The organism is Trinickia dinghuensis, from assembly GCF_003367175.1.
Classification (GTDB): Bacteria; Pseudomonadota; Gammaproteobacteria; order Burkholderiales; family Burkholderiaceae; genus Trinickia; species Trinickia dinghuensis.
On sequence record NZ_QRGA01000007.1, the window covers coordinates 285021 to 400363 of the forward strand.

At 63.5% G+C, this 115343-nt stretch carries 99 protein-coding genes, 1 tRNA gene, 1 pseudogene and 3 riboswitches (1 of these 104 only partly in view); of the genes and pseudogenes, 37 read left to right on the forward strand and 64 right to left on the reverse strand.

Annotated elements, in window-relative coordinates; translation table 11 throughout:
- Nucleotides 1-172: 172 nt before the first annotated feature.
- On the forward strand, nucleotides 173-1240 hold the full coding sequence (locus tag DWV00_RS13770; protein WP_115534133.1) for a glycosyltransferase family 4 protein: 1068 nt from the start codon (nucleotides 173-175) through the stop codon (nucleotides 1238-1240).
- Nucleotides 1241-1411: 171 nt separating this feature from the next.
- Here DWV00_RS13770 and DWV00_RS13775 read toward each other — a convergent pair whose 3' ends face one another.
- Nucleotides 1412-1714, reverse strand: a complete 303-nt coding sequence (locus DWV00_RS13775) for an H-NS histone family protein (RefSeq protein WP_115534134.1) — start codon at nucleotides 1712-1714, stop codon at nucleotides 1412-1414.
- Between the two features lie 572 nt (nucleotides 1715-2286).
- Between DWV00_RS13775 and DWV00_RS13780 the strand changes: the two genes are divergently transcribed.
- Nucleotides 2287-2931 (forward strand): histidine phosphatase family protein, encoded by a 645-nt coding sequence (locus DWV00_RS13780; RefSeq protein ID WP_115534324.1) that lies wholly within the window; start codon nucleotides 2287-2289, stop codon nucleotides 2929-2931.
- A 45-nt stretch (nucleotides 2932-2976) separates the two neighbouring features.
- Here the strand turns inward: DWV00_RS13780 and DWV00_RS13785 are convergent, their stop codons facing one another.
- Nucleotides 2977-3801, reverse strand: a complete 825-nt coding sequence (locus DWV00_RS13785) for a Cof-type HAD-IIB family hydrolase (protein ID WP_115534135.1) — start codon at nucleotides 3799-3801, stop codon at nucleotides 2977-2979.
- 60 nt (nucleotides 3802-3861) lie between these two features.
- Entirely contained in the window at nucleotides 3862-4761 is a 900-nt protein-coding gene (locus tag DWV00_RS13790) for a glucosamine kinase nucleotide-binding domain-containing protein (RefSeq protein WP_115534325.1), read from the reverse strand.
- Nucleotides 4762-4954: 193 nt separating this feature from the next.
- Here DWV00_RS13790 and DWV00_RS13795 point away from each other — a divergent pair, with 193 nt between their 5' ends.
- A complete protein-coding gene (locus DWV00_RS13795; protein WP_115534136.1) occupies nucleotides 4955-5593 on the forward strand; it encodes a DNA-3-methyladenine glycosylase I in 639 nt (212 codons plus the stop codon).
- Between the two features lie 149 nt (nucleotides 5594-5742).
- Nucleotides 5743-6171 carry a hypothetical protein gene (locus tag DWV00_RS13800; protein WP_115534137.1) on the forward strand — a complete coding sequence of 143 codons (429 nt, stop codon included), beginning with the start codon at nucleotides 5743-5745 and terminating at the stop codon, nucleotides 6169-6171.
- 262 nt (nucleotides 6172-6433) lie between these two features.
- On the opposite strand, the gene rpsU is transcribed toward DWV00_RS13800, so the two are convergent.
- Nucleotides 6434-6646, reverse strand: a complete 213-nt coding sequence (rpsU, locus tag DWV00_RS13805; RefSeq protein ID WP_006401410.1) for a 30S ribosomal protein S21 — start codon at nucleotides 6644-6646, stop codon at nucleotides 6434-6436.
- A 649-nt stretch (nucleotides 6647-7295) separates the two neighbouring features.
- Between rpsU and DWV00_RS13810 the strand changes: the two genes are divergently transcribed.
- The 4 genes from DWV00_RS13810 (at nucleotide 7296) to DWV00_RS13825 (ending at nucleotide 11233) form a co-directional block, all read left to right on the forward strand.
- Nucleotides 7296-8114, forward strand: coding sequence for a flagellin domain-containing protein (locus DWV00_RS13810; RefSeq protein WP_115534138.1), 819 nt, complete (start codon nucleotides 7296-7298; stop codon nucleotides 8112-8114).
- Nucleotides 8115-8320: 206 nt separating this feature from the next.
- A complete protein-coding gene (gene fliD / locus DWV00_RS13815; RefSeq protein WP_115534139.1) occupies nucleotides 8321-9736 on the forward strand; it encodes a flagellar filament capping protein FliD in 1416 nt (471 codons plus the stop codon).
- Nucleotides 9737-9767: 31 nt separating this feature from the next.
- Nucleotides 9768-10067 carry a flagellar protein FliT gene (gene fliT, locus DWV00_RS13820; protein ID WP_115534140.1) on the forward strand — a complete coding sequence of 100 codons (300 nt, stop codon included), beginning with the start codon at nucleotides 9768-9770 and terminating at the stop codon, nucleotides 10065-10067.
- Between the two features lie 308 nt (nucleotides 10068-10375).
- Nucleotides 10376-11233, forward strand: a complete 858-nt coding sequence (locus DWV00_RS13825) for a hypothetical protein (protein WP_115534141.1) — start codon at nucleotides 10376-10378, stop codon at nucleotides 11231-11233.
- 21 nt (nucleotides 11234-11254) lie between these two features.
- Here DWV00_RS13825 and DWV00_RS13830 read toward each other — a convergent pair whose 3' ends face one another.
- The 11 genes and pseudogenes from DWV00_RS13830 to DWV00_RS13875 form a co-directional block, all read right to left on the reverse strand.
- Nucleotides 11255-13261 (reverse strand): O-linked N-acetylglucosamine transferase, SPINDLY family protein, encoded by a 2007-nt coding sequence (locus DWV00_RS13830; protein WP_115534142.1) that lies wholly within the window; start codon nucleotides 13259-13261, stop codon nucleotides 11255-11257.
- Nucleotides 13258-15543: a tetratricopeptide repeat protein gene (locus DWV00_RS13835; RefSeq protein WP_115534143.1), complete on the reverse strand. Its 2286-nt coding sequence runs from the start codon at nucleotides 15541-15543 to the stop codon at nucleotides 13258-13260. The genes DWV00_RS13830 and DWV00_RS13835 overlap by 4 nt, the downstream gene beginning before the upstream one ends.
- 46 nt (nucleotides 15544-15589) lie before the next feature.
- Nucleotides 15590-18082, reverse strand: a complete 2493-nt coding sequence (locus DWV00_RS13840) for an O-linked N-acetylglucosamine transferase family protein (protein WP_115534144.1) — start codon at nucleotides 18080-18082, stop codon at nucleotides 15590-15592.
- A 32-nt stretch (nucleotides 18083-18114) separates the two neighbouring features.
- On the reverse strand, nucleotides 18115-18834 hold the full coding sequence (locus DWV00_RS13845) for a WbqC family protein (RefSeq protein WP_220274693.1): 720 nt from the start codon (nucleotides 18832-18834) through the stop codon (nucleotides 18115-18117).
- A complete protein-coding gene (locus tag DWV00_RS13850; RefSeq protein WP_115534146.1) occupies nucleotides 18831-19928 on the reverse strand; it encodes a DegT/DnrJ/EryC1/StrS family aminotransferase in 1098 nt (365 codons plus the stop codon). The genes DWV00_RS13845 and DWV00_RS13850 overlap by 4 nt, the downstream gene beginning before the upstream one ends.
- Nucleotides 19925-21142, reverse strand: a complete 1218-nt coding sequence (locus DWV00_RS13855; protein WP_115534147.1) for a DegT/DnrJ/EryC1/StrS family aminotransferase — start codon at nucleotides 21140-21142, stop codon at nucleotides 19925-19927. Before DWV00_RS13855 ends, DWV00_RS13850 begins: the two co-directional genes overlap by 4 nt.
- A gap of 2 nt (nucleotides 21143-21144) precedes the next feature.
- Entirely contained in the window at nucleotides 21145-21876 is a 732-nt protein-coding gene (locus DWV00_RS13860; RefSeq protein ID WP_115534148.1) for a class I SAM-dependent methyltransferase, read from the reverse strand.
- A gap of 37 nt (nucleotides 21877-21913) precedes the next feature.
- Nucleotides 21914-23074, reverse strand: coding sequence for a DegT/DnrJ/EryC1/StrS family aminotransferase (locus DWV00_RS13865; protein ID WP_115534326.1), 1161 nt, complete (start codon nucleotides 23072-23074; stop codon nucleotides 21914-21916).
- Nucleotides 23075-23252: 178 nt separating this feature from the next.
- Nucleotides 23253-24971, reverse strand: coding sequence for a glycosyltransferase (locus DWV00_RS13870; protein WP_115534149.1), 1719 nt, complete (start codon nucleotides 24969-24971; stop codon nucleotides 23253-23255).
- Nucleotides 24972-25222: 251 nt separating this feature from the next.
- A pseudogene (locus DWV00_RS34970) lies at nucleotides 25223-25440 on the reverse strand (DegT/DnrJ/EryC1/StrS family aminotransferase); the annotation flags it as partial.
- A gap of 119 nt (nucleotides 25441-25559) precedes the next feature.
- Entirely contained in the window at nucleotides 25560-26771 is a 1212-nt protein-coding gene (locus DWV00_RS13875) for a class I SAM-dependent methyltransferase (protein ID WP_115534150.1), read from the reverse strand.
- A 481-nt stretch (nucleotides 26772-27252) separates the two neighbouring features.
- On the opposite strand from DWV00_RS13875, the gene DWV00_RS13880 reads away from it, so the two are divergent.
- Entirely contained in the window at nucleotides 27253-27681 is a 429-nt protein-coding gene (locus DWV00_RS13880; protein ID WP_147297895.1) for a hypothetical protein, read from the forward strand.
- Between the two features lie 142 nt (nucleotides 27682-27823).
- Here DWV00_RS13880 and DWV00_RS33675 read toward each other — a convergent pair whose 3' ends face one another.
- The 12 genes from DWV00_RS33675 to gspG form a co-directional block, all read right to left on the reverse strand.
- Nucleotides 27824-28246 carry a hypothetical protein gene (locus tag DWV00_RS33675; protein WP_147297896.1) on the reverse strand — a complete coding sequence of 141 codons (423 nt, stop codon included), beginning with the start codon at nucleotides 28244-28246 and terminating at the stop codon, nucleotides 27824-27826.
- A gap of 119 nt (nucleotides 28247-28365) precedes the next feature.
- The gene (locus tag DWV00_RS13885) at nucleotides 28366-28902 is read right to left on the reverse strand and encodes a type II secretion system protein (RefSeq protein ID WP_115534152.1); all 537 of its coding nucleotides are present in this window, start codon (nucleotides 28900-28902) and stop codon (nucleotides 28366-28368) included.
- A gap of 2 nt (nucleotides 28903-28904) precedes the next feature.
- Nucleotides 28905-29303, reverse strand: coding sequence for a type II secretion system protein (locus DWV00_RS13890; RefSeq protein WP_115534153.1), 399 nt, complete (start codon nucleotides 29301-29303; stop codon nucleotides 28905-28907).
- On the reverse strand, nucleotides 29297-29806 hold the full coding sequence (locus DWV00_RS13895; protein ID WP_115534154.1) for a type II secretion system protein: 510 nt from the start codon (nucleotides 29804-29806) through the stop codon (nucleotides 29297-29299). The genes DWV00_RS13890 and DWV00_RS13895 overlap by 7 nt, the downstream gene beginning before the upstream one ends.
- Nucleotides 29807-29808: 2 nt before the next feature.
- Complete coding sequence (locus DWV00_RS13900) at nucleotides 29809-32307, reverse strand: secretin N-terminal domain-containing protein (protein ID WP_245964872.1); 2499 nt, start codon at nucleotides 32305-32307, stop codon at nucleotides 29809-29811.
- Between the two features lie 26 nt (nucleotides 32308-32333).
- Nucleotides 32334-32825 carry a hypothetical protein gene (locus tag DWV00_RS13905; RefSeq protein WP_245964873.1) on the reverse strand — a complete coding sequence of 164 codons (492 nt, stop codon included), beginning with the start codon at nucleotides 32823-32825 and terminating at the stop codon, nucleotides 32334-32336.
- A 23-nt stretch (nucleotides 32826-32848) separates the two neighbouring features.
- The gene (locus DWV00_RS13910) at nucleotides 32849-33448 is read right to left on the reverse strand and encodes a hypothetical protein (RefSeq protein WP_115534157.1); all 600 of its coding nucleotides are present in this window, start codon (nucleotides 33446-33448) and stop codon (nucleotides 32849-32851) included.
- Nucleotides 33445-33996 (reverse strand): PilN domain-containing protein, encoded by a 552-nt coding sequence (locus DWV00_RS13915; protein WP_115534158.1) that lies wholly within the window; start codon nucleotides 33994-33996, stop codon nucleotides 33445-33447. Before DWV00_RS13915 ends, DWV00_RS13910 begins: the two co-directional genes overlap by 4 nt.
- Nucleotides 33993-34718, reverse strand: a complete 726-nt coding sequence (locus DWV00_RS13920; protein ID WP_181885448.1) for a hypothetical protein — start codon at nucleotides 34716-34718, stop codon at nucleotides 33993-33995. The genes DWV00_RS13915 and DWV00_RS13920 overlap by 4 nt, the downstream gene beginning before the upstream one ends.
- Before the next feature lie 130 nt (nucleotides 34719-34848).
- Nucleotides 34849-36537: a GspE/PulE family protein gene (locus tag DWV00_RS13925; protein ID WP_115534159.1), complete on the reverse strand. Its 1689-nt coding sequence runs from the start codon at nucleotides 36535-36537 to the stop codon at nucleotides 34849-34851.
- Nucleotides 36534-37721, reverse strand: coding sequence for a type II secretion system F family protein (locus tag DWV00_RS13930; RefSeq protein ID WP_115534160.1), 1188 nt, complete (start codon nucleotides 37719-37721; stop codon nucleotides 36534-36536). Before DWV00_RS13930 ends, DWV00_RS13925 begins: the two co-directional genes overlap by 4 nt.
- A gap of 66 nt (nucleotides 37722-37787) precedes the next feature.
- Nucleotides 37788-38252 (reverse strand): type II secretion system major pseudopilin GspG, encoded by a 465-nt coding sequence (gene gspG, locus DWV00_RS13935; RefSeq protein WP_115534161.1) that lies wholly within the window; start codon nucleotides 38250-38252, stop codon nucleotides 37788-37790.
- Nucleotides 38253-38576: 324 nt separating this feature from the next.
- Between gspG and DWV00_RS13940 the strand changes: the two genes are divergently transcribed.
- A complete protein-coding gene (locus DWV00_RS13940) occupies nucleotides 38577-40421 on the forward strand; it encodes a tetratricopeptide repeat protein (RefSeq protein ID WP_115534162.1) in 1845 nt (614 codons plus the stop codon).
- An 8-nt stretch (nucleotides 40422-40429) separates the two neighbouring features.
- On the opposite strand, the gene motB is transcribed toward DWV00_RS13940, so the two are convergent.
- The 3 genes from motB to DWV00_RS13955 form a co-directional block, all read right to left on the reverse strand.
- Nucleotides 40430-41419 carry a flagellar motor protein MotB gene (motB, locus tag DWV00_RS13945; protein WP_115534163.1) on the reverse strand — a complete coding sequence of 330 codons (990 nt, stop codon included), beginning with the start codon at nucleotides 41417-41419 and terminating at the stop codon, nucleotides 40430-40432.
- A gap of 15 nt (nucleotides 41420-41434) precedes the next feature.
- Nucleotides 41435-42313 (reverse strand): flagellar motor stator protein MotA, encoded by an 879-nt coding sequence (motA, locus tag DWV00_RS13950; protein ID WP_115534164.1) that lies wholly within the window; start codon nucleotides 42311-42313, stop codon nucleotides 41435-41437.
- Between the two features lie 454 nt (nucleotides 42314-42767).
- Entirely contained in the window at nucleotides 42768-43343 is a 576-nt protein-coding gene (locus DWV00_RS13955; protein ID WP_115534165.1) for a hydrolase, read from the reverse strand.
- A 198-nt stretch (nucleotides 43344-43541) separates the two neighbouring features.
- Between DWV00_RS13955 and DWV00_RS13965 the strand changes: the two genes are divergently transcribed.
- Nucleotides 43542-44237: a TetR/AcrR family transcriptional regulator gene (locus tag DWV00_RS13965; RefSeq protein ID WP_115534167.1), complete on the forward strand. Its 696-nt coding sequence runs from the start codon at nucleotides 43542-43544 to the stop codon at nucleotides 44235-44237.
- Nucleotides 44238-44332: 95 nt separating this feature from the next.
- Here the strand turns inward: DWV00_RS13965 and DWV00_RS13970 are convergent, their stop codons facing one another.
- The 11 genes from DWV00_RS13970 to wecB form a co-directional block, all read right to left on the reverse strand.
- Nucleotides 44333-45262, reverse strand: a complete 930-nt coding sequence (locus DWV00_RS13970) for an alpha-amylase family protein (RefSeq protein ID WP_425452773.1) — start codon at nucleotides 45260-45262, stop codon at nucleotides 44333-44335.
- Nucleotides 45252-46751 (reverse strand): AMP-binding protein, encoded by a 1500-nt coding sequence (locus DWV00_RS13975; protein WP_115534168.1) that lies wholly within the window; start codon nucleotides 46749-46751, stop codon nucleotides 45252-45254. Before DWV00_RS13975 ends, DWV00_RS13970 begins: the two co-directional genes overlap by 11 nt.
- A gap of 9 nt (nucleotides 46752-46760) precedes the next feature.
- A complete protein-coding gene (locus DWV00_RS13980; protein ID WP_115534169.1) occupies nucleotides 46761-47030 on the reverse strand; it encodes an acyl carrier protein in 270 nt (89 codons plus the stop codon).
- A gap of 25 nt (nucleotides 47031-47055) precedes the next feature.
- Nucleotides 47056-48663: an MBOAT family O-acyltransferase gene (locus DWV00_RS13985; RefSeq protein WP_115534170.1), complete on the reverse strand. Its 1608-nt coding sequence runs from the start codon at nucleotides 48661-48663 to the stop codon at nucleotides 47056-47058.
- Nucleotides 48664-48676: 13 nt separating this feature from the next.
- Nucleotides 48677-49870 carry an alginate O-acetyltransferase AlgX-related protein gene (locus DWV00_RS13990; RefSeq protein WP_115534171.1) on the reverse strand — a complete coding sequence of 398 codons (1194 nt, stop codon included), beginning with the start codon at nucleotides 49868-49870 and terminating at the stop codon, nucleotides 48677-48679.
- On the reverse strand, nucleotides 49867-50883 hold the full coding sequence (locus tag DWV00_RS13995) for an alginate O-acetyltransferase AlgX-related protein (RefSeq protein WP_115534172.1): 1017 nt from the start codon (nucleotides 50881-50883) through the stop codon (nucleotides 49867-49869). Before DWV00_RS13995 ends, DWV00_RS13990 begins: the two co-directional genes overlap by 4 nt.
- A 109-nt stretch (nucleotides 50884-50992) precedes the next feature.
- A complete protein-coding gene (locus DWV00_RS14000) occupies nucleotides 50993-51685 on the reverse strand; it encodes an alginate O-acetyltransferase AlgF (RefSeq protein WP_181885449.1) in 693 nt (230 codons plus the stop codon).
- Between the two features lie 130 nt (nucleotides 51686-51815).
- On the reverse strand, nucleotides 51816-54413 hold the full coding sequence (locus DWV00_RS14005; protein WP_115534174.1) for an NfrA family protein: 2598 nt from the start codon (nucleotides 54411-54413) through the stop codon (nucleotides 51816-51818).
- Nucleotides 54410-56584: a glycosyl transferase family protein gene (locus tag DWV00_RS14010; RefSeq protein ID WP_115534175.1), complete on the reverse strand. Its 2175-nt coding sequence runs from the start codon at nucleotides 56582-56584 to the stop codon at nucleotides 54410-54412. Before DWV00_RS14010 ends, DWV00_RS14005 begins: the two co-directional genes overlap by 4 nt.
- On the reverse strand, nucleotides 56581-58812 hold the full coding sequence (locus DWV00_RS14015; protein WP_115534176.1) for a cellulose biosynthesis cyclic di-GMP-binding regulatory protein BcsB: 2232 nt from the start codon (nucleotides 58810-58812) through the stop codon (nucleotides 56581-56583). Before DWV00_RS14015 ends, DWV00_RS14010 begins: the two co-directional genes overlap by 4 nt.
- 78 nt (nucleotides 58813-58890) lie before the next feature.
- Complete coding sequence (gene wecB, locus DWV00_RS14020) at nucleotides 58891-60120, reverse strand: non-hydrolyzing UDP-N-acetylglucosamine 2-epimerase (protein ID WP_115534177.1); 1230 nt, start codon at nucleotides 60118-60120, stop codon at nucleotides 58891-58893.
- Between the two features lie 733 nt (nucleotides 60121-60853).
- Between wecB and DWV00_RS14025 the strand changes: the two genes are divergently transcribed.
- Nucleotides 60854-62116: a multidrug effflux MFS transporter gene (locus DWV00_RS14025; RefSeq protein ID WP_115534328.1), complete on the forward strand. Its 1263-nt coding sequence runs from the start codon at nucleotides 60854-60856 to the stop codon at nucleotides 62114-62116.
- Nucleotides 62117-62220: 104 nt separating this feature from the next.
- Here the strand turns inward: DWV00_RS14025 and DWV00_RS14030 are convergent, their stop codons facing one another.
- Nucleotides 62221-63114: a LysR substrate-binding domain-containing protein gene (locus DWV00_RS14030; RefSeq protein ID WP_147297897.1), complete on the reverse strand. Its 894-nt coding sequence runs from the start codon at nucleotides 63112-63114 to the stop codon at nucleotides 62221-62223.
- 114 nt (nucleotides 63115-63228) lie between these two features.
- On the opposite strand from DWV00_RS14030, the gene DWV00_RS14035 reads away from it, so the two are divergent.
- The 5 genes from DWV00_RS14035 (at nucleotide 63229) to DWV00_RS14055 (ending at nucleotide 66835) form a co-directional block, all read left to right on the forward strand.
- The gene (locus DWV00_RS14035) at nucleotides 63229-63831 is read left to right on the forward strand and encodes an LOG family protein (RefSeq protein ID WP_115534179.1); all 603 of its coding nucleotides are present in this window, start codon (nucleotides 63229-63231) and stop codon (nucleotides 63829-63831) included.
- Nucleotides 63832-63914: 83 nt separating this feature from the next.
- On the forward strand, nucleotides 63915-64664 hold the full coding sequence (locus tag DWV00_RS14040) for a hypothetical protein (RefSeq protein ID WP_220274695.1): 750 nt from the start codon (nucleotides 63915-63917) through the stop codon (nucleotides 64662-64664).
- A complete protein-coding gene (locus DWV00_RS14045) occupies nucleotides 64661-65047 on the forward strand; it encodes an NUDIX hydrolase (RefSeq protein ID WP_115534180.1) in 387 nt (128 codons plus the stop codon). The genes DWV00_RS14040 and DWV00_RS14045 overlap by 4 nt, the downstream gene beginning before the upstream one ends.
- Nucleotides 65040-65966 (forward strand): DUF6024 family protein, encoded by a 927-nt coding sequence (locus DWV00_RS14050; protein WP_147297898.1) that lies wholly within the window; start codon nucleotides 65040-65042, stop codon nucleotides 65964-65966. Before DWV00_RS14045 ends, DWV00_RS14050 begins: the two co-directional genes overlap by 8 nt.
- A complete protein-coding gene (locus DWV00_RS14055) occupies nucleotides 65963-66835 on the forward strand; it encodes a DMT family transporter (RefSeq protein WP_115534182.1) in 873 nt (290 codons plus the stop codon). Before DWV00_RS14050 ends, DWV00_RS14055 begins: the two co-directional genes overlap by 4 nt.
- 295 nt (nucleotides 66836-67130) lie before the next feature.
- Here DWV00_RS14055 and DWV00_RS14060 read toward each other — a convergent pair.
- Nucleotides 67131-67206: transfer RNA gene (locus DWV00_RS14060), tRNA-Arg, on the reverse strand.
- A gap of 410 nt (nucleotides 67207-67616) precedes the next feature.
- Between DWV00_RS14060 and DWV00_RS14065 the strand changes: the two genes are divergently transcribed.
- Nucleotides 67617-68519, forward strand: coding sequence for a c-type cytochrome (locus DWV00_RS14065; RefSeq protein ID WP_115534183.1), 903 nt, complete (start codon nucleotides 67617-67619; stop codon nucleotides 68517-68519).
- Between the two features lie 114 nt (nucleotides 68520-68633).
- Here DWV00_RS14065 and DWV00_RS14070 read toward each other — a convergent pair whose 3' ends face one another.
- Nucleotides 68634-70724 carry a UvrD-helicase domain-containing protein gene (locus DWV00_RS14070; RefSeq protein ID WP_115534184.1) on the reverse strand — a complete coding sequence of 697 codons (2091 nt, stop codon included), beginning with the start codon at nucleotides 70722-70724 and terminating at the stop codon, nucleotides 68634-68636.
- Nucleotides 70725-70996: 272 nt separating this feature from the next.
- Between DWV00_RS14070 and DWV00_RS14075 the strand changes: the two genes are divergently transcribed.
- Together DWV00_RS14075 and DWV00_RS14080 are read left to right on the forward strand one after the other, a co-directional pair.
- On the forward strand, nucleotides 70997-72076 hold the full coding sequence (locus tag DWV00_RS14075) for an oxidoreductase (RefSeq protein ID WP_115534185.1): 1080 nt from the start codon (nucleotides 70997-70999) through the stop codon (nucleotides 72074-72076).
- A 140-nt stretch (nucleotides 72077-72216) separates the two neighbouring features.
- The gene (locus DWV00_RS14080; RefSeq protein WP_115534186.1) at nucleotides 72217-72600 is read left to right on the forward strand and encodes a hypothetical protein; all 384 of its coding nucleotides are present in this window, start codon (nucleotides 72217-72219) and stop codon (nucleotides 72598-72600) included.
- 82 nt (nucleotides 72601-72682) lie between these two features.
- Here DWV00_RS14080 and DWV00_RS14085 read toward each other — a convergent pair whose 3' ends face one another.
- The 4 genes from DWV00_RS14085 to DWV00_RS34030 form a co-directional block, all read right to left on the reverse strand.
- Nucleotides 72683-73315 carry a LysE family translocator gene (locus DWV00_RS14085; protein WP_115534187.1) on the reverse strand — a complete coding sequence of 211 codons (633 nt, stop codon included), beginning with the start codon at nucleotides 73313-73315 and terminating at the stop codon, nucleotides 72683-72685.
- Nucleotides 73316-73355: 40 nt separating this feature from the next.
- Nucleotides 73356-73495, reverse strand: a riboswitch (ZMP/ZTP riboswitch).
- 54 nt (nucleotides 73496-73549) lie between these two features.
- The gene (locus DWV00_RS34020) at nucleotides 73550-74632 is read right to left on the reverse strand and encodes a phytoene/squalene synthase family protein (protein WP_181885450.1); all 1083 of its coding nucleotides are present in this window, start codon (nucleotides 74630-74632) and stop codon (nucleotides 73550-73552) included.
- Nucleotides 74633-74719: 87 nt separating this feature from the next.
- Entirely contained in the window at nucleotides 74720-75601 is an 882-nt protein-coding gene (locus tag DWV00_RS34025) for a DMT family transporter (protein WP_181885451.1), read from the reverse strand.
- Nucleotides 75602-75722: 121 nt separating this feature from the next.
- Complete coding sequence (locus tag DWV00_RS34030) at nucleotides 75723-75893, reverse strand: hypothetical protein (protein WP_181885452.1); 171 nt, start codon at nucleotides 75891-75893, stop codon at nucleotides 75723-75725.
- Here DWV00_RS34030 and DWV00_RS33680 point away from each other — a divergent pair.
- Together DWV00_RS33680 and DWV00_RS14095 are read left to right on the forward strand one after the other, a co-directional pair.
- Nucleotides 75880-76146, forward strand: coding sequence for a hypothetical protein (locus DWV00_RS33680; protein ID WP_147297899.1), 267 nt, complete (start codon nucleotides 75880-75882; stop codon nucleotides 76144-76146). The genes DWV00_RS34030 and DWV00_RS33680 overlap by 14 nt on opposite strands.
- Entirely contained in the window at nucleotides 76143-76523 is a 381-nt protein-coding gene (locus DWV00_RS14095; RefSeq protein WP_115534329.1) for a DUF2784 domain-containing protein, read from the forward strand. The genes DWV00_RS33680 and DWV00_RS14095 overlap by 4 nt, the downstream gene beginning before the upstream one ends.
- Nucleotides 76524-76592: 69 nt before the next feature.
- On the opposite strand, the gene DWV00_RS14100 is transcribed toward DWV00_RS14095, so the two are convergent.
- On the reverse strand, nucleotides 76593-78320 hold the full coding sequence (locus DWV00_RS14100) for a tetratricopeptide repeat protein (RefSeq protein ID WP_115534188.1): 1728 nt from the start codon (nucleotides 78318-78320) through the stop codon (nucleotides 76593-76595).
- Between the two features lie 188 nt (nucleotides 78321-78508).
- Here DWV00_RS14100 and DWV00_RS34035 point away from each other — a divergent pair, with 188 nt between their 5' ends.
- Nucleotides 78509-79561 (forward strand): hypothetical protein, encoded by a 1053-nt coding sequence (locus DWV00_RS34035; protein ID WP_181885453.1) that lies wholly within the window; start codon nucleotides 78509-78511, stop codon nucleotides 79559-79561.
- Nucleotides 79562-79599: 38 nt separating this feature from the next.
- On the opposite strand, the gene DWV00_RS14120 is transcribed toward DWV00_RS34035, so the two are convergent.
- From DWV00_RS14120 to gcvT, 6 genes are all read right to left on the reverse strand, one after another.
- The gene (locus tag DWV00_RS14120) at nucleotides 79600-81309 is read right to left on the reverse strand and encodes a thiamine pyrophosphate-binding protein (RefSeq protein WP_115534192.1); all 1710 of its coding nucleotides are present in this window, start codon (nucleotides 81307-81309) and stop codon (nucleotides 79600-79602) included.
- 185 nt (nucleotides 81310-81494) lie between these two features.
- Nucleotides 81495-82883, reverse strand: a complete 1389-nt coding sequence (locus DWV00_RS14125) for an L-serine ammonia-lyase (RefSeq protein ID WP_115534193.1) — start codon at nucleotides 82881-82883, stop codon at nucleotides 81495-81497.
- Between the two features lie 76 nt (nucleotides 82884-82959).
- A complete protein-coding gene (locus DWV00_RS14130) occupies nucleotides 82960-84054 on the reverse strand; it encodes an alginate lyase family protein (RefSeq protein WP_425452768.1) in 1095 nt (364 codons plus the stop codon).
- A gap of 157 nt (nucleotides 84055-84211) precedes the next feature.
- Nucleotides 84212-87169: an aminomethyl-transferring glycine dehydrogenase gene (gene gcvP, locus DWV00_RS14135; protein WP_115534195.1), complete on the reverse strand. Its 2958-nt coding sequence runs from the start codon at nucleotides 87167-87169 to the stop codon at nucleotides 84212-84214.
- A gap of 88 nt (nucleotides 87170-87257) precedes the next feature.
- On the reverse strand, nucleotides 87258-87638 hold the full coding sequence (gene gcvH / locus DWV00_RS14140) for a glycine cleavage system protein GcvH (protein ID WP_115534196.1): 381 nt from the start codon (nucleotides 87636-87638) through the stop codon (nucleotides 87258-87260).
- An 88-nt stretch (nucleotides 87639-87726) separates the two neighbouring features.
- Nucleotides 87727-88845 carry a glycine cleavage system aminomethyltransferase GcvT gene (gcvT, locus tag DWV00_RS14145; RefSeq protein WP_115534197.1) on the reverse strand — a complete coding sequence of 373 codons (1119 nt, stop codon included), beginning with the start codon at nucleotides 88843-88845 and terminating at the stop codon, nucleotides 87727-87729.
- 99 nt (nucleotides 88846-88944) lie between these two features.
- Nucleotides 88945-89110, reverse strand: a riboswitch (glycine riboswitch).
- Between the two features lie 16 nt (nucleotides 89111-89126).
- Nucleotides 89127-89234: riboswitch (glycine riboswitch) on the reverse strand.
- 117 nt (nucleotides 89235-89351) lie between these two features.
- Between gcvT and DWV00_RS14150 the strand changes: the two genes are divergently transcribed.
- Nucleotides 89352-90029, forward strand: a complete 678-nt coding sequence (locus tag DWV00_RS14150; RefSeq protein ID WP_115534198.1) for a hypothetical protein — start codon at nucleotides 89352-89354, stop codon at nucleotides 90027-90029.
- A gap of 10 nt (nucleotides 90030-90039) precedes the next feature.
- Here the strand turns inward: DWV00_RS14150 and DWV00_RS14155 are convergent, their stop codons facing one another.
- Both DWV00_RS14155 and DWV00_RS14160 read right to left on the reverse strand, forming a co-directional pair.
- A complete protein-coding gene (locus DWV00_RS14155) occupies nucleotides 90040-91119 on the reverse strand; it encodes an aldose epimerase family protein (RefSeq protein WP_115534199.1) in 1080 nt (359 codons plus the stop codon).
- 68 nt (nucleotides 91120-91187) lie between these two features.
- Nucleotides 91188-92411 carry a XylR family transcriptional regulator gene (locus tag DWV00_RS14160; protein ID WP_115534200.1) on the reverse strand — a complete coding sequence of 408 codons (1224 nt, stop codon included), beginning with the start codon at nucleotides 92409-92411 and terminating at the stop codon, nucleotides 91188-91190.
- A 449-nt stretch (nucleotides 92412-92860) separates the two neighbouring features.
- Between DWV00_RS14160 and xylF the strand changes: the two genes are divergently transcribed.
- The 8 genes from xylF to DWV00_RS14205 all read left to right on the forward strand — a co-directional run bounded on the left by xylF (nucleotide 92861) and on the right by DWV00_RS14205 (nucleotide 102051).
- Entirely contained in the window at nucleotides 92861-93889 is a 1029-nt protein-coding gene (gene xylF / locus DWV00_RS14170) for a D-xylose ABC transporter substrate-binding protein (RefSeq protein ID WP_115534202.1), read from the forward strand.
- Between the two features lie 98 nt (nucleotides 93890-93987).
- Nucleotides 93988-95562 (forward strand): D-xylose ABC transporter ATP-binding protein, encoded by a 1575-nt coding sequence (gene xylG / locus DWV00_RS14175; RefSeq protein ID WP_115534203.1) that lies wholly within the window; start codon nucleotides 93988-93990, stop codon nucleotides 95560-95562.
- A complete protein-coding gene (locus DWV00_RS14180) occupies nucleotides 95559-96749 on the forward strand; it encodes a sugar ABC transporter permease (RefSeq protein ID WP_115534204.1) in 1191 nt (396 codons plus the stop codon). Before xylG ends, DWV00_RS14180 begins: the two co-directional genes overlap by 4 nt.
- 167 nt (nucleotides 96750-96916) lie before the next feature.
- Nucleotides 96917-97690, forward strand: coding sequence for a D-xylose 1-dehydrogenase (xylB, locus tag DWV00_RS14185; RefSeq protein ID WP_115534205.1), 774 nt, complete (start codon nucleotides 96917-96919; stop codon nucleotides 97688-97690).
- The gene (locus tag DWV00_RS14190) at nucleotides 97687-98571 is read left to right on the forward strand and encodes an SMP-30/gluconolactonase/LRE family protein (RefSeq protein WP_115534206.1); all 885 of its coding nucleotides are present in this window, start codon (nucleotides 97687-97689) and stop codon (nucleotides 98569-98571) included. Before xylB ends, DWV00_RS14190 begins: the two co-directional genes overlap by 4 nt.
- Before the next feature lie 81 nt (nucleotides 98572-98652).
- Nucleotides 98653-100440, forward strand: coding sequence for an IlvD/Edd family dehydratase (locus DWV00_RS14195; protein WP_115534207.1), 1788 nt, complete (start codon nucleotides 98653-98655; stop codon nucleotides 100438-100440).
- A gap of 52 nt (nucleotides 100441-100492) precedes the next feature.
- Nucleotides 100493-101686, forward strand: coding sequence for a fumarylacetoacetate hydrolase family protein (locus DWV00_RS14200; RefSeq protein ID WP_115534208.1), 1194 nt, complete (start codon nucleotides 100493-100495; stop codon nucleotides 101684-101686).
- Nucleotides 101687-101844: 158 nt separating this feature from the next.
- Complete coding sequence (locus DWV00_RS14205) at nucleotides 101845-102051, forward strand: SDR family oxidoreductase (RefSeq protein ID WP_425452774.1); 207 nt, start codon at nucleotides 101845-101847, stop codon at nucleotides 102049-102051.
- Nucleotides 102052-102097: 46 nt separating this feature from the next.
- Here DWV00_RS14205 and DWV00_RS14210 read toward each other — a convergent pair whose 3' ends face one another.
- Both DWV00_RS14210 and DWV00_RS14215 read right to left on the reverse strand, forming a co-directional pair.
- Entirely contained in the window at nucleotides 102098-102502 is a 405-nt protein-coding gene (locus DWV00_RS14210; RefSeq protein WP_115534330.1) for a VOC family protein, read from the reverse strand.
- A 79-nt stretch (nucleotides 102503-102581) separates the two neighbouring features.
- Nucleotides 102582-103394: an AraC family transcriptional regulator gene (locus DWV00_RS14215; RefSeq protein WP_245964875.1), complete on the reverse strand. Its 813-nt coding sequence runs from the start codon at nucleotides 103392-103394 to the stop codon at nucleotides 102582-102584.
- Between the two features lie 103 nt (nucleotides 103395-103497).
- On the opposite strand from DWV00_RS14215, the gene DWV00_RS14220 reads away from it, so the two are divergent.
- The gene (locus tag DWV00_RS14220) at nucleotides 103498-104115 is read left to right on the forward strand and encodes an MSMEG_1061 family FMN-dependent PPOX-type flavoprotein (RefSeq protein WP_115534210.1); all 618 of its coding nucleotides are present in this window, start codon (nucleotides 103498-103500) and stop codon (nucleotides 104113-104115) included.
- Nucleotides 104116-104168: 53 nt separating this feature from the next.
- Here the strand turns inward: DWV00_RS14220 and DWV00_RS14225 are convergent, their stop codons facing one another.
- Nucleotides 104169-105065: a LysR family transcriptional regulator gene (locus tag DWV00_RS14225; RefSeq protein ID WP_115534211.1), complete on the reverse strand. Its 897-nt coding sequence runs from the start codon at nucleotides 105063-105065 to the stop codon at nucleotides 104169-104171.
- Nucleotides 105066-105186: 121 nt separating this feature from the next.
- Between DWV00_RS14225 and DWV00_RS14230 the strand changes: the two genes are divergently transcribed.
- Both DWV00_RS14230 and DWV00_RS14235 read left to right on the forward strand, forming a co-directional pair.
- A complete protein-coding gene (locus DWV00_RS14230; protein ID WP_115534212.1) occupies nucleotides 105187-106680 on the forward strand; it encodes a M20 family metallopeptidase in 1494 nt (497 codons plus the stop codon).
- A gap of 66 nt (nucleotides 106681-106746) precedes the next feature.
- The gene (locus DWV00_RS14235) at nucleotides 106747-108048 is read left to right on the forward strand and encodes an MFS transporter (RefSeq protein ID WP_115534213.1); all 1302 of its coding nucleotides are present in this window, start codon (nucleotides 106747-106749) and stop codon (nucleotides 108046-108048) included.
- A gap of 72 nt (nucleotides 108049-108120) precedes the next feature.
- Here the strand turns inward: DWV00_RS14235 and DWV00_RS33685 are convergent, their stop codons facing one another.
- The 4 genes from DWV00_RS33685 to dnaA form a co-directional block, all read right to left on the reverse strand.
- The gene (locus tag DWV00_RS33685) at nucleotides 108121-108399 is read right to left on the reverse strand and encodes a hypothetical protein (protein WP_147297901.1); all 279 of its coding nucleotides are present in this window, start codon (nucleotides 108397-108399) and stop codon (nucleotides 108121-108123) included.
- A 245-nt stretch (nucleotides 108400-108644) separates the two neighbouring features.
- Nucleotides 108645-111137 (reverse strand): DNA topoisomerase (ATP-hydrolyzing) subunit B, encoded by a 2493-nt coding sequence (gyrB, locus tag DWV00_RS14240; protein WP_425452769.1) that lies wholly within the window; start codon nucleotides 111135-111137, stop codon nucleotides 108645-108647.
- Nucleotides 111138-111317: 180 nt separating this feature from the next.
- Nucleotides 111318-112421, reverse strand: coding sequence for a DNA polymerase III subunit beta (dnaN, locus tag DWV00_RS14245; RefSeq protein ID WP_115534214.1), 1104 nt, complete (start codon nucleotides 112419-112421; stop codon nucleotides 111318-111320).
- A 253-nt stretch (nucleotides 112422-112674) separates the two neighbouring features.
- Complete coding sequence (dnaA, locus tag DWV00_RS14250; RefSeq protein WP_115534215.1) at nucleotides 112675-114264, reverse strand: chromosomal replication initiator protein DnaA; 1590 nt, start codon at nucleotides 114262-114264, stop codon at nucleotides 112675-112677.
- A 445-nt stretch (nucleotides 114265-114709) separates the two neighbouring features.
- Here dnaA and rpmH point away from each other — a divergent pair, with 445 nt between their 5' ends.
- Nucleotides 114710-114844, forward strand: a complete 135-nt coding sequence (gene rpmH, locus DWV00_RS14255) for a 50S ribosomal protein L34 (RefSeq protein ID WP_004198824.1) — start codon at nucleotides 114710-114712, stop codon at nucleotides 114842-114844.
- A gap of 60 nt (nucleotides 114845-114904) precedes the next feature.
- A protein-coding gene (gene rnpA / locus DWV00_RS14260; protein WP_115534216.1) for a ribonuclease P protein component crosses the window boundary here: on the forward strand, nucleotides 114905-115343 show its 5' portion. It continues 8 nt past the right edge of the window; 439 of the gene's 447 nt are visible here — the first part of the coding sequence; it begins with the start codon at nucleotides 114905-114907; the stop codon falls past the right edge of the window.

Sequence of the window (115343 nt, forward strand, 5' to 3'; positions counted from 1 at the left end):
ACCGCAATGCGGAAAACCGGCGAGCGCCTGCTGTTTCGGGCTGTAACAAGGATTAAGGGTTTGAAAACCCGCTCATCTCGACGAGGCCCGCTCCTGATAATGGCAGGGCATTAACGAAAGTGATCGGCGGCGAAGCCACGTGCGAGCCGCCTCTAGGAAAGGAGATTGACGCATGCGAATCGCTCAAATCGCGCCGCTTTACGAAGCCGTACCCCCGAAGTTCTACGGAGGCACCGAACGCGTCGTGTCGTATTTGACCGAGGCGCTCGTTGAGCTCGGACACGATGTCACGCTGTTCGCCAGCGGCGATTCGATGACGTCCGCCACGCTCGATGCCGCATGGCCGCGCGCGCTGCGGCTCGATCCGACGATCCGCGACGCCCTCGCGCCGCATATGCTGCTGCTCGAGAAGGTGCGCCGGGTCGCGTCCGAATTCGACGTGCTCCACTTCCACCTCGATTATTTGCCGTTCTCGCTGTTCTCGGACGTGAGCACGCCGTCGGTGACGACGCTGCATGGCCGGCTCGATCTGCCTGAGCTGCAGCCCGTATTCGATACGTTCTCGAAATCCAATGTCGTTTCGATTTCGCAATCGCAGCGCGTGCCGCTGCCGCAGGCGCGGTGGAACGAGACGGTCTATCACGGCTTGCCCGAGCGGCTGCTCACGCCCCAGCCGCACTGCGAGCCGGAATATTTGGCATTCCTTGGGCGAATCTGCCCGGAAAAGCGTGTCGACACGGCAATCAAGATCGCGGCGATGAGCGGCCTGCCGCTGAAGATCGCCGCCAAGGTCGACAAAGTCGACCGCGACTATTTCAAGCAGGAGATCGAGCCGCTGCTGTCGCAGGCGCATGTCGAATTCGTCGGCGAGATCGACGAGACGCAAAAGCCCGAATTCCTCTCGCGCGCCAAGGCACTGCTGTTCCCGATCGACTGGAGCGAGCCGTTCGGTCTCGTCATGATCGAAGCGATGGCCTGCGGCACGCCGGTGATCGCCTTCAACCGGGGTTCGGTACCCGAGGTGATCGACCATGCGGTGACCGGATATATCGTGGAAGACATACAAGGCGCGGTGGCGGCGCTACAGCATCTCGACGAACTCTCGCGCGACGAAATTCGCGCGCAGTTCGAACGCCGCTTTACCTCTCGAACCATGGCGAGCAACTACGTGAAATGCTACGAAGCGCTGCTCGAACAACGTGCGGGCCGGCCGATACTGCGCAGCGTCGCCGCGGGGTAACCCGGATAGGGAAAAAATGAAGCCGCCATGCTATCTAGATAAAGGCGGGAATGAAACGGTGGCGTCGCCGATGAAATAATTCGTAAAAAAGCTGCCTCTCGCATTGCTCGGGCTGGCCTTCGAATGAAGACCGGCCCGAGCCGTTTAAGGACGCTCGGTACTCGCTCGGTACTATTGCGCGATCAGATAACGATCGCGATTCTTGACGCCCGCGATCCAGTTCGGCGGTTTGCCGCGGCCGCTCCACGTGGCGCCCGACTTCGGATCCTGGTACTTCGGCGGCAGCGGCGCTTTCTTCGGCGGACGGCCGCGCCGCGCGCCTTCGGCATAGCCGAGGTCATGCGCGCTGAGCCCGAACTCCACGATCTTCTGTTTGATCTCTGCGATTACGTTCTCGACTTCGGCACGACGCGCATCGTCCGCCTGAGCCTGCAATTTCGCGATCTGCGCCTTCAGTTCCGCGTATTGGGACATCGTGGTCTCCCTTGATTGAAAAACTGGTTGTTCCGAGATTAGTCGGAACGAACGCCACTGGCAATGCCGAATTTACCCGATATGCCATGAAATCGTATGATAATTCTTAAAAAGCCTCCCACCGTGCGTAATACCTCATTACTGGCCCAATTGCGGGTCGTCCAACGCGAGGCAATCGAGCGAATCCGAACCAATGCCCGCTCGTTCCGAACGCGTGCGAATGAACCGTATGCGATCGATGCAATGGCCATTCGCCCCACGGCTTAGGGGCATCGACTGCGCCAAGGCCGGTCGTTAGCATTCCGAAATAATGCAATCCTGATATCGCAGCAAGAAGCACGCACACCCCGAGCGCATGCGCCGCTGCTAGAATCGGCGCGCGACCGAGAGGCCCATTCCGGGTTCGCCGCCTATCGGCAAAACCAGCACCCCCAGCAAACTCAGCGAAAGGACGCGTCATGATTCGCTCGAATGCCAAGCACGATGCCGAATCGCGTATCGATCGGCTAGGCCGCCTGCCACTTGATTCGCATGCTCGTCACCGCGGTCGCCGCTCGCCCCCGAAGGGACGCATGTTTGCCGTCGTCCTCGCCCTCGGCCTTTCGGGCCTAGGGATCGCGCAGCCTGCATCGGCGCGAACCGAAACGCTCGTCTTCGTTCGCCACGGAGAAAAACCCGCCAAAGGCTATGGACAGCTCGACTGCCAAGGGCTGAACCGCGCAATGGCCTTGCCGGCCGTCATTGCGGCGAAATTCGGAAAGCCGGATGCGATCTATGCGCCCAATCCGTCAGCGCAAAAAAAGGACAACGGCGTGCGATACGACTATGTGCGCCCACTGGCGACGATCGAGCCGACCGCCATTCAATTCACCTTACCGGTGAATACCGACTACGGATATTCGGAAATCGACAAGCTCGAACAAGCACTGATCCAGCCCGGGCAAGCGGGCAAGCTGATCGTCACGGCTTGGGAACATCGCGAAATCGAAGATCTCGTGCGCGACATCGTGAGCAAGTATGGCGGTGGATCATCGGCAGCGTCGAATGTGCCTTATTGGCACAGCAGCGATTTCGACAGCGTGTATGTCGTCAAGCTCGATTGGGACGCGCAAGGCCAGGCACCGCGTGCCACGTTCGTGCATGATCACGAAGGCCTCGACGGACGGCCCAAGGATTGCCCATGCGCCGCGCTGCCCGATGCGCCGGCGGCGAAATAAGCCGGAAGGCGAGCGAGCGAACGCCGCCGCCGCAACAAGGCACCGTTACGAAGCGGCGAGCTCGTCCGCGATCGAGAACAGCTTGCGCAATTGATGCGCGACGCCAGCCTCGAAGTTATTGCCGATGCGCGGCACGCCCGGCAAGCGGGCCATCAAATCCGGATTGGCGTTGTTCATCATGAACGGATGGCCGGCCGTCTCGAGCAGATCGATGTCGTTCATGTTGTCGCCGAATGCGACGCAATGCGACGTCTGGATTTGAAGACGATCGAGCACGACACGCAGCGCGCGCCCTTTCGACACGTCCGAGGTCATCACTTCGAGACAGTGAGGCAGCGAATAGGTGACGTAAAGGGCATCGCCGAATTCGCGCTCCAAGCGCTCCGAAACTTGAGCCAAATCCGCCGGATCGCCGATATAGAGCACCTTGGCGATATCGTCGCCACCGTGCGCACGCATGTCGATCACTTCGTAGTGAAAGCCCGATTCCTGATGGAGCGCGAGCAGCTGCGGGGCATCGCGATCGATGAGCCAGGCATCGTCGGCGAACAAGTTCACGATGACGCGGCCATGCGTGCCGACGATGTCCGGATGCACGAGCCGGCGCGCGGCTTCGCTCGATAGATTGCGCGAATGAATCAAAGTGTCGTCGGGCGCATGGACGCGCGCGCCGTTCGAAGTCACGAGGTACGGACGAATGCCGAGCACATCGCGAATTCCGGCGACGTCGCAGTAATGCCGGCCCGTTGCGATCACGAATTGAATGCCGGCTTGCTCGAGCCGCCGGACGGTCGCTACCGTGAACGGGTCCAGCTGGTGATTGCTGTTCAGTAGCGTTCCATCGAGATCGGTGGCGACAAGCTTATACATGGCAGGCAATAAGGCGATGTGAGTGCAAAAAAGAAAAAAGATTACGATTGCGTTGCTATTTTAAGCCCCTGCGCCGCGACTGCGCACCGAGCCCGCGCTCGCACGCTGGGCAAGGGCGAGCGCGCCGTGCGCCGAATCGGCCAGCGGCTGCCGCAGCCGGGCGTGGTGCAAGGCCGGCACATACTCGGCGAGCGGCGCCGCCAAGCCGCCGCATAGCGCAACAGGCAGTTGGGCGCTCGGATCGAGGGCGTCGACGAGCTTCGCAATGTCCGCTCCCGCCTGTGCGAGCAGCGCCGCCGCAGCAGCATGCTCCCGATGGGCAAGCACCACGGGCGCGAGTTCCGCATAGGCCGTCTGGTTCGCTTCGCAAAGCCAGACGACAAAGGCATCGCGATCGTCCACCTTCATTCGCGCGAGCAGCGCATCGGAAAACGCATCGGGGCGCGCGCGACCGTCGAGCGCTTGCTGCGCGTGAACGACGGCATGCAGGCCGAGCCATGCGCCGCTTGCTTCGTCGCCCGACGGAAATCCGTACCCGCCCGCCGTGCGGCATGCGCCGTCGCGATCGAGAACCGCCGCGATGCTGCCCGTGCCCACCGCCACGATCACGCCGGCTTCGCCGCCATGCGCGCCGAGCACCGTCGTATAGGCATCGCTTTGCACGTCGAGCGCCGCGAGCTTCGGCGCGCGGGCGATGAACTCGGCCAGCCAGTCGCGATTGTTGACGCCGGCCAGCCCGCAGCCGAGCGCGCAAGCTGCCCAATCGAGCTGCAACCCGGCCGATGCGAACGCCTGCTCGCAGGCCGCCTCGATCGCCTGCCACGCGCGCGTCACGCCGAGCCCGAGCCCCGAGGCGCCGCCCGCGGCGTGTGCGAGTTCGACGCCGTGCGCATCGGCCAACACGACCCGCGTGCCGGTGCCGCCGCCGTCGGCGCCAATCCAATAATGCGTTGCTTCCATGCTTGCCACCCGCGGCACCGAGCCGCCTTGCCAATCCATCAAATCAAACTAACCGATCGAATCACCGAGCCGAAAGATTATCGGCTTCGCCCCACGCCGCCAATCTCCCGAACGGCCGAATTGCTCTTGCCTGCCGATCCGCTATGCTTGCCGTCAAATCCGAGACCCGAGATCCGAGCCACGAGAGGCATTCATGACCGAGCGCTGCAACTGGGTGAGAACCCCTGCCGACGAGCATTATCACGACACCGAATGGGGCGTGCCGTCCCGCGACGAGCGGCATCTGTTCGAGATGCTCGTGCTCGAGGGCGCTCAAGCCGGCCTGTCGTGGTCCACGATCCTCAACAAACGCGAAAACTATCGCCGCGCGTTCGAGAACTTCGATGCCGAAACCGTCGCCCGCTTTACGCCGGCGAAGATCGACGCGCTGTTGCAAGACCCGGGCATCGTGCGCAATCGCGCCAAGGTCGAATCGGCCGTCGTCAATGCGCGCGCCGTCCTGCGCATCCGCGAAGAACACGGCTCCTTGGCCGAATTCGTCTGGTCGTTCGTGGGCGGCGAGCCCGTGCAAAACGACTGGGCACTTTACAAGCAGCACGCGCCCGCCTCCACGCCCGCTTCCGATGCCCTGAGCAAAGCGCTAAAGGGCTATGGCTGCAAATTCGTCGGCTCGACGATCTGCTACGCGTTCATGCAGGCGGTCGGCATGGTCAACGACCATCAAACCAACTGCGACTCGCGAGCGCATTGCGCCGCCCTGGCCGAGCGCAAATCGAACACCAAGACCGGCACCAAGACCAAAACGAAAGCCAAGGGCGCGGCTGAAGCGTGACGCTCACGCAACACTCGGCAAAAAATGCTTGATCGTGCGATGCGCGATAGGGAATATCGCAAAAAAGACCTGTAACTCCGCTCACCACGGCCGTTATAGCAGTCACAAGCAACGACAACAGTGCTGCTTAACCGCAGCCGATCAAGATTATGAAGACCCTGCACTTCCTGACGCATCAGGAACTGTTCGATCACGCCGTCGATCATTTGTTCTCGCAACGGCAGGCAGCGCTGCTGCCGCGAGGCGGCGGCGCTTACCACGGTTTTCGCGGCGGCTGCCCGATTGGCCGCCTCATTCACCCGCGCGACTACATGACGTCGATGGAAGGCGTGCCCGTGCGCTACGTCGATAAGCCGGCGACGGCCGTCCCGGCCTACATGGACGCGGGCGTCGCGGCTTTGAGGAAGGCGCTGCTCAAAGCGCGGGTGAACATCTACGACCCGAAAACGGTGGACTTGCTCAGTTGCCTGCAGAACGTGCACGACGCCTTCGGGGTATGGGAATGGCACGAGCGATTGGCGTCGATCGCGCGGCAATTCGGCTTGTCGGTGGCTCGGCTCGAAAAGCACGCGGCTTAGGCCGCCTTTCTCGAGACTCGCTATCCGCGTGGGCGCTCGGGCCCACTCACACTCGTTGTGAAGCTCGTGGCGAACTTGGGCACGTGTGCCCTTGGACGCAATCGGCATTTAGGCATTGCGCGCTTCGAGCGCCCGGTGCGTTGGGCAAACGCTGTGCGCCCGTAAAACGCCCAAAGCAAACGGCGGTGCGGCTTCTTTCGAAGCCCACCGCCGTTCGTTCTTCCAGGCTGCGCTGCCGCTCGAGGGCAGCGCAGCGCCGCTTTTAGTGCAGCTTCTTCGGCAGCATTTGGCTGCGCAGGCGCTTGTGCAGGCGCTTCACGGCAGCAGCCTTCTTGCGCTTACGCACAGCCGTCGGCTTTTCGTAGGATTGGCGCTCGCGCAGTTCGGCGATCAAGCCGTTCTTTTCGATGGCACGACGAAAGCGGCGAATGGCCACTTCGAACGGCTCGTTTTCCTTCAGAAGAATGGTCGTCATGGATGTCCCAAAGTTACGTTCAAATGCGTGGCGCGCTTTCGCGCACGCGCCGGCCCGGAGGGCATCGCCACCATGCCGCGCATATCGTCGATGTGCGGGGTACGGGCAACAGCACGGCCGGACAGGCCTGAAAAGAGAGAGCGGAGAGTTCACCGCGCACGCCGGCCGGCACATTGCCGACGCCGCGTTTGGCTGCCGAAGCTGAACTTGCCTACTTGCCTATGCCACTCGCGAAGCACCGCGAGCCCGCCGCGGGATGACTCGGCTCAGCCGAGGCGATGCGACGAAAGGGCGGCAGATCTCAAATGAAACGGCAGCGATCTCAATTCGACCCGCGATGATATCAGGTAAACGCGCCGTGGGCCACTCTTGATCTACTTACAACCCTACATCGACCTTTCGTTGGATAAGCGCCACGCGCTTGCCGGTAGGCGATTCGCAAACGTTTAGTTTCTTTCCAATCCTTACGCAGCAAGGCTCGGAATCCGACCGCATTGTTAAAACACATGAATTCGTCGTTTGCTCCCTAAAGTTTTTTCTCGGCCTCGCCGACAACCAGGACAGGCGGGCAGCGCCACTCGCGAAAGCGCGACGCCGAACCCCAACACCAGCCTAGTCCCTGGATCGTATTCCCAAACGAGGAAGCAAAATGCTGAACATCAACACCAACATTCTGTCGCTCGAAACGCAGACGAACCTGAACAGCTCGCAGAGCGCACTGTCCCAAGCCATCAACCGCCTCTCGTCGGGCAAGCGTATCAACAGCGCGGCCGACGACGCAGCAGGTATGGCGATCGTGACGACGCAACAAGCGTCGATCAACGCCCTGAACCAAGGCGTGATGAACGCCAACGACGGCATCTCGATGGTGCAAACCGCCGCCGGCGCGATCTCGTCGACGGTTGCCAACTTGCAGCGTATCCGCCAGCTGGCAGTGGAATCGGGCGACGGCTCGCTCGGCACGGCCGCTCAAGCGAACCTGCAAACGGAAGTTACGACGCGTCTGACGGAAATTAACCGCGTTGAATCGCAAACGACGTTCAACGGCCAAACCGTTCTGGGCGGCCTGGGCAGCGTGAACTTCCAGATCGGCGCGAGCGCCAACCAAACGCTGACGGCCAACTTCGGCACGACGTCGTGGACGACGACGGGTCTGGGCGTGTCGGGCGTCGACATCTCGACGACGTCGGGCGCGCAAAACGCGATCACGGCAATCGACGCAGCGCTGGCCAGCGTGAACAACTTCCAAGCAACGCTCGGTGCAACGCAGAACACGTTCACGGCCGCTATCACGAACACGCAAACGGAATCGACGAACCTGTCGGCTGCTCAATCGCAGCTGCAAGACGCCGACTTCGCGCAAGAAACGGCCAACCTGTCGAAGGCGCAAGTGCTGCAGCAAGCCGGTATCTCGGTGCTCGCACAAGCGAACTCGCAACCGCAGCAAGTGCTCAAGCTCCTGCAGTAATCGGTTTGAGCGACGCACAGCGAAGGTCGGTTAGACTTCGCTGCGCGGCCGGGCTCATTCGAGGCCTCAAGCATCGCACGGGTCCGGCAAACCGAATTAAACGTAGCGGGAGGCATGCCTCCCGTTGCGCATTGGTAGTCGGCCGATCCCATCGATGAGCGGCCCAGTTTCGAATTACCCTTCCGCGGCATCTGACGGAGCCAGGCATGAGTACCGTATCTTCGAGCAGCAGCACCAGTTCAATTCTTCAGCAAGCGGCACAGTCGATTCTGAGCGGCGTCACGAACTCGCAGCTCGACGTGAACTCGCTGGTCTCCGCGCTCGTCACGGGCGCATCCGCCGCGCAATCGCAGACGATCGCCACGGCGATGACGAGCGACCAAACGCAGTTGTCGGCACTCGGCACAATGCAATCGTCGATGTCCAGCCTGCTCAGCTCGCTGACCGGCCTCGACGACGGCAGCATCTTCACGAACCTAGCCGCCACCATGAGCGGCTCGGGCATCACGGCCACGACGACGACGGGCGCCGCAGCGGGCTCGTACTCCGTCAACGTGACGCAGATCGCCACGGCCAACCAGATTTCGTCCAAGGCCTACGCGGCAAACGCCACGCTCGGCACGGGCAACCTGAACATCAGCGTCGGCACCACCTCGATGACGGTCGCGCTGACGTCGGCGAACAACACGCTCTCCGGCATCGCCTCGGCGATCAACAGCGCATCGAACAACCCCGGCGTGACGGCCGCCGTCGTCACGGGCACGGACGGCCAGCACCTCGTGCTCACGTCGACGCAAACGGGCGCGGCCAACGCCGTGACGGTCTCGGCCGATCCGACCGTCGACGCAGGCATGGCTACGGCCAACTTTACGCAAGTCACGGCCGGCCAAGACGCCAAGCTGACCGTCAGCGGCACCCCGATCGACAGCGCGAGCAACAACGTGACGACGGCGCTCTCGGGCGTGACGCTAAGCCTCACGTCGGCCGCCGTCGGCACGACGCAGAGCCTCTCGGTCGCGACCAATTCGTCGTCCATCGTGAGCGCCGTGCAAAACTTCACCACGGCCTACAACTCGTGGATTTCGACGGTGCAATCGCTGTCGTCGTACGACTCGACCACCAATACGTCCGGCCCGCTGCTCGGTGACGCGATGTTGAACTCGGCCGTGAACGGCATCGCCTCGATCATGGCGAGCGGCATCCAGGTCGGCGGTACGACGTACAGCCTTGCGCAGCTCGGCGTAAACCTGAACGACGACGGCACGCTGACGTTCACGTCGTCGACGCTGCAATCGACGCTCGCGGCAACGCCCGCGATGGCGCAGAATGTGTTCAACGGCACAAACGGCATCGGCGAGCAACTCAGCTCGTTCATCAGTTCGTACACCGACTCGGTAACCGGCCAGATCGCTCAGCGCGATTCCACGCTGCAGACCGACCTGACGGCGCAGCAGACGGCGGAAACGAATCTGTCGGCGTATCAGGCGACGCTGACGTCGCAATATCAGGCCGAGTTCACGCAGTTGAACACGATCATGTCGCAGACGCAGAACAACACAAACTATCTGAATCAATTGTTCGGCGGCAACGGCGCTGCCGGCACGATGAACAAGTCGTCGTAATTCTTAAGCATCGAAAAGGGAGTTCGCCGCCATGTCGAACGAATCACTCGCGCGCGCCTACGAGTTGACGCGCACGCTCGTCGCCGCACTGGACGCAGGCGATTTCGCGTTTGCCGCCGATCTCGCCGAAGAGCGCTCACCGCTCTTGATGTCGCTCCAGCGCGATCAGACCGACGAAGACCTTGCGACGATTCGCGAGATCATGGCGATGAACGCATCGATCGTGGACAGGGCGTCGGCTGCACGCGACGCCGTCGCGGCGACCCACACCAACGCGCGCGAACGCGTGTCGGCCGCACGTCAGTACCTCGCGGCCGGGCAGATGCGTTAAGCGCTTGCGCCAGCATTCGCTGGCGCGAAGCGCAGTACGGGATAACCAACAACAACCGCATGAAGCCGATGCGGTGTGTCACGTTCGAAGCCGCAGCGATGCGGCTTTATTTTTTGCCGCGGCCTTACTTTTTCCACGCAAGCAGCCCAATATCGCGCCCTGAGCAGCCGTCAAAATAGGCGCCAATTGCCTCGTTGTTCGAGCAATGCGGCACACGGGCCGGCTGGCACACTGTCTACTCGCCGCCGTACGCCCGCGCGGGCCCCGGTCACGCACCATTCCAATCGATTGAGATTCGAGACTCATCCATGCACGCACAGTCGAGCAATCCTGCGGGCCCCCGCCGTGTCGAAATCCGCCAGATCTTCTACTCGGAGGAGACGCGCCGGCAACTCGATCCCGGCTTCATCGCGCTCGACAACTGCGGTCAGCGGCCCGATTGGCGGGAGTATTGGCCGATGCGCTCGTTCCTGCAAAAGCACACGCTCGACGAGAACACGCTTTACGGGTTTTTCTCGCCGAAGTTCGGTCAAAAAACGTCGCTCAACTCGGCCGCCGTCAACGAGTTCATCGCCTCGGTGCCGCGCGACGTCGACGTCATCGGTTTTTCGCCGTTCTTCGATCAAGGCGCGATCTTTCTGAACACTTTCGAGCAGGCAGCCACGAATCATGCGAACAGCTGGCCCGTGTTCGAGCAGGCTGTCGCCTTCGTCGCGCCGGGCATCGATCCGCGCAATGCCGTGATGGATTCGCGCCACGCCATCTTTTGCAACTACTTCGTGGCAACGCCCGCGTTCTGGCGACGCTGGCTTGCTGTCAACGAGGTGCTGTTCTCGGTGGCGGAAGCAGGCACGAGCGCCCTCGCGCAACTGCTCAACGGCAACGTTCCCTACGCGAACGGCTTCGTACCGGGCAAGGTGTTCGTGCAGGAGCGCGTCGTCTCGCTGCTGCTGCTCGGCGAGCGGCACTGGCGCGTGCGGCATTTCGATCCGCTGCGCCTGCCGATGTCGGGATCGATCGCGAGCCCCTACCCCGCCGATCTGCTCGTGCTCGACGCGTTGAAGACCGCCGCGATCGAACACGGCAATCCCAACTATCTGACGATGTTCCAGCAAGTGCGCAACACGCTGCTTGAAACGGCGCGTCGCGCGAAGGGCATGCAGTGATGCGTTAGCGCTTCGACGCCTCTATGCGTTAGGCGCTAGTGCTTTGGGGGGTGTGGCGCCGTTTAGGTGAGCGCGCCACATCGCGTCGAATTGAGTTTCGAGCGTACGTGCGAAGCGGCCGGGGTTGCAGAGCGAGGAGTTCGACACGCGCGAACGCAGCCCTGAGCGCAACGCCGCCAACGCCGGCCGATCGCTCGCGAACGCGACCGCCTTCGCGACATAGTCGTCGTCATCGGCGGCAATCCAATCGCCAAGGTCCACACTCTGCACCACGCTCTCGCACAAGTGCCCGAGGAAGCGGTCGCCGTGCCGGCATAGAACCGGCGCGCCCATCCAGAGACTCTCCGCCGTCGTCGTGCCGCCCGGATACGGGAACGGGCTCAACGAAATATCGACGCGGTGATAAGCCGCAAGATATTCCTCACGTGGCGAGGGGCCTTCCATCAAGAGCCGATCGGGTGCAATGCCGTGCGCGGCGAAGCGCGCGGCCGTCGTCGCACGCTGCGCTTCGTCGGCCAACTGCTGCGCCTTCAGGAACAACCGTGCACCGGGAACCGCATGCAGAATGCGCGACCATACCGCCACCACGCGATCGTTGACCTTCACGAGATCGCTGAAGCAGCCGAACGTCAAAGCACGGGTCGTATCGGCAAGCGCGGCTGCGTCGGTCGCGACATCCGGCTCGGGCGGCGTGAAGCACAGATACCCGTGCGGCAGCCGCCACGGCCGTTCGATGAAGTGTTCCGCTTCCTCGGGCGGCAACACCCATTCGTCGCCGAGCACGTAGTCGATCGCGGGCAAGCCCGTCGACGCGAAGTAGCCGATCCAGCTCACCTGCACCGGTGCCGGTTTCCATGCGAAGACCGGCAAGCGATTGGCGTCGGTGTGCCCGGACATGTCGAACAGAATATGCACGCCGTCGTTGCGGATCGTCGTTGCAGCGGCTTCATCGGTCACGCCCACCAGGCTGCGCCACACGGCAAAGCGCGGCTTCAAGCGCTGCGTCAACGCATCTTCGTAGGGACGTGTCGAATACGCGACGAGTTGCACGCGTGCCGGGTCCAGATGCGCCAACACGCTTTCGAGGAAGAAGCCGACCGGGTGCGTGCGGAAGTCGCCCGAGACGAAACCGATGCGTAGCGGCGCACCGGGCATGCGATTGACGAGCCAATTCGTGAACGGCCGGGCAAGCTGGTCCGCTACGCGGCCGAAGGCAAGCGCTTCGGTCAAATACTCGCCCGGCGCGACGTGCTGCGCGAAGCTCAGCGTGAACAACAAATTGCTCCAAGCCTCGCCCCATGCCGGCCGCAATGCGATCGCGCGGCGAAAGGCCGAGATCGCCGCATCGTGCTCGCCGGTCTCGCGCAGCACGATGCCGAGGTTCAGCGCGACCTGCGGCTCTTGCGGCAAAAACCGCTGCGCCTGCTCGTAGCAGGCGGCTGCCTCGGCCAGCCTGCGCTGCGTTTTCAGTGCATTGCCGAGGTTGTTGTGCGCCTCGCCGAACGTCGGATGCAGCGCGATCGCCTTGCGGCAATGCGCCTCCGCCGTCTCGGCCTCGCCGAGTTCGCGCAGCACGTTGCCGAGATTGCTGTGCGCTTCGGCGAACTGAGGATTGATCGCAATCGCCTTGCGGAAGCTCACCGCTGCGGCAGCCGGCAGACGCATCTGCAGCAGGATCATGCCGAGGTTGTTGTGGGCGCGGAAATGATTCGGGTCGAGTGCCAGCGCTTGTTCATGGCTTTCGACGGCGGCCTCGAGCTTGCCCCAGTTCCGCAGCGCGCAGCCGAGATTGTCGAAGTACGTGGCCTGCGGACTGATTTCGATCGCGCGCCCGATCAGATCGAGCGCATCGGCATGACGCTGCTCCTGCATCGCGACGACACCGAGCAAGTGCAACGCATCGGCATGACGGGGCATGCGCGCGAGCGCGGCTTCATAACGGGCACGCGCCTCTTGCAGCCGGCCGCCGCGATGATGGACGAGACCGTCCTCCACGAGCGCGAACACGCCCTGATCGCCCACCGTCATTGCGTGATCTCCTTGATCTTCGTTTGCCACATTTGCTCGATTGCCGTCATCCAATGACCGGCGTAGCGCGACGCATCGGCGAGCGGCGAACGCTCGACCCGCTCACGCAGCCCCGCACGCAGCACAGCCAGGGCCGGCAAATCGGATGCGGCCGCGATCGCGCGCGCGACATAGTCTTCGGTGTCCGCTGCGATCCATTCATGCAGTCCCACCGTCTTTACGACGAGTTCGCCCAGATGCGAAAGGAAGCGATCGCCATGACGCGTCAGCACGGGCACGCCCATCCACAGCCCCTCGACGCTCGTCGTTCCGCCCGGGTAGGGGAACGGATCGAGTGCGAGATCCACGCGCCCGTAGGTGGCGAAGTATTGCTCGCGCCCGGACGGCCCTTCGAGCAGCAGGCGCGTCTCGTCGATACCGTGCGTTGCGAAGCGCGCAACCGTTTCGCGCAGGATCGACGGCTCGCCGAGCTGATGATTCTTCAGCAACAACCGCGAGCGCGGCACTGCGTGCAAAATGCGCGACCACACCGCGAGCACGCCGTCGTTCAGCTTCTTGTGGTTATTCAAGCAGCCGAACGTGAAATAACCGTTCGTGAGCGCGGGCAGCGGCGCGACTGCCGCACGCTCCGTCGGCAGCGTGAAACACAGGTAGCTATCGGGCAAACGCCAGATGCGCTCCGTGTATTGGCCTTCCTCGCCCGGCGGCACCACATGCGGATCGGCGAGCAGATAGTCGATCTCGGCCAGGCCTGTCGTCGCGAAGTAGCCGAGCCAGCTCACCTGGACCGGCGCGGGTCGCCACGCGAACATCGGCAAGCGGTTGCGTCCCGTGTGCCCCGACAGATCGACCAGCACGTCGATGCGGTCTTCATGGATGCGCTCGGCGAGCGCGGCATCGTCCAGCTCGGCCACGTGGCGCCAAAGGGCGAAGCGCGGCTTGATCCGCGCCGTCAGCTCATCGCTGTGCACTGCATTCGAGTAGGCGATCGGCTCGATGCGGGCGCGATCGAGTTGTGCCAGCACCGACTCGAAGAAGTAGCCGACGGGATGCTTGCGCAAATCGGCCGAAACGAAACCCACGCGCAAGGGACGGCCGGCACGCCCGGCATCGGTCAGCGCAGGCCATTGCGTATAGGGCGTCGCGCGCGCCGTCATCTTTTCGCCGAAGTAGCGCGCGTCGGCCAGATGCGTGCTCGCGGACCAGTCCGACACGTACGATTGCCCGAACAGCACGCAGGTGTGCGATTCGCCGAAATCCGGGTTCAGCGCCAGGGCGTCGCGATAGCAGACGAGCGCCGCGTCGGGCTCGCCAAGATCGGCCAGAATCGTCCCGAGATTGTTGTGAAACGAGGGCGAATCGCCGCCGCGCAGCTCGATGGCTCGGCGCGCATGGCCGAGCGCTCGCTCGGGCGCACCCAGGCGCCGCAGCGCATTGGCAAGGTTATGGTGGGCGTCGGCCAAGATAGGGTCGAGCGCAATCGCGCGCTCGTAGCACGGCACCGCTTCGGGCACGCGTCCGGCGCCGTTCAACGCGTTGCCGAGCGTGTTGTGGCTCTGCGCGGAATCGGGCATGAGTTCGACGGCGCGCCGATACGATTCGATCGCCCCGGCGATGTCGCCGCGATGCATGAGGATGCCCGCGAGCTTGTCATGGGCGACGGCCAATTGCGGCGCGAGCGCCACGCAATCGCGCAGGCATTCGAGCGCCGCATCGCCGTGGCCCTTCGCCTGCATGGCGATGCCCAGGTTCAGATGCGCTTCGGCGAACGCGGGCTTCGCAGCGATCGCCTTGCCGTAGGAAAGAATGGCGGCATCGAGTTCGCCCATGTCCTTCAGCGCATTGCCGAGGTTGTTGTAGGCCTCCGCATAGCCGGGCTTCAGTTCGAGGGCGCGCGCGCAACTCGTGACCGCCGCGGCGGCCTCGCCGGTCTCACGCAACGCGTTGCCGAGGTTGTTGTGCGCATCCGCATAATCGGGCTTGAGTTCGACGGCGCGGCGATAGGCGATGACGGCATCGTCGAGCTTGCGCGCGTCGCGCAGCGCATTGCCGAGGTTGTTGTAGTAGATCGGGCTCGCGTGGGCGGCGATCGACTCGCGCATCAGCGTGATGCCCGCTTCGCTCTGGCCGATCTGGCAGGCTAGCAAGCCCATGAAATGCAGCGCATCGGGATGCTTCGGCTGCTTGGCGAGAATGCGCGAGTAGAGCGCCTTCGCGTCGGCAAGACGCCCTGCCTGATGGTGTTCCAGCGCTGCATTCAGCAGCTGGGCGGTGTCTTGCATGGTCGATCCGGTCATAGGAAAGGGCGGCGCCGCTTTTCGCGAGCCTTCACGCCATCGTGGCCCGCGGTGTGGCGTTCAATCGCGCAACGCCGTCTCGCCACATCGATTCGAGCGCCGCTTCGAGGTGCCCCGCGTAGCGAGCCGCGTCGCATAACGGCGACGCGAGCAACGATGCGCGCATGTTCATCCGCAGCGCGGTAAGGCGTTGGACGTCGGCCGCGAACGCGACGGCCTTGGCGACGTATTCCTCGTTGTCCTGAGCAATCCACTCGGGCAAGCCGGCCGAATGCAGCATGCTCGTGCAAATGTTCGACAAGAACCGATCGCCGTGCCGGCACAGCACCGGCACACCCATCCACAAGCCCTCGACGCTCGTCGTGCCGCCCGGATAGGGGAATGGACTCAAGGCGATGTCGATGCGGTTGTAGGCCGCGAAGTATTCGGCTCGCGGCGAACGGCCTTCGAGGATCAAGCGCGATGCGTCGATGCCGCGCGCGGCGAACCGTGCGAGCGTCGTTTCGCGCGTGGGCGCGTCGTCGAGTTGCTTCGCTTTGAGGAACAGACGCGAGCCGGGCACCGCGTGCAAGATGCGCGTCCAGATGTCGACAACGCTGTCGTTCATCTTCATCAGATGATTGAAGCAGCCGAACGTGACGTGGCCCTGCTTTGACAGCGGCAACGGGCCGACATCGACGCGTTCCGCCGGCGGCGTGAAGCACAGATAGCTGTCGGGCAGGTGGCGGAGCCGTTCGGTGTAGTGCGGTTGCGCATCGCGCGGCAGCACATGGGAATCGCCGAGCAGATAGTCCATCGCCGGCAAACCGGTGCTCGCGAAGTAGCCGAGCCAGCTCGCCTGCACCGGCGCGGGGCGCCAGGCGAACAGCGGTAAGCGATTGAAATTCATGTGCCCCGATAGATCGAGTAGCAGATCGATGCGATCGTCGCGAATGCGCGCCGCCGCTTGTTCGTCGCTGAGCGAGGCGAGCGGCGTCCAAGCGGAGAAATGCGGCTTGATGCGAGTAGTCAGCGCGTCCTCGGAACGGCGCGTCGGATAGGCGACGAGTTCGATCCGGCTGCGGTCGATATGCGCGAGGATGCTCTCGAGGAAATGGCCCGTGGGGTGAGTCTTCAGATCCCCCGAGACTAGGCCGACGCGCAGCGGTGTTCTGCGTTGCGGCTCGGTCGATGCGAGCCAGTTGCGCCACGGCTTGGCGCCAGCCGTTGCGATTCGGCCGAATTCGACGGCTTCGGCAAGATAAGCAGGCTGGTCCAAATCCTCTCGGTAGCTGAGGATGAACAGCAGATTGCTGCGCGCCTCCAACAAGCCGGGCTTGAGTACGATCGCGCGGCGATAAGCCTCGATCGCAGCATCGAGTTCGCCTAGGTCGACAAGCGCGTTGGCGAGGTTGTTGTGGGCATCCGCGTAGTCGGGCTGCAGCGCGATGACCGTGCGAAAACATCGCACGGCCCCATGAAAATCGTCCTGCTCGCGCAGTAGATTGCCGAGATTGTTGTGCGCTTGCACGTAGTCGGGCTTCAGCGCAATCGCTTGCCGGAAACATTCGATCGCGGCCGCGCGCTTGCCCTGCCCCGCAAAGGCATTGCCGAGGTTGCCGTAAAAGATTTCACTCGTCTGGTGGCCCAGCGCGGCCATGATGAGCTCGGCCGACTCGCCGTAACGGCCCTCGTAATACGCGACTAGGCCGAGCAAGTGCAGCGCGTCGGCGTGATTAGGCCGCACGGCCAGAATCTGTCGAAATACTGCGGCCGCTTCAGTCAATCGCCCGGCTTGCAAGAGCGCCTGGCCCGTCTCGATCGGAGGAACGGCATGCTGAGTCGCGCTTGGCATTACCGCGCTCTCGCCGTACTTGCTCAAATAGCGCTCGTATGCGGCTCGCCAGTCGGGCTTGCCGTAGGCGCCGCCGCTTTGGTGCACCACGCTGATCGGCCAGGTGCCCATCGTCAAGCCCTTCCGTTCGGCTTGACGGCAAAAATCGAGATCGTAGAAATGAAAGTCGAACTGCTCATCGAAGCGCAGGCCGCTTGCCATGAGACGTTCGCTGTCGGCTGCAAGCAAGAGGCCATCGAGCAGCTTGCAAGCCTGGCCGGCCGGCCCGAAATACGACACGACATTGGACGGAAACCCATCGCCGTGCCCGACCGTTCCGCTCAAGAACTCGCGTTGATCCCACTTCATCTCGGGCGTGAATGCCCACGACGGCTGACGCGGCATCCTGCGCGTGTTGCCGGCGAGGCCGATGATGTCAAAAGCTTGCAGCCCCTCGCGAATACGCTCGATCCAATGGAAATCGCAGATCGAAATGTCATCGTGAATGAAGACGAGGATCGCCGGGTGTGTCTTGGCTTGGTCGATCGCACGATTATAGATCGTCGAAAGGCCGGTCCGATTCTCATCGAACAGTTGCAGCTGTAGGTTCGACACATAGTGGTACAGCTTGAGCGAGCGCCCGAGCGCGGAATCGGTGGCGAATCGTCCTTCGTCGTAACGCGTACCGCATACGAGACGGATAGGCTTCATAGGGGCAATGTCTTCGAAAATTCACAGGGCGTTCAAGCCGCTACGAGTGTCAAGTTTTCGCGCAGCGCTGCAGCAACTAATTCGGGTTCGTTCCAAAGCAGCACGTCGAGAATCGACAGGTGCGCCTCGTATCGATAAGGCGTCGGCTCATAGGCAAACTCGGCCACCTCGGCGAACGACAAGTCCACGCCAATGCGCTGGAACTGCAACGGATCGAACAGCTCACGTCCACCCGCAGGATTGACGTAACCTGTTGCACCAAGCGCCTCGCAAATGAATGGGGCCCAGTCGCCAGCGCCCATTTGTTCGGGGAACGCCAATTCAAGCTCCGAGCAGATCCGATAAGCGAAACGCACGCCTAGATATGCACAGACCGCACGCAACGCACTGACATTCAGCGAGCAAAGCGTATCGTCCTTGCGCCCGGCATACGCTTGACGAATCAAATCGACAACGCGCGCATGGAACGGCGCTTGCCTGCGAAATGCCGACAACTTGCCGATCAGCGCTGCCTCTGCGGCGGCCGGATCCAATAGCTTTGCTTCATGCGTGCGGATCGATATCGAGCCGTTCGCCAACGGCACGCTGACGTACTGCCAACTTTCTTTCGGATGCAGAATCCGATTGCGGTTCATCCAAGTCTTCGGCGTGTACTGCGTGACGTCGAAAACGATCCACTCATCGACGGCCGCGATTAGGGCAAAGTGGCCGAAGTATGGAAAGAAGTAAGGCTGCATAATGCCTAGCTTCATACCAAGCTCCTTGACGAGCCGCGACGGGCAGCAACTTCTCCGATAAGGTCACACACGCGCTCGACGTCATCCTCACCGACATGCGCGCCGAGCGGCAAGCGCAACCATGATCGATCGATCTGCGCACCGATTCGCTCATTCGAATCGAGCGCGCGGACGGCGACGGCTTCGACCCCATGCTCGGCGAGGTGTGCACCCAATGCATCGCGCGACACACCAACCACGTTTTCGTCGACCACGCACACCAGCGCCTGATGGTTCGAAGCATCGACGCGGCGAGCTTCGACGACGCGGACGCCCATTATTGCCCCCAGACCTGTGCGGTAAGCGTCAACCAGCGCCCGATTGTGTGCGCGATTCGCCTCGTAATCGTCCAAGCTCAATAAACCAAGCGCTGCCTGTGCCTCCGACATGCGCCCGTTGGATGTTTTGACTACCGCCACTGGTCGGCCTGCGCCATAGCTGCTACGGATATTGCGCAGACGCGCGGCAAGTTCGTCATCGTCGGTGGTAACGCATGCCGCCCCCCCGGCATTGACAATATCGGCCGCGTCGAACGAAAACACCTCAGCATCACCGAAGCTTCCGATGCTCCGCTGCGCCACCTCGCATCCGAATGCATGCGACGAGTCGAACATCACTGGCAAGTCATATTTGCGCGCCAATGCCACGAGTGCCGACGCATCGCAAGCGTTTCCCCACAGGTTTGCTCCGATGACCGCGTTAACTGGCCCGCGCTCCGCAATGTCACCCGCGAGTGCATCGACATCAAGCTGACCATCGAGCGTGTCCACGTCCGCAAAGATTGCTTGTACACGACACCACCACAATGCTTGCGCGAGCGTTGCATTGCAGACCGCCGGTACTATGACGCGCCCGCTGATACCCAGCGCTTCGCTCGCCATCATCAGCCCGATGGTTGCATTGGTGACACAGACGGCATGTTTGACTTGGAGGAATGCCTGCAATCGGTCCTCGAAAGCACGTGCAAGCGGCCCTTGGTTAGTGTAATAACGGCGTTCGAAGATCCCGCGCATGGCCGCTTCATAGCGATCCCGCGACGGCAGGTTGAATTGCCCAACGTGCAGCGTCATGGCTTCTGCTCCTGGCTTGCGCGGCAAGCCCTGACGGCATCAGCGTGCGCACAGGCGAATGACAGCAACTTGGCAACCTCATCAATATCGTCGAGCGTCACGAACTCTCCGCACGGTAACAGCATGAATCGCTGCGAGAGCTGATCAGTGACAGGCAGTTCTGCCGCGATATGCGGATAGGCCATCGGCTTACTATGCAGCGGCGGTGCGTAATAAGCTCGCGCGAGGATGTTTTCGGCGTTGAGCATCTCGAGCGTCAATGAACGCGTGAGCGGCCATTCGGCTGTCAGTTCGACGACGATATTCTTGTAGCTCGTTGGCTGTGATTCATCGAATGTCAGGAGGCGCACGCCCTGGATTGCAGCAAGCGCGACCCTGTAGCGCTCATAGCGCGCTCGATTGCGCGCGACCTGAGCGTCTAGCTCATCCAAGTTCGCGAGCGCCATGGCCGCATGCATGTCCGCCAGGCGCGCGTCGATCGCACCTGGCAGCACCATCGAACCATTTCGCAGATCGACAAGCCGTCGGGCCAATGCAGCGTCGTTCGTCGTAACATAACCGCCTTCGAAGCCGTTGATGAGCTTGCTTGCGTGCAGCGAAAAGCATTCCGCATGCCCAAATGCGCCGACCTTTCGAGATCGGCCTTGTCCGTCGATGCACCGTTCATAGACGGATTCAACCCCATCGAACAAGATCGGCACATGTGTCTCGTCGGCCAAATCAGCCAGCGCCTGCGCATCGCAGCAATTGACGATCGGATGCACGGCTAGCAGCAGCGCGGTGTCATCGCAAATCCATGGAGCGGCGGTCGCAGCGCTGATTGCCAGCGTATCGGCGTCGACCTCGCAAAAGCGCGGCAACAAGCCCGTCCACGCAATGACATCCGCCATACGGCGATAGGTCAGCGAGGGGATCACAACTTCACGCCGTCCTGGACGAGCGAGCGCGACGATCGCCGTAGCGAGTGCCCAAAAACCGCTGCAAAAAGCAACGCAGTACCCGGTTTCGTGGAATGCCGCGAGCCGCGCCTCGAATCGAGCTGTCACTGTGCCCGGTGGTCGCCCCGCCGCGTCGAAGATCGATTGCGAATAATCAAGGAAACGATCGAAATCCGGGCCAACGAGATTCGAGGTCGACTTCGGCACGTCAAACCACTTCGAACCGCCGAACAGCGCAAGCTCACTAACCGAGCGCCGGGTTGGGCGCACATCCATCGCTAAGCTCCTTCCTTGCTACGGCGCAGGAGCACGTCATAGCGGTAATGCACCGAAAAGAATTCGCCGGGCATCGCGGAGAATTGCGCATCCCACCCGCAAGCCGCAGCCATCTCGGCGAAGGCCTCACGGGTACGCCAGATTCCGATTTGGGCACGTGGGTCGTCGAGCTCACCGGGCTGCGGCTCGCGCAGCGCATAGAACGCAGCGGCGCGGTCTCGGTCCGGCAGGTTGCCAATGAAAATCGAGTTCACGTTGACGAAGCGCTCGTTGAGGATGCGTAACGTCGTACGTGCATCTTCCTCCGAGAAATAAGCGAAGCTACCGTAGCAAAGAACTTTCGTAAATCGCTGTGGATCGGCGTGGGCTGATACGAACTGCGCGGCGCCCTCGGCCGCGAACGTCACACGCGGCGGTTCGGCGAAATGACGGTTGGCGACTTCGATCAAATACTCGGAAATATCCACGCCGACGAGCGCCGAGCAATCCTCGACAAGTCGATGCGAAAGCGCGCCGTTACCGCAAGCAAGATCGAGCAGGACATCCTCAGGCACAAGCGCCAATTTGCGCTTGATTTCGCCGACGATCCATTCGATCTGCTCCTCCGACACCGGCTTTCCGTGCACGGTCCGTTTGACCTGCGCCCAGAAGGCGTCAGGCGCGCACGTACGCGCATGCGCGTCGTAGTCTACGGTCGGATAGTTGCGATCGGACGAGGCAGTAGCGTTTGACATGTTGGTGATCCGGTAACGGAGAAGGCAAAAAGCCTACTCAATGAGCGCGATCCTCGTCGACGCAAGAAAGAACGACATCGATGATTCGTTGCTGATCGTGCGCCTCGAGCCCCGGATAGATCGGCAAACACAACACTTGCCGCGACGCCTCCGTGGCTACAGGAAGGTTGCTCGGCGCCGACGACGGCAGTCCGCGATAAGTCGGAAATTCGCTAATGAGCGGGAAAAAGTAGCGGCGCGCGGCAACTTGATGCTTTCTCAGCTTCTCATAGAGCGAGTCGCGATCGACCGGGAATTCGCGCGTAATACGCACGGGAAAATATGCGAAGTTGCGCGAGCAATCGGGCGCCACCTCATGCAGCACGATGCCAGGCACATTGGCAAACGCCTCTCGATAGCACGCATCGATTCGCGCACGCTGCGCGATCACATGTTCCATATGCTGAAGCTGTAACAGGCCGAACGCAGCTTGCACTTCGTTCATCTTCCCGTTTATCCCCGGCGCTACGACGGTCGTCTCGTCGATGAAGCCGAAGTTCTTCAAGTTATCGATGCGGCGCTTGGTTTTTGCATCGCGACAAACGATTGCACCGCCCTCGAACGTATTGAACACCTTCGTGCCGTGAAAGCTCAGCACCGACATATCTCCGAACTCGAGCACTGAACGCTCCCGAACGCGCACACCGAATGCATGCGCCGCATCGTAGATGACGCGCAATCCATACGTATCGGCTAGGGTGTCGATCGCCCCTACGTCGCACGGATTCGCGTAGACGTGCACGGGCAGGATCGCTGTCGTTTGGGGCGTGATTGCAGCTTCGATCTTGGTTACATCGAGGTTCATCGACGTTTGATCAATGTCGACAAAGACGGGCTTGATACCGTTCCAATGCAACGCGTGCGTCGTCGCCACGAAGCTGAATGGCGTCGTGATTACCTCCCCGGTAATCTTCAGCGCCTGCAATGCCGTGATCAGCGCGAGCGTGCCGTTAGAGAACAGCGACAGATGCTCGACACCGAGGTAGTCGCATAGTGCCTCTTCCAGTTGCTGATGAAATACGCCGTTATTCGTCACCCACTTTCGGCGCCAAATCTCCTCCAGGTAGGGCGTAAATTCGGCCAGCGGCGGCAAGTACGGTTGTGTGACAGGAATGAAGCCTTGCTTGGGATCTGCTAGCGCACTAACGCGCGTATTGATCGCGGGCGGCAGTTCGTGCGAGGAGCCGGACGCCGCGGCAGCGCTCGGCTCCTCGCCGTTCAAATCGAATCGTTGCGGTTGAGCGTGGGTCAACAAGATCTCTATCCTCAAATCGTTCGCATTTTCCGCGTTGAGATGCTGTCAGCGAGTCGGACTCGCGCGGCACCTCAATTACGCATCAACCGCCGAACTGCGGTTGGTGCTCACCCTTCGTAAAGAAGAAGAACGGCTCGCGCCCGTTGCAACCATACGTGTCGGGATCCACTTCGCCGAGGACCGTTTCGTGGGCGTAGAGGTCGCCAGCAAGGCCAGCCGAACGGAATCGATCGACAATGTCCGCACCAAACAGTCGCACGTGGTCGCTCTGTCCGAAGTACTGCGCGGCGAAAGCCGGCGTCACGGGTTTGTTCAGCTCGAACGTATTGCGCAACAGTGGCGAATATGGCGTTTGTGCGACCAGATGCCCACCTGGGGCAAGGCATCGATTGAATTCGGCCAGCGCTGCGTCCGGATTGTCGACATGCTCGAGCACGTGGTTGCAAATGATGATGTCGAAGTAGCCATCAGGAAAATCGAGTTGCTCGACGTTGAGCCGGCGATGGTGCGGCAATCGCGGCGACAATTCCCCCGCGACGTACTCGCCGGGGGAGAGCCTGCGGATACGCTGTTCGATACCAGCCTCAGGTGCAACGTGCAATACACGCTTTTGGCTCACGTCTTCGAGAATGCGCGAGAACGCGAGGTATAACCATAGGTGCCGCTCGCGATCGTTGCAGCCACACTTAGGGCATTGATGATGTTCAAGGGTCGAGCCGATCGACTCCACTTGCTTCATGAAAGCCCGGTTGGCGCTGTTCACTTCGGGGTGCGGCAGCCACCCCGTTACCGGTTGCTCGCAAACGACACAACGCTTTTGCGGCGGAGACGGGGGCGGCTGCACGACGCGCTGCTTACGCTGCGCGACACGCTCCGCGACAACCGAACGAGCATGCGTGAGATCAGCGATAAAGCGCTCGGACGCGTATAGTTGATGGGCCGGTACGCGCGTCAATTCATCGAGGTTGGCCAGTAGGCGTGCGATCTCGGGCATCGACGGCGCCCATTGCGAATAGAGTTGACGGATTACTCGCTCCGCGCCCTGCAGGGCGGCGCCCGATAGATATCCCGCAGCCGCCTCGCCACGCACCATCAGTTCCCATTCGTACAAACCCGCGGCGAAATTCGAGCCGCGAGGAGCCGACGCTTGCCCCGAGTGTTGCCGGAACGCACTCAAGTATCCACCGACGGCGAGCAGCGGTGCCTGCTCAGCGCAGTTCAGATACAGCGCGACGTCGCCCAGGAAGTCCAACACCCATGTACGGTAGTCGAATGCTCGTGAAATATCGACGCGGTCGCGGACGAGCATGATGTTGCTCGGTTCGCCGACGAAATTGTGGATGCGTCCGAGTAAGCTCTCAACGACCGACGAGCGCGAGATCAGCGCCGCCTGGCCAGCGGCGAGCAGCGGCGCTGGTGTCGTGATAGCCCTATCCGACTCGTCGATCATGAAACGCTCGTGGAAAGCGAGCACGACGCCCGGGTTCGCCTCTAGCGCGCTAACGAGCGTCTCGACCGAAGTCGGCATCAGAACGTCGTCATCGAACAACCATTTAATGTATTTGCCACTCGCCTTTTCCCACAGCGCGCGCGAGTTGCGCGTTCCCTTTTGAAAGCCATGGTGAAAGTACCCAACGCGCGGATCGTCGAATCGTTCGACGATTTCCCGCAATGCGCCGTCTGGGGTGTCGTCACCCACGAGAATTTCGATATCCTGGTACGTCTGGCGCTGCGCGCTGAGGATGGCGCGTCCGAGAAACTCGACTTTATACGCGGGAATCAGAATGCTGACAGTGGGCATTGGGGTGGTCCTTCCGGATGTGGCGACACACCGCGCGGCCTGATGGGTCTGGATAAACCCGGACAGCCGCAGCAGCTTGCGCGGTCTTTGCGATGTTGAAAGATTAGCGGCAAGGGTGCAGACTCAATCGACGGAACAGACTGGGAATTGGGCGCTTATTTCCCATTTGCTGGCGGGGTAGCGTCGGGGCGATACGCGGTCAAGCCGGTCGCTTCGAGACGGTTCATCATAGCGGGCGACGTCACTTGTTACGTGCCGTTGGCGAACGACGCGAGATATTCTGCGGCGCGGTAATCACGAAGCGCCTGCTCAAATTACCGATGGAACGGCCCCCGGCTCGTCAGCGCCTTGCTTTCCCAGATCTTTTCCAAATAGGGAATGAACTCGCCCGGCGAACCCGGTGCGGCCGCGTAACGAAAATGCGTTCATCCGCTTCCTGCGAAAACTGCGTGAAGAGGTGCCGCAGCAGAACTCGAGACCGGTCCACGGCGATGTTTGCTCAATTGTCTGTGGCGGCGGCAAGGCCCCGAGTTGATGGGGAAGGCCCCCTTTCAAGTGATCGCGGGCGCGAGGAAACGTCCATCCCGCTCACTTCACCGCGATGGCCACGGCGTAGTGCGTTTCCCCGATCTTCGCGCACTCATCGTCGACTTCCAGCAGCCGCTCCAGCAAGTCGTAGTCCTGCGCGGCGATGATGTTGTGCAAGATGTCGTTCAGCGCCAAGTGATAGATCCCGCCACCGGTCTTGTGCACCCATGCGTCCGGAAAAACCCGCGTGAGTTCGGGCAGGATGTTGACCGAATCCGCACATTCGGAGGGATCCATAGCCATGATCGCCGCCACGGGCGTTCGCTCGACCCGAGGCTGCAGCATTAGATCGGGGCGGCCCGGGTAGCGCAGGTATTGCGGTGGAATCGCCCGGCGGACCGCATTGTTGATTTCGAGCAACTGATCCGACCACTGCATGCGCGTCGGGCCGACGAAGTCGTCCATCAGCATCACCCCGCCCTTGCGCAGCACACGCCGGCTCCATTCGAGCGCCGCCTTAACGTCGAACATGTGATGCAGCGCATTGTTCCAGTAGACGACGTCGTAGACACCCTCGCCCGTCTCGGCCGCCATTCCGTCTTCCATGCGGAACGTCATGTTCGCCTCGAGCCCCTCCCGTGCAGCCTGCGCACGCCCCTGCTCCACCGCCACCGAAGAGAGCTCGAACAGCGTGAAGTGCTGAACGAGCCCGCTGCGAATGACGTTGCGCTCCTTCGATCCGGTACCGCATCCGATCGACACGCCCCGCGCGAACGGAAGCCGATCCGCGAAACGCTCAGCGGCGACGCGATGCAGTCCCGAGGACATCCCGGGCAACGACTCGCCGCACACTTTACGGTTGATGCGCTTGACGATGTAGTCGCTCTCCCACCAGCGAGTGGTCAGCGTACGTTGCTTGCTGTACTGCGCGGACCAATAGTCTCCGATCTCGTTCGAGCCTCCGACGCTGATGGATTGCTGCCCGTTCGGCAACATCGCCCCCGAAGCCTCCGCACGCACTTCGAGCGCGTTCGCTCCGTCCTTGAGCCAAGACTGCGGGTTGACGGCGAACGCGCGCGCGCCGGCAAATCCGGCAGCGGCCGCATCGGGACGCGGCTTGTCGCAGGTCGCGACGGCCACCTTCTGGCCATTGATGTAGAACGCGAGCGTCACCGCCACATCGGGCCATCCGACGAAAACCGCCCAGCCGGAGATGGAGTCGGGCGCGGCTCGGTCGAGCCACCCGGCGAGTTGGGGTAGGGGTGCATTCATGGCGGCGGGAATTCTTGTCGGGCGATCTTTTCGGGGCTATCAGCATAGCGGGCCGCCTCAAAAGACAATCGACGGAAAAGAGCGCGAATAGTGCCCCAGTTACGGCGATGCCCGCCGGTTCGGACTTGTACGGGCAAACGCGCCGCCACCCCGCTCAATCCCCGGAATAAGCCGGACCGAGGGCACATAGCCGCTCAACGACGCGAGCAGCACGGCCTTCACGCATTGGAACGGCTTCGCGGCAGCGCCGAGGCCTGGACGAGTGTGGTGTCCGACAACAGGAAATGTGCTTGTTAAGGTGGGGGCAATAAATTAAACTCTGACCCCAATAAAAATAACGTCGACCGGCGCTATTTCTATTGTGAGCCGAGGCAATCAGTGACGCGCGTCACCCGACGTGAGCATGACAGCCTTCGCAATGAAACGAGAAATCCGGGGCCATCCGCATTGCGGGTGCGTTTCTACGTTCAATAGGATCATCATGAAGAAAAACAAGTTAAAAGCTCTGGGACTGGCATTGACCGCTGCAACCGTCCTTGTTTCGACGTCAGCTACCGCTCAGTTGTCGCCCATGGGCACCCATTCCTACAACAACGGTACGAATGGCACGATGCAAACGAACACCGTCGTGTCGATTTTTGCGGCGAGTGCCAATACGAACGGCGCGATCGTACAAAGCTGTTCAGAAACCATCTGGGGCACCACCTGGGGTCTAAACACACTCGTCATCGCCTCGCCCACGCAGCCAACCCCCTTCGTGACCGGAAACATTGTGCTTTTCTCGGTCCTCGTGCCGCCGATTTCGTCGGCGACGCTCAGTCATCCGGTTTACATTCCGGCCGGCAATGGGCTGTGGGGGTACACCACTGGCAGCGGCTCGATCTATTGCAACTATGATTTCCTCAACTAGCACTGAGCGTTGACGATACGAACAATGTGTTCTGCGTCACTCAAACGGCCGCCGCACCTTCAAAGCGGCGGCCGCCGAGATGAGGTTTGCCTGAATGCGTCTAAAACATAGTTTGCGACGCGAGTCAGGCGTGGTTTTCAGATCAATTCAACACGTCATAATTGCAGAAAACCGAGCCATTCAAGCTCGTGTAAGCCCACACCCCATTCCCCGCCGGCACCAGAATAGGATATTTGAGATCGTTAAACGACCACGGGGGCGACAGAACCGAGAAGAGAATAATGTTCCCCGATTGAAACGGAGTTGGTGCCGAAGGGGCCGAGATAACAATCGTGTTCGCACCGGCAGTGGAGCCAAATACTGTCACAGCACACGTCCGCAGATAGACCCCATGAACGTTTGTGCTGGGCGCAACGATCTGAATCAATGTGTTCGACGCGAAATTCGACGAATTGAAGTTAAAGCTTCCCATGGGCACGGGATCTGCCGCCATCGCTACCGATGACGCCCCAAAGAAACCGATAGCAGCAATGGCCAGAAATTTCGTTATTAATTTTTTCATCATTGCATTTAGTGCTGAGTTAAGAAGATTTCATCCTACCATTGACAACAAATAGGGCGCAATCGTTTTGCAATGAAACTTCGACAAATCGGGCACCCACAATTTGTTTAGACCTCAGATGCCTACTTGGCCGCTCCCGCCGGATACGCCGCTAATCCACCGCTGGGCCGAGCCATACCGGGCTGATACGCCATAAACACCCACTCCTCATAACTCCGCTTGCCCTCGAACCCCTGAAATTCCGGCGGAAAATTGGCGATTTGGATCGGATGCTCCTTCGATGCACTATGTATGCCCACGATCGTCTGCCCATCGGGCGACATGATGAGGACCCAGTCCGCTTTCCCCGTCATCGGATCCACATAGATCTTGCGCAGATGCCGCACGACGTTTGGATAACGCGGATCGCGCAATAGGTCATCGAGCGTTCGTGGCTGCGTCGCCTGGAGAAGCGGCGTCGCCTGCGCATAACTCACCAACGCCCGCTGAAATTCGTCGCCGATAAAGAGAAGCTCCTTCTCAGCCATGCGCCTCTGATAAATCGCACCAAGCTCAACGGCCCCAGCAGCAGCCACTCCGATGATGGCAATAGAAATCATCAGCGCGAGATATGCAAATCCTCCCTGCGGTCTGGGCCGACGACACTTGTCCCTACGCATGCCTATAAGTCTCCGTAGGACTTTCCGTCGCGCCCTTTACCCAGCGCACCGCTCTTGATGTCGTAAACGTCGCCCTGAGCCTCTTCGGCCGGATGCACGATATGCCAGGTCTTTGCGCTCCCCGTGACCGGGTCGACCGGCAGCGACCGCAGATAATGTTTGTCCACAAGCTCCTGTAACGACTCGGGATACCGCCCTACGTCGCCATAAAACTTATCGATGGCATCGCGTGTCACGCGCAGGTTCTCGGCGAGCACCCTCTCCTTCGACGCATCGATTGAATGAAAATATTCAGGCAACGCGAGTGTCAACATCAGCGCAATGATCGAAAGCACGATCAATAGCTCGATCAAGGTGAAACCTGCTTTCGCACGCCGACGACGTTTCACAGGCATCACCATAGTCGATAAGGAACGCCGTTCAACCCGATACCCTTCGACGTCGAATAGACGTCATAGACGTCGTCGCCCTCTTGCGGATCGTCCGGCGGACTCGCATAGCTGCGCTTGCCCCAAGTGGCAGCATTGTCGAGTTCAGTGTCGTTGCTCATCGGATCGCGAGGAATCCGGCGCAGGAAATAAAGCTTATGCTGCTTCGGATCCGTTTGATCAGGCACGCCGTCCACGAGCACATCAAGACTCGGGGGATAGCCGCTCGCACCCGCCTCCATCGCGACCTGCCCTGCTTTGCTCGCAGTCTGATAGGCGTCGATTGCACTACGGATCTGATGCAACGCTCGCCGCAGTTCCTGCTCGCGCTCCCTCTGCCGCATGACCTGCGCCGGCGGAATCACGAGGGTCGCCAGCACGCCGAGAACAGCGAGCGTCACCAGCAGTTCGATCAGCGTAAAACCCGGCGCCCCGGCACGGCGACGGTATTCGCATTTGATGACCCGGCCGCCCATGGCTAATGCACCGCGATGTCGTAGGCAGGTGCCGGCACCAGTGCAACAGGCCGTCCCTCGATGCCGGTCGCTTGCCCCGAATGCATCCGAAGCACCGTCTGCGGCGCACTCGAAATTGCTCGGAAGTGCAAAACCGCGAACGCGCCCTTCGACGACGAACCCACGCCTCCGGTAACCGAATCGGCCAAAATCACGTTGCCGCTGGGATCGAGGCCCGTCGAAAATCGCGTCGGCGCCCCCCCGTGCCTCAGGAAGTCTCCTTCAACGGCATCGATGAACTGCAATTTGCTCTTGTCGTAGCTCACCATCGTCGACATGCTCGCGATCGGCTCGTGTGCTTGCGCAGCCAACGTCAACGTGACTGTATCGCCAACCTTGACCTGTTGAGCGCCCTCGATTGCCATCGTTGCAGAAGTGCCGTTCACATTCGCGGGGGTACTTCTGGCTGCGCGCGGCTGCTCGGCGCGTGCAACCGGGAGACTCGTCGATTCCTTCCCCTGGGCCGTGCCCTTGTGCTGCACTTTCGGCTCAGGAATCGACGCAGCCGCAGGCGCCGAAACGGGCGTCGCCCGCACCTCGGCCGCAGGTATCGCGACCGTCACATTCGGCGAGGACGAGGGCGAAGCAACAGCCGGCACGCCCGCCAGTCCGTTCGAGCGGATCAAGCTCTGCATACCTGTTTCCGTCCCGGACGAAAAATACGCCAGTGCAGAATCCGGGCGACGGATATTCCTGACGAGGTGGGGCGTGATCGCAAGGACGATCTCTGTGTTCTTGTCATCGTCGGAGCTAGCGCCGAACAATCGTCCCAAGACCGGCACTTGACCGAATCCCGGCACCTTGTTGCCGGACGTGCGTTCCTCGCTGTCGATCAACCCCGCGAGGACGTCGGTTTCTCCGTTCTTCAATTGAAGTACCGTGCTGGCCGTGCGCGTACCGATCTCGTAGGCCGTGGTGCCGGACGATTCGGTAATCTGGTTGAGCAAACTGCTGACCTCCAACGACACCTTGATCCCCACCGTATCGTCGAGATGAATCGTCGGCTCGACCTCAAGCGTCAGGCCGACATCAAGATAGTTGATCGACTGCGATACGAAGCCGGTCGATGTCGCCGTAGAGGTGATGTTGGGCACGCGCTCGCCGATCAGGATCTTTGCCTTTTCGTGGTTGCTCACACGAATACGCGGGTTCGTCAGCAGCTTCGCATTGGAGTCCTGCAAGTTCGCATTTGCCGTCGCCTGCAACGTCGACACGCCGAGCGAACGCGTGGTTTGGTGCAGCAAGTCGCTCAAAGACAACGCCGGCGAACCGGCAGTCGACGACGTACTACCAAACGCCGCCCCCGCGGATCCCACGGCACTGCCGAGCGGCAGCGGAGTAACGGTAACCGACCCAGGCCATGCGATACCGAGATTCTGCAAGCTGTCGCGCTGAACCTCGAGCACCTCGACCTCGAGCATGACCTCCGGCTCCGCAACGTCCTCGAGTCGGACGAGTTTTTCGGCCATCTTGATGACGTCCGGCGTATCGCGCACGATCACCATATTGAGCTTCTCGTCGAAGACGATGTCGCGTACGTTCAGAATCGTCTTGAGCGTATTGGCGACCGTTTTCGCGTCGGCGTTCGAGAGAAAGAACGTCCGCACCGCCAGCTCCTGGTATTCCTTCTGCTTGGCCGGGGTGTTCGGATAGATCAGCACCGTGTTCTCGTCCACCACTTGCTGAGCGAGTTCGTTCGTCGCCAGCAGGTAGCGCACCGCCGCTTCGATCGTGCTGTTCCTGAGGAAAATCGAAACGTGCTGGTCTGTCCTTACGTCCTTGTCGAACATAAAGTTGAGGCCAGCCGTTCGGGAAATGACGTCGAACACTTGCTTGAGTGTGGCATCGCTGAAGTCGATCTGAATGCGTTTTTGATAGGTGCGCGCTAGCGTCGCCTCGACATTCGACACCCCCTCGGCCGCGCGCAGCTTGCGTTGCAACGCAAGGGCGCGCGGCTGTGCCGGCGCCTCGGTCAGCACTTCGTCGAGCAAGCGCCGCGCATCATCGATATCGTGCTTCGCCGCCGCCGCTTCAGCTCGATCCATGAGCGCGTCTCGACGCGCAGCCTTCTCGAGTCCCGCCAAGCCTTCCAACGCGCGCTCGTTCCGCGGGTCGACGGCAAGCGCCTGCTGATAGCTCTTTCGCGCGTCGGCGGGAGCCCCGCTCGCGGCCAACCGATCGCCCTCTTCGTCGTAGCGTGCGACGGTGCTTTCGCGCACCGCGAGCCACGTCTGGCGATATCGAGCATCCTGCGGATCGCGGGCAACGGCTTCGCCTAGTTTCGAAAGACCTTCGTCGATCTTGCCCTGGGCAACCAAATTCTGCCCGTCACGATAGGCGAGCTGCGCGGCACAACCGACCAGCAGCACCGGTAGCGCGACCAAAAGCGAAAGACGCATGAAATCGGTCGCCCGGCGGTAAGCCGTTCGGAATTTGCGTTGCACGGCGGAGGGGTTACGCAAGTTCGTTTCCTTCGTTTGCATCTTTCTTAGTTGGCACTGCCGATATCCAACGTCTGAACGACGTTCTGGGGTAGATAGACCAGCGATAGCGTGGGGGGCTTGATCGATACGACGCGGTACGTTGAATCGATGACGGACTTCTCGCGCACGATAAGCGTCTCGCTTCCGCGCGCAAGATAGACCTCCCAAGCGCCGTCGGCCGCCTCCTTTCCGATGTAGGTGAATGGCATCACGGGGGTCGGCGGCGGCAATGGCGGTATGTCCGCTTGTGGAGGTGCCACGGAAGGCAACTGCGGCACCGCAGCCTGTCCTCCAAAAAGATCATGGTGCCCTTCGCTAGGAGAACCGAACAGGTCTTTTCGCGGACGCAGAGCTTCGATGCGGACGAGAGGCGCAGACGCATCTCCGGTCGTTTCTTCGGTCACGGTCGAATGACGGCGCGGTACGGCCTCGACCAATTCATCGCCCGAATTCCTGTTGGAGAAGACGAGCGACACGGCGCAGGAGACGAAGGTCAACGCAAGTGCGATGTGGAGGCGCTTCATTGCTTCGCCTCGCCTGTCACAGCGCGAGCGAGTACAGCCGCCCCAGGACGAAGAAACATCGTGAAGCGCAACTTGGCTTTGACGTCCGGCTCGCCCGCCGAGCTGCGCTTGAATTGGATATCGTCGAGCGCCGCATAGGGTGTCGCCAGCAATACGCTCTCACAGAAACGTCGAATGCTGGGATAGCCGCCCTTCACGGGCAGCGTAATCGAGTAGGTATCGAAACGACCGACCGTTTCGTGAGCCGGCGTGTACTCGCCCTTATCCAACGTCACGCCCGCATCGGAAGCCGCTTGGAACAGGCCTGTTATGATCCGCTCCGTGTGCCCGGCATCGCCTAGCGCCGAGTAAAAGGCTGCGAGTCGCTCAGCCGCTAGCGCTCGGGGAGATATCACCTGCTTCGGCAATGGGGCCGAGCGCGTTTGCGCTACGGCGAGCGCCTCGCGATCGACGCGCGCCGAGATGCCCGGTATCAACGCGAGCCACATGAATGCGCTTGAAGCCAACAGCACCGCGGCCAACATCGCGCCGCCGCCGAAGCGTCCAAAGAACAAACGAAGCCGAAGCACTGCCCGTGCAAGGGACTCCAGCGTCAAGACTCGGCCCTCCGCCACTGCGCTTCGATCTGGAAACGTATGACATCCACGAAGCCGTCGTGAACCCTTTCATGCTTCATCAAATAGACGCTCGAAATGCGAGGCTGCAGTTCGAGCGCCTTGATATAGCCGATCATCGCTTCGGCGCTGACACTCTCCGCTTCTATCTTGAGTTGCGCGCCGCTTGTATCCGGGGTGACTGACAACAGGGACACTTGCTGAGGCGTCGCGGCTTCGAGTGTGTCGAGGATGTCTGACCAGGGCAAGTTCAGTCGTGCCACCGCCGAATTGACGGCCTCGCCCCGTTTTGCGTCGATCGGCGCACTCGTGACGGCAGCCGAGCGTCGATCGAGCCTTGCCGCTCTTGCCGCTAGGCGCGCGGCTTCGCTATCGAGCGAGTCGAGGCGGTGGAAAAGCTTTTGGACGCGAACGCCCGCGAGCAGGCACAACAGCAGCCCGGCGACCGCCAGCCATCGAGCGACCGGGTGCACTCGATGCCATTCTCGCTGCACGCTGAATGGCGCGAAATCGATGCTGATCGGCTTCATGTCATCGCCCCGCTCTGTACGAAGTCGGCCGGCACTGCCGAGCCGTCGCTCGGGCCTGCCGGCCCATCGACATCGGCTGAATGCCATCGCACGTCTATTCCTTCTACGGGCCTTGCTGACTCGGACTGCAAAGCTGCGCTTGACGGCCCGCGAACATGCAGCAACGTGGGGAGCGGCACATCCTCGAGCAAAGCAGTGCGCTCAACTTCTTCGCGGAGGGAAGCCGTCGACCAATCATCGCCTCGCAGTACAAGCGTGCGCACGGCCGCGAGTTTAAAAGGCGCAGATCCCGCGATCACCCCTAGCGTCAGCACACCGCCGTTCAACGTAGCGAGCCATGCGTTGGCCGAGAGGTCGCGCCGCATGCCGTTCCACGCGACGACGAAAGCCGGCGTGACCGAGACGAGGCTTGCGCGTTGAGCCGTTGCGGCGGCCCGGAGCGCATCGAGGACACGTCGAGGAACAGCGCAAGCCAGAAACGACCCGTCGGCTTGCCAATCGGCAACCAATTGCCACGGCGCAACCGATTCACCATAAAGCGTCTGAAAGCGCATGTCGGCCGCGCCTCGCAGATCCTGCATGCGCAAGCCGTTCGCCGGCGGCGTGACCATGAAGTAGCGAACGATGTCGTCATTCAGAGTCACATGCGCGGACAGCCTGCCGCCTACCGATGCGAGCACGGCCGAGATCGAATCCTCGAGCGCGTCCGGTTCTACGGTCAAGCAGTCCGGTAACGTCCGGTCGACGGTTCGCGGTGTGGACTCCCGCGTCGCACCTACCCGTGTCACACGAACCGCAGTACGCCCGAGATCGATCCGGCAATGTTCAGGCCTCATCATTCGCGTCAGCCGCTCAAGCATTGAGAGTCACCCGTTTCACCTCGGCCAGAGTCGTCTCGCCGCACCTCACCATCGTCAGCGCTACCTCGCGCAACTGTCGCGTACCGTTCCTGCGAGCCGCTTCCTTTATGTGACGAATCGGCTGCTTTTCCACCACCATGTCGCGAATCTCGTCGTCGAGAATCAAGATCTCCGCAATCGCACGCCGCCCTCTGTATCCCGTGCCGCGGCAATCGCCGCAACCCGTCCCCTGCCGGAAAGCGAAGTCGGCAACATCGGCGCGCGTAAGTCCGAGGCGGCCAAGCTCAATATCGCTAGGAACGTATGGCGCCGCACAATGCTTGCAATTGACGCGCAGTAGACGCTGCGCCCAAATACCGTTGAGCGCCGATACGAACGCGTATGGGTCGATGCCCATGTGATTGAAGCGGCCGAACACGTCGAACACGTTGTTGGCATGCACCGTCGTGAGCACAAGGTGCCCCGTCAATGCCGATTGAACAGCGATCTCCGCTGTTTCCCGATCGCGAATTTCGCCCACCATGATCTTGTCCGGATCATGCCGCAAGATGGACCGAAGACCACGCGCGAAAGTAAGTCCCTTCTTTTCGTTGACGGGGATTTGCAAGATACCAGGTAGCTGATACTCCACCGGGTCCTCGATCGTGATGATCTTGTCCCGCCCGTTGTGGATTTCCGTCAAAGCAGCATAGAGCGTGGTCGTTTTGCCCGAGCCGGTGGGTCCGGTCACGAGCAACATGCCGTAAGGCTCTTCTGCGAGGCGACGCAGCGCCGCCAGCGACTCGCCGTCGTAGCCGAGCGCTTCGAGCGTCAAGGCGCCATAGGCCTCAATCATCGCGCGCTTGTCGAGAATGCGGATTACCGCGTCTTCTCCATGAATGCTCGGCATGATCGAGACGCGCAAGTCGATGTCACGCCCTCCTGCGGCCACTCGAAAGCTGCCGTCTTGAGGAACGCGGCGTTCCGCAATATCGAGTTCCGCGAGCACCTTCAGGCGCGATATCACCTGCTCCGCGATCTCGACGCCCTGGATCGTAGCCGCCGCGTCGAGTACGCCATCCACGCGATATTTCAAGGCCAGCCCGGTCGCCGTACTTTCCAGGTGAATGTCCGAAGCCCCGGCCTTGAGCGCGTCATAGAGCGTTGAATTCACGAGTTTGACCGCAGGGCTGGCCGCCTCGCTCACTGTCTCGAAGGACAGCACTTGCGCGGTACGCCCTTCGCCCTGTCCCTCGTCTGCCGACGTGACGACACTGTCCACTGCACGCGCGGACTCCTCCATGCGCGTGTGGTACGCCTGAAGGTCCGAAGCCAGTGCAAGCCTCAGGTCGACAGCCGCGTTCGCCCGAGTGGCAAGCCAAGTGCGGAGATCGAGGTCGAACGGATCGGTCGACACACCGATCAAGTTTCCGCTCGGGTCACGCAGTAAAGCGCACCGCCGCTGCATTGCACGCGCGAGCGACACGCGATCGAATACTGGCTGTAGCCGCAGCATCTCAGGCGTCTCGATTACATCCATCGCGAGCCGCTGTGCCAGCGCCCTTAGAAGCTCGCGAGGTTCCACACCGGTCAGCACCTCCAACTCGGCAAATATGTGACGCTGCGATGCCGATGCGGCGGCACGCGCCCGAGAGAGCAAGGCTGCGTCAAGTACCAGAGGCGTCGTCGCTTGCAGGTTCACGACAATGCGTCCGCAAGATCGAAAATCGGGAGATAGAGCAACACGACGATCGCGCCGACCACCAGGCCGATCACCGACATCAAGAGCGGCTCGAACAGCCTCGTAAAGCGGTCGATCCAGCGACTGATCTCGCCGTCGTAGAACGCGGCCGACTGTGTGAGCATGTTGCCGAGTTCGCCCGAGCGCTCGCCAACGCGCAACATGCGCAGCGAGATCGGCGTCGTAAGGTCTTCAGCCTCGAATGCGCTCGACAACGTGGCACCCGCCTGCACTGCGGCACGAGCCCGGACGAGTCGCTCGTTCAAGGCGGGCGAGATCGTGCCGCCGGCCGTCGCCATGGCGGGGACGACAGGGATGCCGCCTTCCAGCAGCATACCGAGCGTCAGATAGAGCCGCGATAGTTGATAGATGCGCAAATGCGCGCCTAGCAGCGGAATGCGCGCCAACAGGCTAACGAGACCGACTTTGGAGATCGCAGCGCGCAATGTAAAGGCGCCACTTGTCAGGCCGAGGACGATCGCCGCAAATAGCAACAGGCCATGCGCAGAGGCAAACTTGCCCCAGTCGAGCAGCGCTTGAGACATCCAAGGTAACGATCGACCTGTGCCCTCATAGATTGTCGCAAAACGCGGAACGACGTAAGCAATGAGAAAGGATGTCACGCCGCCACCCGCGACGAGCAAAATGCTTGGGTAAATCGCCGCGCTGATCAGTTTGTTTCGCACCATATCGACGCGCGATTGATAGTCGACAAATCGCTGCAGCGAGCGGGGCAAATCGCTTGTGCCCTCGGCGGCGCGCACGATGCCTACGTATAGCGGCGAAAACACGTCCGGCTGCTCGGCCAGGAGATTGGACAAGCGCTTGCCCTCCCTCAATCCGGTCAGCAAACGTTCCAACACCCCGCGCAGCCTCGCACCGCGTTCGCGCTCGAGCAGCGCTTCCATCCCCTCGACCACGGAAAGGCCGGCAGTCAGCAACGCAAGCAGTTCTTGGCTGAAAAGCACGAGTGAGAATCCGCCTCTGGACGCGGCCGGTCGCCGCAGCTTGCGTCTCGGCGCGAGTCGTGTAGCGTGCATCCCGCGCGCTTCGACTTGGCGGCGCGCATGGTCTTCATCCAGCGCGTCGACCAAGATCGAAACGACCCGGTTCTCGGGGGAAAGCGCTCTTACTTCAAATTGCATGACGCCGCACCTTCCAGTGCCTTACAGTTGGGAGCAGAGACACATCGACTTGTCAGCGCCGCAACGTCATTCGCTGCTGATATCGGCATCTTCGCCGGTACCGCCGGGCTGGCCGTCGCGGCCGTAGGAAATCACGGCATATTCCCCTTTGGTACCGGGAACCTTATAGACGTATGGGTGCCCCCATGGATCGAGCGGGACGTCTTTCTTGAGGTAAGGACCTGCCCATTTATCCACGCCGGCCGGCTTGCCTACGAGCGCGGCAAGTCCCTCTTGAGCCGTCGGATAGCGGCCCACATCGAGCCTGTAGTTGTCTAGCGCTTTGGTGAGCACATCGATCTGCGCCCGTGCAATCGTCACTTGCGATTTGCCGAGTTGGGCAAAGTAGCGTGGCCCCACGATCGCTGCCAGCATGCCGATGATGACCAGCACCACGAGCAATTCAAGAAGAGTGAATCCCCGCTGTCTACCGCCCCGCCCTTGCCTAACGCACAATATGTTGCGCAAGCGGCCGCGCCCGCTGATCCGCATTCCCCGGTCCTTTTTAGATTTATCGTCCGAGCCGCATCTAAGCAGCACTGCCCTGCAGCGCCCGCGTCTTCGAACTCGACGTACTATTGTTTGGCTTAATTTATAGGGCGTCGAACCCTAAATCGGCGTAATAGTAAAGCAAATCGGCGCATATGTGATGCTTTCCACACAATCTCCAGCGCAAAACAGTCTCTCCAATTTCTACTTCGAGCGGCCGCTCCCAATCGGGCCGACATCCGCCCCTCGATCAATCCCCGGAATAAGCCGGACCGATGCGCGCTTTTCCGCCCTTTGAACGCAGGCGGCCCGCCGTAAGCTGCGTCAATGTCCGATACTCCGACACCCCGATCCGCGGCCGACGTCGCCCCGCGCGCCATGCTGGCGCTCGCGAAGCATTTGCACGGCGCGGGCCGCTCGCAAGAGGCGGCCGAAGCACTGCGCTCGCTGCTCTCGCTGCAGCCCGGCGACGCCGAGGCCCATTTGGCTCTCGCGCTACTGCTGCACGACCAAGGCCGCCTACCGGATGCCGAAGCCGCTTATCGTGCCTCGCTCGCGCTGCGGCCCGACCACGCGGAGGCCCACAAGCGCCTAGGCAATTTGCTCATGCAGCAGGAGCGCTTCGCCGACGCCGAGCAAGCCTATAAGCAGGCTTTGGCGCTGAACGCGCAAGATGCCGACGCACTTGGCAATCTCGGTCGGTCGCTCTACGCCCAGCAGCGTCTGTCGGAGGCCGCGCTCGCCTCGCATCTTGCCGTCACGCTTCGTCCCGACTATGTGGAAGCGCAGGTCGACGTTGCCTGCGTGCTGCGAGATCTCGGCCGGCTACCCGAAGCCGAAGCGACTCTGCGTACCGCAATCGCGAAATGCCCCGAATATGCCGATGCCCATTTCAACCTGGGAATCGTGCTCGAAAAAGCAGCACGCTTCTCCGAAGCCGAAGGGTCCTATCGCGAGGCGCTGAAGCTGCGGCCCGACGCGGTCGCCGGATACAACAACCTCGGCAATGTGCTCCAGCAATCGGGCCGCCCGCTGGAAGCCGCCGAAGTCTACCGGCAGGCGCTGGCGCTGAACCCGAGTGCCGCACCGAGCCATTACAACCTCGCCACCGCGCTGCGCGCGCTCGATCTTCCCCACGAAGCCGAGCCGCATTACCGCAGCGCGCTCGCGCTAAAGCCCGACTATTTCGACGCGCAGTTCGGCCTCGGAACGCTGCTGCTGAGTCTTGGCCGATTCGAGGAAGGCTGGCGCCTGTTCGAATCGCGCTATGCGCTGCCGCGCTTTCTCCACTACAAGACGAAAGCGATGCTGCCGCTGCCGCAGTGGCAAGGCGAATCGCTCGAAGGCCGCTCACTGCTCGTTTGGCAGGAAGACGGTTTAGGCGACGTGATCCAGTTCGGGCGCTATCTGCCGCTGCTCAAAGCGGCCGGTGCGAAGCGTGTCGACATGGTTTGCGCGTCGTCGCTGCATCGGCTGTTCGCAAACGTCGAAGGCGTCGATGCGTTGCTCACACACGATGCCGCGAAGGCGCAGTACGGCGATTACGATTGCTGGACCAGCCTGCTCAGCGCGCCCGTGCATCTCGGCACGACGATCGACACGATCCCTCCGGCAAACTACTTGCAAGCCGATGAGGCACGAGCGGCGCATTGGCGAGAACGGCTTGCTGCCGCACTGCCGCCTGGGCCGCGTATCGGTTTGGTTTGGAAAGGCAATCCGCGCCATCACAACGACGCGCATCGTTCGCTCAACTCGCTGTCGTCGCTGCTGCCGCTGTGGAGTATTCCCGGCGTGTCGTTCGTGAGCCTGCAGAAGGGGCAAGACGAGGATGAAGCGCAAAGGCCGCAGGCGTTCCAGCCGCTGCTCGCGCTGGGCCACGAGCTGACGGACTTTGCCGATACGGCCGCATTGATTGATCAGCTCGATCTCGTCGTCTGCGTGGACACGTCGACGGCGCACCTCGCCGCCACACTCGGCAAGCCGTGCTGCGTGCTGCTGCCGTATCACGATCCCGACTGGCGCTGGCTGCATGGACGCAGCGATTCGCCGTGGTACCCGTGCGCGATGCGGGTCTTTCGCCAACCGCGGGAGGGCAACTGGTCCGCACCCGTGGAGGCGATCTTGCAGGCCGGTTTGGAGTGGTTCGCGGCGCAATCGCCGCGGGTGGCGTAACGATCAGTTCAAGACGCGTTCGCCGCGACCACCGGCGGCCGCATCGCGATCGGCTTCACCGCGTTTTGGAGAGACGGCACGGCAGGCAGCGAGTCGTTGATCGTCGTCGTGCGTCCGCCATCACGATAGAACGCCATTTCGGCCGCGTGATTCATGACGAGAATGCTGATGCGGCGGTTCGTCGGCGCATTCGGATCGTTGCCCTGCAGCGGCTGCACATCGGCTAGCCCCCGCACCTGCAACAGCTTGTCGAGCCGCATGCCGCCCGCCACGAGCTCCCGGCGCGCGGCGTTCGCGCGGTCCGACGACAGCTCCCAGTTCGTATAGCCTTGCTCGCTGCCTTGGTATTGGACGTCGTCGGTGTGCCCCGCAATCGAAATGTGGTTCTCGACGTCGTTCAGCGCCGAGCCGATCTGCGTCAGGATCGTGACGGCATACGGCTGCATCTTCGCGCTTCCGGATGCGAACATCGGCCGCTTCTGCGAATCGACGATCTCGATGCGCAACCCCTCGCTCGTGATCGAAATCCGAATCTGGTCCTTGTACGCATTGAGCGCGGGCACGTGTTCGATCAGCGCAGTGAGTTTCTGCTTCAACTGTTGCAGCCGCTGAAGCTCGTCGGCGGCCAGTTGCGGCGTCGCCGTCTGCGTCGGCGGATTGGGCTGCATCATCGAACCGACGCCGGGACGCGTATCGGCGATGTTGCGTCCGCCGCCCTGCACGATGCTCGAAGGCGTCGCGGGGCTGGACTCCGAACCCTTGAACAGCGCGGACAGCGGCGTGTTGAAGTACTTCTCGATCCCTTCCTTGTCGTACTTCGACGTGGAGCCGAGCAACCACATGAGCAGGAAGAACGCCATCATCGCCGTGACGAAGTCGGCGTATGCGATCTTCCATGCACCACCGTGATGGCCTTCGTGGTCGCCGCCCCTCTTGCGCCGGACGACGATGCTCATCGGCCGCTTGTCGGCGGCGTCTTTGGAAAGTCTATCACCCATGATCGACCGCCCGCTTTAGGAAGAAGCGGCCGGCTTCGAGACCTTCGTCGCGCGCACGGTGTCGTCAAGTTCTTGGAACGTCGGGCGATCGGTCGTGAACAGCACCTTGCGGCCGAATTCGACTGCGACGGACGGCGCATAGCCGCTCAACGACGCGAGCAGCACGGCCTTCACGCACTGGAACGGCTTCGAAGCCGCGCGGCCTTTCGCGTGCAGCAGATCGGCCATGGGCCCGATGAAACCGTAAGAGAGCAAAATGCCGAGGAACGTGCCGACGAGCGCGGCGGCGATCATCTTGCCGAGAATCGCGGGCGGCTCGCCGACGGACGCCATCGTATGCACGACGCCCATGACGGCCGCGACGATACCGAATGCCGGCAGGCCGTCGGCCATCTTCTGCAGCGCGTTGGCGACGACCGACTCTTCGGCGTGATGCGTGGTCAGCTCTTCGTCCATCAAGTCCTGCATTTCGAGAACGTTGATGTTGCCCGTCGACATCATGCGCAAATAGTCGGTGATGAAGTCCAGCAAATGATGGTCGCCGGCGATCGTCGAATACTTTTGAAAGAGCGGGCTTTGGTCGGGTGCGTCGACGTCGGCTTCGAGCGCCATCATCCCTTCCTTGCGGGCCTTCTGCATGAGTTCATAGAGCAGCGCGATCAACTCTAGATACTTGGCCTTGTCGTAGCGCGGCCCCTTGAAGCAGGCCGGCAGGCTCTTGATCGTCTTCTTCAGCGTGGTGACCGGGTTCGCGACGACAAAGGCGCCGAACGCCGCGCCGAAAATGCAGATCAGCTCGAACGGCTGAAGCAAGGCGAACAGATGCCCGCCCTCGCCGACAAAACTGCCGATCACGGCGCCGAGCACCATGAGCCATCCGATAGCGACAAACATAAATCTCTCTCCAAAAGCTGCGGCCGTGCATGGTACCTACGTACCCGCATACCTGCATGGCGCGCGCGAAGCCGCGACGAACGGTTAGTTCGTAGTCCTATCGGTTTTTTGAGCGGGAGGCGGCTCGATAGAGCCCGTGCTGTGCGACCGATCGCGACGAGGGCGGCGCCGCGGCCTCGTATTCGTTCATGCCTGGCTAACGGCTGAAAGAGTCGATAGCTAAAGGGTTGACAGTAATTTAAAAACGGGGCCGTTGAATTTTCTTTGCGCGCGATCAGCATTTATGACCGATCGCGCGCTTCGTTTGATTTGAGTCAAGGCCGAGCGGCGGCATTCGTGTTAATCGTTAGCTGCTCCGTTTCGCTCGAGCCTCACCACTCGTCATCGCTAGACGCGGCTTGAACCTTACAACGCCTATATGAAAAATAATCGTAAGCGATGACTCAAGCGAGCGTTATGCCTTGATGGCCGCGAGCACTTCATCGGTTGTGCGCACGTGACCGAGCCGCGGGAAGATGTAGCGGACTGACGCTTCATGTTGTTCGGTGGAGGCGCAGCCCATGGCATCTTCGGCGAATACGATGGCATAGTTGGCCTCGAATGCGGCCCGCGCGGTCGATTCGACGCCGATGTTCGTCGAGATGCCACCGAGCACGATCGTTTGGATGCCGCGCCGGCGCAATTGCAAGTCGAGTTCGGTGCCGTAGAACGCGTTCCATTGCCGCTTCGTGATCAGGATGTCGCGCTCGCTCGCTTCCAATACCGCGGGGAAGGTCCACCAGTTCTCAGGCAGCGCGGCCGGCATCGGCGCGGCTTGATCGACGCTTTGCCGCAGCACATCGCCGTGATCGGGGCTCGGCCCGACGCGCACGAGCACCACGGGCGCGCCTACTTCACGAAACCGCTTCGTGAGCCGCACGCTCGCTTCGAGCACGGCATCGCTCGTGCGCGGGCCTTTCGCGAAAGGCAGGATGCCTTCTTGCAAATCGATGAGGACCAGCGCGGTGGTACGTGGATCGATAGCGTTCATGGTGGATCCCTTATGTTCAGTTGATGCGGGGTTGATCAAGTCGAGCCGCTCCGAATCCAGTCGAGTCGCGCTCGGGTCGGACCGAACGAGTCGGCTTGCAAGCGCCCGCAGCCGGCGATTGAGCATGGCCGACAAAACGGGTCTAATGGCGAAGGTGCCCTCATACGAGGGTATCCTCACAAAACGGAGTATATGAGGATGTCCTCACAAAATGCAAGTCGTGCGGACGACGACGCGCGGGCCGATGCCAAAACCCCTCGACGGGAGCGGGGACGCGCGCGGGTGGCGGCGCTGCTCGACGCGGCGGGCGCCGAGTTCGCCGAAAAGGGGTTCGACGCCGCGACGATGACGGCGATCGCGGCGCGCGCGGGGGCGTCGATCGGCTCGCTCTATCAGTTCTTTCCGACGAAGGATGTGCTTGCCGATGCTTTGCTCGAGGCGTACTTGGCGACGTTGATCGGCGATCTGCAGCAATTGCGCGAAGAGGCGCCTACGCTCGACGCCGCCGGTTTGGCGCATCGCCTTGCACCTGCTTTGATCGCGTTCCGGACGGCGCATCCGGCGTTTGCGCCGCTCGTCGAGACACCGGGCCGCTCGCTGCCGGCGGCGGTCGGCGTAAGGCAGCGTCTACGCGGAGAGATTGCCGCCGTGCTGTGTGCGAAAGCGCCGGGCATGAAAACGGCGGAAGCGCAGGTCCGCGCGGCCGTGGTTCAGCAACTGATGAAGGCGGCTATCGCGATCCACGGTGAGACGTCGTTCGCGCACCGTGCGGCGGTCATCGACGAGTTGGAGCGGATGATGGCGGGGTATTTGGAGGAGATGTTCCGTGGGGCGGACCAAGATAGCAAAGCCGCAGCCGCAAAATTGTCCAGGAAGCCTTTGCGCTCACGATGAGCAGTACGCCACTTTGTTGACTTTTCCTCTGATTCCGCGCGTACATCGATAAGTGTTGCTGCTCGACACCATGCTGGCATAAAGCGCACTGCCCCTCACCCACCCGCCCGCTCGACTACCTGCCGCACGAGCGATGGCGACACGTAATGCGGGCCATCGAAGAGATAAACGCGATACCCGCGATACGCCTCGAGCTGCGGCGTCAGTTCCGCCGCGTTCGCCGCGCGAAACCCTCCGCCCGGCAACCCTCGAAACGCCTCCGCGATGATCCGTACACGTTCGGGTCCCAAGCGCTTGGCGAGCGCATCGGCATAGCCGCGCGCGACGGCAGGATCTCGCACGTAATCGCCGCACCCGTCCTGGAAGAACACACCGACATCGCGCGGCAGCCAGCTGTCCAACCAAGCAGCCAGCGCCGCCCCGCCGATATTCGAGTTGTCGTAGACGCTGATCCAAAGCGGCTTCGGCAATCGCTCCAGCAGCGGCGCGAGCGCGCGCGCATTCTTCCAAGTCGGATCGACCTCGACCGGGAAGTACCAACCGGAAACGTGCATCGGCCAGCGCGCCGAAGCAAGCGCGCGCGACTGCGCCGCCAATCGCGGCAGATGCGTACGTGCCTGGGTCTCGTCGAAGCGACCCGCCAAACCGACGATCACCTCGCGCGCCCACGGCTCCCTGCCGATACGCTTCCAATCGGGCAGCCGCGACGCAATTTGCAATCCCTGCGCCGGCACGAGCGCTTCATCATCCACGGCCGTCCACTGCACGAGCAAATCGCTGACACCCAGCGCATCCCAATCCCCGTGCGGGTTCGCATGCGCATTATCGGGCTGCCAGACGATGCCTTGCGCGAGTTCCGGCCGCGCGATCACCGGTTCCATGTGCGCAGGCGGTGCGGCTTCGACGGCCCCCGCTGCCGACACGACAATCGCACCAAGGGCGACGACTGCAATCCGCCGCCAACCTCGCACCGATCGCATCACGCGCGTCAAGCGCATCACCCGCCCCACCGCGCTATCGCCCATTGCCATTGCTCTGCGACGCCATCATCGCGTTGCGGTAATCCTCGGCAAGACGCGCGCGGTCGATCTTCGCGTTGACCGTCAGCGGCAGCATCCGGCAAGCGATCAGTTCCGACGGAATCATGTACGGCGGCAAACGTTCGCCAAGCCGCACCCGCCAATCCGACGGCAGCGCAAGCTGCGCCCCGCGTTCATCGTTCGCCCCCGTTTCGACGAAGGCAACGATACGGGCCACCGAACCGTCCGCACGCCGCAGCGGCACGGCCGCCGCATGCGCCCCACCCGGCATCGCGGCCAGCGCCGAATCGATCTCCGCGAGTTCGATCCGATAGCCGTTCAGCTTCACCTGATCGTCCATGCGGCCGTGGCAAAACAGCAAACCATCGGCATCGACATCGCCTACATCGCCCGCACGAAACGCTCGCCCGCCGTCGCGCTCGAACATCTTCGTCGCATTGAGGTCGGCTCGATTCAAATAGCCTCGCATCACATAGGGTCCTGCGATGCAGAGTTCGTTCTGATCGATGAACACCTCGCCGCCGCGCCGGGAGAACCCGATCGGCAAACGCACGGGATGCGCTTCGAGCACGGCATCGTCCACGACGATCCACGTCGCCGCGACCGTCGCCTCGGTCGGCCCGTAGGTATTGATGATCCGAGCGCCCGGAAAACGCTGGCGCAATCGGCGCGCGAGCGAAACTGGCAGTGTCTCGCCGCAGAACAGAAACGTGGACAGCGACGGCAGCGATGCCTGCTCGAAACGCGGATCGAGCAACTGCTGCTGCGCAAACGACGGTGTCGAAACCCAGCTAGTCACGCGCGCTTGCGCCAGCGCTTCGATGAAGGCAGCCCCGGGCATGCACGCCGCACGCGACATCATGACGATCGTGCCGCCGAGCGCGAGCGTGCCGAATACCTCGTACATCGACAAGTCGAAGCTGAACGGCGCCTGATTCAAAAAGACGGGCGACGGGCCCAGCGCGAAGTCGAGGTTCATCCACTCGGCGAGCGATGCGACGCCCTCACGCCCGATCTGGACGCCTTTCGGGTCGCCGGTCGTCCCCGAGGTGAACTGCACGTACGCCAGATTCGTTTCGCGAAGCGCCGGCGCGCGCGTGTGGCCCTCGGCCGGCTCCGCGTCACCGTCCAATCGCTCGAAGCGCCCCGTTCGCGCATCGAAGTAGGCCGATGCCGCAAGCGTCCGCGCGATACGGCGCATGCGCTCGTCGGGATAGACGGTGTCGACCGGCACGAACGGCGCGCCAAGCATCAGCGCGCCGGCCATCGCGACGAAGAACCCGGCTTCCTTGTGTCCGCGCACGATCACGGGCACGTCGCGCCCGAACCCCTCGGCTCGCGCGGCATCGCACCAGACAGCGGCGCTCGCGGCCAGCTCGCGCCAGCTCAGCGTTGCATCCGCGGCAATGACGGCCGGCGCCTCGGGACGCAGATGGGCATCGACAAAACGACTCTCGGCAAGATCGAAACGCATCGCGGCCGCCTATCGATTCGCCGTGTTGTCGGCGATGTATTCGGCGAGCGTCGCCACGCTCGCCAGATGCTCGGCGATCTCGGTCGGCGGAAGCCGCACGCCGAACACCGTCTCGACATGCAGCACGATCTCCACGGCGAGGACCGAATCGACCAGCCCCGATTCGATCAGCGCGGTGTCGGCATCGACCCGCCTCATCACGACCGACTCCACGAGTGCCCGGGTTTGCTCGAGCAATTCGGCTTGGGACGAAGTGTCTTTGTCTTGGCTTGACGTCATCGGGATCTCCTTCGAAACAAAACGATCAAAACTGGAAATAGAGGAAGCGCACTTCGCCGTGCAACTGCGAAGCGCACACGAGCAGCACGAGCATCACCGTCGCCGTCCAGCGAAACGAAGGCGACCATGCGAGGCCTGCCGGCACCGCATTCGATGCACGCTCGAGCGCCGGCGAGAACCGCCCCATCCACTCGTGCGAATTCGGTGCGAACCAGGCAATCGCGAGCAGCACTGCCACTTGGGGTGCCGGCATCGCGCGGCCCATCGCGAGCCGCAGCCAAGCTAGGCCGTGTGCGCCTGCGTCGAGCGGCGGCCAAGCGCTCGCGCCGAAGCCGCGTACGCCCGCCATCCCCTCGAGCATGGCGAGCGCATCGCCGATGCCGTGCGCACGAAAGAACACGAACGCGACAAGCGCGGCAACGAACGTCACCAGCACGCTGGCGACATGGCGCAGCTTCTGCGCCCCAATACCCGGAGGCGCCGCGGTGCCTTGCACCGTTGCGCGCCAATTGCGCCACGCGTGATTGATCGTCAGATAGCCCGCGTGCAGCAAACCGTAGATCAGGTACTGGAGGCCCGCGCCGTGCCAAATCCCCGCCAATCCCATCGTGTACAGCGTCGGCACCGCGACGGTCATGGCGAAGCCCGTCGGCGAGCGTTGCGCCGCGCGGCCGATCGGCAAACCGCGCGCGGCGCGCCGCCGATTGATCCGCATCGACAGCGGGTAGTAGAGATACGCCGTGAGGTAGCGCGTGAGCGTGATGTGCCAGCGCTGCCAGAAATCGATGATGCTCGTGGCCCTGAACGGCGAGTTGAAGTTCAGGGGGAAACGCACGCCGAACATCTTGGCCAAGCCCACGGCCATATCCGAGTAGCCGGAGAAGTCGAAGTACAACTGCAGCGCGTAGGCAAGCGCCGTGCCCCAAGCCCCCCAAGCGCCCAACGCGGCGGGCGCGGCAAAACCCGCATCGGCGTAGGGCGCGATCGGGTCAGCCAGCAGCAGCTTCTTGGCCAGCCCGATCGCGAAGACGCTGGCCCCGATCGAAATGTTTTCGGCACGCAGCCGGTAAGTTTCGGGCTGGGCGAACTGCGTCATCATCTCCTTGTGATGCAAGATCGGCCCCGCGATCAGATGCGGAAAGAACGTCACGAATTGGACGAAACCGAGCGCGTCGGAGCGCTTGACGATGCCCGCATGGCAATCGAGCAAGTAGCCGATCTGCGTGAACGTGAAGAAGGACACGCCTAGCGGCAGGATGACGCTGCCCGACGTCTGCGCGAGCCAGCCGTGCGCCGATAGGCCAAGCCACTCGACGAGCGCGCAGGCCATCGCCGACCAATACTTGTAGCGCACGAGCACGCCGATATCGACGCAGATCGCGGCCGCGAGCCACATGCGCCGGCCGCGCGAGCCGGGCTTGCCGGCGAGGATCGCGCGGCTCATGCCGTAGTTGAATGCGATCGAGGCCAGGAGCAAGCCGACGAATGCCGGCGCCCAAGCGCCGTAGAAGATGAATGACGCCACGCATAGCCATGCGGCGGCGAGGCGCGGAGCGTACGCGCCCGCCGCGTAGTAGACGGCCAGCGCGATCGGCAGAAACAGCGTCAGAAAGACGAACGAGTTGAACAGCATCGGTGTCTTTCCCTCAGTCTCGCGCTTTCGCATCGGCACCGGCCGTCACCGGCCCCGATGCATCGGTCGGCAACTCGGAGAGCGCATCCTCCGACATCTCCCAGATCACGACGCGCAGCGAGCGTGGCCACGTCGCCCGCTTGGCCCAGATCGAGGCGAACGCGCGATCGAATCGTCCATCGTCGACGCTGACATTCCAGACCTCGCGGCCCAGCGCCCGACCCAAACGATCGGCGAAGCCGCTGCGCCGGGAAAACGAGCTGCCCGCCAGCAGCACCTGCGCGGGCGGCGTGTCGTCGAGCAAGCCGCCCGATTGTTCCGGGCGGATCGTCTCGGGCATCTCGACATCGACCGGTGGGCGCCAGCCGTCGGGAACGTTGGCGAGTCCGGCGAGGTGCAGCAGATCGCCCACGCGCGGCTGCACGCCGGTTTCGTGCTCCACCGTGAACCGCACGTCGCCGTGGCCGCCGACATGCGGCAACACGGCAGCGGCCACCGCATCGGCCGCCGCTTGCGCGCCCCGTGCGTTCCAATGCACGTCGGTGCGATAGAAGGACGGGCGAGCGTTCGTCAAAGGGCCCAGCAAGTCGACCTGCACAACGCCCTCACGCGCAAGCGCACTGTGCCATGCGTCCCAGGTCGCCGTCATCCGCGCGTCCTGGTGCAGACCGCAGAGCGACTCGGTTTCGACGCGCGCCTTATCGGGTACGGTCGCGACGACGAGCGTGATGCCCTCGCTACGCAGCGCCGCTGCGTAGCGGCGCATTGCCGCGACTTGTTCTTGCATCGCGGTGTCGACAGGAAGCTGCGTGAGCGGCGACGGCCGCGGGCGCAAGCCATCCTCGTAGAAGAGCCAGCCTGGGCAACCTTCGCGGACCTGCGGCCCGAGGTCGCCGAGCACGCGGTAGCGCACCGCTGCGCTCGCGCGGCGAACCGCGGCCGCATAGGGGACGTCGATGGCGCGATCGACGGCATGCATCGCCTCGCCGCTGCGCCACGCCTTCGTGTCGTCGAGCGAGAACGTCGGATCGGCCTTCGCGTGCGTCACGAGCGATACCACCGCGAGCGCGAACGCGGCGACGAGCAACGCGGCGAGACACGCCGCCATCGCGCCGTGCCCGCCCTCGCCCGATCTTCTCGGCGAGCCCTCGCCGCGCCGGTCTCCGGCACCGGTTGCGGCGTCGTGTCGAACGGCGGCCTCGGTCATTGCGCGAGCGCCTTCTCGACACGGTCGAGCCAAGCGCTCTCGGCCATGATCGACGGCGCGTCCCATTGCCCCGAAGCGTTGGGGCCGAAGGCCATCTGCCCTTCGTTGAACTGCCATACGAGGGCCTGCGGCTTCTGCTTGGCGAACGCGGGAGATTCCAAGTAGTTGAGCAGCGTCTTCCACGGCCCGGTATCGCCGAACGTCCAAGTCAATCCAACCGGACGCGCGAGCGTATGCGCCAGCCGCTGCGGAAAACCGAGGTAAGGCTGCACCATGCTGTTGCCGACCACCTGCACGACGGGCACGGCATCGGCCAGCAGGCCGCCGCCGTCGGGTTCATCGCGCACGATGAAGCGGTCCTTTCCGATCACGCGGCGGCGTTCGGGCGGCAGCAAGGTGGCGAGATCGCCGAAATCCATCGACTCGGTCCAATCGCCGAGCGCCGGCGGGTCGGACAGCTCGCCGCGCAACGGGCCGGCGGCCGAGAGGCGATCGGCCGTCGCGTCGGCAACGGCCTCGGCCGTATGGCCCGACCAGTGATAGTCGGCGCGGATGTAGGTGCTGTCTTGGCTCGTATCGACGTTCGCCAGCGCCGAAACCGCATCGACGAAATCAAGACCGGCCTGCTTGCCGTGGGCGAGGATCGCCGCGTAGCGCTGCGCGACGGACGGCGACAGCGCCGCGCCCTCGGGCAGTTTGTCAGCGGCGGCCCGCGCCTTCAGCGGCGCCACCACGATCGTGCAATGGATGCCGTGGGCGGTGAGCTTGCCGACCGCGGCGCCGATCAGATCGACGACTTTCAGGCATGCGGGGGTGTCGTCGTCGACATAGCTTTCCCAAGCCGGAAAGAGCCATCGGTCGCGGCCTTCGATCACGGCCTGCTGTGCGGCGCGCGCCGCGCGGGGCACGAAGGACAGGCCGGCCACGAACGGTGCCGCCGCCAAGGCGAGCAGCAAGCGGCGGCGGCGCGGAACGGGGACGGTGCCCGCATCGAGAAAATGAATCGGTTTCATCGCAAATGTCGTTCGGTAAGAGAGAGTCACAGTGCGGTCTTGCGCGGTTGGGCTTGGGCTTGGGTTTAGTCGCAGCCGTAGCCGAAGCAGCCAAACCAGCGTTGTCCAATCACGGCTTGCGTCCCGGCCATTCGAGCGTGTCGAGCGCGCCGCTCAGCACCGGCCGCGCGGGCGAACCCGATAGGAACAAGCTGAAGCTCTGCCCCGCGGCGAGCCGAGGCAGCGCGAACGGCGGCGACACGGCGGCGCCGCAGACGGCCACGAGCGTGGCCGTCACGGGATTGATCGAACGCGATGCCGCGTGGCCCGCCGCGACATCCGAGAAGATCGCCGATGCGGGGTTGCGCTCGAGCGCGACCTTGCCGTCGCATCCCTCCACGAAATTGAACAGGCGAAGTTGGGCGCGCAATGCATCGGTGCTCGACACCGGTGCCGCGATCGGCCGCGCGTGCCAGCTGCCGGCTTCGTCGCGCTCGAGCGCCACCGTGAGCGTCTCGCCGACCGTATCGGCGCCCGCCACCTTCGCACCGCCCGCTTCTCCCTTCGGCTCCCCCGCATCGACTGTCACGCGCAGCGGCGTGCCCGGCCGCACGACGTCGAGGCGGCTGGCCGTGCCCGGCGCCAGATCGACGAGATGGCCGCCGCTCGGCAATGCAACCTTCGCCGTTTGCTCGGACAAGTTGACGACGCGCAGAAAGGTGGCATCGGCCGGCGGCTGCGGCCCGTACAGGCTTGCGACGTCATCGGCGGCAGCGGCATGGGCCGTCGGCGACCCGGCCGCGGCGGCAAGGGCAATCGCCATAGCGCCTGCAAGGGCAAGTGCGCGGCACGCCGTCGCGCGAAGGGTTTGGTCTGAGCGTGAGGTTACTTTCATCGTCGTTATGATCTTGTTAGGACTGCTCAATAAGGTCGAATGAGGCCGTCTATCGTCGTCAGTAAGAAAACACCGCGCTGCAAAACACGCCGCGCGCGCGGTCGTCGCCCACGATCTTCCATCGGTACTGGACCGACAACTCGATCGACGAGCGCAGCGTGTCGTAGCGGCCGTCGCGGAACGCGTAGCGTCCGGTCACGCCCACGCCGGCCCCGACCGGAATGCTGCTGTCGATGGTCGAGTCGTAATCGGCGCCGACGACGGCATACGGAAACAGCGTGAAGCGCGGACTGACGCGATCGACCCGGTAAGTCCGCCCCGCCTCGAGCACGGCAGTCGCGTAATTGGACTGATGCACGAAGTAGTGGCCGCCCTCGGCATACGCCGACAGCGTCCACCAGGACGGCACGTCGACACGCCGTTCAGTGCCGATGCCGCCCGAGTACGCGAGCCGCGCGAGCCAATCGCCCTGCGCCTGCGAGCCGATCGGGACGATGCGTTCGAAGGCCGCGATGGCGTCGAGATTCGCGAACGGCTTGCCGCGCACACCGAACGCGGCTTCGAGCGAATCGGCGCCGCTCGCGCCGCCGCCGGCCACGCCGAAGCTCTCGTAGCCGCGCGCATAGAGTTCGAGCATCCGATCGCCGAGGCTGCCGAACGGGCGCCAATACACCTCGGTGCCGGCCTGCCAGCTGTTGCTCGTTACCGGTCTTGGCGCCGATAGGTAGCCCGATTGCAGACCGGCGCCGCGATAGTCGAGCGTGACGTCGAAGCCCCAGCGGCGCGTCGCCTCGGAGTGCGCCGCGCGCAGGTCCTCGAGCTGCTGAGCCTCCGCGCCTTTGACGGGGCCGCGCACGTGACGCCGGCTCTCGGCGGCGAGCTTGTCGATCGCCCGCTCGAAATAGCGCGCCGAAACGGCATCGCGATTGGCGGACTCGGCGGCGTAGCCCACATCGGCCAACGTCGAGGCCGGCAGCTTGCCTTGCGCGTCGGCCTGCTTGAAGGCTGCCAGTGCGCGGGCGTTGTCGCCTGCCCGCAGCGCGACGTAGCCCGCGTCCAGCGGCGGCAGCGAATCGAACAAACCGTCGGCAATCAACTTGCGCGCTTCGTCCGCCGATTCGCGCGTCAGCCCGGCATCGTCGAGCGCATCGATCAGTTCGACGCGATGCTGCGCACTGTCGGGCGCCGCCGCCACGGCTTCGCGCGCATAGCGCACGGCCGCTTGCTTGTCGCCGCGCTCGCTCGCGCGTTCGAGCTCGCTCGCCGCGGCATAGCCCGGATCGGCCGGCCAGACATCGCAGCTTTCGCCGAAGTCGGGGTCGTTCTGGCAATCGACGATGGGGCGGGCCGCGTCAGGCCGCGCCACGTCAGGCCGGGTCGTGTCAGGTCGGGCCGAATCAGACCGGGCCGAGGCGAGCCCCGGCGCTTTGCGCGCCTCCGCCGCGAGTTGCCGGCGCGCCCGGGCCAAGCGCTCCGTGATGAACGCATCGGAGTCGTCTCCCGTCGGCTTCAGCGCGGCGAGCCGGTCCGCGGCCTGCTTCGCCCTGCCTTGCGTCATCCAGATATCGGCGGCGATCGCACGCGCGCTGTTCAACGTGGCACGCGTCTCGTCATGATCGTGGAAGACGATCTCCAGGTCGGCGTCGGCTTGCTCGATGCGCCCCTGGGCCACCCGCGCGTAAGCGCGAAACACATAGGGCATGACCTCGGTGTCGTCGTAGGCGATCGCATCGCTTGCCGCGGCCTCGAGCCCAGGCCAATCGCCGGCCGAGATCAGCTTGTCGAACAATGCGACGCGATAGTCGGTGTTGTCCGGTGCGTAGGCGACGGCCTCTTTGCCCGCCGCGATAGCAGCGGACAGATCCCCCGCTTTCCGCGCCGCGAACGCCCGCTTCGATGCCTGCGGCGCGAGGCCGTTGCCGATGAACGTGCGGCGTAATCTGAGATCGTCGCTGTCGCCGAATTGTCGAACCGCATCGACGTCGGCCTGCCAAGCGAGCGTGTCGTTGCCGGCCGCGCTTGCCGAATCGATCAGCAACAGACGCAATCGCAGCACGTCGGGCCGCAGCGCGATCGCGCGCTGGGCGTTTTGCGCGGCGTTGGCGAAGTGCTTCGCAGCGTAGGCTAGATAGGCGCTGTGTGCCGCGTCGAACGCCTCGCCCGTCAATGCATCGCTGGGTACCGGTTGGGCAGGCGCGCTCCGCGCGATCTTCGTCGCAGCTTTCGCCACGGCATCGATTTGCCCGCGCCGCTTCACGAGCGGACGTCGCGGTCCTAGCACTTTGATGGCGTCGCCGAGCGCTTGGCTCGCCGCGGCATAACGATGTTGTGCGGCGAGCGAGTTGGCCAGCAATAGGCGCAACTCGGGCACGTCGGGCCGCTGCCGAATCGCCTCGCGCGCGAGTGCGGCGGCTTGCGCGTAGTCGTGCTGTCCGTAGTCGGCATAGGCCTGCTCGGCGACGCGATAAGCCGCACCGGCGAGCGGCGGAGGCGGCTGCGCACCCCTGTCCTCGCTCGCATGCACGGGCGCTTGCGCGAACGCGAAGCACGCCGCACAGGCCTGCGCCACTAACCGAAGCTGCCGCTTCAACGACACCGGCGGCGTGGATATCGTGCCGGGAGAAAACCGCGCATTCGAATTCAGACGGCCGCTCATGCCATGACTCCCGTCGGTCCGCTTGCGCGACGCTGTTCTTGGACGACGCGTTCGATCGCCTCGCGCGATACGACGCCGCGCGCCACCATGAAATCGCCGATGCGGCCATGCCGATCGGGGAGGTATTCGGTCAGCGCCGCTTCGAACGCTTGCCGGCGCACATAGCCGCGCTCGATGAGCAGATCGCCGAGCAGCGGCACGCTCGCCGCGCGTCCCAATCCGCCCTCTCCGTCGACGTGCGCCCGCTCTTCGGTTTTCGCCGGCGTGACGCCGCGCAGCCGCCGCAGCCCGAAAGCGATCTCGCCTTCTCGTACGATGCGTTGCTCGATACCGCAGCCCAACTGCGCTTCGAACTGCGCGACCCATGCGTCGCCAAGCGGGCTCGCGGTCAGTACGACAGCAAAGCCTTCGGCGTTGTAACCCTGCGGCAAAATTCGATAGCGGACGATCGTATCCAGCGGCAGCAAGTCTCGATGACGCTCGAGCGAGGCCGCATCGAGCGCGCCGCGGCCGATATCGCTTTGAAAGGCGATCGCTTCGGCGAGCGTCTCGTCGTCGAGCCAGCCCTTGGCCATCAGCACCCGTCCGAGCGGCGCCTCGCGGGCATGCGCTTCGTCGAGCGCGCTTTGAAGCTGCTCGGCGTCGATCGCCTGCCACGAGATCAGGAGTTCGCCGAGCCGCTGACGCCGGTCGAGCAGTCCATCGGCCGACGGAAAATCGTGCATCGTCTTGTCCCAGGCGAGCCGCTTGCCCGTAAAGACGTGCACGAGAAAGAGCCGCCACGCACGCGCCACGGCCAAGAAGTTGATGTAGTTGGCAACGACCATGCGCGGCGCCGAGAGCAACCCGTGCTCCCAACCGTACAGGCGCGTGACGAAGTAGATCCGCTGCACGGTGCGCAGCATCAACGCCACGGCATTGATCCAGAGCAGTGCGCGGAACCAACTCGCGTCGGCGAGCGGCGAAGCAGCGAAAGGCGGCGCGATGCCGAGTGCGTCGGCCAGCGCGAACAGCAGAAACTGCGCGACGAGCACGTACGCGAGCATGCCGACGATCGCCGTGACCGTGCCCTTGCGATCGCGCAGCAGCAGATAGCGATTGGCGAGCGAGCCCGAAAAACCCGTTTGCCGCCAGCCCTGCAACCCGATTCCGAGCGTCCAGCGCGCGCGCTGCCGATAGGCCGTGCGCAGCGTGTCGGGGAAAAATTCGCGCACGCAAAGCGGCATCGTCAACGTGAACTCGCGCACGGGGCCGAGGCCGAACCATGTCTTGCGGCGCGCCGCGAACGTGACGGGAAAGCGCGCGAAGATCGACTGCATGCCGAGCTTGGCCAGCCGCGCGCCGACGTCGTAGTCCTCGGTCAGACTTTCGGTGTTGAACGGCTGATTGTCGGTCTCGTCGATCAGCGCAAGCAGCGCGCGCCGAGAAAAGCAGGTCCCCACGCCGGCCGAAGGCACCGCGCCGGCCAAGCTCTCGCGCACGACGAGGTCCTTCGCGTGCCACTCCGCGAACTCGTCCATATAGGTGCCGGCCACGAGTTCGAACCAATGCCGCTCGAGCGAGGCGACGGGCAACTGGATCATGTCCTTGCGCGGCAGCAGGTAATTGAAGAACTTCAATTCGAGCGGATGCAATACGTCTTCGCTGTCATGAAGCACGACACCCGCGAACTCGATGTCCGCTTCGCGCTCGTACTTGAAGATCGCTTGGATGACCCAGTTCAGGCAATCGGCCTTGCAGGTCGGCCCGTCGTGCGGCACCTCGACGCGGCGTAGCTGCCGGTAGCGGCGGCGCATGCGCTCGACTTCCTCGATCGTGCGCGCATCGTTGCGGTAGGTCCCGACGAACACGACGTATTGGCGGTAGTCGAGTACGCGCACCAGATCCTCGAGCATCGCCGCGATGACGTCGTACTCGAGCCAAGCGGGCACCATGATCGCGATCGGCTGTTCCTCGCGCGCCTGCAGCTCGGCGGCCGTGAGCGGACGGAAGCGCCGCTTCACGGTGAATTGCCGATAGGTCTCGCGTGACCAATACCAGAGATCGACGAACAAATCGTCGAGGCTCGAGACGAAGATGGCAACGGCGACCACGGCGGCGACGAGCTCGAGCGCCGTGAAGTAGCGGCCCATGGCGTAGCCGCCGTACCAAGTCCATGCCGCGAGGCTCATTGCGCGTCGCCCTTCGCCCGGTGACGACGGCGTTCGACGCCGGCAACCACGAACAGCGCGAGCAGCAGTGCGACGATGCCCGTGGCGATCAGCCACGGCAGGCGGCGCGAGAATGCATCGTCGGCCGCGTGGTCGGTGACGACTTCGCCCGGATGGCGCGAATCGAACAGCCGCACGACGCCATCTTTAGCGACGAGTGCCACGTCCCCGCGTGCGAGACGCAGCGTGGACGGCACCTTCGGCGCCGCGCCGCCGAGCGTGCGATAGGCGATCCCTGTCGTCCCGTTCGCATGCGTCACATCGAGGACGGCGAGGTTCGAGAGACCCGAGACGTCGGCATAGACGCGCCCCGATTGGTCGACGAGCGTAAGACGGTTGTTCGACAGTTGCGCGAGCGCCGCTTTTTCGTCTTGCAGCGCAACGTCCATCGCGAGGAACGGCCCGCTCGGCGCCGCCGCCGCGCCGCTCGCCACAACCGAGAACGTCGCCCTCGTCGGCGCGATGCCCGCCACGTCGGCCAACCGGGCCACGCGGGATACCGCTTGCGTCGCATCGTCGAGATACGCGGCGGGCACGATCACGTTCGCCGCCGTCGCGAAACGCGCGAGCATGCCGATGAAGTCGTCGTCGGTGGAGGCGCGCGCGAGCGTCAGGTGACTGGTCGGGAGGATCGCGACCGGATATCCCTGCGAGCGCGCCTCGCAGTCGCCGTCGGGGCGACGCTGAAACACGACGCGCAGCGTATTGGTCGGCGCGAGCGCGTAGCGCGGCACGTGCGCGGTAATCCGCTGCGGCTTGCCGTCGCCGTCGAGCATCTTCGAAGCGATCAGCACGCCGTTGAGGTAGACGGAAGCGATGTTGCCGTCGTGGCGCGGCGTCGGAGCGGCAGCCACGTCGAGCGCGAGCTGGTCGGGCAGCTTGCCGTTCGCGGCGACGGCAGCCAGATCGAAGCTGGCGTCCCACATCGCGCGGCCGAGCACGTCGAGCGTACGCGGCTCCCCGCCGAGCGCCGACAACGCGATCCGCTTGACGTCGGGGCTCGGCGTATCGTCGAGCCGGTGCACGACGTAGCGGTCCGCCACGCCGATGGGTCGCCAGTCGTGCACGAGCGCTTGCGCGGCAACGCGGTCGCCGACGACGATCGTCGTTTGCCCCGGCAAATGGGCGATGCGGATTTCGCCCGCCGCGAGCGGGGTGGTGATCGGCGCGAACGCGCGCGTGCGCCACGCATCGAAGGCGGCCGCGCCGTCGGGCGAAGCTGCGGCGATCTGCTGACGCAACGCATCGAGCGCCGCATTCGCTTGCTGGCGCAACGCGTCGTCCGCGACGATGATGTCCGGCGCAAACGCAGTGGGCGAAGCGAGTACCAACGCCGCGCCGACTTGCGCCGCATCGGCAAGCTTGACGCTGCCGCCGCCGGCGAGCGCCGCGAACGCGGGCACCGCACGCAGCGCGGCGGGCACGCCGGCCGCATCGACCTCGACCGTGTCGCCCACCTTCGGCCAAGCACGCACGACGGGCCGCCGGCCCTCGCGCTCCATCAGCGTGTCGACACGCCAAGCGGTGTCGAACGCTGCATCGCTGATATGCGCGCCCGAGATCGCGATGACGGGCGCCGCCGGCAGTGCGCTCCATGCGGTGCGTACGTCCGCGATGGCGCCCGGATCGAAGCTGTACGTCAAACGCGAACTCGGCGCCACGCGCAGCACGTTGCCGATGGCCGTCTGGTCGGTACACAGCCGATCGTCGAGAATCGACGACCATTGCAGCCCCACGCGCACGAAGCCGCTCGCGCGCGGCGAGCCGTCCACGCCGACGCTCGCCTGCGCATCGCCCTGCGGCGGCACGAAGCCGCGCGCCAGCACGGGCGAACCGTCGAGCGAGACGAGCATCGTCTCGCGGCCGCCGTCGGCATGCAGATACCCGCCGTCGATCTGCAGCGTTGCGTTGTCGATCGGCAGTCCCGCGGGCACCGGCAAATACAGCTCGTGGCGCGTGTCGGGCGCGGATAGCACGAGCGGATCGTGCAAACCGAGATCGGCGAGCGAGACGCTGCGCGCGACGACACGATGCTCGCCGAGGTGGGCAAAGGTATCGGTCAGGCCGGTCGAGGCGGCATCCGTGGCCGCCGGCGCCACCGCCAACGCGGCGTGGGCGAACAGCAGAACCGGCGCGGCGCACAGGGCGAGCCGCAGGCGCGCGACGGCGCGCGTGGAGGAATCGGACATCACGGTCTATCGGAATGAGGTGAGCGAGTTGTGAAAGGACTGAGGGCACCCCGATGGGATGCCCGCACGGCACTAGAGCTAGAGCGCGAGTCCGACGCGGCCGATGGCCAAGTCCGCGCGACGAGGAGCGGCCGTATAAATCGATGTGTCGATCTCCTGCCGCCGCACCGTGCTGGAGAACTCGGTGAGCGGCTGCCCCGCGAGCGCGGCGACGATGCGCTGCGCCGCGAGACCGTCCCCATAGGGGCTGATCGGCTCGCGCGGCGCCACGCCTGCACGCCGCTCGTCGAGCAGCGCGCGCACGCCTTCGACGATCGACTCGGTGCGCGTCCCGACGAGCCGAACCGCGCCGGCCTCGAGCGCTTCCGGACGTTCAGTGACGTCGCGCATGACGAGCACGGGTTTGCCCAGCGCGGGCGCTTCTTCCTGGACGCCGCCCGAATCGGTCAATACGATGGCCGCACGCTGCATGAGGCGCACGAAGCCGAGATAGTCGAGCGGTTCGATCAAGTGCACGCCGGGCGTATCGCCGATGCGGGCACGCGCCGGTGCGCGGACGTTGGGGTTCAGGTGGACGGGATAGACGATTTGCACGTCGCCGCTGCGGGCGAGTTCGTCAAGCGCCGTGCAGATCGCCGCGAAGCCTTCGCCGAAGCTTTCCCGCCGGTGGCCCGTCACGAGCACGATCGGTTTGGCATCGTCGAGTTCGGGCAGCTGTGCGTCGAGCTTGGCGCGCAGCGACGCGTCGGCATCGATGCGCGCCGTCGTCGCGTACAGCGCGTCGATGACGGTATTTCCGGTCACGACGATGCGGCCCTGCAGCGCCTCGGCCATCAGATTGGCCTTCGCACTGTGCGTGGGGGCGAACATGAGGTCGCTGATCGCATCGATGATGCGGCGATTCATTTCCTCGGGCCACGGGCTCGACAGATCGCCCGTGCGCAAACCGGCTTCGACGTGGCCGACAGGGATACGGCGATGGAAAGCGGCCAACGCCGCGGCGCAAGCCGTCGTCGTATCGCCGTGAACGAGCACGTAGTCGGGGCGCTCTTGCGCGAGGACGTCGTCGAAAGAAAAGATCAGCCGTGAGGCAAGACCGTTCAGCGTTTGATTGGCCGTCATCAGCGCGAGGTCGTATCGCGGACGGATATCGAATAATTCCAGGACTTGTTCGAGCATCGACCGGTGTTGGCCGCTCACGCAAACGATCGACTCGAGGCCGGGCGCTTCTTCGAGTGCCTTGACGACGGGCGCCATCTTAATCGCCTCGGGACGCGTGCCGAAAACGGACAGAATCTTCAATGCCATCGTGTGACTTCCCCGGTGAATTTCTTTTATTCGGCCGTTTCGCGCCTGGCTCGCTTGCTAACGCGTTGCTACAAGCGGCGGAGGCGCCGACGTCCGACTGGTCGTATTGTTCGGCTTACGTTGGCGGCGATCGATCCGATGCCCGTGAATGGGCCTTGGACAACGATGCCGCGCAATCGCGCCGGAAACGAATTCTCTGAAATTCCGAGGGGCGACCGTACAAACAATCGTTAAATCTCTCAAAATATATTGTTAAAAATTGTTGAGATGTTCGGGTGCAAACGATTTACCGATGATAGGGATTCAGCGTTTTTCGCGCGGCCACGACACCTTACATTTTGACCATCTGCCTCGATTACGGTTGACCGAAATCTCGGAAATCGATCTACCTGATCACTATCGAATCTCGTTAATATTCGTGACGTGCGAGTCGAATAACACCAATCGATCGCACACCCATGAAGATTGAAAATTGCGGCGCAATCGATTGCGCAACATAGACAGATTAGTCTTGTGTGATCTGAAAACGGAAGATGGAAGACGGCATCGTTGAGTACTTCGACGCCTGCGTAGCCCAAGGGGGCGACGACCTAGCCTTCATCGGACATGCACTGGGCGTGATTGCCTGTGCCGCAAGCAAGCCTCTCGAGGACTCACTACAATAGCGGGATCGGTTCCACGCTGGTTGCCGAATGAAAGAGCCGCCTCGGCACCAGCCTTCCCCCTAGCTGTGATGACCCTAAATACCACCGACCGCCTCGCCACGCCCGTGCGAGCAGCGAATTCTCCGCGTTTTCTGCTGTTCCTGATCTGCCTGTTCTCGTCTGCGGGGCAGTTGGCCATCGACATTTATGTTCCGGCCCTGCCCGCGATGGCGCATTACTTCGGGACCTCGCCGCAGGCAATCCAGTCGAGCGTGTCCGGCTACCTGGCCGCCTACGCGCTCGGCCAGCTCATCTTCGGCCCGATCGCGGACGCGTACGGCCGCAAGCGTGTGCTCGCCTTCGGGCTGATCGTGTACACGATCGGCTGTCTGCTCTCGCTCTCCGCGCCGAATCTCGAGACGTTCATCCTCGCGCGCTGCCTGCAAGGCTTCGGTATCGCGGCCACGAACTTGCTCGCCAAGGCGATCATCACCGATTCGTTTTCGGGACAGACCTTGATGCATGCGTTCACCTACATGGCGATCGCATGGGGGCTCGCGCCGATCGTCGCTCCGGTCATCGGCGCGCATCTGCAGACCTGGTTCAACTGGCACGCGTGCCTGGTGTTTCTGCTCGTCTATTCGCTGCTCATGTGGGGCACGCTGTGGCGCTATCACGAGACGCTGCCGGCGCCCGTGCATTTGGAGCTGCGCACGCTCGTGAAAAATACGGGGATGGTGCTGTCTAGCCCCGTATTCCAAAGCTGCTTTCTTGCGCAAGGGATTTGCTACAGCATTCTGCTCGTGTTCAATATCGTCGGGCCGTTCATGGTTCAGAGCACGCTGCATAAGCCGCCGACCTACTTCGGCTATCTCGCGCTCGGCATCGGGATGATGTACTTTCTCGGCGGTCTTTCGAATCGTATCCATGGCCCGGGGCTGCCCAGCGCCGAAGCGCGGCTGCGCATCGGGGCGCGGGTGATGGTTGTGGCGTCGGTGGCGATGCTCGTGCTGGCGTTGACGGTCGGGCTGCGTGTCTGGACGCTCGCCGTGCCGGTGCTGGTCATGGGGCTGTGCGCCGGCGCGATGTATCCCACCATGATGGCCAAGGGCAATTCGCTGTTCCCGCATATCGCGGGCTTGACGAGTTCGATTCTGGGCTGCGCGCTGCTGCTCGTTTCGTCGGCGATGATGGCGCTGGCCGGCTTCGTGTCAGTGCACGTGCTGCTGCCGCTTTCGATCTTCTTCGTGATTCTTGCGTGCACGGTTGTCGTGATGGTCACGAAGCTGCTGCGGCACCTGTCGGCGGTGGAGGGTGAGGCGGGGCAGAGGCGTCAAGGGGAAGCGGCGTAAGATGCCGTTGCGAGTGACGTTCGGTGGCCCGGCTTCAGGCGGGGTCGGCTCGGACAATAGAGAGAGAAACCCATTAGCCTTCGTGCAGGGCAATCAGCAAGGCATTATCGACTAGCCGGTGCGAGTTCCAGCCCGGCCCCAAGAAGCCAATCGACGAAGGAGGCACTTTTCGACCTCTGCCCTTCTTCGCTGCGCGTGTATATCCACGTCCCACGATCGACCGCCGAGAAACCGAGCGGGGCGATCAGCGTGCCGTTGAGAATCTCGTGGCGAACGAGAAATTCGGGCGCGATTGCAAATCCCAGCCCGCCCTTTGCTGCCTCGATCGATAACGATAGCGACTCGAACACCGTGCCGCCGGGAAGATCGAGTTTGAGCCCCACGGCATCGATCCATTCGCTCCACGCATTCAATCTCGATGTCGCGTGCAGGAGCGGCACGTCGCGAATCTGCTCGAGCCCAGTGGGCGGAGTCGGCCAGCTCGGCGAGCAGACAGGACCGATCCGGTCGGTTACCAGGCGAGTGACGTCGGCACCCTCAACTGGTGAAGACGAGTGCCCACTTAAAATCAGCACGTCGACCTTGCCGGCCAATAGCGCGTCCACCGTTGTGCGGGTCTGAAAATGCAGCAGCAAATCCGGATGTTCCTGCGCAAATCCCTCGATACGCGGTAGCAGCCATTGGGCTAGGAAGGTGGTCGAACACGCAATCGTCAGGGCCTGCGTGGCGGCGTCGGATCGAATCTGCTGACACTCTTGTTCCAAGATGGAAAAGGCATGTTTGCAGGCCTGACGAAGCCGTTCGCCGTTTCGCGTAAGACGCACGCCGCCGCTGTGCCGCTCGAACACGGGCTGCCCGAGCCACTCCTCCAGCGTCCGCATCTGATGACTGATCGCTCCATGGGTCATTCCGATCGACGCCGCAGCACTAGAAAAGCTCGAATACTCGGCGACCGCCTCGAAACTCAACAGAGTGCGGACGACAGGCAGTCGCTTCATCGGGTTGTTAATTTTCTTCACGGCTCATGTTGAGAAAATTCGCTCGTATTTGAATGCACGCTTATCTTAACATTCAGGCCTCTCTTGAATTTATGCGTTCTTTGCGGAGGAAGGATGTATTCGGATATCGTGCAGGAGCTCCAAGGCGTGCACGAAGTCTCAAAAAGATTGGGGGCCGCTGTTAGCATATTTGGCAGCGCACGCGTGACTACGGCTTCTCCAGAGTTTGAATTGGCCCGGCAGGTTGCGCATAAGCTGGCCATTCGAGGATACGCCGTGATTTCAGGCGGCGGCCCCGGAATCATGCGTGCGGCTCTGGAAGGCGCACGCGCCGGCGGATCGCCCGCCGTCGGTTTCAATATCAAGCTGCCTTTCGAGCCTCTCGACGTGGAGCAACAGGATATTTCGCTAACGTTCGAGCATTTTTTTACGCGCAAATTCGCTTTCTGCCGATGCTCCGACGCCTTCGTCGTCATGCCCGGCGGAATGGGGACGCTCGACGAATTGTTCGAAATTCTGACGCTCATGCAAACAGGAAAATTGGAATCACGGCCAGTCGCGCTAGTCGGCTCCGATTTTTGGTACGGATTGTTGCAATGGCTTCGAGCGCACCCAGTTTCATCCGGTTTGATATGCGCGGATGAAGTGGATTCGATCGGAATCTGCAACAGTGCCGACGACGTCGTGTCATTTCTCGCCGAACGGTTAGGCGGTTAGCGCATCGGCATCGATCACGGCCGGACCCTTCTGGAGAGAGAAGACATTTGCTTTTACAAATCGATAAAACGGAGTGTATTTCGATGACGACTTCGGCACCTCAACTGGTCATGTTTACCGGTGGCCGCGATAGCACGCTCGCTGCCTGCTTGTTGATGTTGCAGGGAATCCCTGTCCATCTTTTCAGCGCGAACAGCGGGTGTTCGATCCATCGCGGCATCCTTTCTTATCGCGTCGATGAATTGAAGCGCCGCTTCGGTGAATTGGTCGTAACTCATGTTGTGGAAGACATTAGCGGTGCATTCCGCAGCATTGCCATCGCCTCCCTGGAGGACGACATCGTCCGAGACAAGAAGAATCTGGTTCTTCTTGGCGAAAAAATTGCCATCCACGCGCATGTCATCAACTACTGCAAAAGAAGCGACATCAAGATCATAAACGACGGAATTGCGTCCTATCAAAATGAATTTCCCGAGCAACGCATGGTTGCGAAGGAATATTTCGTTGAATTCATGAAGGAGTATGGCATTACGTATCACAGCCCCATTTATGAATTTGCTCAATCAGTTGACGACGTGAAGTACCGTCTTTTGCAGCTTGGTGTTTCGACTAAATCTCTCGAGGGCATCTCGATTTTTGCCGACAGTTTCTCGACGCCATCGGATGAAACGATCCTCTCATACCTCGCAAGGAAAGAGGGGATCTGTCGAGACATTATCGAATTGCTTATCGGTCAGGCAAGGGAAAATCGACGGACGATCGGCGCGACGACGATGAACGGCTCGGCCACCCAGGAAGCGGTCGCTGCTCATTCTTTGAGTCAACTCGCATGATCGAAAAGTGTGCCGCGATCATCCTCTGCCAGCGCCGCCTTCTTGTCGTGCGTAAGCGCGGCGCATCGGTGTTCATTTCCCCGGGAGGAAAGATTTCCGAGGGCGAAGCACCGATCGATTGCTTACGCCGTGAATTGCGCGAAGAACTCTGCGTGGAATTAGTCGATGCCGAGCCCTTCGGCACGCACGAACGGGCTGCCGCGGACGAGGATTCCATGATCCGGGTCCACACTTGGAATGTCACCGTTTCGGGCACATGCACTCCCAACTCGGAAATCGAGGAGCTGAGATGGATACGCGGGGGCGACACACATGCGGTTGGCTCGGTGTTCGCGGAATGCGTCATGCCTGAACTAATCCGCTTGGGTCGCCTCGATGCCTAAGTCAACGCGCCGCGGTGAGGCGGAGCCGAGGGAAGACGCGGCTGCAATTCATCCGGATTTGCAGGGCCAACATGAGCGAGGCTACTACCGCGCCTGCTCGGTACTGCGAAGCGAATTGAAGGCTCTCCTGGCAATGCACCTGGTGATCGACCATGACCTGTTTTTATTGTCCAACACCACGCAGGGGTTGATGACCGCAATGGCAGGGCTTGCGTCCGACGGCATCGCGCTTCGCATGAGCGCGGATGCCTATCCGCCATATGCAACTTTGCCGGCATGGCCTCACGCCGCAAATATGTCGGAAGTGTCGCTGCAGACGCATGTCGATCCGCTTTCCGGAAACGTCTCGATTGTGTCTTCGACGGAGACGACCCCTTCCGTTCTCGATGCGGCGCACTCCTTTGCCACCATCGGCCATCACCGGGAGAGCCTGACGGCCGATATCTTTCTGTGCCCGCTGCATAAGCATGCCGGCATCAGCGCCGGCCTTGGCCTGCTGGCAATTCGTAAAAACTTGAACCTACACGGCCTGCACATGTATGCCGAGGTCGCGGAGGCTGGGGCTTCCTCTCGAACCTTGCTCGAACATGCAGTCGAGCACATCCGGGCGGTCGAAGGCCGTCTCGTGAATTTAATGTCCCTTGAAGTCGACGAAGACATCCGTGCTGCGCTCGAAGCAAAGGGGGTCGGCGTATTGACGCCCGTTGGCGCAAGGCTGCCTTTTATTTGTTTGCGCGGTGTCGATCCTGCACGCGCCGCGAGCGCCTGCAGTAGCGTCGGACTGCAAGCGAAATTTTTTCGCGTGCAGAACATCGTCCGGATCTCGGGCGCAATTCGCGGAGCGATCGACAGTGCGCCAATCGACTGCTCGCGAATGCTGAAGCGAGCACTGTCAATTCTCGTGAAGGAAAGCCGATGAACGCGGCAGAATCGCGGAAAGGACTCTATTTGGCTCTGCTTGGCGCGACGTTGCTGAGTTTCGATACATTGCTGCTGCGCTTGATAAACAGCGAACCGCTTCAAGTGGCGTTCTGGCGCGGCGCGCTCATGTTCGCCGCTGGCGCAAGCGGCGCGCTTCTCCTGCGCCGCCGGTCGCCTTCCGCCGATATCGCCCTGGGTCGGATTGAACTGGCTGTTGCCGCGTGTTACGGGTTGTCGTCCGTGACGTTCGTCGTCAGTGCGATGATGACTAGCATTTCGAACATGCTGACCATTATCGCAACCGCGCCGCTTTGGGCGGCAATCGGGGCGGGACTGTTCTACCGAGACTGGCCGCCACTGAGAACATGGTTGGGTTGCACGGTCGCGTTGGCGGGAATCGTCATTGTTGTATGGCCGACGTTATCTGCAGACGCGCACGTCGGACCGGGCGACTGTCTCGCTTTGGTGACGGCATTATCGATGTCAGCCGCTTTTCTGTTGTCACGCCGCTCACGTGCCAATCTCGCACTTGCCCCCGCGTGGGGAGGGTTACTGGTCGCGGTCACGCTCGCCCCCGTAGTACCGGCATTCCATTTTTCCAGCACTTACAAGTTGATTTTGATGCTGGGAGAAGGAACGCTGCTCGTTCCCTTGGCGCTTGGACTGATCGCGGCCGCGGCGCGCCACTTGCCCGCCCCGCAGGTTGGGTTGTTTCTATTGCTCGAAACTATATTGGGACCGCTTTGGATATGGGCCGTTCTCGGTGAGACACCTACAAAGTATGCTGTGGCCGGCGGGGGAATCGTTGTTCTATCGTTGGCGGCGCATAGCGTCGTTAGCCTGCGTGCAACGCGCCAGTCGCCGTGATCGCGGTTCGGCGCCACTGCATCCAGCGTTTTACCCGACAGATTCTGCAAGGTTATCTGCCAGGAAATATTCCTTCTCGCGAGGCTCCGCATGCTTGATCTGCAACTCGGTGAGCTGTCCCATGGTGTACCCCAGAATCAAAATCGAGGAAAAACCATTTTGGGGTACACCTCCGGGCATATGCAAACGCCGGATTTCGCCGGAATTCCCGGGCTTTCCCCGGACGCAAAAATCCCGCAACGCCTTATCTGGCGGGGTTTTTCAGGATTTCGCGGGAATTCTTCAGAACATCAGATGGCGCGCCCGGCTGGGATCGAACCAGCAACCCCTGCCTTCGGAGGGCAGTACTCTATCCATTGAGCTACGGGCGCTTCAGCGCGTAGGCGGTGCGAGCGGGGAGATGCTCGGAGCCAAGCGAGACCGAGAGGATACCTGGTTTCGCCTATCGCGTCCACCGAGCCCCGGCCGTCACGGGCATAGGCCATGCACTTTCCGAGCCAGCGCACCCCCTACCCACTCAATAACCGTTCCGCCCCGCCCCCCAACCGCCCCCAATAAACCGCATCCGCCAGGGCAAACCCGGGTAAACGCCGCCCCCTCGCCCCATCCGCCCCGCTCGCCCACGCCAAAACGTTGAGTCTATAATCGACCCGTGTTTGATCGAATTAATTAAGTCGTTGCCGACTTAGCCGTTGCAGGTTTCAGGTTCAAGGTTTTAGCTGTTGCTGTTGCCGTTGCGCTGTACCGCTCACCAACAATATTCCCGGGAGACGAGACAAGCATGAGCGAAGCACCACACGAAGCCCCGATCAAGACGCCCGGCCAGTTGATCGCCGCCGTTATCGCGGCGTTCGCCATCCCGATCGTCGTCATCATCCTGTTGGCGTACTACGTCAATCAGTCGATACGCACTGGCGCCGGCACCGAGGGTCTCGCCGACAGCACCGTCGCACAACGCATCGCGCCGATCGCGAAAGTCGACGTCCACGACGCCAACGCCCCGCATGTCTTCAAAACCGGCGAAGAAGTCTTCAAGGCCGTCTGCACCACCTGCCATACGCCCGGCGCCGCCGGCGCACCCAAGTTCGGCAACAACGCCGACTGGGCGCCGCGCATCGCGCAGGGCTACGACACGCTCGTACAAACGGCGCTGCACGGCAAGGGCGCCATGCCCCCGCGCGGCGGCACGAGCCCCGACGACTACAGCGATTTCGAAATCGCCCGCGCCGTCGTCTACATGGCCGATCATTCCGGCGCGAACTTCCCCGAGCCTGCCGCACCGGCCTCCGGCGCAGCAGCAACCCAAACCGCCGCTTCGGCTGCTTCGCCGGCGTCGGAGCAAAGCGCCAGCGCCAGCAGCGGCGCAAGCGATCAGGCCGCCGCAGCAGCCGCGATCGCCGCCCTGCCTAGCGCACCGGCGCCTACCTCTTCGAGCGCCGATAACGCCCAGGCAGGCAAGGCCCTGTACACGCAAGTCTGTCAGGCCTGCCACGCCGCCGGCGTCATGGGCGCACCGAAGTTCGGCAACAAGGCCGATTGGGCGCCGCGCCTCAAGGATCCGATGAACGTCATCTACAACTACGCGCTGCACGGAAAAGGCAACATGCCTCCCAAGGGCGGCTCGCAGGCATCGGACGACGACGTCAAAGCCGCCGTCGATTACATGGTCAGCGCGGCCAAGTAAGGCCCGCGCAAAAACTTAGGCCCCGAGCGGCGGCAGCGACTCGGGGCCTAAGCGATCCTAAGCAATCGATCGACTATCGAGGGTCAATAGTCGACGGTCGACGTTTCGACTCACTCAAGGCTTCTGCAGCAAAGCCTTTAGGCTTGCCAGCCGATCCTTCGGGGTCATCGGCGCTTCCTCGGGCGTCGGCGGCGGCGCTTCGTCGAGTCCCATTTCGGGGATGAAGCGCGACGGCTCGCACACCACGGTCTCGCGCGCCCGCTTGCGCTTCTTGCACCAATTCAAATGCAGGCTGCGCTGCGCGCGCGTGATCGCGACATACATCAAGCGTCGCTCTTCCTCGATCCGCGCGTCGTCGATCGGCTCGTCGTCCGCGCCGCCGCGGTGCGGCATGATCCCTTCCTCGACGCCCACGAGAAACACGTGCGGATATTCGAGCCCCTTCGATGCGTGCACGGTCGACAACCGCACGGCGTCGGGGTCCTCCTCCTTGCCTTCGAGCATCGACATCAACGCCACCGTCTGGATCAGGCCGAGCAGGTTCTTGCCCGTATCGCCCAAACCGTCCGCGTTGTCGAAGCCGGTTGCTTCGCCGTCCTCGGCCTGCTCGGGTTCGGGCTTCGTTCCCTTGCGCTTGAGCCATTCGAGAAACTCCAACACGTTCTGCCAGCGCGACTGCGCCTGGCGTTCGTCGAACGTGTCGTAGAGATAAGCCTCGTAATGGATCGCCTCCATCAGATCGTCGAGGAGCGTCGTCGCCGCATCCTTCGTCGCCCGATCGGCAATGCGCTGCATGAAGTCGCAGAACACACGCAGCGGCTCGACCTGCCGCACAGATAGGCGCGCTTCGATGCCGCCCATGTAGACGGCCTCGAACAACGACACCTTCGCCTGTCCCGCAAACGACCCGAGCGCTTCGAGCGTCGTGTTGCCGATCCCGCGCCGCGGCGTCGTGATCGCGCGGATGAAGGCGGGATCGTCGTCGGGATTCGCGATCAAGCGCAAATACGCGCAGATGTCCTTGATTTCGGCTTTGTCGAAGAACGACTGGCCGCCTGAAATCACGTAGGGAATGCGCTCGCGGCGCAGCACCTGTTCGAAAATGCGTGCCTGGAAATTGCCGCGGTAAAGAATCGCATAGTCGCGAAACTGCGTCCGCCGCTCGAACTTGTGCGCCGACAGCCGGAACACGACCGATTCGGCCTCGTGCTCTTCATCATTGCACTGCGTCACCGTAATCGTGTCGCCCATGCCATGCTCCGACCACAGCTTCTTCTCGAACAGCTTCGGGTTGTTCGCGATGACGTTGTTCGCCGCCGTCAGAATCCGCACCGTCGAGCGGTAGTTCTGCTCGAGCTTGATCAGATGCAGCTTCGGGAAATCCTTGCCGAGCTGACCGAGGTTCTCGAGCGTGGCGCCGCGCCAGCCGTAGATCGCCTGGTCGTCGTCGCCCACGGCCGTGAATGCCGCGCGCGGCCCCGCGAGCAGCTTCACCAATTCGTACTGGCACGCGTTCGTGTCCTGGTACTCGTCGATCAGCAAGTACCGCAGCTTGTTCTGCCACCGGTCGCGCACGGCTTCGTTCTGCGCGAACAGTTCGGCAGGCAGGCGGATCAAGTCGTCGAAATCGACGGCCTGGTACGCGTGCAGCGTCGCCACATAGTTGCGGAAGACGATGGCCGCCTGATGCTCGTCCTCGTTGGAGGCGCTGGCCGCCGCCGTTTGCGGATCGATCAGGCCGTTCTTCCACAGCGAGATGATCGATTGGATCTTGCGGATGAAGCCTTTGTCGGTCGAGCCGACCTGCTCTTGGATCATGCCGAAGCAGTCGTCGGAATCCATGATCGAGAACTGCGGCTTCAGCCCGAGGTGCTCGGCTTCCTGTCGCAGAATCTGCACGCCGAGCGAGTGAAACGTACAAACCGTGAGCTGGTTGACGGGAACCTTGCGGCCCTCTTTGCCGGGCGTCGTCAGCGTTTTGCCTTCGAGCAGCTTGCCGACGCGCTCGCGCATTTCGGCGGCGGCCTTGTTCGTGAAGGTCACGGCCGCGATATGGCGCGGCTCGAAACCCTTGTTCTCGATCAGGTGGGCAATTTTCTGCGTGATCACGCGCGTCTTGCCGCTGCCGGCACCGGCAAGCACGAGGCACGGGCCGTCGAGGTAGCGCACCGCTTCGCTCTGGGCGGGATTTAATCCTGCGGACATCGTCTGTGGATGGGTGTAACGAGGTTGGCGGCTCGCCCATGCACGCATCGATGCTGTAGCGGATGCGGCGCGCGAAGCCGAGGAGGCAAGTGCGCGATGTTAACACGGATGCGCGGCCCGCTCGGCCTTGCCAAATGGAATCGGTTCCTCGTCAGAGCGAGGCGTGCCACAATGCTCGACTCTCTTGCCGCGCGGCCGATCCGCACCTTTTTTGAAAGGCGCGGCCGGCGCGTCTGGCTCGTCCATTTGTCGTAAGGCGGAGGAATGCACGCATGGCTAGCACGTTGAAAATCGGTTTGATGGGCTACGGATTCGCGGGCGCGACGTTTCACGCGCCCGTCATCGATCATTGCGGCGCGCCCGCCGGTGCGCCGGATACGCCCTACGCGCGCGTCGCGGCCATCGCCACGAGCCAGCCCGACCATGCGCTCGCCGACTACCCCAATGCCCAGATCGTCGCGGATCTGGACGGCCTCATCGCCTCGCGCAACGTCGAGTGCATCGTCATCGCCACGCCGAACGACACCCACTACGCGCTCGCGGCCAAGGTGTTGGCGGCGGGCAAGCATGTTGTCGTGGACAAGCCCGTCACGCTGACGTCGGAGGAGTCGCGCACCCTCGCCCGCCTCGCGTGGGAGCACGGCGTCCTGTTCGCGCCGTTTCACAATCGCCGCTGGGATGGCGATTTCATGACGTTGCGCGAATTGATCGAAAGCGGCACGCTCGGGCGCGTCGTCCACTTCGAATCGCACTTCGATCGCTTTCGGCCGCAGGTGCGCCAGCGTTGGCGCGAAGAAGCCTTGCGCGGCGGCGGCCTGCTGTTCGACCTGGGGCCGCACCTCATCGACCAGGCGCTCACGCTATTCGGCGCACCCGAATCGGTCTTCGCGACGGTGAAGCAGCACCGCGACCAAGCGAGCGCGCCCGATTACGTCCATCTGCTGCTCGGCTATGCCGACAAGGAAGTGGTGCTCCACGCGAGCGCGCTCACGGCGATCGAGCCGCCGCGCTTCATCGTCCACGGCACCCGCGGCAGCTACGTAAAGGCAGGACTCGACACGCAGGAAGATCAGTTGAAGGCGGGACTGCGGCCCGGCCAGGCCGGCTTCGGCGGCGGCAACGCCGCAGGCACGCTACGTGCTCTTGAGGGCGAACGAGAAGTCGAGCGTGCCGTGCCGACGCGCGACGGGGCCTATGTCGAGTTCTACCGCGCGGTCGCCGATGCGATCGCGCGCGGAACGCCGTTCCCGGTCTCCGCGCAAGACGCCGTCGACGTCATGACGATCATCGAACTCGCGAACGAAAGCGCGGCCGAAGGCAAGCGGCTGCCGTTCGTCCGCGTGCCCGCCTGAGCATTGTTCAGAAGATTTCGTTACAGATTCGTTGTTCGTCTGTCATCGGAGACCGTGCGCGAGCCGTTTGTTACAACAGGGCCGGTACGGTCCATCCACCACACTAGATAGGACCCATGAAAACCATAAGGAGATATGGGATGCAACGCTCGATTCGCGCACTCGTTTATTGCGCGCTGGTTTCCGCGCTCGCGGCCTGCGTCGTGAGCCCGCCGCCGCCGCACCGCCGTGCCCCGCCGCCACCGCCGCCCCCGCCGGTGGTCCGGCCGAATCCGCATGAGGCCGAGCTGGCTCGGCGCGCGCAAGTGGACGAGCGCATCGACAATCTCAGCCGCCGGATCGACGAGCGCGTCAGCCAAGGCTATTACCCGCCGCCGACCGGTGGCGGCCTGCATCATCGGCTCGACGTAATCCGCCAGGAAACGAGCGACATGGCCGCACAGCATGGCGGCGGGCTGTCGGGCGACGAACAGCGCGTGATCAACCAAGAGTTGGACAGCGCCGCGCGGGCGATCGGCAACTAACGTTCCGCGCCCGGCGCGAGTGCGCGCCGGCAAAACAAAACGCGGCGGAGCCGGAAGGCCCGCCGCGTTTTGTCTTTGAGCTTCAACGCCGCCCTTGCACCGCCATACGTACGGCAAGGCCCGCGAGCACGGTTCCCATCAACCAGCGCTGCACCATGACCCAGCTCGGCCGCCGCGCGAGAAACGCCGCGATCGAGCCGGCCATGATCGCGACGACGGTGTTCACAACAAGACTGGCCGCGATCTGCAGGCTGCCGAGCGTCAGCGATTGAGTGAGCACGCTGCCGCGGTGCGGATCGATGAATTGCGGCAGCAGCGACAAATAGAGCACGGCGATCTTCGGATTGAGCAGGTTCGTCACGAGCCCCATGACGAACAACTTGCGGGGGCTGTCGGCCGGCAGATCGCGCACTTCGAACGGCGAGCGGCCGCCCGGCTTCAGCGCCTGCCAGGCCAGATAAATCAGATACAGCGCGCCGCCGAGCCGCAGCACGTCGTAGGCGAACGGCACCGCCATCAGCAGCGCGGTGATGCCGCACGCCGTGCTGACCATATAGAAGACAAAGCCGAGCGCGACGCCGCCCAGCGAGATCATGCCCGCGGCCCGCCCTTGGCAGAGCGAGCGCGAAACCAGGTAGATCATGTTGGGGCCGGGCGTCAGCGCGATGCCGAGCGCGACGAGGCCGAAAGCGAGTAGTGAACTGGACGTGGGCATTGCATCTCCTCGATCGACGAAGGACAGACGGACGGATGGTCTTGCATGCCCAGGCGCGCGGCGAATCGGTCGACAAGGGCACGCACGATGCAATACCGCGAGAAAAAGCGGTCACGCTCGCCCCGTCCCGCGCTTCCCGATGGTGAACTCCATCTCACGGCGCCAGTTGCGCGGACCGATCGATTATTTCACGCTTCGCAGGAATCCGCTGCCAACCGCGCGCGATGCTCGCGATTACGCAACAACCGCCGAGGAAGCGGCCAGTCCCAGCCTCGCTTCGATGTCGCGGATCATCCGCTCCATCCAGCCTCGCAGCACGCCATCGAAACAGACGACGGCCGTCGAGCCGGCGATGAAGCGATAAACGTCGTTGCGGCGCACCTTCGAAATCTTCTCGGGGTCAAGCCAGGCGTCGTTGGCCGCCAGCAGCCGCAGCGTTTCGAGCCCGATCAGGATCGGCCACAAGCAAGCCAGACGCAGACGGATCGACAGGCGGGGAATCGAGAACGTGTAGTCTGCCGCGGCGCGATAGTGCGCGAGCGCCGTCGCCATCAATTCGACGAGCACGGGACGAGCGCGCAACGAGGCATCCGGAGCGAGCAGCGCGCCGGGCGTGAGACCGTGCCGCTCGAGCAGGCTGGTGGGCAGATAGCAGCGGCCGATCCGCAGATCCTTGGAGCAGTCTCGCAGGATATTCGTCAGCTGCAGCGCCTTGCCGAAGCGCACCCCGCGCGCGATCACCGTCTCTTGCGGCTCGGCGAACGTGCGAGGCAGATGCGCGCAGGTCATCTTCGTCCAAAACTCGCCGACGCACCCGGCCACGAGGTACGTGTAGCGGTCGAGTTCGGCCGCGTCATGCAGCGCCGCGATTTGCCCCGAATCTTCCGCCGGGAACGTGCGCAAGTCGAACTCCATGCCCGTCGTGAGCGTCGCGACGATGTCGCGGACGGCCGCGCGATCGGCTGCATCGAGTTCGCCGAGTATCGCGAGCGCCGAATCCAGCGATTGAAGCAAGCGCTGCTCGTCGGGAAGCGCCTGCCGGCCCGCCACTTCATCGGCCATCTGCCGAATCGCCTGCGTCGTTTGCTCGCCCGTCTCGCCCCCGACCGCCGCACGCAGCGCCAGCAGCAGCGACAAGCGGCGCTGGGGCTCGATCAGCGCGGTGTCGGCGATCGTGTCGGCCGCGCGCGCCAGCAAATACGCCAGGCCGACTGGATCGCGCATCGGCGCCGGCAAGACGGCCAACGTCAAATAGAACGAGCGCGAGACGCTCTTGAGCAGGGGGCCGAGCAGGTCGGCACGGGCAGCGTTGGACATGAATCGAATAGAAAGGGATGGACGCACGTCGCGGTCCGCAATTGTAGCCGGACGCACTCGTGCGTCCCCTCTCCCAATTCGCGGTGCCTACGCGCTCGCTGAAGCCCTAGGTTTCGGGTCCGCTCTCATGACGAGCGCAAGGCCGCCCAATATCGCCGCCATGCCGGCGAGCTCCTGCGCATGCAAGCGATTGCCGAGGAACGCGTAGTCCATCAGCGCCGTCACGATCGGCACCAGGTAGAACAGGCTCGTGACGTTGACGAGGTCGCCTCGCTGCACCAGTCGATAGAACAGCAGCTGCGCGAACACGGAGATGACGAGACCGAGCCAGAGCAGCGAGACGACGAGTGTTGTATCGAACTTGAACGCAAGCGGCATCGTGGGCGCGATCGCCGCGCACAGCACAAGGCTGACGGCGTTCTGCAGCGGCAGCACGTCGATCGGCGCCTGCGCGATGCGCTTCTGCAAGATGGCGCCGACGGTCATGCAAGCGAGCGCCGCGAGTCCGAACAACGCGCCGCCCGCCGACGTCGCCGCCCCGCTGCCGCCCGGATGCACGACGAGCGCCAACCCGAACAGGGCGACCGCCAACCCCGCGAGACGACGCGGCGAATGGCGCCGCTGCGTCGCCAGCATCGTCAGGATCGGCTGCGCGCCCAGGATCGTCGCGAGCAGGCCCGGCGTCAGCCCGTGGGAGAGCGACAACAAATAGCAGATCGAGTAGCCGCCCGTGAGCAGCGCGCCGGTCAGCGCGACGCGCAGGCGCGTGCCGCGCGCGGGCCACCAGCGCCCGCGCCAGAGGCCGAACACGCCCAGAGCGGCCGAGGCGAGCACGAAACGCAGCAGCAAGAACGCGAAAGCCGGCGCATGCTCGACGCCGAGTTCGGCAAAGATCGCGCCGCTGCTCCAAAGCAAAACGAAAAGCGAAGTCGTACCGTAAGCCGCCATCGCGGCTCGAAGGGAATTCATCTGAGTATCACCTGTGCAAGTGTGCATGGGACCCGCGCGTGTATGTGCGTATGAACGCGCTACGCGTTCGAGGGAACGCGAAGCGAAACGCGATTGCGCGGGCGAACCGGGAAGTCGGCGCTTAGGCGCGCGCCACCGGGGGCGCGGCGATGCCGACGACGGCCTGCCTCGGCGGGGGAGGCGAGCCGGCGTGCACGAGCACGACGACAGTCGAGACCACAATGCGCCCAGCGCCGACGTTTGCGTCGGAGATGCCGGTTACGGAGCCGCGGGGGCGCATGGAATTCGTCATCGATGTCGAATCGGTGAAAAAGATCGGCCGTTCATGCGCTTACTGGCTTGCACGTTTACACGATGACGTTCAGCAAGGCGAAGCGGCCACATTGTGCCGGCTGTTTTCAGTTTTCGAAGCGGCCGACAGTTCGACAGACTACCCGCGACCGTTCGATCGCGCAACGGCTGTCGGCGCGGGCGCACGATGCGCGCGGGTACAGACGGTGCGATACTGGCCGGCATCCCCAATGCCGACCGGCACCCCGCCATGACCGCTCTGGCCGATGTGGTCCTCGTCCTGCACGCGCTCGTCGTGCTGTTCATCGTCGGCGGATTCGCCGCGATTTGGCTCGGCGTCGCGCTGGGCTGGGCGTGGGTGCGCGAGCGGCGCTTCCGGTTCACGCATCTGGTCGCCATCGGCATCGTGGCGCTGCTCGCGGCACTCGACATCCCCTGCCCGCTGACCGTGCTCGAGGATCGGCTGCGCGCGGGCGGCGTCGGCCCCGAAGGGTTCGTCCAGCATTGGGTCGGGCGGCTGCTTTACTACGATCTGCCGATGTGGTTTTTTACGCTCGCCTATGTGCTGTTCGCGCTCGCGGTTCTCTTGACCTGGCGCTACGTGCCGCCGCGCCCTCACGCACGGCGATGACGCCGTGAATGTCCCCACGTCGTCACATCGTGGCGTCCCACGCCCTCGGCACGGGCGGCTGGGTGCGCGTCACTGCGATTGAGCGGCATCGTGCTGCAGCTTGGCCGCTGTCTGCAGTACCGCCTGAGCCTCGCGCTTGCGCCCCATCTCGCCGTACAGTTTCGCGAGATTGTCGAGCACGCGCGCGTAATCGCCGCGGTACGTCGCGGGTTCCTTTTTCGTGAGCGTGTCGTACAGCGCGATCGCGTGCCGATAGGCATCTTCCGCCTCGGGCCGGCGATGCATCTTGGTCAGCAGCACGCCGAGATTGTTCAACGTGCGGGCTTGGTCGGCGCCGAAGGCCTCGGGCGCGGCGCGCTCGAACGGCGCCAACGTCCGCAGGGCTTGGCGGTACGCATGCTCGGCCCGCGCGGGCCGTCCCTCTTTCCGATACAGCACGCCGAGGTTCGTCAGCGTGCGGGCCATGTCCGGTGCGTCGTGCGCCGGGTTCTCGTGCGCGAGCTTGCGGCGAATCGCAAGCGCCTCGTCGTAGGCTTGCTCCGCTTCTGCGAACTGGCCCGCATCGCTATAAAAATTCCCGAGATTGTTCAGCGTACGGGCCAGAGCCGGCTGGTAAGCGAGCGCATTCTCCTGCACCAGCGTCCGCTGCAGGGCAAGCGCCTCGGCATAGGCGCCCTGTGCCTCGCCGGCACGGTGCGCCGTCGCGTAGAGCACGCCGAGGTTATTGAGCGTCGTTGCCAAATCAGGCGTGTAGTTCGGCGCGTCGTGCTGCGCCAGCGCACGCTCGAGCTTCAGCGCCTCGCGGTAGGCGTCGATCGCGTCGTCCGGGCGGTCGGCATCGCGGTAAAGCGCGGCGAGATCCTGAAGCAAATCGGCGACGGCTGGGCCGAAGCGCGCGGGTTGCTCCCGCGCCAAGCCCCAGTACATCCCAAGCGCATGCAAGTCGGCCATTTCGGCGTCCGCCGGCAACGCCAGTGCCTTGTACAAGCCTCCGAGCTTGGCCAGCGAACCGGCAAACTGCGGCTGCCACAGATCGGGCTTGTCATGAGCGAGCACTTGATAGTGCAGCACGAGCGACTCGTAGACCGGCTGCGCCTGCTCGAACAAATGGGCCTCCGTCAGCAAATCGCCGTAAAGATCGGTCACGCCGAGGTCGTCCGGCCGCAGCACGTGGGCGACTCGAACGAATCCAAGCGCTCGCTTCGGAGAAAACCGCAGCCATTCGACGATGCCCGCTTCGAAGCTGCGGGCGGCGATCAGATCGTCCGGCGCACCCGCCTCGGCCAATTCGGCGGCGAGCAGCTTCGCGGCGCCGTCGAGATCGAGTGCGGCAAGGGCGGCATCGACCTGCGGTTCGAGCGGATCGTCGGTACGCAGCACGCGCGTGCGCAGCTGCAGCAAGCCGTATCGATCGCTCCAGTCGCGCGCAAGGGCGACGAAATCGGCGTCCTCGTCGCCCGCGTAATGCTCGGCGAACGCCAGCACGATCGGCGCGACGGCGTCGAACGGCGCGGCGGACGTCGTCTCGAACATCAAGTCGGCCGCTTTCGCGAAGGCCACACGCTGGCTGCCCGTCAGGCGGGCGCGGCGTGCCGCGCGCCCGGCATCGGCGGCAAACCGTTGAAGTTGCGCGGCCTCGATGCCGCAATCGCGCTCGAAATGGAAGCGGCTTTCGACATCGGCGACGGAAAGCGACGGCGCGCAGGGCGGCTGCGGCGAGGGCGACGCGGCCACCGCCGTCAAGGCCTGCGCCATCGCGAGGCCTGCCAGCCATCGATGCGCGCGCCGATTGCTCATGCTCGTCTTCTCGTGGCAAGTGGCTGTCGATCACTCACATGAAGAACGGTCGAGACGCGGCCGTATGTTGGCTGGCGCACGCCCGTGCGCCGCCGCCGATTGCCGGCGTGCGCGCGACACCACATAGTGCCCAGCATAGGCGCGTTGGCCCGATCGCGCAGCATCCGGCGCGCTGTCGATGGGACATCATGCGGCCTCGAACGATCTTTCTACACCTGAGCGATGCCTTGCCGAGGCACTGGACGCCGGCCGACGCCAACGGTGCGCGCCGTTGGGGCCTGGGCTTTGGCGCGGGCCTGCTGCTCTTCGCGATCGTCGGCGCGTTCGGCGTCTATATGGCGATCGACGCACTACAAGCGGACGACGCTTGGAACCGGCCGGACGTCGACCGCATGCACCGGCTGTCTGCCCCGGCAAGTGACGCGGCCGCCGCGCTCGCGTCGTCGTCAGCCAATCTCGTTGCGCTGCTGACCGAGCAACTTGCGAGCGCGAACGCGGACGACGAGGCCGATGCGGCCCGATTGCACCGGGCACCGCCATCGCGACGGGCCTTGCGCGAGCGGCACCCCGCGGCGTCCGCCGGGCCGGAGGCAGCAGCGAAGCCCCCGTCCGCCGGCGCGGAACATCCCATTCGCCGGCGTGCTCGCCCGGCGGCAAGCCAGATCGAATCGACATCCACCGCCGCGGCGCCAGATCAGATCGAATCGAAGCCCGCCAACGCGGCCGCGCCAGGCCAGATGGAATCGAAGCCGCCCGCCGTAGCCGCGCTAGGCCAGACGGAATCGAAGCCGCCCACCGTAACCGCGCCCAGCCGGACGGAGTCGCAGCCGCCCGCCGTAACCGCGCCAAGCCGGACGGAGTCGAAGCCCTCCGCACCAACCGCGCCGGATATCTCCGCATCCACGCAGCCTCGCACGAGTGCCGACACGGAGCCGTCGGGTTCGGCGGCGAGCGCCGGCGAGGCGACAAATGCAAACGTCCCCGCGGAGACGAAGGCGATTGCCACCCCGAAGCCGCCAGCGGCCGCCAAGCACATGCATGCGCACGGCCGCACCGTTCGTCATGCCGGCCCGAAGCGTCGGCGGCACCCGTCTCACATCACCATCACGCGAGCGCCCAACATTTTCTTCACGCTGCCACGTTTCTTGACCGAACCGTTGCGGACGCCGGCCACCCCGCGCCCGCCGGCGGCGTCATTCGATTTGTCCGACAATCAACGCGAGCTGTTCCGGGGCCACTGACCTTGCCGCGCTGCCCCGAAAACCGGTGCGACGGCCGCTTACTTCGCCGCCGCGGCGCGCGCGCGCCGCCCTTGCTCGGCGATATCGTCGAGCGTGGCGGACGGCGTACTGACCTCCTGCGGCACGCGAATTTCAATCAGCGCGGGCCGGCCGCTTGCGACGCATCGGTCGAACGCCGGCAGAAAATCGGCCGTGTGCTCGACCGTCTCCCCATGCGCGCCGAACGAGCGCGCGAAAGCCGCAAAGTCCGGATTCGTCAGTCCAGTGCCGTGGGTGCGCCCGGGGTAGTTCCGCTCCTGATGCATGCGGATCGTGCCGTAGTGCGCGTTGTTGACGACGATGAACACCACGTTCAAGCCGTACTGCACGGCGGTGGCGAGTTCTTGCGACGACATCATGAAGCACCCGTCGCCGGCGAACGCAACGACCGTCCGCTCCGGGTAAATCGACTTTGCCGCGATGGCGGCCGGCACGCCGTAACCCATCGCGCCGCTGGTCGGTGCAAGCTGGGTCCGCCATTGCCGATAGGCGAAATGCCGATGCAGCCAGATCGCGTAGTTGCCCGCGCCGTTCGTCACGATTGCATCGTCAGGCAGCCGCGCGCGCAGTTGCTTCATGATTTCGCCGAGTTGAACGTCGCCGAGCATCGGGCGCGCCGCGCTCCAGTCCGAATACGCGCGATGCGCCTGCTCCGCGCTGCCGGCCCAGGCCGGCGTCTGCCGCGGCTGGAGCGCCGCGAGCGCCGCGGCGATTTCGGGCATGCCCGAAACGATCGGCAGATCGGCCGCATAGACACGGCCCAGTTCCTCCGCCCCTTGATGCACGTGCACGAGCGTTTGCCGAGTTTTCGGAATGTCGAGCAGCGTATAGCCGCCCGTCGTCGCTTCGCCCAGGCGCGGCCCGACGACGAGCAGCAGATCCGCTTCGCGCACGCGCTGCGCCAGCGCGGGATTGATGCCAAGGCCGACGTCGCCCGCGTAATTCGGATGATCGTTGTCGATCGTGTCTTGGTAGCGGAACGCGCAGCCTATCGGCAGTTGCCAGGCCTCGACGAAGCGGCGCAGATCGGCGCACGCTTGCACGCTCCAGCCGCTGCCGCCCGCGATCACCATGGGCCGCTGCGCGCGCTCGAGCAACTCGCGCAATTGGTCGATCTGCGCGGCCGAGGGAGACGCCGCCACGCGTTGGAATCGCGGCGCCCCCGGCACGCGCGGGAACGTATCGGTGAGCATGTCCTCGGGCAGCGCCAGGACGACCGGGCCCGGCCGGCCCGAGCAAGCCGTATGGAACGCATGGCTCAGGTATTCGGGGATGCGGCGGGCGTCGTCGATTTGCGCGACCCATTTCGCCATCTGGCCGAACATGCGCCGGTAGTCGATCTCTTGAAACGCTTCCCGATCGAGATGGTCGCGCGCGCATTGGCCGATGAGCAGAATCATCGGCGTCGAGTCTTGAAATGCCGTGTGCACGCCGATCGACGCATGCGTCGCACCCGGCCCGCGCGTGACGATCGCGACGCCGGGGCGGCCCGTGAGCTTGCCCGTCGCCTCGGCCATGTTGGCCGCGCCGGCCTCGTGCCGGCAGACGATCGTACGAATGCGCTCGGTTTCGTCGTGAAGCGCGTCGAGCACGGCGAGAAAGCTCTCGCCCGGCACGCTGAAAACACGGTCGACGCCGTGCGTGACGAGCGCGTCGACGAGCAGGCGGGCTCCGGTCACGTGGGCGGTATCGGCGACATTCGACGTCATGCTACAACCTCCTGGCTGGCTATTTGTTCGAAGAGGAACGACTGAAAGGCGAATCGCGAGAGACGGCGCCGACAGCTTACGCCTGCGGCGCGCAGACTGTCACGGCGGGAAATTCGCCGCATCGCTACTCAGTCGGCCTATCCCGGCCGGCTCACCCGGGCCGGCCTAGCCGTCAGGCACCGCCGTCAGCACTCGACGATGTTCACGGCCAGCCCGCCGCGCGACGTTTCCTTGTACTTCGTCTTCATATCGGCGCCCGTCTCGCGCATCGTCTTGATGACGGAATCGAGCGACACGTAATGGCTGCCGTCGCCGCGCAGCGCCATGCGCGCGGCATTGACGGCCTTGACGGACGCCATCGCGTTGCGCTCGATGCAGGGGATCTGCACCATGCCGCCAACCGGATCGCAGGTGAGCCCGAGGTTGTGCTCCATCCCGATCTCGGCGGCGTTCTCGACTTGCTTCGGCGTGCCGCCCAGCACCGCGGCCAACGCGCCGGCCGCCATCGAACAGGCCACGCCGACTTCGCCCTGGCAGCCCACTTCGGCGCCCGAAATCGATGCGTTCAGCTTGTAGAGGATGCCGATCGCGGCGGCCGTCATCAGGTAATCGATGATGCCCTGCTCGTTCGCGCCGGGCACGAAACGCGTGTAATAGTGAAGCACGGCGGGCACGATGCCGGCCGCGCCGTTCGTCGGCGCCGTGACGACGCGCCCGCCCGCGGCGTTCTCTTCATTGACGGCGATGGCATAGAGGTTGATCCAATCGACCATCGACAGCGGATCGCGCAACGCCTGTTCGGGGTTGCCCGACAGCGCGCGATAGAGCTGCGGCGCGCGGCGCTTGACCTGGAACGGCCCGGGCAGATTGCCGTCCGCATCGGGATTGCCGATGCCGCAGCCGCGCGCCACGCACGACTGCATCACGTCCCAGATCTTCAGCAAGCCGGCGCGCGTTTCTTCCTCGGTATGCCAGACGCGCTCGTTGTCCCACATCAATTGCGCGATGGATTTGCCCGTCTGCGCGCACATCTCGAGCAGTTCGTTGCCGGTGCTGAACGGGTGCGCGCGTTGATCGGCCGCCTGCAGCACCTTCGTATTGGGCGCGCCGGCCGTCACGACGAAGCCGCCGCCGACCGACAGGTAAGTCGCCTCCCTCAGCACCGCGCCGCCCGCGTCATGCGCCCGCAGCTTCAAGCCGTTCGGATGCTCGGGCAGCGCCTGGCGATAGAAGGCGATCTGCTCCTTCGGCGAGAAGCCGATCTCATGCGTACCGCCGAGCACGAGCCGGCGCGATTTGGCGACCGTTTCGAGCCGCGCGGCGATCGTCGACGGATCGACGGTATCGGGTGCGTCGCCCATCAGGCCCAGCATGACGCCGCGGTCGGTGCCGTGCCCTTTGCCCGTCGCCCCGAGCGAGCCGTAGAGCTCGACCTTGACCGACGCTGTCTGCGTCAGCAAGCCGTCGCGCTCGAGGCCCTGCACGAACAGCAGAGCCGCGCGCATCGGCCCGACCGTATGCGAACTCGAGGGACCGATGCCGATTTTGAAGAGGTCGAAAACGCTGACTGCCATTGCTGCTCCAAATGCTGATCGGGGCGGTGCGGCCGCCTCGGGTTGATGAGTCTCCGCGCAAACGCGCGTCGTTGCGCTATCTCGCCGGCAGCGGCAAACAGACCGAAAGCCAGGAAGGCGGCATCGACGCCAAACGCTGCGCCACGCTCGCGTAGCGGCCCGACAGCCGCGCGGCAAGATGAAACAATTCGGCCGAGCTTTTCGGGTCCCACTGGCCCGAGTAACCCGGCAGGCCGGCCTCGCGCCGCTTCGCATCGAAAGCGACGCTCGAATGGACGAATTCCTCGTGCGTCTTATCGCCAAGCGCATAGGGCGCGAGCCAGTCGAGCGCGCGAGCGAGCGTCGCGCCGTTCGGGGCACGCTGCGTGAGCCAATTACGATTGTGCCGTCGGGCCGACAGCGCCGCCACGACGAGCGGCTGCAAGTCGTAGGTCACGTAATGCAGCGCATCGCGCTCGGAGAAATCGACCGTTGCGCCGTCCGGCGCGACGTTCGTTCCGATCTGCTCGACGAACAGCCGCTGCGCCGCGTTGATGAGCTTTCGATCGTCGAGCGTGAAGGCGGCCATCGCAATCAGTTTGACGCGATGGCTCTCCCAGTTGTTGCGATAGGTGCCGGTCAAGGGCCGCGGCTGCGCGTCCACGCGCGCGACGTAGCCGTTTGCCAGCTTCGCGATGAACGCGGCCGTCGCGTTGCGCGTCTTCACGGGCAACGCGCTCGCGGTCAGGTCGTAGGCGAGGATCATCGAATCGAGGTGGGTCTCGTCGATCGGATCGAAGCTCGGCTGATAAGTCGTGGCCCAAGCCAGCAGGAAACGGTCGACGAGCTTCAGGTAGCGCTCGTCGCCCGTCGCGCGCCAGACGAGTGCCGCGTCACGCATCAGCTCGAGATCCTGTTCGGCCTCGACGCTCTGGTCGTAGATGCCTTCGTGCGGCAGCGTGCCTTCGGTATGCAGATGGGCGAGCGGCTTCGGCTGATCGTTCAGCCGCGCCGCCACGCGCTTGACGAGCGCCTGCACGGCCGGCGCGGAACTCGTGCGCTCGCTCGTCTGCATGGCAGGCGCCGCGCAGAAATTCATCGCCGCGCGCGCCTCGCTCGCCTGCGCGAGCAAGCCCGCGCAGGCGATCAGCCAGGCCGCGAGGCCCGCCCATTCGCCCAACCGCGAGTTCATCGCTACGCGTCGTCGCACCTGTTGCAAGCACGCCATCTCTCGCCCCATCGATCGCTCCTTCGTTGGCTTCATCCCGGCCTGAGATGGTAGCCCGTATTAGCGGTGAATGACGATGACGCGAGCGCGCGCGGCTACGCCTGCCACGCGCATCCCTTGCTCAAGCGTAATCCGAGATCGGCACGCAGGAGCAGAACAGATTGCGGTCGCCATAGGCGTTGTCGGCCCGGCCGACAGGGGGCCAGTACTTGCGTACGACGAGCGAGGGCAGCGGATACGCGGCCGCCTCGCGCGAGTACGCATGCGGCCACTCGTTCGCCGTCACGACCGCCGCCGTATGCGGCGCGTGCTTGAGCGGGTTGTCCTCGCGATCGGCGCGGCCTTCCTCGACGGCCCGGATCTCGTCGCGAATCGCGATCATCGCCTCGATGAAACGATCGAGTTCCTCTTTCGATTCCGATTCGGTCGGCTCGACCATCAGCGTGCCCGGCACCGGGAAGCTCATCGTCGGCGCGTGGAAGCCGTAGTCGGCCAGGCGCTTGGCGACGTCGTCGACGGTAATCCCGCTCGCGTCCTTGATCGGGCGCAGATCGAGAATGCACTCGTGCGCGACGAGCCCGCCGGGGCCCGCGTAGAGCACCGGAAAGTGCGGCGCCAGACGCTTGGCGACGTAGTTCGCGTTCAGGATCGCCACCTCGGTGGCCGCCGTCAGATTCTTCGCGCCCATCATCGCGACGTACATCCACGAAATCGGCAGGATCGAGGCCGAGCCGTACGGCGCGGCCGAGACGGCGCCGATGCCGCTCTCGGCACGGCGATAGCCCGACGACGTCTGATTCGGCAAAAACTGGGCAAGATGCGGGCCGACCGCCACGGGGCCGACGCCGGGGCCACCGCCGCCGTGCGGAATGCAGAACGTCTTGTGCAGATTCAGGTGCGAGACGTCGCCGCCGAACTGTCCCGGCGCCGTAAGCCCGACCATCGCGTTCATGTTGGCGCCGTCGACGTACACCTGGCCGCCGTGCGCATGCACGATCTCGCAGATTTCGCGCACGTTCTGCTCGAACACGCCGTGCGTCGACGGGTACGTGATCATGATCGCGGCCAGCTTGGCCGCGTGCTCGGCCGCCTTCGCCTTCAAATCGGCGATGTCGACGTTGCCTTGATCGTCGCACGCCACGACGACGACCTTCATGCCGGCCATGTGCGCCGAAGCGGGATTCGTGCCGTGCGCCGAGGCCGGGATCAGGCAAACGTCGCGATGGCCTTCGCCGCGCGACGCGTGATAAGCGTGAATGATGAGCAGGCCGGCGTACTCGCCCTGCGAGCCGGCGTTCGGCTGCAGCGAAACGGCCGCGTAGCCGGTGGCCGCGACGAGCATCTGCTCGAGCTGGTCGATCATCTCGCGATAGCCGACCGTCTGCTCGGCCGGCGCGAACGGGTGAATCTGCGAGAACTCGGGCCACGTGACCGGCAGCATCTCCGAGGTCGCGTTCAGCTTCATCGTGCACGAGCCGAGCGGAATCATCGAGCGGTCGAGCGCGAGATCCTTGTCGGCGAGGCCGCGCAGGTAGCGCAGCATCTCCGTCTCGGAGTGGTGGCGATTGAAAACGTGGTGCGTGAGATAAGCGCTGGTCCGCACGAGCGCCGCGGGCACGGCGGCCATGTCGCCGCCTTGGCCCTGCTCCTGCCCACGCGTGAGCGCCGTGTCGAGCGTATCGACATGCGGCACGTCGATCGCGCCGGCCGCGCTCGCGAACAGCGACAGCAAATCGGCCAGATCGGCGCGCTTCGTGGTTTCGTCGACGGAGATGCCGACGCGCGTGTCGCTCACGCGGCGCAGATTGACGCGCAGGCGCTTGGCGGCCTCATGGACGGCGGCCGTGCGCGAGCCCGTTTCGATCGTCAGCGTATCGAAGAACGTCTCGTTGACGAGCGTATAGCCGAGCTGCTTCACGCCGGCGCCGAGCAGCGCGGCGACGCGGTGCACGCGCTGGGCGATCGTCTTCAAGCCGTGCGGCCCGTGATAGACGGCGTACATGCTCGCCATGATCGCGAGCAGCGCCTGCGCCGTGCAGACGTTCGAGGTGGCCTTCTCGCGGCGGATATGCTGCTCGCGCGTTTGCAGCGCGAGGCGCAATGCGCTCTTGCCTTGCGCGTCGACGGTCACGCCGACGAGCCGGCCCGGCATCTGGCGCTTGAATTCGTCGCGCACGGCCATGTAGGCCGCGTGCGGGCCGCCGAAGCCGACCGGCACGCCGAAGCGCTGCGAGGTGCCGACGGCGACGTCGGCGCCCCACTCGCCCGGGGGCGTGAGCAGCGTGAGCGCGAGCAGATCGGCCGCGACGACCACATGGCCGCCGGCCGCATGCACGGCTTCGGTCAGCGCGCGGTAGTCGCGCACGTCGCCGCCCGCGCCCGGGTATTGGAGCAGCACGCCGAACGCGTTGGCGCCGGCGGCGGCATCGGCCGGACCGACCTGCACGTCGATGCCGATCGGCTCGGCACGCGTGCGCACGACTTCGATCGTCTGCGGCAGCACGTCGTCGGCCACGTAGAAGACGTTCGACTTCGACTTGCCGGCGCGCTGCAGCAGCGTCATCGCTTCGGCCGCGGCGGTCGCTTCGTCGAGCAGCGATGCGTTCGAGATCTCGAGCCCGGTCAAATCGCCGATCATCTGCTGGAAGTTCAGCAGCGCCTCGAGCCGGCCTTGCGAGATTTCGGGCTGGTACGGCGTGTAGGCCGTGTACCAGGCCGGATTTTCCAACACGTTGCGCAAAATGACGGCCGGCGTGTGCGTGTTGTAGTAGCCCTGCCCGATATAGGAGCGGAACACCTCGTTTTTATCCGCCAACTCGCGCAGGCACGCGATCGCCTCGGCCTCGCTGCGGGGCTCGGCAAACGAGCCGAGCGGCAGCGGATCGGTGCGGCGGATCGCGCGCGGGATCACCGCGTCGATCAGCGCGGCGCGCGACTCGAAGCCGAGCACCTCGAGCATCTTGTGCTGGTCGGTGCCGTCCGGGCCGATGTGCCGCTCGGCAAAGGCGTCATGCACTTCGAGCGCGGCGAGCGAGAGAGGGGAGCGGTTCATCAGACGATCCGGGTGTTCGAGCTTCATAGTAGGGCGGCTTGTGTGCGCGGCGAGTTCCGTTCAACGAGCAAAAGCGTGCGAAACGCGCCGCGCGGCAAAAAACGAGAGGGAAGGATCAGCCGATGAGCTTTTCGTAGCCGGCGGCGTCGAGCAGCTTGTCGACCGAGGCGGTGTCCGCGAGCTTCACCTTGAACAGCCAGCTCGCGTAGGCGTCCTGATTGACGGCGTCGGGCGTATCGACGAGTTCTTCGTTGATCGCGACGACTTCGCCCGAGACGGGCGAGTAAATATCGGAAGCCGCCTTCACCGATTCGACGACGCCGATCGAATCGCCGGCCGCGATCGTCTTGCCGACGGCGGGCAGCTCGAGGAAGACGATATCGCCGAGCGTCTCTTGCGCGTGGTCGGTGATGCCCACCGACACCGTGCCGTCGGCTTCGGTTCTGACCCACTCATGTTCTTCGGTGTATTTCAGATCGGCCGGGACGTTGCTCATGTGTTGCTCCTGGTGAAATAGGAAATGCGTTGAATTGAAAGCGTAAGGTTCGACGTCTCGCGCGCGAGGGCCGCCCGTTGGCGTCAGGTTAGGCGACGAGCACCTTGCCGCCCCGCACGAACGGCAGTTTTACCACGCTTGCGGGCAGTGCCTTGTCGCGAATGAGCACCTGCACGACGTCGCCTGCGCGCACGCCTTTCGGCACGCGCGCGAACGCGATCGATTCTTGCATCGTCGGCGAGAACGTGCCGCTCGTGATTTCGCCCTCGCCGTGGGGCGTCACGACCTTCTGATGCGCGCGCAGCACGCCGCCTGCCTTGCCGTTTTCCTTTTGCAGGATCAGGCCGACGAAATCCTGGCGCGAGCCGTCGCGCTCGAGCGCGGCGCGGCCCACGAAATCGCGCGCGACGGCCAGATCGACCGTCCAGGCGAGGCCGGCGTCGAGCGGCGACACGTGTTCGTCCATGTCCTGGCCGTACAAGTTCATGCCCGCTTCGAGGCGCAGCGTATCGCGCGCGCCGAGCCCGCACGGGCGCACGCCGGCGGCGGCAAGCGCATTCCAGAACGCGGCGACTTGGGCGGCCGGCACGATGATTTCGAAGCCGTCCTCACCCGTGTAGCCGGTGCGCGCAATCGTCAGCTCACCGTAAGGCGCGACGGTCGCGCGCGCGGCGTTGAACGGCTTGAGCCCCTCGGTGGCCTCGCGCGCCTCGGGCAGCACTTGCCAGACCTTCGCACGCGCGTTCGGACCCTGCGCGGCAACGATGGCCAGGTCGCGCCGCGGCGTGATGGCGAGGCCGAAGCCGCGCTCGGCATTCAACCGGTTGAACCAGGCGATGTCCTTCTCGGCCGTGCCGGCGTTGACGACGACGCGAAAGAAATCGTCGGAGAAAAAGTAGACGATGAGATCGTCGATGACGCCGCCGTCCTCGTTCAGCATGCACGAATACAGGGCACGGCCCGGCGTCTGCAGCTTGCCGGCGTTGTTGGCGATCGCGTATTGGAAGAAGGCGCGGGCCTGCGCACCGGCAAAATCGACGGCGCACATGTGCGACACGTCGAACATGCCCGCGTCGGTGCGCACGGCATGGTGTTCGTCGATTTGCGAGCCGTAGTTGACAGGCATGTCCCAGCCGCCGAAATCGACCATGCGCGCATTGAGGGCACGGTGAGCGGCGTTCAGGGGAGTCAGTTTCAGTTCGGTCATGGGAGCCTTAAGCGCGCAAAGGTTTCGCGAAAACAAAAAAGGGCCATGCCGGCCGACACCCGCGAGGCGCTACTTCCTTTGCCTGTTGCGAATGCGATGCATGACCCCTCTGTCCTCGGTACCTGAGAGATTGCGCCGACGGGGAACGAATATCGTTTCCACCGATCGATGCGCGCGCCCCTTCGGTGGGCGGCTTGCTCGCGCACGCAGCCGGTCTTGCCTGGCGCGCCGCTACGAACTACCACCACTCTCCAGAGTGCGAAAAGCCGGGTTGTAGGCCTTTCGACGCGGTCGGTCCTTTTGCCTGAGAGTTTCTGGGTGTGCCCCTTCGGCGGCGCGGCCGGTAGGCTGAAAACCTTACCGCCGACGCTCTCTCCCGACGCGTGCGCGAAATTTACGCGAGCGTCCCGGGGTTGTCAAATGAGGGACGCTCAAATTGAGCGTGGATGCGTACGGCAGGCATGGCCAAGACGCGGTAACGTAGCAGCAATGGAGGAGGAAAGCTCATGTCGCCCATGTCGAATCGCTTCAACCCCGCTGACCACGATATTCGCCTGCTCGCCGCGGGCCGCGTTACGTTCGCCTCGCCCGCCGCGCTCGAGCGCGCGCTGCCCTCGCTGATCGAACATGCCCACGCCGTCCCGACGGGCACCCTCGCCGATGTCTACCGCGACGTCGATGCCGACGCGCTGCTGTTCGTCGCGGCTTGGCGCGTGGTCCGCTTCGAGGCGGCCGAGCGCACCGTCGTCGATGCCATTGCCCACGCCATCGAGCCGGTGCGCGCGGACGCCTCGCCCGCCTGGATCGACGTGGCCGTGCCCGGGGGCGCTTGGACCTCGGGACGCAGCGGGCCGGGCGAGTGTCTCGTGCTCGTGCGCCAGCCGCTCGAAAAACCGAACGCGATCATACAGACCAGCTGGATCGACAAAGTCCTGCTGGCGCTCAACGGCGACGCCGAGCCGCCCGACGGCCTGATCTCGGCGAATTTCTTCGCGACGCACGACGAGGCCTCCGTGCTGAACTTCGCACGCTGGACCAGCGCCGACGCCCATCGCGAAGCACTCGCGCGCGGCCATTACGGGCAGCACGACAGCATCGGCGCCTCGCCGCTGTGGCGCGTCACGCGCGAGCATCCCGGCATCCGGGCCGATCACGAGGTCTGCCGGTACGAACCCGTGTCGTAGCGGCGCCCGCTTAATCCCGCACGCCGACGCGGTACTTCGTCACTTGGCGATAGGGTTTCTCGGGACGCGAGATCACGTCCTCGCGATCGGCCATGTTGATCTGGTTCGGAAACCCGCCCGCTTCGAGGCACAGCCCCGCGTGGCGCGCGTAGGTCGTCCCTTGCCGCCCACGCACGCCGTCGAGGTAGTTGCCGGTATAAAACTGCAGGCCGCGCTGATCGGTCGACACGGTCATGAACCGTCCGCTCGCCGGATCGTAGAGCCGCGCGACCTCGCATACGGGCCGCTCGCCGCTGCTCCGGGCGGCCGCGTTCGTCTCGCGCAACACGTAGCAATGATCGAAGCCGCGAGCAAGCGAAAGCTGCTCGTGCGGCCACTCGAGCCGCGCGCCGATCGGAGCCGGCTCGCGAAAATCGAATGCATTGCCGGCGACGGCCGATTCACGGATCGGGATCAACGTCGGATCGACTTCGAAGAACGCATCGGCATCGATCGAGAGGACATGGCCCTTGATGTCGGTGCCGCTCTGGCCCGACAGATTGAAATAGCCGTGACTCGTCAGATTGAGCGGCGTCGGCGCATCCGTGCTCGCGCGATAGTCGATCGTCAGTTCGCCGTCGTCGTCGAGCGCATAGCGCACCTCGGCATGCACGTTGCCCGGAAAGCCCGCATCGCCGTCTTTCGAATCGAGCGTCAGCACGAGCGTGCCGCCCTCTTCACGCGCCTGCCAGATCGCGCGATTGAAACCGGCTCTGCCGCCGTGCAGCGAATTGTCGCCCTCGTTGCGATCGGCCTGATAGGCGACGCCGTCGAGCGTGAAGCGCCCGCCGGCGATGCGATTCGCCCAGCGGCCGACGAGCGCCCCCATGTAGGTCTTCGCTTCCCAGTAATCGGCCGGCGTGTCGTGCCCGAGCAGAATATCGCCGAGCCGCCCCGCGCGATCGGGCGCGTGCCAGGAAACGAGCGTCGCGCCGAGCTCGCTCACGGACACGCGCATGCCATGCGCGTTGCGCAGCGTGTATTGATGAACGGTTCGTCCGTCGGGCAGCGCGCCCCAAGGTTCGTGCGATAACTTAGCAGTGCTGATCATGTCGTCGTGAAAGTGCTCAAATATTGGGAGAAGCCGTCAAACCTTAGAAGCTGCTTTAACCGCTGGGTTTATACCGCTTCTCGCGCGCTTTCGCGAGCCTGATACTCGCGCGGCGTGCAGCCGAGTTCGCGGCGAAATACCGCGTGCAAATATTGGACCGACTTGAAGCCGCAGCGGACGGCCACGTCGGCGCTCGATAGATCGCGTTTGACGAGCAGCGCCTTTGCCTGATCGAGCTTTTGCCGAAGTATCTCTTGATGCACGGTGCAGCCGAGTTCGCGCCGGAAGTGCTCCTCGAGCGACGAGCGCGAGACGCCGACGTAATCGGCGACTTGCTCCGTCCGGATTCCCTGACACGCATACTGCCGAATGAAATGGCGCGCCCGCGCGACGTAAGGACTGGCCAGCGGCTGATGCTTCGTCGAATCGAGCACGTTGATGCCGACGGGCGGCACGAGAATCCTGCGCCCCGGAAAGCGCGCTCCGTGCAGCATTTGATGGAGCATGTGCGCGGCCGTTCGCCCCATCTCCTCCGTGCCTTGAATGACCGACGAGAGCGGAATGCGCGTCAGCGTGCGCGTGAGCGGATCGTTGTCGATGCCGATGATCGCGACATCCTCGGGCACCGGGATGCCGGCGATCAAGCAGGCCTGCAGCAGTTGCCGCGCCCGCGCGTCGGTGACCGCGATGATGCCGACCGGCTTGGGCAGCGCATCGAGCCACTGTGTCAATTGCTCGATCGCTTGATTCCAGGTCGGCGCGCTCGTCGATAGCCCGCGATAGATCTCAGCGTCGATTTGCTCGTGGGTGCGTCCGTCCGCTTCCCGCAGGCGCGAAAAGGCAAGCTCGCGCTGACGCGCCCAGCGATGCTCGTTCGAGAGCGGCAAGCTGAACAGCGCGAAATGCCGCAGTCCCGCGCCGATCAAATGCGTATAGGCGAGCGAGACGAGCTTGACGTTGTCGGTCGCGATGTACGGCACATTGTCCGGATAGTGGGACGACTCCTCGAACGACGAGCCCACGGCCACCACCGGCAAACGGCAGTCGGCCAGCGCTTCGCTGACGGCCGGATCGTCGAAGTCGGCGATGATGCCGTCGCCGTCGAAGCGCTCGATGCCGCCGAGGCGGCAGCGGAAATCCTCTTCGAGAAACAGATTCCAGCTCACACGCGTCGAGAGCAAATACTGCCCCACGCCCGCGATGATCTCGCGGTCGTAGACCTTGTTCGCGTTGAACAGCAGCGCGATGCGATGCGCCTTTTGCGGCGCGGGGGCGCTCGCACTCGTCTTCAAAGCGGCCCCTCGCCGGCTCGCTCGCCCACTCCCGATAGGGCTTCGCGCATGGTGTCGTCTCCCATTGATCGTTGCTCGTCGATCGTCGTTCTTTCGATGTCGCTTCTTCGTTGCTTCTTCGTTGCTTCTTCGTCGTTGGTCGTACGCGCGCTTGCGGCGCCGGCATCGACGGCATTCGTCGCGTTCCGCGATTTTAGGCGCGAATGGCACGGCCGCCGTGCACTTCGATGCGCTCCGGCAAGAAACGTTAATCGCGCTGCGCAATTTCGCAATTGTGGCCGATGCGGCGCCGCTGCACCATGGCCGCACTTCGAGACCCGCCGCCCGACCTTCGCATCCGGCGTCCTCGCAAGAAACACCGCTTTGCTTGCGTGCGAGTCGCCGCGCTCAGGCGCCGGTCTAAGCGGCACAACAGGCGACATCCCAATATATAAGACAGGAGTGGAGACATGGCATCTGCAAAGCGTCGTTCCATTTTAGGCTCGTTCATCGCGGGCGCGGTTCTCGCCGGCATCTCGCTCGCGGCACCGCTCGCGCATGCCAGCAAGGCACACCCCGTCATCGGCTTTTGCATCGACGACTTGCGCGTCGAGCGCTGGGCGCGCGATCGCGACTACTTCGTCGCCGCGGCGCAGAAGCTAGGCGCGACGGTCTCGGTGCAATCGGCCGACGCCAGCGAAGAGCGTCAGATCTCGCAGATCGAAAACTTGATCTCGCGCGGCGTGGACGTGATCGTCATCGTGCCGTTCAACTCGAAGACGCTCGGCAATGTCGTCGCCGAAGCGAAGAAGGCCGGCATCAAAGTCATCTCCTACGACCGCCTGATTCTCGATGCCGACGTCGACGCTTATATCTCGTTCGACAACGAGAAGGTCGGCGAACTGCAGGCCAAGGGCGTCTACGACGCGCAGCCGAAGGGCAACTACTTCCTGCTCGGCGGCTCGCCGACGGACAACAACGCCAAGATGCTGCGCGAAGGCCAGCTCAAGGTCCTCAAGCCCGCGATCGACCGCGGCGACATCAAGATCGTCGGCCAGCAGTGGGTGCCCGAATGGAACGCATCGACGGCGCTGCGCATCGTCGAGGATGCGCTGACGGCCAACAACAACAAGATCGACGCGATCGTTGCCTCGAACGACGGCACGGCCGGCGGCGCGATTCAAGCGCTGGCCGCGCAAAAGCTTGCCGGCAAGGTGCCCGTCTCGGGCCAGGACGCCGATCTCGCCGCCGTGAAGCGCGTGATCGCGGGCACGCAGACGATGACCGTCTACAAGCCGATCAAGCTCATCGCGACCAACGCGGCCCAGCTCGCCGTCGATCTCGCGCAAGGCCGCAAGCCCGCCTACAACGCGCAATACGACAACGGCAAGAAGAAGGTCGACACGGTCCTGCTGCAGCCGATCGTGCTGACCAAGAAGAACGTCGACGTCGTGGTCAAGGACGGCTTCTACACGCAAGCGCAGATCTCGAGCCAATAAGGACCGAACGCGCGAACGCTTCGCAAGCGCGCGCGGCGCCCATCCCCGATGGGGCCGCCGCGCGCTCGAGAAGACGCACCGAACAAGGAACGAGACGCATGGCGCAAAACGAACCCTTGCTGTCGCTTCACGGCATCGTCAAAACGTTCTCGGGCGTCAAGGCGCTCGACGGCATCGATCTGTCGGTCCGCCCCGGGGAGTGCCTCGGCCTATGCGGCGAGAACGGCGCCGGCAAATCGACGCTGATGAAGATCGTCTCGGCCGTTTATCCGCACGGCACCTGGGACGGCGAAATTCGCTGGGACGGCGCGCCGCTCCACGCGTCGAGCGTACGCGATACCGAGCGCGCGGGCATCGTCATCATCCACCAGGAATTGATGCTCGTGCCCGAGTTGTCGGTGGCCGAAAACATTTTTCTCGGCAACGAGATCACGCTGCCCGGCGGACGCATGAACTACGCGGCGATGCATCAGCGCGCCGACGCGCTGCTGCGCGAACTGGGCATCGAAGGCATCAACGTCGCGCAGCCGGTCATGAATTTCGGCGGCGGGCATCGGCAGTTGATCGAAATCGCCAAGGCATTGAACAAGCAGGCGCGGCTCTTGATTCTCGACGAGCCGTCGTCGTCGTTGACCGCGGCCGAAACGCGCATCCTGCTCGACATCGTGCGCGATCTCAAACGGCGCGGCGTCGCCTGCATCTACATCTCGCACAAGCTCGAAGAAGTCGAGGCCGTCTGCGATACGGTCACCGTGATCCGCGACGGCCGGCACGTCGAGACTGCCTCGCTCGCCGCGATGCCGCCGTCGCGCATCGTCGCGCTGATGGTCGGCCGCGAGATCACGAACCTGTTTCCGCGCGAGCCGCACGAGATCGGCGAGATCGTGCTGGAGGCACGCAACGTCACCTGCTTCGACGTGACGAACCCGCGCCGCAAGCGCGTCGACGATCTCTCGTTCCACATCCGCCGCGGCGAGATTCTCGGCGTGGCCGGGCTCGTCGGTTCGGGACGGACCGAACTCATGCAGGCCGTCTTCGGCGCCTACCCCGGCACGTGCCGCGCGTCGGTTGCCGTCGACGGCCGGCCCATCGCCGTGCGCTCGCCCGGCGACGCCATCCGCGCCGGCATCGGCATGGTGCCGGAGGACCGCAAGGCACACGGCATCGTGCCCGACCTCGGTGTCGGCCACAACATCACGCTCGCGGTGCTGCGGCGCTTCGTCAAGCACGGCGCAATCGATGCCGCCGCGGAACTCGACACGATTCACAAGTCGATGAAGCAGCTCTCGGTGCGCGCGGCCCATCCGTTCCTGCCAATCGCCAATCTATCGGGCGGCAATCAGCAAAAGGCCGTGCTCACGCGCGTGCTGTTGACCGAGCCGAAAGTCCTGATCCTCGACGAGCCCACGCGCGGCGTCGACGTCGGCGCGAAGTTCGAGATCTACAAGCTCATCTTCGCGCTCGCCAAACAAGGCATGGCGATCATCGTTGTCTCGTCGGAGCTGCCCGAAGTCCTCGGTCTCTCCGATCGCGTCCTCGTCATGGGCGAGGGCGAACTGCGCGGCAACTTCGCCAACGACGGCCTCACGCAAGAGGCCATTCTCACGGCCGCCATCGAGCCCGCTCGCCGGGCCGCGGCCGTGGCCCATCCCAACGAGACCGCACCCGCATGACACCGGACCTTTCCTCCGCCCGCCCGGCAACCGCCGCCTCCCCGGCCGGCGCCGACCGCATCCGCCAATGGTTCGCGCGCTACAAGATCCTCGCGCTGCTGATCGCCGTGGCGCTGATTTGGCTGTTCTTCGGCGTCCTCACGCACGGCGCGTTCGCCACGCCGCGCAACTTGTCGAATCTGTTGCGGCAGATGGCGATCAGCGGGATGCTCGCCTGCGGCATGGTGTTCGTCATCATCGCCGGCGAAATCGACTTGTCGGTCGGCTCGCTGCTGGGGCTGCTCGGCGGCGTCGCCGCGATCCTCGACGCGAATCGCAACTGGCCGATCGAAGCGACGATTCCCGTGGTGCTGGCGCTCGGCGTCGTAGCGGGCCTCGTCAACGGCTGGCTCTCGACCTACCGGCGCGTGCCGTCGTTCATCGTCGGCCTCGGCGGCATGCTCGCCTATCGCGGCATCCTGCTCGGCATTACGGGCGGCTCGACGATCGCGCCGGTATCGGATCGCTTTGTCTTCCTCGGCCAAGGCTATCTGCCGCGTCTCGCGGGCAACGCGCTCGCGCTGCTGCTGTTCGCCGTGCTCGCCTTCGTCACGGTGCGCGCCCGGAGCAACCGCCGCCGCTACGAACTTCCCGTGCCGCCGCTTTGGCAAGACGCCACGAAGATCGTCGGGGCGGGCGCCGTCATCTTCGCGTTCGTCGCCACGCTCGACGACTACGGCGGCATCCCCGTCCCGGTATTGCTCGTGCTGCTCATGCTCGGCATCTTCACGTGGGTGGCGACGCAGACCGTGTTCGGGCGCCGCATCTACTCGGTCGGGTCGAACCTCGAAGCCACGCGGCTCTCGGGCGTCGACACGAACCGCGTCAAGCTCGCGATCTTCGCGCTGATGGGCCTCATGTGCGCGTTCGCCGGCATCGTCAATACGGCGCGGCTCGCGGCCGGCTCGCCGTCTGCGGGGAACATGGGCGAACTCGACGCGATCGCGGCCTGCTTCATCGGCGGCACCTCGATGCGCGGCGGATCGGGCACGGTCTACGGCGCGCTGATCGGCGCGCTCGTGATGGCCAGCCTCGACAACGGCATGTCGATGCTCGACGTCGATGCCTACTGGCAGATGATCGCAAAAGGCGCGATCCTAGTCGTTGCCGTTTGGATCGACGTGGTGTCGCGCACGAATCGGCGCTAATCGACGCTAATCGACACAAAAGCGGCCCTGAATCGGCGTTGAGCCGACGTTGAGTCGGCGCTGATTCTGCGTCATAAAACGCAAGCCCGGCTCGCTGCGGTGCAGCACGAAGCACCGAGAACCGCCCCGCAGGTGGGCGGCATTTTCTTCAAACGTGGAATTTTGCAATGTCGTACGCCATTTATCCGAGCTTGGTCGACCAGACCGTCGTCATCACGGGCGGCGGGAGCGGCATCGGCGCCGCGATCGTCGAAGCGTTCGCCACGCAGGGCGCGCGCGTCTTTTTCCTCGATATTGCCGAGACCGATTCGAAAGCGCTGGCCGAGCGGCTTAGCGAGTGCAAGCACCGGCCCGTCTTCCACCAGTGCGACTTGCGCGATATCGCGGCGATCGAGCGCGTATTTACGGCGATCTGCGCCGAAGCGGGCATGATCGACGTCCTCGTCAACAATGCGGCCAACGACGATCGCCATCCCTTCGGCTCGATCACCCCGGCCTACTGGGACGAGCGCATCGCCGTGAACTTGCGGCACCAATTTTTCTGCGCGCAATACGCAGCTTCCGGCATGAAGAGTGCGGGCAAAGGGGTAATTCTGAACCTCGGCTCGATCTCGTGGCACACCGCGCTGCCGAACCTTTCCATCTATATGACGGCTAAAGCCGGCATCGAAGGGCTCACGCGCGGGCTCGCCCGCGAACTCGGCGTCTTCGGCATCCGCGTCAACGCGATCGTCCCGGGCGCCGTGCGCACGCCGAGGCAGATGAAGCTGTGGCAATCGCCCGAAAGCGAAGCGAAGCTTATCGCCGATCAATGTCTGCCCGAGCGGGTCGAGCCTGAGCACGTCGCGCGCATGGTCTTGTTTCTCGCATCGGACGACGGCTCGCGCTGCTCGGGACGCGAGTACTTCGTCGATGCGGGATGGTATGGAGCATCCTCATGATTTCACCCGAATGCATTTGGCCTCTAGGTACCGAACTCGGTGAAGGGCCCGTATGGAGCAAAGCCGATAAAGCCGTCTATTTCGTCGACATCAAGCGCAAGCACATCCACCGCTATGAAACCGAAACGCGCGAGACGATGACCTGGCCCGCGCCGAGCGAGCCCGGCTTCATCGTCCCAGCCTCCGACGAAACGTTCATTTGCGGGCTGCGCAAGGGGCTGTATCGGTTCGATGCACGCACCGGAAGCTTCGACAAACTCGTGGACGTCGAGCACGATCGCGCCGGCAATCGCCTGAACGATGGCTTTGCCGACCCACAGGGCTATCTGTGGTTCGGCACGATGGACGACGGCGAAACCGAGCCGACCGGCGCCCTCTATCGCGTCGGCGACGACGGCAAAGTGGCACTGCGCGACGACGGCTACGACATTGCAAACGGCCCGGCGATGAGCCCCGACCGGCGCACGCTGTACCACACCGACACGCGCGGGCAGACGATCTACGCCTCCGACGTCGGCGAACACGGCGCGCTGTCGAACAAGCGCGTCTTCGTCAAAGTGCAAGGCTCGGCGTACCCCGACGGGATGGCCGTCGATGCCGAAGGCTGCGTCTGGGTCGCGCTTTACACCGGCGGATGCATCGAACGCTACTCGCCGGACGGCAAGCAGATCGACACCGTCGCGTTCCCCTGCTCGAACATCACGAAGCTCGTGTTCGGCGGCGACGACCTGCGTACCGCCTATGTCACGACGGCACAGAAAGGATTGAGCGAAGCCAAGCGCGAACGCGAAACGCTGGCGGGCGGCTTGTTCACGTTTCGCTCGCCCGTTCCGGGCTTGCCGCAGAACGTGCTGACGCGCGGCCTCGTGCGCGCGCGCTAACCGGCACCGACTATCACGCCGGTCATGCGAATCACGCTGTTCATGCAGGTCATGAGTCATAGTTAGGAGCACGAAACACCCATGTCACCGACGCCCCCGCGCAGGCTGCGCAGCCAAAACTGGTTCGACGATCCGACTCACGCCGATATGACGGCACTGTACGTCGAACGCTTCATGAACTACGGCCTCACGCGCGAGGAGTTGCAATCGGGCCGGCCGATCATCGGCATCGCGCAGACGGGCAGCGATCTCGCGCCCTGCAACCGCCATCACATTGAGTTGGCCGCCCGCACGAAGGCCGGCATCCGCGACGCCGGCGGCATTCCGATGGAGTTTCCGGTCCATCCGCTGGCCGAGCAAAGCCGGCGGCCGACGGCGGCGCTCGACCGCAATCTCGCCTATCTCGGCCTCGTCGAAATTCTGCACGGCTATCCGCTCGACGGCGTCGTGCTGACGACGGGCTGCGACAAGACGACGCCCGCCTGCCTGATGGCCGCGGCCACGGTCGATCTGCCGGCCATCGTGCTGTCGGGCGGCCCGATGCTCGACGGCTGGTTCGAGGGCAAGCGCGTGGGCTCGGGCACGGTCATCTGGCATGCCCGCAACCTGCTTGCGACCGGCGAGATCGACTACGAGGGCTTCATGCGGCTCACGGCGGCGGCGTCGCCGTCGATCGGGCACTGCAACACGATGGGCACGGCGCTGTCGATGAATAGCCTGGCGGAGGCGCTCGGCATGTCGCTGCCCGGATGCGCATCGATACCGGCTGCCTATCGCGAGCGCGGACAGATGGCCTATGCGACGGGCAAGCGCATCGTCGATCTCGTGCGCGAGGACATTCGCCCTTCTCATATCCTCACGCGCGAGGCATTCGAAAATGCGATCGTCGTGGCCTCGGCGCTTGGCGCATCGACGAACTGCCCGCCGCATCTGATCGCGATCGCGCGCCACATCGGCGTCGAACTTTCGCTCGACGATTGGCAGCGCCTCGGTGCCGACGTCCCGCTGCTCGCCAACTGCATGCCGGCCGGCGAGTACCTCGGCGAGGGCTTTCATCGCGCGGGCGGGGTGCCCGCCGTGTTGCGGCAGCTTGCCCAAGCGGGCCTGCTGCACGGCGAATGTTCGACCGTGTCAGGCAGCACGATTGCCGAGATCGTCCGCCAAGCGCCCGATGCCGACGGCGACGTCATTCGTTCGCACGCCGAACCGTTGAAGCACGGCGCCGGGTTCATCGTGCTGTCGGGCAATTTCTTCGACAGCGCGATCATGAAAATGTCGGTGGTCGGCGAGGCATTTCGCCGGGCTTATCTCAGCGAGCCGGGCTCGGAGAACGCCTTCGAAGCGCGCGCCGTCGTCTTCGACGGCCCCGAGGACTACCGAGCGCGCATCGACGATCCAGCGCTCGGAATCGACGAGCGCTGCCTCCTGGTCATGCGCGGCTGCGGCACGCTCGGCTACCCGGGCAGTGCCGAAGTCGTCAACATGGCGCCGCCGGCCGAACTCGTGAAGCGCGGCGTGACGTCGCTGCCGTGCATGGGCGACGGGCGGCAAAGCGGGACGTCGGCAAGCCCTTCGATTCTGAACATGTCGCCCGAATCGGCGGCCGGCGGCGGGCTTTCGCTGATGCGCACGGACGATCGCGTGCGAGTCGATCTGAACGCGCGGCGCGTGGAACTGCTCGTCGACGAAACCGAGCTGGCTCGCCGGCGCGAAGAAGAAACCGCCCCGAGCGTGCCGGCCTCGCAAACGCCGTGGCAGGAAATCTACCGGCAGTTCGTCGGACAGCTTTCGACCGGCGGATGCCTCGAGCCCGCCACGCTCTATCTGAAAGTCATCGAAACGCGCGGCGATCCGCGCCATTCGCATTGACCCGATCCAATCGCTCCAATCATTGACTTCACTCCGCCGAGACCTGACCGACATGCCCATCGATCCCGCCGCAAGTCTGCCCTCCGACCTCGACCGCGCGCTGCTCGTCGGCCGCATCTGGCGCGGTGCGCCCGTCGACGGCCCGTCGGTCGTCGTCGTCCGTCATGGAGAAGCGTTCGACATCACGGCGAGCGCGCCGACCACGAGCGACCTGTTCGATCGCGAGGATGTCGCGGCTTTCGCGCGATCGGCGCCGGGCGAGCCGCTCGGCGCCGTCCATGAGCTATTGAAAGCGAGCGCGAACGGCGGTGCGATCGCGGGTGCGCAGGTAAGCGTCGAAGGCGCTCCTCGCCTGCTCGCTCCCTGCGACGTGCAAGCCATCAAGGCCTGCGGCGTGACGTTCGCCGTCAGCCTGCTAGAACGCGTGATCGAAGAGCAAGCCGGCGGTGATCCAGGCCGCGCGGCCGAGATCCGCGCCTCGCTGCATGCCCTGATCGGCACCGACCTCGCCAAGATTCAACCGGGCTCGCCGGCCGCGATGCGCCTGAAGGAGGAACTCAAACGCCGCGGCGCGTGGTCGCAATACATGGAAGTCGGCATTGGCGAGGATGCCGAAGTATTTACGAAGTCGCAGGCGATGTCGGCCGTGGGTTTCGGTGCCGACGTCGGCCTCTATCCAACGTCAGCTTGGAACAACCCCGAACCCGAGATCGTGTTGGCCGTAAACGCGGCGGGCAACGTCGTCGGCGCGACGCTCGGCAACGACGTCAACCTACGAGACATCGAAGGCCGCTCGGCGCTCTTGCTCGGCAAGGCGAAGGACAACAACGGCTCGTGCGCGATCGGCCCGTTCGTCCGCCTGTTCGACGATCGCTTCACGCTCGACACGATACGCGAGGCCAGTGTCTCGCTGCTGATCGCCGGCGAGGACGGCTTCGTGCTCGAAGGCGTGAGCCACATGCGCGAGATCAGCCGCGACCCGCTCGATCTCGTCGCGCAGACGCGCGGCCCACATCATCAATACCCCGACGGCTTCATGCTGTTTCTCGGCACGATGTTCTCGCCGATCAAGGACCGCGACGCGGCCGGCGGCGGCTTCACCCACCATCTCGGCGATGTCGTGACGATCTCGACGCCGGCGCTCGGGGCACTCGTCAATACGGTGCGGCTGTCGACCGAGATCGCGCCCTGGCAGTTCGGGGTGCGGGCGTTGTATCGGAATCTGGCTGCGCGTGGATTGATCTAGCTTCACGCTTCTTAGCTTCAGCCGAAAACTCGGCGTCACGCACCATGTCGACATGGCCTCGCTCAATCGCGACTGGGCGGGCCCCGCGACCGTACTCAAGGAACGCGAACTGCCGAAGCTGGCGCGTGCTCGAACCCGCACCGATCCGTGTGAATGCGGTGTCGCCGGGACTCGTCGATACGCCGCTGCTCGACAGCTTCTTCGGCGACGCCAAGCGCGACGCGTTGGCATCGGCCGCGGCGGCATTGCCAACGGGGCGCATCGGACGCCCCGACGATATCGCGCAGGCGATCGGCCTGCTGCTCGCCGGAGGGTTCATCACGGGCGAAGTGCTGCATGTCGACGGCGGCGGACGCTTGGTGTAGCGAGGGCACAGCGGTTAAAGACGCATCCGCTTCCTATCGGCCGCACTTACTCCGACACCGGGTCGTGGCAACAAACGCAGATCTTGTTGCCCTCCGGGTCGCGGAAGTACGCCCCATAGTAGTTGGCGTGATAGTGAGGTCTAAGTCCCGGTGCGCCTTCGTCGGCACCGCCGTTCGCTAACGCGGTTGCGTATGCGGCGTCGACAACGCTCCGATCGGACGCCAAGAAGGCCACCATCTGACCGTTGCCTACCTGCGCGGCATTGCCGTCGTAGGGTCTGCCGACGATGAAGAGCGGCCGGGGTTGGCCCTTCGCCCTCCAACCGGCCCACGGCTGTTCTTGCTCCCGCTCGCAGAACTTCAGCTCGTGGTCCAACAGGTTCATAAGCGTCGAATAAAACTCAAAGGCCCGATCGAACTCGTTCACACCGACACAAACGTGAGAAAGCATCTTGGTCTTCCTGAAGAACGGGTGAACGGGTGGCGGCAACTCGGGCCACGCAGACGACCATCGCGCGAGAACACCCAGATCACGCGCGCCCAATCTGCGGGACATCCGCGGCTAGGTAACGGCCGGGCGTCGCTCCGAAAGTCCGTTTGAACAGCGCAATGAATGCGCTCGCATTATCGTAGCCGAGCTCGAGCGCAACCGCCGTCACAGGCTCGCCGGCGGCCAGCAGCTCCAGCGCCCGCATCAATCGCGCGCGCTGCCTCCAAGCCGTGAACGTCAAACCGGTCTCCGCGACGAAGCGGCGGCTCAACGTCCGCGGCGCCGCATGCGCCCATTCGGCCCACTCATCGAGTGTACGGGGATCGGCAGGCTGATCGGCCAGCACGCTCGCGATGCGCAACAAGCGAGCATCGCTCGGCATCGGCAGACGAAACGCATCGGCGCAACTGCCGGCGATCTCGTCGACGATCACCGCGAATACATTACGCTGGCGCGGCTGAAACGGCTCGAGATCCCACTCGGCTGCGTTGAGTACCGCTTCGCGCAACAACCCTGTCACTTCGATGACGCGCGGCTGTTCAGGCAGCGCCGCACAGGCTTTCGGCGAAATATAGGCGGCCCAGCCCGCGAACGGCCCATGCGAACGCGCCGAATGCACGTGAGACGGCGGAATCCAAACGGCACGCGTGGTCGGCAAAACCCAGGCCCCGCGATCGGTGCGCACCGTCAGCAAACCGGAAAACATCCCGAGCAACTGCCCCGCCTCATGCCGATGCGGGCCCGACTCGCGAGGGCTGCTTTGGCGCCCCGCGACGGCGATCAGCGGCGGATCCGCATCGCCCATCGCGTGAACGCGTGCAATTTTCTGTTGAAGGCGATCGGCTGAGAGCATGGCGCCGTTGAGGTATCGAATGGCATCGATAGTCTATCAGCGCCATGAGGTTGCAGACTATCCTCGATGGCACTGTCATAGTTCGACTCTGCCGGAGCACACGATGAGCACAGCGTCACTGACCGCAACCGATTTGGATCAGCTTTACGACCCGCCTTCGGACATGATCGTGAAGGGCGTGTTGCCGCACCTGCTGCCGTTTCATCTTGCCTATCTGCGGGTGGCGACATTCTTCTGCTTCGCGACGGGCAGCAGCGCCGGGCTCGATGCTTCGCCGCGCGGAGGCCCGCCGGGCTTCGTTCATGCGCTCGACGACAAAACGGTCGCCTTCCCCGATTGGCACGGCAACAACCGGATCGCATCGCTGCGCAATCTCACGGACGACGACCGCGTCGGCATGTTGTTTTTATTTCCCGGGTTGGAAATATTCATGCGGATCAACGGGCACGGGGCGATTTCCACGGACGCCGCATTGCGCGAACGGTTCGTCGAAGGCGGTAAGACGCCGAAGACGGCCATCGTCGTGGCAATCGACGAGGTGTTGTTCCATTGCGGCAAGGCCATCAACCGCGCGAAGCTTTGGAGCGAAGAGGCGCGAATCGATCGAGCGAACGTGCCGTCGCCGGGACAGATGAAGGCCGCGATAAGCGGTCAGGATCCGGCTAGCGCAAAAGCGATAGACGAGGGCTATCTTCGATCTATCCGCAACGATTTGTATTGAGGACGGCGATCCAAGCAAAGCAGGACAGGGCGATGCGAATCGACACGAGACACTCACCCATCCACAATCATCCCGACGATCGTCTCGAGCACGCCCTTCACGACAACCGGCAACCGCCTGTCGCGCATCGTCGTCACTTGCAGCACTCTTTGGCTGAGAACCGGTTCATCGATCGGCCGCCACACCATCGAGATCTCGTTCATCAGCCCTTTGAGGGCCACCGAACTACCGAGCGTGATCGCCCCGGCAAGCGCGGCGAACGCATGCAGCGCCGCCGAATTATTGCTGCTCAGCACGGGCTCGATTCTGACGCCACGCGTCGAACAACAGAGATCGAACAACTGCCGTACCGTCGTACCGCGTTCGAGCAGCGCAACCGGATAGGCCTGCAAATCGGCGAGCGTCAGCGACGTATGCGCGGCGAGCGGATGCTTCGAAGCGAGCAGCGCCCGCACGGGCATCTCGGTCGAGTAGACGACATTCAGCGCCGACGTATTGCCGCTCGAGAAAGCGATGCCAATATCGGCTTCGCCTAGCGCCACCCAATGCTCGACCTGCGCGGGCGTACCCGAGCGCAGCGCGTAGCGCGCATTGGGTGCCACTTCGTGATGACGCGCGAGCACGGCAGGCAAGAACGAACGCGTGAAGCCCTCGGTGCAACCGATCCGCACGAGCTTGCCGCCGCGCGCCTCGTTCGCCGAGATTTCGCCTAGCACCGCATCGGCTTCGAGCAGCGTGCGGCGCGCGTGCTCTGCCAGCAATTCACCCGATTCCGTCAGCACCATGCCGCGCGGCATTCGCTCGAACAGCGGCGCGCCGACATCTTCTTCGAGCTTGCTGATTTGTCTGCTTACCGCCGACACCGCGACATGCAGGTTCTCAGACGCAGCCGCGAGCGACCCCGTGCGGGCGACCTCGACAAAGTAACGCAGAGCAATTCCGTGCAGCATGGATCGATCCCCAGTCGCGTTGCCTTTTCGGCAAGCGTAATCGACAAAATTGAAATTGTTGCGAATTTTTGGCGTTCCTACTCTAGCTCCAACAGTGAACCAGAGAGAATCCGGAGACGCCATGACCGCCAGCCCGCTATCGACAGACGCGCGTCAGCAAGCGATCGATCGCGCATTCGCCATTTACGACTCGGGGCGGTTCCTCGACGATCTGAAGCGGCGAATCGAGTACAAGACCGAGAGCCAAAACCCCGCGCAAGCCGATGCGTTGCACGCTTATCTCGCCGACGAGATCACGTCGACGCTGACGCAACTCGGCTTCACCTGCCGCATTGCGGCGAACCCAATCGCCGAACGCGTGCCGTTTCTGATCGCCGAGCGAATCGAGGATCCGGCGCTGCCCACCGTATTGACTTACGGTCATGGCGACGTCGTGCGCGGCTACGACGAGCAATGGCGAACGGGGCTCGCACCTTGGCAAGTGAGCGTCGACGGCGACCGCTGGTATGGACGCGGCAGCGCCGACAACAAGGGCCAGCACTCGGTCAACTTCGCCGCGCTCGGCGCCGTGATCGAGGCGCGAGGCGGCAAGCTCGGCTACAACGTAAAGGTCATCTTCGAGATGGGGGAGGAAATCGGCTCGCCCGGTCTCGATGAAATCTGCGCGCAAGAAAGCGATGCGCTCTCGTCGGACGTATTCATCGCATCCGATGGCCCGCGCGTGAATGCCGAACGTCCGACCGTATTCCTCGGCTCGCGTGGCGGCGTGAACTTCGACTTGACCGTCGATCTGCGCGAGGGCGCGCATCATTCGGGCAACTGGGGCGGCGTTCTGCGCAATCCCGCCATCGTGCTTGCGCATGCGATTGCGAGCCTCGTCGATCGGAGAGGGACGATCGTCGTCGACGGATTGCGTCCGCCGCCGATTTCCGATGCGGTCCGTCAGGCACTGGCAGACATCGAACTCGGCGGCGACGACAACGCGCCCGCCATCGACCCCGAGTGGGGCGAGCCGGGGCTTACGCCTACCGAGCGCGTCATCGCTTGGAACACGCTTGAAGTGCTGGCCTTCAAAGCCGGCAATCCCGATGCCCCCGTCAACGCGATCCCACCGATCGCGCGTGCGACTTGCCAATTGCGCTTCGTGGTCGGCACGGACAGCGAGCATGCAGCCGAACATCTGACCGCCCACTTTGCGCACCATGGCTTCACCGAGGTCGAGGTATCGGTCACGCGCAGCGCAACGGCGACGCGCCTCGATCCCGAAGATCCGTGGGTCGATTGGGTGCTTTCGTCGATGAAGATGACGACGGGCAAGAAGCCGGCGTTGCTGCCGAACCTGGGCGGCACGGTGCCTAACGATGTCTTCGCCGATACGCTCGGACTGCCCACGCTCTGGGTCCCGCATTCCTATCCCGCGTGCTCTCAGCATGCGCCGAACGAGCATCTGCTCGGCTCCGTCGCGCGCGAAGCGCTTGGCGTGATGGCCGGGATTTGGTGGGACCTCGGCGAGGAGGCTCGCACGATCACCGGCATTCGCACCGCTCGCAGCCATTCGTCGACGGGCCGTTTGTCCGCGGCAACGCAATTTGCCGTGGCCGCGCTCGTTCAGTAGGAACGCTCGGGCGCATCAAGCGCCCTTTTCGTCTTCGTCATCGTTAGCCAACCCATCGAGGTCGCGATGAATCACCGTCTTTCTTCCGGCTCGCCCGCGCGCAAGCCTTTGAGTCTTACGCGTATCGTCATCGCGACCTCGGCCGGCAACGCGCTCGAGTGGTTCGACATCCTGATCTACGGCTTCTTCGCAATCTACATCGGCAAGCATTTCTTTCCGTCGTCGAATCAAACGGCGTCGTTGTTGATGACGTTCGGGACGTTTGGGGCGTCGTATCTCGTGCGGCCGATCGGCGGGGTCATACTCGGCGCTTATGCCGATAAGCGCGGACGGAAAGCGGCTTTGGTGGTGTCGGTCAGCTTGATGATGTTGGGTACCGCGATCGTGGCGGTGATTCCGACGTATCAGAGTATCGGGATCGCCGCGCCGATCGGAGTGTTTGCGGCGCGGTTGATTCAGGGGTTCTCGGCGGGCGGTGAATTCGGTGCGTCGACTGCCATGTTGATCGAACATGCACCGCATCGGCGTGGCTTTCTCGCGAGTTGGCAGTTTGCGAGTCAGGGCTTGTCGACGTTGATGGCGGCGACGTGTGGGTTCGCGCTCGCGAAGTTGCTGTCGCACGATGCGCTGATGGCTTGGGGTTGGCGCGTGCCGTTTTTCTTCGGCTTGCTGATCGGGCCGGTGGGGTTGTATCTGCGACGCTGCCTCGAAGACGCGCCGGAATTCACCCAGGCGGTACATACGAAGACACCGGTGCGCGATGTGTTTCTTGCGCAGAAGCGGATGATGTTGGTTGCGACCGGTGCGCTGGCCGTGTCGACGTCGGTCAACTATCTAATTCAGTACCTGCCTACGTATGCGATGCGCCAGCTGCATTTTCCGGCGTCGACTAGCTTTGGGGCGACCATTTTGGCCGGAGTGATTCTGACTTGCGTGACGCCATTTGCCGGGTATCTGTCGGATCGAATCGGCCGGCTTGCGCAGATGACTACCGTGGGGTTGCTGTTCGTCGTTTCGGTTTATCCGGCGTTCTCGTACACGATCGACCATTTGTCGGCGATAACACTGTTCGGGCTGGTTGCTTGGCTCGCGTTGTTGAAGTCGATCTACTTCGGCGCGCTACCTGCGCTGATGTCGGAGATCTTTCCGCCGGCGACGCGCTCAACTGGGATGTCCGTGGCTTACAACGTCGGGGTTACGGTGTTTGGGGGATTCACGCCGGCGGTTGTGACCTGGCTCATTAGCGTGACGGCGAATCGGAGTGCGCCGAGTTTTTATCTGATGGTGACGGCGATCATTAGTCTCGCCGCGCTGGCTTCGGTTAGCCGGGTGAAGCATGTGGGGATTGAGCGGCGGGTTGCGGTGTAGGGTGGTCGGGTCTGCCTCTCCTGCGAAGCCGAGGTCAGCACGAAAGAAATGGCCCGCACAAGGCGGGCCATCTCACTGCATCAAATTGCCGCTCTGGAGCAGCAGCAGTTTCGTCTTCTCGGTATCGGCGAAATGCACTTTTCCAGCGGACACCCGAAGCCATTTTCGAATCTTCACGCCGTCACGCAAGTGATCCCTTAGATGGTTTCGTGCGGCGCCTTGCTTCTTCACGACGGTACTGACCTGGCCATCCTTGGCGGAATGAGGCTCCACCGCGACGACGTCGCCGCTAGCTTCGTGGCCCAGCAGGTAGTCCGGTAATCCTCCCGTCCAGTAGGTGTCTCTTTCCATTTGGTGCGAACACAATCTGCCGTCGCTACCACCTCTCTTGCTCCACCGTCACTGACCTTCGGACTTCACGTTTTGTCTACACCGAGCTGCAAGACGTTAAGGACCATGTTCTTGGATATCTTCGCAGAGCACAGGTACGCGCAGACGAACTCTCGATAAATCCAAGCTGCCAATCGAAAAGACCCATAAGTTTCTCAATTTATGGGTCCATTTTTCTAAGATATTGAGGTTATCTACACACCCCCTCAAACATCAATATTCCCCGCCCGCAGGGCATTGCTCTCGATAAACGCTCTCCGAGGCTCAACCTCATCCCCCATGAGCGTCGTAAAGATCCCATCGGCCGCAATCGCATCCTCGATCTGCACGCGCAGCAACCGCCGCACGTTCGGATCCATCGTCGTTTCCCAGAGCTGCTCGGGGTTCATCTCGCCGAGGCCTTTGTAGCGCTGCTTCGAAATATTCCGCTCGGCATCGGCGATCAACCACCGCATCGCGCTCTTGAAGTTCGACACGGCCATGCTGCGCTCGCCACGCTTGATCAAGGCACCGGCCCCAATCAACCCCTTGAACGTATTCGCCGTATTCACGAGCTGCTGATAGTCAGCGGTCACCACGAAATCAGCATCGATCACCGACTTCTTAACGTTCCCATGATGCCGGCGCTCGACACAAATCGACCGCAGCTCGCGCACCGCGTCATACATCGCATGCACGGTAACCTCGGGCTTCAGCGGATCGCTTTGCAAGGCCACTTCCAGCGCCTTAGCCGAAGCCTCCGCCGCGGCCTCGCTCGTCAAATCGATGACGACACCATCCATCACCGCCTCTAACGCCTGCGAGTCATAAAGCCGGCTCAACCGCTCGACCACCGCCTGCGCCAACAAATACGACCGGGCCAGCTCACCAAGCGCATCCCCCGCGATCGGCGCAGCCCCTTCCGACGACACCAACTCGGACCCTTGCAGCGCCAACCGCAGCATATGCGCATTCAACTCCGCGGCGTCCTTCAAATACCGTTCGTCCTTGCCGGCCTTCACCTTATAAAGCGGCGGCTGCGCGATATAGATATATCCGCGCTCGATCATCTCCGGCATCTGACGATAGAAGAACGTCAGCAGCAGCGTACGAATGTGCGCGCCGTCGACGTCCGCGTCGGTCATGATGATGATCCGGTGATAGCGGAGCTTGTCGAGGTTGTAGTCTTCCTTGCCGATCCCGCAGCCAAGCGCCGTGATCAGCGTAACGATCTGCTCCGACGACAGCAGCTTGTCATAGCGCGCCTTCTCGACGTTCAGCACCTTGCCGCGCAGCGGCAGAATTGCCTGAAACTTCCGATCGCGCCCTTGCTTCGCCGAGCCGCCCGCCGAATCGCCCTCGACGATATAGATCTCCGACTTCGCCGGATCCTTCTCCTGGCAATCGGCGAGCTTGCCGGGCAACCCGACGCCATCGAGCACGCCCTTGCGCCGCGTCATCTCGCGCGCCTTACGCGCCGCATCGCGCGCACGCGCCGCGTCGACGATCTTGCCGCAGATGATCTTCGCGTCGTTCGGCGTCTCGAGCAGGAATTCCTCGAGCGCCTTGGCCACGACATCTTCCACCGGAGCCCGCACTTCCGACGAAACGAGCTTGTCCTTCGTCTGCGAGCTGAACTTCGGCTCAGGCACCTTCACGGACAGCACGCACGACAAGCCTTCGCGCATGTCGTCGCCCGACGTCTCGACCTTCGCCTTCTTGGCGATCTCGTGATCGGCAATGTACTTGTTGATCACGCGCGTCATAGCCGCGCGCAATCCAGTCAGGTGCGTGCCGCCATCGCGCTGCGGAATGTTGTTCGTGAAGCAGAGCACGCTTTCGTTGTAGCTGTCGTTCCACTGCATTGCGACTTCCACGCCGACGTTGTCCTTCTCGCCGCTGATATGGAAGATCGTCGGATGCAACACTTGCTTCGTCTTGTTGATGAATTCGACGAAGCCCTTCACGCCGCCGCCGAGCGCGAAATCGTCTTCCTTGCCCGAACGCTGATCGGTCAAGCGAATGCGCACGCCATTGTTCAGGAACGACAGCTCGCGGATACGCTTAGCCAAAATATCGTAGTGATACTCGACCGAACCGAAGATCGTCTCGTCGGCCATGAAGTGCACTTCGGTACCGCGATTTTCGGTCTCGCCGACGAACTGCATCGGCGACACTTGCTCGCCGTCCATTTCCTCGATCACGCGGTTTTGCGGCACCCCACGGTGAAACTCCATGAAGTGCTTCTTGCCGTCGCGGCGCACGGTCAAGCGCAGCCAGCTCGACAGCGCATTCACGCACGACACGCCCACGCCGTGCAGGCCGCCCGACACCTTGTAGCTGTTCTGGTCGAACTTGCCGCCCGCGTGCAGCTCGGTCATCACGATTTCGGCGGCGCTGCGCTTCGGATCGTGCTTGTCGTCGCGCTTGATACCCGTCGGAATGCCGCGGCCGTTGTCGGTCACGGAAATCGAGTTGTCCGCGTGGATGATCACGTGGATGTCGTTGCAATATCCGGCCAGGGCTTCGTCGATCGAATTGTCGAGCACCTCGAAAACGAGGTGATGCAAACCGGTGCCGTCCGACGTGTCGCCGATGTACATCCCGGGGCGCTTGCGCACCGCCTCCAGACCCTCGAGGATCTGGATCGACGAGGCGCCGTAGCTGTTGTCGGGTTGCGTATTGTGCTGTTCACTCATGGATATGTTCCGGTTCTGCATTCACTGCGGTTGTGCCGCGCGATACGTCGAACGCCTCAGAAAAACCAGGCAGCGGCTCTGGTTTTCTTGCACCCCGCGATCGGGGCCGGCGTTGGGCCATGCATTTCACACGCCCTATAAGAAACGCCAAAGGGGCGCTGCGCCCCTTGGTCTCGTCTCGTTATCGGTGAGCGCGAATCATCAGATGCGCATCGGCATGACGACGTATTTGAACTCGTCGTTCTCGGGAATCGTGATCAACGCGCTCGAGCTGGCGTCGCCGACGCTCACCTGCAGCATGTCCACCTTCAGATTCGCGAGCGCGTCGAGCAGATACGTGACGTTGAAGCCCATGTCGATCGTGTCGCCTTGGTAGGCAATCTCGAGTTCTTCCTGCGCCTCTTCCTGATCGGCGTTCGTCGACATGATCTTCAGTTGACCCGGCTCGATCACGCAGCGCACGCCCTTGAACTTGTCCGACGTCAGAATCGCCGCCCGCTGCAGCGAACGCTGCAACTCGTCGCGGCCGATCACGAACGTGTTCTTGTGGCCCTTCGGAATCACGCGCTGGAAGTCGGGGAACTTGCCTTCGACAAGCTTCGAGACGAGTTCGACCTGGCCGAACGTGAACTTCACCTGCGTCGATGCGATGTCGATCTTCAAGACATCGTCGATGTCCTCGAGCAGACGCTGCAGCTCGAGAATCGTCTTGCGCGGGATGATCACTTCCTGACGCGGGAAATCGCCCTCGATCTTCATCGACGAGAACGCGAGACGGTGGCCGTCCGTGGCCACGGCCATCAGCTGTCCGCCGTCCACGACGAGCAGCATCCCGTTCAGGTAATAGCGGATGTCCTGCTGCGCCATCGCGAAATAAACCATGCCGAGCAGCTGGCGGAACGTCTTTTGCGGGACGCTCAGGCTCGCGCCGTAATCTTTGGCCTGGGCGACGGTCGGGAATTCGTCGGCCGCGAGCGTCTGCAACGCGAAGCGGCTCTTGCCCGACTGCACGGTCAAGCGCTTGTCGGCCAGCGTCAGGCTGACTTGACCGTCCGGCATCGCACGCAAGATATCGAGCAGCTTGCGCGCCGCCACGGTGGTGGCGACCGATTCGCCGCCCACGCCGAAATCGGCGCGCGTCGTGATTTGCAACTCGAGGTCAGTCGACAGAAACGACACATCCGGGCCGTTCTTGGTGATCAGCAAGTTTGCGAGGATCGGCAACGTGTGGCGGCGTTCGACGATGCCGCTCACGGTTTGCAGCGGCCTTAGGAGGTTATCTCGTTCGGTCTTGACCAGTTGCATAGGGTTCCTTCGTTGATATGACGGCAAACTCCGCCTCACCCGGCAGTTCGTTCGACGAAAGCGCCGTTACCCCGCATTTCCTGCGCGCCTTCGCCACTCTGCCCGCGCGTTGTTCCCGCGCTTTCATCCCCGCCTCGCTCGCGCCGCGAAGCACGGGGGGCTAAACCTATATTGTGCCTGAAAAACCACCCGATCCCGCCAAAACCGGGGGCGCATGGAGGATGCGCTCGGCACGGCCTTGCAAGCCGCCGGCTCAGCCCTTCAACGTCTGCTCGAGCACGTGCAGTTCGTGGTTCAGCTGCGCGTCCTTGCTGCGCTCGTCGGCAATCTTGCGCACAGCGTGCAATACCGTGGTGTGATCGCGCCCGCCGAACAGTTCGCCGATCTCGGGCAGGCTCTTTTGCGTGAGCTCCTTGGCGAGATACATGGCGATTTGCCGCGGCCGCGCGATGTTCGCCGGACGCTTCTTCGAATACATATCGGCGACTTTGATGTTGTAGAAGTCGGCCACGGTCTTCTGGATGTTCTCGACCGAGATCTGGCGGTTCTGCACCGTCAGCAGATCCTTGAGCGCTTCCTTCGTCAGCTCGATCGTGATCTCGCGCCCGTGGAACTTCGAGTACGCGAGGATCTTGCGCAGCGCGCCTTCGAGTTCGCGCACGTTCGAGCGCAGATGCTTGGCGACGAAGAACGCGACGTCCTCCGACAAGCTCACGCCTTCCGATTGGGCCTTGCGCATCAAGATCGCCACGCGCATTTCGAGCTCGGGCGGCTCGATCGCCACCGTCAAACCCGAATCGAAGCGCGAGATCAGGCGGTCGTCGATGCCCGAAATCTCTTTCGGATACGTATCGCTCGTGATGATGACCTGCGCCTTGTTCGCGACGAGCGCCTCGAAGGCATAGAAGAACTCTTCCTGCGTCCGCGATTTGCCGGAGAAGAATTGAATATCGTCGATGAGCAGCAGGTCGAGCGAGTGGTAGTAGCGCTTGAAGTCGTCGAATGCCTTGCGCTGATACGCCTTCACGACGTCCGAGACGTATTGCTCCGCGTGGATGTAGCGGATGCGCGCGCCGGCCTTGTCCTGCAGGAGCTGGTTGCCGATCGCGTGAATCAGGTGCGTCTTGCCGAGGCCCACGCCGCCGTACAGGAACAGCGGGTTGTACGAGATGCCGGGGTTGTCGGCCACTTGGATGGCCGCCGCGCGGGCCAGCTGATTGGCTTTACCCGTGACGAAATTGTCGAACGTGAGCACCGGATTGAGCTTCGAGCGCTCGTACATCGATTCCGATTCGGCGCTGCCCAGCGCGGCGCCCGAACCCGGACGCCAGGTGCGGCGCGCGGCCGCGGCTTCGTGCGCGTCGACGCTCGGCAGATCGAGATCGGCCGCGTCGTCGAGTGCGCCGCTCACCGCCGGTCCTTGTCCCTGCCCCAGCCCGCCGCTGAAGCCGCCCACGGCTTTGGGCCCGGGCACGGCCATGCCGGCGCCCGCGCCTTCGTGCGGCAGCCCGGCCGCATTCATGGCGGCGGCCGCCGACACCGGCACGCGCGGCAGCGGCACCGAAGACGGCGCGCCGACGTTCGGGCGCAGGCCTGCCTTCGGATCGAGGACGAATTGCACTTCGATGGGCGCCTGCCAAAAATCGCGGGCGAGATCGGAAATGCGGCCCGAAAACTGGCTCTTGACCCAGTCGAGCTTGAAGCGGTTCGGCGCGGCGATGGACAGCGTATTCGCGGCAGCGTCGAAGGCGACCGGGGCCAACGGTTTGATCCACGTCACGTACTGCTGAGGCGTCAGCTCACGCTCCAACAGTGCGGAACAGTGTTGCCAGAATTCGTTCATCAAGGCGATATCTTTTTTGAGGCACTCACGCTCGCCGCCTCCGCCCCCGGACGTGGTGCGGGGGACGGACCCGATGCGGCAAAGCGAGCGAGCCCCGCGGCCCGTCGCCACAAGGGTTTGCGGCGAACCGGCGCGTGCGGAGCGGCGTGCTGGATTCTTGAAGTAAGGCGAGATTCTACCGCCAAACGCCCGGGCCCAGGAAGTTATCCACAGGGCCGGATCGTGCATCGGATACGTTTGGTTTTGCCATCCGGCCGAACGGGCGGATCGCTTTGATACACGTAAAGTATTGACGGCCAAGAGAAAAGCGGTTTAAATAGCGGGTTCCCGCGAAAGCGAACACCCTTTTTTCGACCCCGGCCCATTGCTTGCCTAGCGTTCATCGCGTTCAACCGCGCCCGCCTAGTGCCGATGAGTACGCGGTCCATTCTCAAGTGAGATCGACATGAAACGTACTTACCAACCGTCCGTTACCCGCCGCAAGCGCACCCACGGCTTTCGCGTCCGCATGAAGACGGCCGGCGGCCGTAAGGTGATCAACGCTCGCCGCGCCAAGGGCCGCAAGCGTCTGGCCATCTAAGGTCGAAGGCGGCGCACGCCGTGGCCGTCGTCCGCGTCATGCGGGGGCGGGCGGCACCGGCTGCACTTCTTTATAGGGCCCGGTCCGTTGCGAGCGCCAGCAGCCTTCCCCAAAGCCGCGAGGCTACTCAAAACGGATGAATTTTCATCCGTTTTTCGTTTGCGCCCGTGGCGCCGCTCGACGCACTTTGTCGTCTATGCGCGGCCAACCGGCCAAGCGGCTCGTCTCGGGCTCGTCGTCGGCAAGAAGTTCGCGGCGCGAGCCGCGACGCGCAATCTCGTGAAACGGATCGCGCGCGAAAGCTTTCGCCTGCGCCGCACCGAGTTCGATGGCTGGGACGTGTTGCTGCGCTTGTCCACGCGCTTCGACAAAGCCGCGTTGCCGAGCGCCGTTTCGCCGCCCTTGAGAACGCTGTGCCGAACCGAGATCGAGATGCTGCTCGGCAAGGTGGCGCGCGAGATTGCGCGGCGCCAGGCCACGCCGCCGTCCGATTCGGCGC

Coding starts and splice junctions, on each gene's coding strand:
- motB (WP_115534163.1), bottom strand. CDS start 41,419: ATGGGTGATAGACTTTCCAAAGACGCCGCCGACAAGCGGCCGATGAGC.
- DWV00_RS14100 (WP_115534188.1), bottom strand. CDS start 78,320: ATGAGCAATCGGCGCGCGCATCGATGGCTGGCAGGCCTCGCGATGGCG.
- DWV00_RS14130 (WP_425452768.1), bottom strand. CDS start 84,054: ATGAACTCGCGGTTGGGCGAATGGGCGGGCCTCGCGGCCTGGCTGATC.
- DWV00_RS14195 (WP_115534207.1), top strand. CDS start 98,653: ATGTCACCGACGCCCCCGCGCAGGCTGCGCAGCCAAAACTGGTTCGAC.
- DWV00_RS13855 (WP_115534147.1), bottom strand. CDS start 21,142: ATGGATGTGCGCCCAACCCGGCGCTCGGTTAGTGAGCTTGCGCTGTTC.
- xylB (WP_115534205.1), top strand. CDS start 96,917: ATGTCGTACGCCATTTATCCGAGCTTGGTCGACCAGACCGTCGTCATC.
- rpsU (WP_006401410.1), bottom strand. CDS start 6,646: ATGACGACCATTCTTCTGAAGGAAAACGAGCCGTTCGAAGTGGCCATT.
- gyrB (WP_425452769.1), bottom strand. CDS start 111,137: ATGCAGAACCGGAACATATCCATGAGTGAACAGCACAATACGCAACCC.
- DWV00_RS13985 (WP_115534170.1), bottom strand. CDS start 48,663: ATGCTGTTCAACTCGTTCGTCTTTCTGACGCTGTTTCTGCCGATCGCG.
- DWV00_RS14180 (WP_115534204.1), top strand. CDS start 95,559: ATGACACCGGACCTTTCCTCCGCCCGCCCGGCAACCGCCGCCTCCCCG.
- gcvP (WP_115534195.1), bottom strand. CDS start 87,169: ATGAAGCTCGAACACCCGGATCGTCTGATGAACCGCTCCCCTCTCTCG.
- dnaA (WP_115534215.1), bottom strand. CDS start 114,264: ATGAACGAATTCTGGCAACACTGTTCCGCACTGTTGGAGCGTGAGCTG.
- DWV00_RS14000 (WP_181885449.1), bottom strand. CDS start 51,685: ATGGCGATTGCCCTTGCCGCCGCGGCCGGGTCGCCGACGGCCCATGCC.
- DWV00_RS14010 (WP_115534175.1), bottom strand. CDS start 56,584: ATGAGCCTCGCGGCATGGACTTGGTACGGCGGCTACGCCATGGGCCGC.
- gcvT (WP_115534197.1), bottom strand. CDS start 88,845: ATGACCGAACTGAAACTGACTCCCCTGAACGCCGCTCACCGTGCCCTC.
- DWV00_RS14215 (WP_245964875.1), bottom strand. CDS start 103,394: ATGCTCTCAGCCGATCGCCTTCAACAGAAAATTGCACGCGTTCACGCG.
- DWV00_RS13990 (WP_115534171.1), bottom strand. CDS start 49,870: ATGACCGAGGCCGCCGTTCGACACGACGCCGCAACCGGTGCCGGAGAC.
- DWV00_RS14055 (WP_115534182.1), top strand. CDS start 65,963: ATGAACGCGGCAGAATCGCGGAAAGGACTCTATTTGGCTCTGCTTGGC.
- DWV00_RS13780 (WP_115534324.1), top strand. CDS start 2,287: ATGTTTGCCGTCGTCCTCGCCCTCGGCCTTTCGGGCCTAGGGATCGCG.
- rpmH (WP_004198824.1), top strand. CDS start 114,710: ATGAAACGTACTTACCAACCGTCCGTTACCCGCCGCAAGCGCACCCAC.
- DWV00_RS13860 (WP_115534148.1), bottom strand. CDS start 21,876: ATGTCAAACGCTACTGCCTCGTCCGATCGCAACTATCCGACCGTAGAC.
- DWV00_RS13850 (WP_115534146.1), bottom strand. CDS start 19,928: ATGACGCTGCACGTTGGGCAATTCAACCTGCCGTCGCGGGATCGCTAT.
- DWV00_RS34025 (WP_181885451.1), bottom strand. CDS start 75,601: ATGAATTCCCTTCGAGCCGCGATGGCGGCTTACGGTACGACTTCGCTT.
- DWV00_RS14050 (WP_147297898.1), top strand. CDS start 65,040: ATGCCTAAGTCAACGCGCCGCGGTGAGGCGGAGCCGAGGGAAGACGCG.
- DWV00_RS13955 (WP_115534165.1), bottom strand. CDS start 43,343: ATGAACGCTATCGATCCACGTACCACCGCGCTGGTCCTCATCGATTTG.
- DWV00_RS13835 (WP_115534143.1), bottom strand. CDS start 15,543: ATGCAAGACACCGCCCAGCTGCTGAATGCAGCGCTGGAACACCATCAG.
- DWV00_RS14075 (WP_115534185.1), top strand. CDS start 70,997: ATGGCTAGCACGTTGAAAATCGGTTTGATGGGCTACGGATTCGCGGGC.
- DWV00_RS14230 (WP_115534212.1), top strand. CDS start 105,187: ATGACCGCCAGCCCGCTATCGACAGACGCGCGTCAGCAAGCGATCGAT.
- DWV00_RS13875 (WP_115534150.1), bottom strand. CDS start 26,771: ATGAATGCACCCCTACCCCAACTCGCCGGGTGGCTCGACCGAGCCGCG.
- DWV00_RS13995 (WP_115534172.1), bottom strand. CDS start 50,883: ATGAAACCGATTCATTTTCTCGATGCGGGCACCGTCCCCGTTCCGCGC.
- DWV00_RS14150 (WP_115534198.1), top strand. CDS start 89,352: ATGTCGCCCATGTCGAATCGCTTCAACCCCGCTGACCACGATATTCGC.
- DWV00_RS33680 (WP_147297899.1), top strand. CDS start 75,880: ATGGAATTCGTCATCGATGTCGAATCGGTGAAAAAGATCGGCCGTTCA.
- DWV00_RS13880 (WP_147297895.1), top strand. CDS start 27,253: ATGAAGAAAAACAAGTTAAAAGCTCTGGGACTGGCATTGACCGCTGCA.
- DWV00_RS14005 (WP_115534174.1), bottom strand. CDS start 54,413: ATGAGCGGCCGTCTGAATTCGAATGCGCGGTTTTCTCCCGGCACGATA.
- DWV00_RS14085 (WP_115534187.1), bottom strand. CDS start 73,315: ATGCCCACGTCCAGTTCACTACTCGCTTTCGGCCTCGTCGCGCTCGGC.
- DWV00_RS34030 (WP_181885452.1), bottom strand. CDS start 75,893: ATGACGAATTCCATGCGCCCCCGCGGCTCCGTAACCGGCATCTCCGAC.
- DWV00_RS13810 (WP_115534138.1), top strand. CDS start 7,296: ATGCTGAACATCAACACCAACATTCTGTCGCTCGAAACGCAGACGAAC.
- xylG (WP_115534203.1), top strand. CDS start 93,988: ATGGCGCAAAACGAACCCTTGCTGTCGCTTCACGGCATCGTCAAAACG.
- DWV00_RS14225 (WP_115534211.1), bottom strand. CDS start 105,065: ATGCTGCACGGAATTGCTCTGCGTTACTTTGTCGAGGTCGCCCGCACG.
- DWV00_RS14125 (WP_115534193.1), bottom strand. CDS start 82,883: ATGGCAGTCAGCGTTTTCGACCTCTTCAAAATCGGCATCGGTCCCTCG.
- DWV00_RS13895 (WP_115534154.1), bottom strand. CDS start 29,806: ATGGGCGGCCGGGTCATCAAATGCGAATACCGTCGCCGTGCCGGGGCG.
- DWV00_RS13830 (WP_115534142.1), bottom strand. CDS start 13,261: ATGACGGTGGGCGATCAGGGCGTGTTCGCGCTCGTGGAGGACGGTCTC.
- DWV00_RS13930 (WP_115534160.1), bottom strand. CDS start 37,721: ATGCAATTTGAAGTAAGAGCGCTTTCCCCCGAGAACCGGGTCGTTTCG.
- DWV00_RS34035 (WP_181885453.1), top strand. CDS start 78,509: ATGCGGCCTCGAACGATCTTTCTACACCTGAGCGATGCCTTGCCGAGG.
- gspG (WP_115534161.1), bottom strand. CDS start 38,252: ATGCGGATCAGCGGGCGCGGCCGCTTGCGCAACATATTGTGCGTTAGG.
- DWV00_RS13845 (WP_220274693.1), bottom strand. CDS start 18,834: ATGAAGCTAGGCATTATGCAGCCTTACTTCTTTCCATACTTCGGCCAC.
- DWV00_RS13840 (WP_115534144.1), bottom strand. CDS start 18,082: ATGAAGCCTATCCGTCTCGTATGCGGTACGCGTTACGACGAAGGACGA.
- DWV00_RS13790 (WP_115534325.1), bottom strand. CDS start 4,761: ATGGAAGCAACGCATTATTGGATTGGCGCCGACGGCGGCGGCACCGGC.
- DWV00_RS13970 (WP_425452773.1), bottom strand. CDS start 45,262: ATGGGCGATAGCGCGGTGGGGCGGGTGATGCGCTTGACGCGCGTGATG.
- DWV00_RS13800 (WP_115534137.1), top strand. CDS start 5,743: ATGAAGACCCTGCACTTCCTGACGCATCAGGAACTGTTCGATCACGCC.
- wecB (WP_115534177.1), bottom strand. CDS start 60,120: ATGGCATTGAAGATTCTGTCCGTTTTCGGCACGCGTCCCGAGGCGATT.
- DWV00_RS14120 (WP_115534192.1), bottom strand. CDS start 81,309: ATGACGTCGAATGTCGCCGATACCGCCCACGTGACCGGAGCCCGCCTG.
- DWV00_RS13825 (WP_115534141.1), top strand. CDS start 10,376: ATGCACGCACAGTCGAGCAATCCTGCGGGCCCCCGCCGTGTCGAAATC.
- DWV00_RS14045 (WP_115534180.1), top strand. CDS start 64,661: ATGATCGAAAAGTGTGCCGCGATCATCCTCTGCCAGCGCCGCCTTCTT.
- DWV00_RS13975 (WP_115534168.1), bottom strand. CDS start 46,751: ATGCGTTTCGATCTTGCCGAGAGTCGTTTTGTCGATGCCCATCTGCGT.
- DWV00_RS14015 (WP_115534176.1), bottom strand. CDS start 58,812: ATGTCCGATTCCTCCACGCGCGCCGTCGCGCGCCTGCGGCTCGCCCTG.
- DWV00_RS13890 (WP_115534153.1), bottom strand. CDS start 29,303: ATGGTGATGCCTGTGAAACGTCGTCGGCGTGCGAAAGCAGGTTTCACC.
- DWV00_RS13775 (WP_115534134.1), bottom strand. CDS start 1,714: ATGTCCCAATACGCGGAACTGAAGGCGCAGATCGCGAAATTGCAGGCT.
- fliD (WP_115534139.1), top strand. CDS start 8,321: ATGAGTACCGTATCTTCGAGCAGCAGCACCAGTTCAATTCTTCAGCAA.
- fliT (WP_115534140.1), top strand. CDS start 9,768: ATGTCGAACGAATCACTCGCGCGCGCCTACGAGTTGACGCGCACGCTC.
- DWV00_RS33685 (WP_147297901.1), bottom strand. CDS start 108,399: ATGGAAAGAGACACCTACTGGACGGGAGGATTACCGGACTACCTGCTG.
- DWV00_RS13770 (WP_115534133.1), top strand. CDS start 173: ATGCGAATCGCTCAAATCGCGCCGCTTTACGAAGCCGTACCCCCGAAG.
- DWV00_RS13980 (WP_115534169.1), bottom strand. CDS start 47,030: ATGACGTCAAGCCAAGACAAAGACACTTCGTCCCAAGCCGAATTGCTC.
- DWV00_RS13940 (WP_115534162.1), top strand. CDS start 38,577: ATGTCCGATACTCCGACACCCCGATCCGCGGCCGACGTCGCCCCGCGC.
- DWV00_RS14040 (WP_220274695.1), top strand. CDS start 63,915: ATGACGACTTCGGCACCTCAACTGGTCATGTTTACCGGTGGCCGCGAT.
- DWV00_RS13795 (WP_115534136.1), top strand. CDS start 4,955: ATGACCGAGCGCTGCAACTGGGTGAGAACCCCTGCCGACGAGCATTAT.
- DWV00_RS13915 (WP_115534158.1), bottom strand. CDS start 33,996: ATGAAGCCGATCAGCATCGATTTCGCGCCATTCAGCGTGCAGCGAGAA.
- DWV00_RS13885 (WP_115534152.1), bottom strand. CDS start 28,902: ATGCGTAGGGACAAGTGTCGTCGGCCCAGACCGCAGGGAGGATTTGCA.
- DWV00_RS14155 (WP_115534199.1), bottom strand. CDS start 91,119: ATGATCAGCACTGCTAAGTTATCGCACGAACCTTGGGGCGCGCTGCCC.
- DWV00_RS34020 (WP_181885450.1), bottom strand. CDS start 74,632: ATGTCCAACGCTGCCCGTGCCGACCTGCTCGGCCCCCTGCTCAAGAGC.
- DWV00_RS14210 (WP_115534330.1), bottom strand. CDS start 102,502: ATGCTTTCTCACGTTTGTGTCGGTGTGAACGAGTTCGATCGGGCCTTT.
- DWV00_RS14220 (WP_115534210.1), top strand. CDS start 103,498: ATGAGCACAGCGTCACTGACCGCAACCGATTTGGATCAGCTTTACGAC.
- DWV00_RS13785 (WP_115534135.1), bottom strand. CDS start 3,801: ATGTATAAGCTTGTCGCCACCGATCTCGATGGAACGCTACTGAACAGC.
- DWV00_RS13870 (WP_115534149.1), bottom strand. CDS start 24,971: ATGCCCACTGTCAGCATTCTGATTCCCGCGTATAAAGTCGAGTTTCTC.
- DWV00_RS33675 (WP_147297896.1), bottom strand. CDS start 28,246: ATGATGAAAAAATTAATAACGAAATTTCTGGCCATTGCTGCTATCGGT.
- DWV00_RS14190 (WP_115534206.1), top strand. CDS start 97,687: ATGATTTCACCCGAATGCATTTGGCCTCTAGGTACCGAACTCGGTGAA.
- DWV00_RS14030 (WP_147297897.1), bottom strand. CDS start 63,114: ATGAAGCGACTGCCTGTCGTCCGCACTCTGTTGAGTTTCGAGGCGGTC.
- DWV00_RS13965 (WP_115534167.1), top strand. CDS start 43,542: ATGTCCTCACAAAATGCAAGTCGTGCGGACGACGACGCGCGGGCCGAT.
- DWV00_RS14095 (WP_115534329.1), top strand. CDS start 76,143: ATGACCGCTCTGGCCGATGTGGTCCTCGTCCTGCACGCGCTCGTCGTG.
- gcvH (WP_115534196.1), bottom strand. CDS start 87,638: ATGAGCAACGTCCCGGCCGATCTGAAATACACCGAAGAACATGAGTGG.
- DWV00_RS14200 (WP_115534208.1), top strand. CDS start 100,493: ATGCCCATCGATCCCGCCGCAAGTCTGCCCTCCGACCTCGACCGCGCG.
- DWV00_RS14070 (WP_115534184.1), bottom strand. CDS start 70,724: ATGTCCGCAGGATTAAATCCCGCCCAGAGCGAAGCGGTGCGCTACCTC.
- DWV00_RS14035 (WP_115534179.1), top strand. CDS start 63,229: ATGTATTCGGATATCGTGCAGGAGCTCCAAGGCGTGCACGAAGTCTCA.
- xylF (WP_115534202.1), top strand. CDS start 92,861: ATGGCATCTGCAAAGCGTCGTTCCATTTTAGGCTCGTTCATCGCGGGC.
- DWV00_RS14025 (WP_115534328.1), top strand. CDS start 60,854: ATGACCCTAAATACCACCGACCGCCTCGCCACGCCCGTGCGAGCAGCG.
- dnaN (WP_115534214.1), bottom strand. CDS start 112,421: ATGCAACTGGTCAAGACCGAACGAGATAACCTCCTAAGGCCGCTGCAA.
- motA (WP_115534164.1), bottom strand. CDS start 42,313: ATGTTTGTCGCTATCGGATGGCTCATGGTGCTCGGCGCCGTGATCGGC.
- DWV00_RS14080 (WP_115534186.1), top strand. CDS start 72,217: ATGCAACGCTCGATTCGCGCACTCGTTTATTGCGCGCTGGTTTCCGCG.
- DWV00_RS14065 (WP_115534183.1), top strand. CDS start 67,617: ATGAGCGAAGCACCACACGAAGCCCCGATCAAGACGCCCGGCCAGTTG.
- DWV00_RS14235 (WP_115534213.1), top strand. CDS start 106,747: ATGAATCACCGTCTTTCTTCCGGCTCGCCCGCGCGCAAGCCTTTGAGT.